General features: G+C 70.0%; 99 protein-coding genes (1 of these 99 running past the window's edge). 39 read left to right on the top strand and 60 right to left on the bottom strand.

Annotated elements, in window-relative coordinates:
* Positions 1–260 precede the first annotated feature (260 nt).
* Positions 261–1,091 carry a hypothetical protein gene (locus tag OP79_RS56510; RefSeq protein WP_063742051.1) on the top strand — a complete coding sequence of 277 codons (831 nt, stop codon included), beginning with the start codon at positions 261–263 and terminating at the stop codon, positions 1,089–1,091.
* A gap of 45 nt (positions 1,092–1,136) precedes the next feature.
* On the opposite strand, the gene OP79_RS33665 is transcribed toward OP79_RS56510, so the two are convergent.
* A complete protein-coding gene (locus tag OP79_RS33665) occupies positions 1,137–1,436 on the bottom strand; it encodes a zinc-ribbon domain-containing protein (RefSeq protein ID WP_033325596.1) in 300 nt (99 codons plus the stop codon).
* 61 nt (positions 1,437–1,497) lie between these two features.
* Between OP79_RS33665 and OP79_RS33660 the strand changes: the two genes are divergently transcribed.
* Entirely contained in the window at positions 1,498–2,487 is a 990-nt protein-coding gene (locus OP79_RS33660) for a small ribosomal subunit Rsm22 family protein (RefSeq protein WP_033325595.1), read from the top strand.
* A 37-nt stretch (positions 2,488–2,524) separates the two neighbouring features.
* Here the strand turns inward: OP79_RS33660 and OP79_RS33655 are convergent, their stop codons facing one another.
* The gene (locus tag OP79_RS33655) at positions 2,525–2,722 is read right to left on the bottom strand and encodes a DUF6243 family protein (protein WP_033325594.1); all 198 of its coding nucleotides are present in this window, start codon (positions 2,720–2,722) and stop codon (positions 2,525–2,527) included.
* A 118-nt stretch (positions 2,723–2,840) separates the two neighbouring features.
* Between OP79_RS33655 and OP79_RS33650 the strand changes: the two genes are divergently transcribed.
* Together OP79_RS33650 and OP79_RS33645 are read left to right on the top strand one after the other, a co-directional pair.
* Positions 2,841–3,518 (top strand): TetR/AcrR family transcriptional regulator, encoded by a 678-nt coding sequence (locus tag OP79_RS33650; protein WP_033325593.1) that lies wholly within the window; start codon positions 2,841–2,843, stop codon positions 3,516–3,518.
* Between the two features lie 260 nt (positions 3,519–3,778).
* On the top strand, positions 3,779–4,513 hold the full coding sequence (locus OP79_RS33645; RefSeq protein WP_033325591.1) for a bifunctional DNA primase/polymerase: 735 nt from the start codon (positions 3,779–3,781) through the stop codon (positions 4,511–4,513).
* 148 nt (positions 4,514–4,661) lie between these two features.
* On the opposite strand, the gene OP79_RS33640 is transcribed toward OP79_RS33645, so the two are convergent.
* The 7 genes from OP79_RS33640 to OP79_RS33610 form a co-directional block, all read right to left on the bottom strand.
* Complete coding sequence (locus tag OP79_RS33640; RefSeq protein ID WP_033325589.1) at positions 4,662–5,657, bottom strand: SCO2278 family lipoprotein; 996 nt, start codon at positions 5,655–5,657, stop codon at positions 4,662–4,664.
* Between the two features lie 102 nt (positions 5,658–5,759).
* Entirely contained in the window at positions 5,760–6,617 is an 858-nt protein-coding gene (gene efeU, locus OP79_RS33635) for an iron uptake transporter permease EfeU (protein ID WP_033325587.1), read from the bottom strand.
* Between the two features lie 3 nt (positions 6,618–6,620).
* Entirely contained in the window at positions 6,621–7,949 is a 1,329-nt protein-coding gene (gene efeB / locus OP79_RS33630) for an iron uptake transporter deferrochelatase/peroxidase subunit (protein ID WP_033325585.1), read from the bottom strand.
* Between the two features lie 14 nt (positions 7,950–7,963).
* Positions 7,964–9,121 carry an iron uptake system protein EfeO gene (efeO, locus tag OP79_RS33625; RefSeq protein ID WP_033325584.1) on the bottom strand — a complete coding sequence of 386 codons (1,158 nt, stop codon included), beginning with the start codon at positions 9,119–9,121 and terminating at the stop codon, positions 7,964–7,966.
* A gap of 190 nt (positions 9,122–9,311) precedes the next feature.
* A complete protein-coding gene (locus OP79_RS33620) occupies positions 9,312–10,154 on the bottom strand; it encodes a heme ABC transporter ATP-binding protein (RefSeq protein WP_106972539.1) in 843 nt (280 codons plus the stop codon).
* Positions 10,151–11,266, bottom strand: a complete 1,116-nt coding sequence (locus tag OP79_RS33615; protein ID WP_051745111.1) for a FecCD family ABC transporter permease — start codon at positions 11,264–11,266, stop codon at positions 10,151–10,153. Before OP79_RS33615 ends, OP79_RS33620 begins: the two co-directional genes overlap by 4 nt.
* Complete coding sequence (locus OP79_RS33610) at positions 11,263–12,285, bottom strand: heme/hemin ABC transporter substrate-binding protein (RefSeq protein ID WP_033325583.1); 1,023 nt, start codon at positions 12,283–12,285, stop codon at positions 11,263–11,265. Before OP79_RS33610 ends, OP79_RS33615 begins: the two co-directional genes overlap by 4 nt.
* A gap of 90 nt (positions 12,286–12,375) precedes the next feature.
* Here OP79_RS33610 and OP79_RS33605 point away from each other — a divergent pair, with 90 nt between their 5' ends.
* From OP79_RS33605 to OP79_RS33595, 3 genes are read left to right on the top strand one after another with little or no spacing between them, the layout of a single operon-like run.
* Positions 12,376–13,806, top strand: coding sequence for an HtaA domain-containing protein (locus OP79_RS33605; protein ID WP_033325582.1), 1,431 nt, complete (start codon positions 12,376–12,378; stop codon positions 13,804–13,806).
* 14 nt (positions 13,807–13,820) lie between these two features.
* Positions 13,821–15,314 carry an HtaA domain-containing protein gene (locus OP79_RS33600; RefSeq protein WP_033325580.1) on the top strand — a complete coding sequence of 498 codons (1,494 nt, stop codon included), beginning with the start codon at positions 13,821–13,823 and terminating at the stop codon, positions 15,312–15,314.
* Between the two features lie 37 nt (positions 15,315–15,351).
* Positions 15,352–15,996 (top strand): PhzF family phenazine biosynthesis protein, encoded by a 645-nt coding sequence (locus OP79_RS33595; RefSeq protein WP_033325579.1) that lies wholly within the window; start codon positions 15,352–15,354, stop codon positions 15,994–15,996.
* 144 nt (positions 15,997–16,140) lie between these two features.
* Here OP79_RS33595 and OP79_RS33590 read toward each other — a convergent pair whose 3' ends face one another.
* Together OP79_RS33590 and map are read right to left on the bottom strand one after the other, a co-directional pair.
* Positions 16,141–16,800, bottom strand: coding sequence for a biliverdin-producing heme oxygenase (locus OP79_RS33590; protein WP_033325577.1), 660 nt, complete (start codon positions 16,798–16,800; stop codon positions 16,141–16,143).
* Between the two features lie 207 nt (positions 16,801–17,007).
* Positions 17,008–17,865, bottom strand: a complete 858-nt coding sequence (gene map, locus OP79_RS33585; protein ID WP_033325575.1) for a type I methionyl aminopeptidase — start codon at positions 17,863–17,865, stop codon at positions 17,008–17,010.
* Between the two features lie 61 nt (positions 17,866–17,926).
* Here map and OP79_RS33580 point away from each other — a divergent pair, with 61 nt between their 5' ends.
* From OP79_RS33580 to OP79_RS33570, 3 genes are all read left to right on the top strand, one after another.
* Positions 17,927–18,145: a hypothetical protein gene (locus OP79_RS33580; RefSeq protein ID WP_033325574.1), complete on the top strand. Its 219-nt coding sequence runs from the start codon at positions 17,927–17,929 to the stop codon at positions 18,143–18,145.
* 589 nt (positions 18,146–18,734) lie between these two features.
* Complete coding sequence (locus OP79_RS33575) at positions 18,735–19,763, top strand: ATP-binding cassette domain-containing protein (protein ID WP_033325573.1); 1,029 nt, start codon at positions 18,735–18,737, stop codon at positions 19,761–19,763.
* Positions 19,760–20,593, top strand: a complete 834-nt coding sequence (locus OP79_RS33570) for an ABC transporter permease (protein WP_033325571.1) — start codon at positions 19,760–19,762, stop codon at positions 20,591–20,593. The genes OP79_RS33575 and OP79_RS33570 overlap by 4 nt, the downstream gene beginning before the upstream one ends.
* Before the next feature lie 32 nt (positions 20,594–20,625).
* On the opposite strand, the gene OP79_RS33565 is transcribed toward OP79_RS33570, so the two are convergent.
* Positions 20,626–23,934 carry an AfsR/SARP family transcriptional regulator gene (locus OP79_RS33565; protein ID WP_033325569.1) on the bottom strand — a complete coding sequence of 1,103 codons (3,309 nt, stop codon included), beginning with the start codon at positions 23,932–23,934 and terminating at the stop codon, positions 20,626–20,628.
* Positions 23,935–24,112: 178 nt separating this feature from the next.
* Here OP79_RS33565 and OP79_RS33560 point away from each other — a divergent pair, with 178 nt between their 5' ends.
* On the top strand, positions 24,113–24,913 hold the full coding sequence (locus tag OP79_RS33560) for a site-2 protease family protein (RefSeq protein ID WP_033325567.1): 801 nt from the start codon (positions 24,113–24,115) through the stop codon (positions 24,911–24,913).
* 17 nt (positions 24,914–24,930) lie between these two features.
* Here OP79_RS33560 and OP79_RS33555 read toward each other — a convergent pair whose 3' ends face one another.
* The 4 genes from OP79_RS33555 to panB form a co-directional block, all read right to left on the bottom strand.
* Positions 24,931–25,167, bottom strand: a complete 237-nt coding sequence (locus OP79_RS33555) for a hypothetical protein (protein WP_425428643.1) — start codon at positions 25,165–25,167, stop codon at positions 24,931–24,933.
* A 4-nt stretch (positions 25,168–25,171) separates the two neighbouring features.
* Positions 25,172–25,888 (bottom strand): NADPH-dependent F420 reductase, encoded by a 717-nt coding sequence (gene npdG / locus OP79_RS33550; RefSeq protein WP_033325564.1) that lies wholly within the window; start codon positions 25,886–25,888, stop codon positions 25,172–25,174.
* Between the two features lie 45 nt (positions 25,889–25,933).
* A complete protein-coding gene (locus OP79_RS33545) occupies positions 25,934–27,007 on the bottom strand; it encodes a sialidase family protein (protein ID WP_033325562.1) in 1,074 nt (357 codons plus the stop codon).
* A 590-nt stretch (positions 27,008–27,597) separates the two neighbouring features.
* The gene (gene panB, locus OP79_RS33540; RefSeq protein WP_033325560.1) at positions 27,598–28,461 is read right to left on the bottom strand and encodes a 3-methyl-2-oxobutanoate hydroxymethyltransferase; all 864 of its coding nucleotides are present in this window, start codon (positions 28,459–28,461) and stop codon (positions 27,598–27,600) included.
* A 199-nt stretch (positions 28,462–28,660) separates the two neighbouring features.
* On the opposite strand from panB, the gene OP79_RS33535 reads away from it, so the two are divergent.
* The 4 genes from OP79_RS33535 (at position 28,661) to OP79_RS33520 (ending at position 33,493) form a co-directional block, all read left to right on the top strand.
* The gene (locus OP79_RS33535) at positions 28,661–30,253 is read left to right on the top strand and encodes an MFS transporter (RefSeq protein WP_051745110.1); all 1,593 of its coding nucleotides are present in this window, start codon (positions 28,661–28,663) and stop codon (positions 30,251–30,253) included.
* 41 nt (positions 30,254–30,294) lie between these two features.
* The gene (locus OP79_RS33530) at positions 30,295–30,915 is read left to right on the top strand and encodes a TetR/AcrR family transcriptional regulator (RefSeq protein WP_078492165.1); all 621 of its coding nucleotides are present in this window, start codon (positions 30,295–30,297) and stop codon (positions 30,913–30,915) included.
* A 233-nt stretch (positions 30,916–31,148) separates the two neighbouring features.
* Complete coding sequence (locus OP79_RS33525; protein ID WP_033325555.1) at positions 31,149–32,186, top strand: endonuclease/exonuclease/phosphatase family protein; 1,038 nt, start codon at positions 31,149–31,151, stop codon at positions 32,184–32,186.
* 89 nt (positions 32,187–32,275) lie between these two features.
* Positions 32,276–33,493: an MFS transporter gene (locus OP79_RS33520; RefSeq protein WP_033325554.1), complete on the top strand. Its 1,218-nt coding sequence runs from the start codon at positions 32,276–32,278 to the stop codon at positions 33,491–33,493.
* Positions 33,494–33,745: 252 nt separating this feature from the next.
* Here the strand turns inward: OP79_RS33520 and OP79_RS33515 are convergent, their stop codons facing one another.
* The 4 genes from OP79_RS33515 to OP79_RS33500 form a co-directional block, all read right to left on the bottom strand.
* Positions 33,746–34,330 (bottom strand): DUF4232 domain-containing protein, encoded by a 585-nt coding sequence (locus OP79_RS33515; protein ID WP_051745109.1) that lies wholly within the window; start codon positions 34,328–34,330, stop codon positions 33,746–33,748.
* Between the two features lie 211 nt (positions 34,331–34,541).
* A complete protein-coding gene (locus tag OP79_RS33510; protein WP_033325552.1) occupies positions 34,542–36,296 on the bottom strand; it encodes an NAD+ synthase in 1,755 nt (584 codons plus the stop codon).
* Positions 36,297–36,365: 69 nt separating this feature from the next.
* Positions 36,366–36,989, bottom strand: coding sequence for a DUF305 domain-containing protein (locus tag OP79_RS33505; protein WP_033325551.1), 624 nt, complete (start codon positions 36,987–36,989; stop codon positions 36,366–36,368).
* A 45-nt stretch (positions 36,990–37,034) separates the two neighbouring features.
* Positions 37,035–37,697 (bottom strand): thioredoxin-like domain-containing protein, encoded by a 663-nt coding sequence (locus tag OP79_RS33500; protein ID WP_033325550.1) that lies wholly within the window; start codon positions 37,695–37,697, stop codon positions 37,035–37,037.
* Positions 37,698–38,015: 318 nt separating this feature from the next.
* Here OP79_RS33500 and glnA (OP79_RS33495) point away from each other — a divergent pair, with 318 nt between their 5' ends.
* Together glnA (OP79_RS33495) and OP79_RS33490 are read left to right on the top strand one after the other, a co-directional pair.
* Complete coding sequence (gene glnA, locus OP79_RS33495; protein WP_033325549.1) at positions 38,016–39,377, top strand: type I glutamate--ammonia ligase; 1,362 nt, start codon at positions 38,016–38,018, stop codon at positions 39,375–39,377.
* A 125-nt stretch (positions 39,378–39,502) separates the two neighbouring features.
* On the top strand, positions 39,503–39,907 hold the full coding sequence (locus tag OP79_RS33490) for a YunG family protein (protein ID WP_033325627.1): 405 nt from the start codon (positions 39,503–39,505) through the stop codon (positions 39,905–39,907).
* A gap of 166 nt (positions 39,908–40,073) precedes the next feature.
* Here OP79_RS33490 and OP79_RS33485 read toward each other — a convergent pair whose 3' ends face one another.
* The gene (locus tag OP79_RS33485) at positions 40,074–40,523 is read right to left on the bottom strand and encodes a VOC family protein (RefSeq protein ID WP_033325625.1); all 450 of its coding nucleotides are present in this window, start codon (positions 40,521–40,523) and stop codon (positions 40,074–40,076) included.
* Positions 40,524–40,555: 32 nt separating this feature from the next.
* Complete coding sequence (locus OP79_RS33480) at positions 40,556–41,068, bottom strand: pyridoxamine 5'-phosphate oxidase family protein (RefSeq protein ID WP_033325546.1); 513 nt, start codon at positions 41,066–41,068, stop codon at positions 40,556–40,558.
* Between the two features lie 143 nt (positions 41,069–41,211).
* Here OP79_RS33480 and OP79_RS33475 point away from each other — a divergent pair, with 143 nt between their 5' ends.
* Positions 41,212–44,214, top strand: coding sequence for a bifunctional [glutamine synthetase] adenylyltransferase/[glutamine synthetase]-adenylyl-L-tyrosine phosphorylase (locus tag OP79_RS33475; protein ID WP_033325545.1), 3,003 nt, complete (start codon positions 41,212–41,214; stop codon positions 44,212–44,214).
* Positions 44,215–44,290: 76 nt separating this feature from the next.
* Here the strand turns inward: OP79_RS33475 and OP79_RS33470 are convergent, their stop codons facing one another.
* Positions 44,291–44,896, bottom strand: a complete 606-nt coding sequence (locus tag OP79_RS33470; RefSeq protein WP_033325544.1) for a TetR/AcrR family transcriptional regulator — start codon at positions 44,894–44,896, stop codon at positions 44,291–44,293.
* Positions 44,897–45,241: 345 nt separating this feature from the next.
* On the opposite strand from OP79_RS33470, the gene OP79_RS33465 reads away from it, so the two are divergent.
* Both OP79_RS33465 and OP79_RS33460 read left to right on the top strand, forming a co-directional pair.
* Positions 45,242–46,456, top strand: coding sequence for an oxygenase MpaB family protein (locus OP79_RS33465; protein WP_051745108.1), 1,215 nt, complete (start codon positions 45,242–45,244; stop codon positions 46,454–46,456).
* A 251-nt stretch (positions 46,457–46,707) separates the two neighbouring features.
* Positions 46,708–48,216 (top strand): MFS transporter, encoded by a 1,509-nt coding sequence (locus tag OP79_RS33460; RefSeq protein ID WP_033325543.1) that lies wholly within the window; start codon positions 46,708–46,710, stop codon positions 48,214–48,216.
* A 181-nt stretch (positions 48,217–48,397) separates the two neighbouring features.
* Here the strand turns inward: OP79_RS33460 and OP79_RS33455 are convergent, their stop codons facing one another.
* Positions 48,398–49,276 (bottom strand): phosphatase PAP2 family protein, encoded by an 879-nt coding sequence (locus OP79_RS33455; RefSeq protein ID WP_033325542.1) that lies wholly within the window; start codon positions 49,274–49,276, stop codon positions 48,398–48,400.
* 108 nt (positions 49,277–49,384) lie between these two features.
* Positions 49,385–50,419, bottom strand: coding sequence for a LacI family DNA-binding transcriptional regulator (locus OP79_RS33450; RefSeq protein WP_281193283.1), 1,035 nt, complete (start codon positions 50,417–50,419; stop codon positions 49,385–49,387).
* 379 nt (positions 50,420–50,798) lie between these two features.
* Here OP79_RS33450 and OP79_RS33445 point away from each other — a divergent pair, with 379 nt between their 5' ends.
* From OP79_RS33445 to OP79_RS33430, 4 genes are all read left to right on the top strand, one after another.
* Positions 50,799–52,073, top strand: a complete 1,275-nt coding sequence (locus OP79_RS33445) for an extracellular solute-binding protein (protein WP_033325540.1) — start codon at positions 50,799–50,801, stop codon at positions 52,071–52,073.
* A gap of 97 nt (positions 52,074–52,170) precedes the next feature.
* Complete coding sequence (locus OP79_RS33440) at positions 52,171–53,175, top strand: carbohydrate ABC transporter permease (protein ID WP_033325539.1); 1,005 nt, start codon at positions 52,171–52,173, stop codon at positions 53,173–53,175.
* A 13-nt stretch (positions 53,176–53,188) separates the two neighbouring features.
* A complete protein-coding gene (locus OP79_RS33435; RefSeq protein ID WP_033325538.1) occupies positions 53,189–54,097 on the top strand; it encodes a sugar ABC transporter permease in 909 nt (302 codons plus the stop codon).
* Between the two features lie 276 nt (positions 54,098–54,373).
* Positions 54,374–56,068 (top strand): glycoside hydrolase family 13 protein, encoded by a 1,695-nt coding sequence (locus OP79_RS33430; protein WP_033325622.1) that lies wholly within the window; start codon positions 54,374–54,376, stop codon positions 56,066–56,068.
* Positions 56,069–56,174: 106 nt separating this feature from the next.
* Here the strand turns inward: OP79_RS33430 and OP79_RS33425 are convergent, their stop codons facing one another.
* Together OP79_RS33425 and OP79_RS33420 are read right to left on the bottom strand one after the other, a co-directional pair.
* Positions 56,175–57,113 carry a MerR family transcriptional regulator gene (locus tag OP79_RS33425; protein WP_033325536.1) on the bottom strand — a complete coding sequence of 313 codons (939 nt, stop codon included), beginning with the start codon at positions 57,111–57,113 and terminating at the stop codon, positions 56,175–56,177.
* Between the two features lie 99 nt (positions 57,114–57,212).
* Entirely contained in the window at positions 57,213–58,091 is an 879-nt protein-coding gene (locus OP79_RS33420) for an NAD(P)-dependent oxidoreductase (RefSeq protein WP_033325535.1), read from the bottom strand.
* Between the two features lie 140 nt (positions 58,092–58,231).
* On the opposite strand from OP79_RS33420, the gene OP79_RS33415 reads away from it, so the two are divergent.
* Positions 58,232–58,606 carry a winged helix-turn-helix transcriptional regulator gene (locus tag OP79_RS33415; protein WP_033325533.1) on the top strand — a complete coding sequence of 125 codons (375 nt, stop codon included), beginning with the start codon at positions 58,232–58,234 and terminating at the stop codon, positions 58,604–58,606.
* Between the two features lie 165 nt (positions 58,607–58,771).
* Here the strand turns inward: OP79_RS33415 and OP79_RS33410 are convergent, their stop codons facing one another.
* On the bottom strand, positions 58,772–59,851 hold the full coding sequence (locus OP79_RS33410) for a CU044_5270 family protein (protein ID WP_033325531.1): 1,080 nt from the start codon (positions 59,849–59,851) through the stop codon (positions 58,772–58,774).
* Positions 59,848–60,528 carry an RNA polymerase sigma factor gene (locus OP79_RS33405; RefSeq protein ID WP_078492164.1) on the bottom strand — a complete coding sequence of 227 codons (681 nt, stop codon included), beginning with the start codon at positions 60,526–60,528 and terminating at the stop codon, positions 59,848–59,850. Before OP79_RS33405 ends, OP79_RS33410 begins: the two co-directional genes overlap by 4 nt.
* A 204-nt stretch (positions 60,529–60,732) precedes the next feature.
* Here OP79_RS33405 and OP79_RS56505 point away from each other — a divergent pair, with 204 nt between their 5' ends.
* A complete protein-coding gene (locus tag OP79_RS56505; RefSeq protein WP_157857397.1) occupies positions 60,733–61,782 on the top strand; it encodes a hypothetical protein in 1,050 nt (349 codons plus the stop codon).
* A gap of 163 nt (positions 61,783–61,945) precedes the next feature.
* On the opposite strand, the gene OP79_RS33395 is transcribed toward OP79_RS56505, so the two are convergent.
* Positions 61,946–62,659 (bottom strand): hypothetical protein, encoded by a 714-nt coding sequence (locus OP79_RS33395; protein WP_033325529.1) that lies wholly within the window; start codon positions 62,657–62,659, stop codon positions 61,946–61,948.
* 332 nt (positions 62,660–62,991) lie between these two features.
* Between OP79_RS33395 and OP79_RS33390 the strand changes: the two genes are divergently transcribed.
* On the top strand, positions 62,992–64,374 hold the full coding sequence (locus OP79_RS33390) for an alpha-amylase (protein WP_033325528.1): 1,383 nt from the start codon (positions 62,992–62,994) through the stop codon (positions 64,372–64,374).
* A gap of 95 nt (positions 64,375–64,469) precedes the next feature.
* Here OP79_RS33390 and OP79_RS33385 read toward each other — a convergent pair whose 3' ends face one another.
* On the bottom strand, positions 64,470–65,012 hold the full coding sequence (locus OP79_RS33385) for a TetR/AcrR family transcriptional regulator (RefSeq protein WP_033325526.1): 543 nt from the start codon (positions 65,010–65,012) through the stop codon (positions 64,470–64,472).
* 13 nt (positions 65,013–65,025) lie between these two features.
* Positions 65,026–65,607 carry a sugar O-acetyltransferase gene (locus tag OP79_RS33380; RefSeq protein ID WP_033325522.1) on the bottom strand — a complete coding sequence of 194 codons (582 nt, stop codon included), beginning with the start codon at positions 65,605–65,607 and terminating at the stop codon, positions 65,026–65,028.
* Positions 65,608–65,798: 191 nt separating this feature from the next.
* On the opposite strand from OP79_RS33380, the gene pulA reads away from it, so the two are divergent.
* Positions 65,799–71,135: a pullulanase-type alpha-1,6-glucosidase gene (gene pulA, locus OP79_RS33375; protein ID WP_033325520.1), complete on the top strand. Its 5,337-nt coding sequence runs from the start codon at positions 65,799–65,801 to the stop codon at positions 71,133–71,135.
* A gap of 33 nt (positions 71,136–71,168) precedes the next feature.
* On the top strand, positions 71,169–71,525 hold the full coding sequence (locus OP79_RS33370) for a 5-carboxymethyl-2-hydroxymuconate Delta-isomerase (protein WP_033325518.1): 357 nt from the start codon (positions 71,169–71,171) through the stop codon (positions 71,523–71,525).
* 16 nt (positions 71,526–71,541) lie between these two features.
* Here OP79_RS33370 and OP79_RS33365 read toward each other — a convergent pair whose 3' ends face one another.
* Complete coding sequence (locus tag OP79_RS33365; protein ID WP_106972537.1) at positions 71,542–72,237, bottom strand: TetR/AcrR family transcriptional regulator; 696 nt, start codon at positions 72,235–72,237, stop codon at positions 71,542–71,544.
* 276 nt (positions 72,238–72,513) lie between these two features.
* Between OP79_RS33365 and OP79_RS33360 the strand changes: the two genes are divergently transcribed.
* Positions 72,514–72,942, top strand: coding sequence for a hypothetical protein (locus tag OP79_RS33360; protein WP_078492163.1), 429 nt, complete (start codon positions 72,514–72,516; stop codon positions 72,940–72,942).
* A gap of 70 nt (positions 72,943–73,012) precedes the next feature.
* Here the strand turns inward: OP79_RS33360 and OP79_RS33355 are convergent, their stop codons facing one another.
* The 7 genes from OP79_RS33355 to OP79_RS33325 form a co-directional block, all read right to left on the bottom strand.
* A complete protein-coding gene (locus OP79_RS33355) occupies positions 73,013–74,572 on the bottom strand; it encodes a DUF1996 domain-containing protein (protein ID WP_033325515.1) in 1,560 nt (519 codons plus the stop codon).
* A 271-nt stretch (positions 74,573–74,843) separates the two neighbouring features.
* Positions 74,844–75,497, bottom strand: a complete 654-nt coding sequence (locus OP79_RS33350) for a LuxR C-terminal-related transcriptional regulator (RefSeq protein WP_033325514.1) — start codon at positions 75,495–75,497, stop codon at positions 74,844–74,846.
* Positions 75,482–76,762, bottom strand: a complete 1,281-nt coding sequence (locus tag OP79_RS33345) for a sensor histidine kinase (protein WP_033325513.1) — start codon at positions 76,760–76,762, stop codon at positions 75,482–75,484. The genes OP79_RS33350 and OP79_RS33345 overlap by 16 nt, the downstream gene beginning before the upstream one ends.
* 52 nt (positions 76,763–76,814) lie before the next feature.
* A complete protein-coding gene (locus OP79_RS33340) occupies positions 76,815–77,834 on the bottom strand; it encodes an SDR family oxidoreductase (RefSeq protein ID WP_033325511.1) in 1,020 nt (339 codons plus the stop codon).
* Positions 77,835–77,894: 60 nt separating this feature from the next.
* Positions 77,895–78,464 (bottom strand): winged helix-turn-helix domain-containing protein, encoded by a 570-nt coding sequence (locus tag OP79_RS33335; protein WP_033325510.1) that lies wholly within the window; start codon positions 78,462–78,464, stop codon positions 77,895–77,897.
* 308 nt (positions 78,465–78,772) lie between these two features.
* Positions 78,773–79,801 (bottom strand): glutamine synthetase, encoded by a 1,029-nt coding sequence (gene glnII / locus OP79_RS33330; RefSeq protein ID WP_033325508.1) that lies wholly within the window; start codon positions 79,799–79,801, stop codon positions 78,773–78,775.
* Positions 79,802–80,069: 268 nt separating this feature from the next.
* On the bottom strand, positions 80,070–80,519 hold the full coding sequence (locus OP79_RS33325) for a MarR family winged helix-turn-helix transcriptional regulator (protein ID WP_033325506.1): 450 nt from the start codon (positions 80,517–80,519) through the stop codon (positions 80,070–80,072).
* A 67-nt stretch (positions 80,520–80,586) separates the two neighbouring features.
* Between OP79_RS33325 and OP79_RS33320 the strand changes: the two genes are divergently transcribed.
* Positions 80,587–81,441 carry an alpha/beta fold hydrolase gene (locus OP79_RS33320; protein WP_033325504.1) on the top strand — a complete coding sequence of 285 codons (855 nt, stop codon included), beginning with the start codon at positions 80,587–80,589 and terminating at the stop codon, positions 81,439–81,441.
* An 18-nt stretch (positions 81,442–81,459) separates the two neighbouring features.
* On the opposite strand, the gene OP79_RS33315 is transcribed toward OP79_RS33320, so the two are convergent.
* On the bottom strand, positions 81,460–82,095 hold the full coding sequence (locus tag OP79_RS33315; protein ID WP_033325499.1) for an RlpA-like double-psi beta-barrel domain-containing protein: 636 nt from the start codon (positions 82,093–82,095) through the stop codon (positions 81,460–81,462).
* 396 nt (positions 82,096–82,491) lie between these two features.
* Here OP79_RS33315 and OP79_RS33310 point away from each other — a divergent pair, with 396 nt between their 5' ends.
* Positions 82,492–82,800, top strand: a complete 309-nt coding sequence (locus OP79_RS33310; protein WP_033325617.1) for a hypothetical protein — start codon at positions 82,492–82,494, stop codon at positions 82,798–82,800.
* A gap of 239 nt (positions 82,801–83,039) precedes the next feature.
* A complete protein-coding gene (locus OP79_RS33305; RefSeq protein ID WP_033325498.1) occupies positions 83,040–83,318 on the top strand; it encodes a hypothetical protein in 279 nt (92 codons plus the stop codon).
* On the opposite strand, the gene pspAB is transcribed toward OP79_RS33305, so the two are convergent.
* The 3 genes from pspAB to glnA (OP79_RS33290) form a co-directional block, all read right to left on the bottom strand.
* On the bottom strand, positions 83,315–83,908 hold the full coding sequence (gene pspAB, locus OP79_RS33300; RefSeq protein ID WP_033325496.1) for a PspA-associated protein PspAB: 594 nt from the start codon (positions 83,906–83,908) through the stop codon (positions 83,315–83,317). The two genes, OP79_RS33305 and pspAB, sit on opposite strands and share 4 nt — an antisense overlap.
* A gap of 5 nt (positions 83,909–83,913) precedes the next feature.
* Positions 83,914–84,837, bottom strand: coding sequence for a zinc metalloprotease HtpX (gene htpX, locus OP79_RS33295; RefSeq protein ID WP_033325614.1), 924 nt, complete (start codon positions 84,835–84,837; stop codon positions 83,914–83,916).
* Between the two features lie 204 nt (positions 84,838–85,041).
* Positions 85,042–86,451, bottom strand: coding sequence for a type I glutamate--ammonia ligase (glnA, locus tag OP79_RS33290; protein WP_033325495.1), 1,410 nt, complete (start codon positions 86,449–86,451; stop codon positions 85,042–85,044).
* A 199-nt stretch (positions 86,452–86,650) separates the two neighbouring features.
* Between glnA (OP79_RS33290) and OP79_RS33285 the strand changes: the two genes are divergently transcribed.
* Entirely contained in the window at positions 86,651–87,118 is a 468-nt protein-coding gene (locus OP79_RS33285; RefSeq protein ID WP_033325493.1) for an RDD family protein, read from the top strand.
* A gap of 241 nt (positions 87,119–87,359) precedes the next feature.
* On the opposite strand, the gene OP79_RS33280 is transcribed toward OP79_RS33285, so the two are convergent.
* The 4 genes from OP79_RS33280 to lipB all read right to left on the bottom strand — a co-directional run bounded on the left by OP79_RS33280 (position 87,360) and on the right by lipB (position 90,486).
* Entirely contained in the window at positions 87,360–88,061 is a 702-nt protein-coding gene (locus OP79_RS33280; RefSeq protein ID WP_033325492.1) for a DUF4191 domain-containing protein, read from the bottom strand.
* 60 nt (positions 88,062–88,121) lie between these two features.
* A complete protein-coding gene (locus tag OP79_RS33275; RefSeq protein WP_033325491.1) occupies positions 88,122–88,337 on the bottom strand; it encodes an SCO2195 family GlnR-regulated protein in 216 nt (71 codons plus the stop codon).
* A 278-nt stretch (positions 88,338–88,615) separates the two neighbouring features.
* Positions 88,616–89,581 carry a lipoyl synthase gene (lipA, locus tag OP79_RS33270; RefSeq protein ID WP_033325613.1) on the bottom strand — a complete coding sequence of 322 codons (966 nt, stop codon included), beginning with the start codon at positions 89,579–89,581 and terminating at the stop codon, positions 88,616–88,618.
* 107 nt (positions 89,582–89,688) lie between these two features.
* On the bottom strand, positions 89,689–90,486 hold the full coding sequence (gene lipB / locus OP79_RS33265) for a lipoyl(octanoyl) transferase LipB (protein WP_033325490.1): 798 nt from the start codon (positions 90,484–90,486) through the stop codon (positions 89,689–89,691).
* Between the two features lie 263 nt (positions 90,487–90,749).
* On the opposite strand from lipB, the gene OP79_RS33260 reads away from it, so the two are divergent.
* Positions 90,750–92,207: an NsdA family TPR-like regulatory protein gene (locus tag OP79_RS33260; RefSeq protein WP_033325489.1), complete on the top strand. Its 1,458-nt coding sequence runs from the start codon at positions 90,750–90,752 to the stop codon at positions 92,205–92,207.
* A gap of 52 nt (positions 92,208–92,259) precedes the next feature.
* On the opposite strand, the gene OP79_RS33255 is transcribed toward OP79_RS33260, so the two are convergent.
* Complete coding sequence (locus OP79_RS33255; protein WP_033325488.1) at positions 92,260–93,678, bottom strand: NAD(P)/FAD-dependent oxidoreductase; 1,419 nt, start codon at positions 93,676–93,678, stop codon at positions 92,260–92,262.
* Between the two features lie 512 nt (positions 93,679–94,190).
* A complete protein-coding gene (locus tag OP79_RS33250) occupies positions 94,191–95,093 on the bottom strand; it encodes a TIGR01777 family oxidoreductase (protein WP_033325487.1) in 903 nt (300 codons plus the stop codon).
* 130 nt (positions 95,094–95,223) lie between these two features.
* On the opposite strand from OP79_RS33250, the gene OP79_RS33245 reads away from it, so the two are divergent.
* A complete protein-coding gene (locus OP79_RS33245) occupies positions 95,224–95,712 on the top strand; it encodes a GNAT family N-acetyltransferase (RefSeq protein WP_211270912.1) in 489 nt (162 codons plus the stop codon).
* Positions 95,713–95,749: 37 nt separating this feature from the next.
* Here OP79_RS33245 and OP79_RS33240 read toward each other — a convergent pair whose 3' ends face one another.
* On the bottom strand, positions 95,750–96,934 hold the full coding sequence (locus OP79_RS33240; RefSeq protein WP_033325485.1) for a MarP family serine protease: 1,185 nt from the start codon (positions 96,932–96,934) through the stop codon (positions 95,750–95,752).
* Between the two features lie 255 nt (positions 96,935–97,189).
* Between OP79_RS33240 and OP79_RS33235 the strand changes: the two genes are divergently transcribed.
* Together OP79_RS33235 and OP79_RS33230 are read left to right on the top strand one after the other, a co-directional pair.
* The gene (locus OP79_RS33235) at positions 97,190–97,972 is read left to right on the top strand and encodes a peptidoglycan recognition protein family protein (protein WP_245685540.1); all 783 of its coding nucleotides are present in this window, start codon (positions 97,190–97,192) and stop codon (positions 97,970–97,972) included.
* Between the two features lie 86 nt (positions 97,973–98,058).
* The gene (locus OP79_RS33230) at positions 98,059–98,307 is read left to right on the top strand and encodes a hypothetical protein (RefSeq protein ID WP_033325484.1); all 249 of its coding nucleotides are present in this window, start codon (positions 98,059–98,061) and stop codon (positions 98,305–98,307) included.
* A 3-nt stretch (positions 98,308–98,310) separates the two neighbouring features.
* Here OP79_RS33230 and OP79_RS33225 read toward each other — a convergent pair whose 3' ends face one another.
* Positions 98,311–98,829 carry a DUF4240 domain-containing protein gene (locus tag OP79_RS33225; protein ID WP_033325610.1) on the bottom strand — a complete coding sequence of 173 codons (519 nt, stop codon included), beginning with the start codon at positions 98,827–98,829 and terminating at the stop codon, positions 98,311–98,313.
* A gap of 135 nt (positions 98,830–98,964) precedes the next feature.
* Between OP79_RS33225 and OP79_RS33220 the strand changes: the two genes are divergently transcribed.
* Positions 98,965–99,912: an SDR family oxidoreductase gene (locus OP79_RS33220; protein WP_033325482.1), complete on the top strand. Its 948-nt coding sequence runs from the start codon at positions 98,965–98,967 to the stop codon at positions 99,910–99,912.
* Here OP79_RS33220 and OP79_RS33215 read toward each other — a convergent pair.
* The 8 genes from OP79_RS33215 to sucB form a co-directional block, all read right to left on the bottom strand.
* The gene (locus tag OP79_RS33215; protein ID WP_033325481.1) at positions 99,896–100,888 is read right to left on the bottom strand and encodes a helix-turn-helix transcriptional regulator; all 993 of its coding nucleotides are present in this window, start codon (positions 100,886–100,888) and stop codon (positions 99,896–99,898) included. The two genes, OP79_RS33220 and OP79_RS33215, sit on opposite strands and share 17 nt — an antisense overlap.
* Positions 100,889–100,935: 47 nt before the next feature.
* Positions 100,936–101,862: a hypothetical protein gene (locus tag OP79_RS33210; protein WP_157857396.1), complete on the bottom strand. Its 927-nt coding sequence runs from the start codon at positions 101,860–101,862 to the stop codon at positions 100,936–100,938.
* 119 nt (positions 101,863–101,981) lie between these two features.
* Positions 101,982–104,687, bottom strand: a complete 2,706-nt coding sequence (aceE, locus tag OP79_RS33205) for a pyruvate dehydrogenase (acetyl-transferring), homodimeric type (protein WP_033325478.1) — start codon at positions 104,685–104,687, stop codon at positions 101,982–101,984.
* Between the two features lie 420 nt (positions 104,688–105,107).
* Positions 105,108–105,644, bottom strand: coding sequence for a hypothetical protein (locus OP79_RS33200; protein ID WP_033325477.1), 537 nt, complete (start codon positions 105,642–105,644; stop codon positions 105,108–105,110).
* A gap of 152 nt (positions 105,645–105,796) precedes the next feature.
* The gene (locus OP79_RS58100) at positions 105,797–105,928 is read right to left on the bottom strand and encodes a hypothetical protein (protein ID WP_281193282.1); all 132 of its coding nucleotides are present in this window, start codon (positions 105,926–105,928) and stop codon (positions 105,797–105,799) included.
* Positions 105,929–106,046: 118 nt separating this feature from the next.
* Positions 106,047–110,666 carry a cation-translocating P-type ATPase gene (locus OP79_RS33195; protein ID WP_033325475.1) on the bottom strand — a complete coding sequence of 1,540 codons (4,620 nt, stop codon included), beginning with the start codon at positions 110,664–110,666 and terminating at the stop codon, positions 106,047–106,049.
* A gap of 231 nt (positions 110,667–110,897) precedes the next feature.
* The gene (locus tag OP79_RS33190; RefSeq protein WP_033325474.1) at positions 110,898–111,536 is read right to left on the bottom strand and encodes a GntR family transcriptional regulator; all 639 of its coding nucleotides are present in this window, start codon (positions 111,534–111,536) and stop codon (positions 110,898–110,900) included.
* 243 nt (positions 111,537–111,779) lie between these two features.
* Positions 111,780–112,660, bottom strand: partial view of a 2-oxoglutarate dehydrogenase, E2 component, dihydrolipoamide succinyltransferase gene (sucB, locus tag OP79_RS33185; protein ID WP_033325473.1) — the 3' portion only. It continues 928 nt past the right edge of the window; the window shows 881 of its 1,809 coding nt (coding positions 929–1,809); the start codon falls outside the window, past its right edge — the gene reads right to left on this strand; it ends in the stop codon at positions 111,780–111,782.

Here is a 112,660-nt window from a genome sequence, read left to right as displayed (position 1 = left end):
GGATGTGAGGGGTGGGGGGCAGGGCTGTTGCGCGAAATTGTGACACTTACATGTGTAAGTGTCACAATTTCGCGCAACAGCTCCGGGGGAGAGGAGCTCTGAGGGAAGCGGCGCTCTCGAGTGTGATCGGCGCTCTTTTCGGTGAGCGGTGCTCTTGTGCGCGAACCATGCTCTGACCAGTGAGCGGTGCTCCTGAGCTGAGAGGCCGGGGCCGCGCCAACTCCCTCTCAGCAGCGAGATGTCAGGGTTAGCCTGACGGCATGAACGATGCCGCGGACGCGTCCTCCGCTCCGGCCGCACCCGAGCTCCACAGGCTGTCGCCCCGGGACGAGTCCCGAGTCGCCCTGGCCCTGACCCTCCGTCAACTGGCCGACGCCGTCCTGGATGCCGTACCGGTCGAGCCGGACCCGGAGCCCGGCGACCTGCTGCGCACCGCGCTGCGGCTCCAGCGCCGTACGGAGGACGTGGTACGCGAGGCGGTGGTCGCCGAACGCGAACGCGGCACCACCTGGTACCAGATCGGCGAGGCCGCCGGCATCACCCGGCAGTCCGCCCACGAGAAGTGGTACCGCGACGTCCACGCCTGGGCGGCCACCGGGCGCAGCGCCCTCCCGCCGGATCTGAAGACACTCGAAGTGGCGGCGGAAGCGGACGCCCGCTACGCCGCCCTGCGCCCGGACCGTCCGCACGCGGTCACCTCAGGCCTGGACGCGGTCCGCTTTCCCGGCTCCCACGCCTACGAGGCCAGCCTGCGCACCCGCGGCCTGGCCCTGCACACCCGCCGCATGGACCTGGACGCGCGGGCCACGAAGCTCAACGACGAGTACGGCACCCTGCATGCCCAGGGTCCCGCGGCCTCACCCACCGGCGACCCCCTGGTGATCGCCGCCCACCGCGGCCACGCGAAAGCGGTACGCACCAACCGCCTCGCCATCGCCGCGGTCCACGACGAGATAGCCACCATCTACGACCAGCTCGCCACCGCCGAACCCTCCCTCGCGGAAGAACACCGCACCCTGTCCGACTGGCACCGCAACGCGTCAGAGCGGGCGCGGGGTTATGCGGACCTGCTGAAGGGCGAGGAAGGCTGAGCGGTCTGTCCGAGTCCGCTCGGCTCCTTCGGCTTCTTCGGCTCCTCAGGACTGGTACGGCTGCTGCTGTTGGGGCTGCCCCTGTCCATATGCCTGGCCGCCGGGCCCGTTCGTGCCCTGTGCCTGCAGTTGCTCCGCCTGCTCCTTGGTGATCTTCATCTCCGCGCCGCAGAAGGTGCACTGCGTCATGTACTTCGTCGAGAACGGGAACAGCGGCACGAAGAACAGCGTGAACTTCGTGACGCGCTTCTTGAGTGTGTGCGCCGCGGGGTTGCCGCAGCTGCCGCACATGAACGTCAGTATCGCGAGCTGGTAGAGGTATCCCTTGGTGCCAAAGATGATCATGTGTCGGTCCTTCCCGGACTGTTCTCGGTCGTCGTAGTGCCCTCAACCTTAGAATCACCGTGTGAACGTCCCACTGTCCCCTGATGACTCCCTGCGCACCGCCCTGGCCGGGCTGGTCGACGGATTGCCGCCGAAGAGGGCCGCTCAGGCGGTCGAGCGGCTGATCACGAACTATCGGGGACGGACGCCGACGGACGCACCGGTGTTGCGGGATCGTTCCGATGTGGTCGCGTATGCGGCGTACCGGATGCCGGCGACGTTCGAGGCGGTGTGCTCGGCGCTGGAGGCCTTCGCGGAGGCGGTGCCCGGGTGGGTGCCCGGTAGTCATGTGGACGTCGGCGGCGGGACCGGGGCGGCGACCTGGGCCGTCAACGCCACCTGGGCGGGGGAGAGGGCGGTCACCGTGCTCGACTGGGCCGAGCCCGCGCTGGCGCTCGGGCGCGAAATCGCCGCCGCCAACCCGGAGTTGAAAGCCGCCGAGTGGCAGCGCTCTCGTATCGGAGCGGCGCTCACGATCGAGAGCACTGATCTCGTGACTGTCTCGTACGTCCTCGGCGAGCTGACCGAGGACGACCGCGCCGCCGTCGTCGACACCGCCGCAGCCTCCGGCCAGGCCGTCGTGATCGTCGAGCCCGGCACCCCCGACGGCTACACCCGCGTCATCGAGGCCCGCGACCGCCTCATCGACGCCGGCTTCCACATCGCGGCCCCCTGCCCCCACAGCGCGACCTGCCCCATCGCCCCCGGCCAGGACTGGTGCCACTTCTCGGCCCGGGTCAGCCGTTCCTCCCTGCACCGGCAGGTCAAGGGCGGCTCCCTGCCCTACGAGGACGAGAAGTTCAGCTACGTAGCCGCCGCCCGCTTCCCGGTCACCCCGGCCCCCTCCCGCGTCATCCGCAAGCCCCAGATCCGCAAGGGCCAAGTCCTCCTCGACCTCTGCGAGACCGAGGAGTACCTGCACCGTGAGACGGTGACGAAGCGCCATGGTCCGCTCTACCGGGCGGCCCGCAACACGGACTGGGGCGACGCGTGGCCCCCTGCGGGCGCGTAGCTCCGGCCTCCCGGCGTCACACGTTCACGAAGTCAGGTCAAGTCGTCTCCTTCTCGGAGGCGTTCCGTGCCGCGCGTTCTTCTTGGAGCTTGCGCAGCAGCTCCCGTTTCTGGGCCTGCGGGTCGAGTCGTCCGCCGGTTCGGGCGCCACGGTCGCCGCCGCGCAGTGCCTTGCGGCTCAGCTTGCTGCGGGTGCCGCCTACTCCGAGCATGTTTCCGGATCCGGATCGGGCCATCTTGGGCTCCTTGGTCATGGGTGCGGGAAGGCTTGTCGAGACGAGTCGAGCCGTCTCGCTAAAGCTTCCCCACTGTCAGGCGAGACGAACCGTCTTGTCAACCTGATAAATTGCGCCCATGGTCCAGAAATCCACCCAGCAGCCCCAGGCCCAGCCTCCGTCCCGGACGAAGCCCGCCCCCGACTCCACCCGCCGCAGCGAGCGATCCCGGCGTGCCATCTACGACGCCGCCCTCGCCCTCGTCAGCGAGGTCGGCTATCCGAAGACCACCATCGAGGGCATCGCCGCCCGCGCCGGCGTCGGCAAGCAGACGATCTACCGGTGGTGGTCATCGAAGGCCGACGTCCTGCTCGAGGCGTTCATCGACCTGAGTGCCCAGGCGGCGGAGGCTGCGCACCGGCCCGAGGTCATCGGGGAAGCGGCCGAGTACGAGATCCCGGATACCGGCGATCTGGAGGCCGACCTCAAGCAGGTCCTGCGGGCCACCGTCGATGAGCTGCTCGACCCCAAGTTCGAGGTCCCCTCGCGCGCGCTGGCAGCCGAAGGGGTCGTCAACGAGCAGCTCGGCAGGGAGTTCGTCGGCAAGCTCCTCGAACCCCAGCTCCAGCTGTACGTGAAGCGCCTGCGCTCCGCCCAGGACCAGGGCGCCGTACGCCCCGAAATCGACCCGCGCATCGCCTTGGAGCTCTTCGTCTCGCCGCTCGCCCAGCGCTGGCTCCAGTACACGGGCCCCATCACGTACGAGTACACGGACACACTCGTCGACTACGCCCTCCACGGCCTCGCCCCGCGCTGAGCGATGCACTGCGCGCCGCACTGATCGGCACGCTGAGCGGCGCGTTGAGCTCCGATTGTGACCAGGGTGACACTGAAGGCACGTAAATGAGGTACGTAAATGCCTTCAAAGTGCGCGATAGCACCCGATCCCTGTGTCGCGTACGCATCGCCCCACCCACCCCAGGACGGGTGCTTCGGCACCCCGTGCCGCACGATGGTGGGAGCATGAGGCATGCTGTCCGCAACACGCTGTCCGCACAACAGCGAGGCGAGGGATAGATGAGCGCAGAGTTCGGCCGCCGTTCGGGCGGGCAGGGCAGGATCTCCCAGTGGCTGCGCGGGCGCCGACGTCCCTCGATGACCGACGCCGCCGACGACACCAGCCGTGAGGATCTGCTCCTCGCCGCCGCCCGCGCCGGGCTGCCGCTCGCGCCCGCCGCCCACCCTTCCGGCTACCGGTGCTCCTGCGACCGCGTCGGCTGTCCCACCCCCGCCCGGCATCCCGTGTCGTTCGCCTGGCAGACCCAGTCCACGACCGACCGCGCGCAGATCGAGCGCTGGGCCCGGCACCAGCCGCAGGCCAACTTCATCACCGCGACGGGCATGGTCCACGACGTACTCGACGTACCCCTGGACGCCGGCCGCAAGGCCCTGGAGCGGCTGCTCGCCTCCGGCATCGACGTCGGACCCGTCGCCGAGTCCGGCGGCGACCGGATGCTCTTCTTCACGGCGACCCGCGGTACGCCCGAGGAGGAGGACGAGTGGTGGCCCTGCGAGCTGGACTGCCACCCCGAGACGATGGACGAGCACCCCGGGCTGCGGTGGCACTGCCGTGGGTCGTACGTCCTCGTGCCGCCCGCGCAGCTTCCCGGTGACCTGACGGTCGCCTGGGTACGCGGACCCGAACACCCGCTCCCGGACCCGCTGACGCTGCTTGAGTTCCTCACGGACGAGTGTGCGCGGTTCGTCGGCGCTGAGCCTGAGCAGTTGGCGGCGTGGCCCCTTCGGGGCTGACGCCAGCCGCTCCGCGGGGCGCGTGATTCGTCTGCGGGTTCGTTGTGGCTGGTCGCGCCCACGCGGCGGAGCCGCAAATGTCACAGCCCCGCGCCCCTAAAAGCAAAAGCCTGCGCCTCACCGCGCCCCACGCTCCGAAGGGCGCCCTTTACTCGCCCTTCGCCCCCGTCAGCCCCTGAATCCTCGCCAAGAACTCCACCTTCTGATCCGCCGCGCCCGGCCCCGGGTCCAGTACCGCCTGGTTCGACACCGACTCCAGCGTGATCGACTGCTTGGCCTCGCCCGTCATCAGGGCCTTCACGTTCGCGTCGGAGACGTTCAGGGGGACGCCCTGGGCCGCCGTCTGCTTCTCGTAGTGGCGGGTGGTGAAGAAGACCAGGGCGCTGCCGTCCGTGGTGCGCAGGCCGAGGGGGGCGTAGTCGCCGGAGGTCAGTGGCTCGTCGAGGTACTGGCGGACCAGGCCCGGCTTCTCCGCGTTCTTCTGGCGGGCGTCCCGCCACGCGGAGGTGTGCGGGCCCGGTGCGAAGGCGGCGCCGCCGTCCTGCAGGTACGTCGCGTACGTCTCGGCCAGGTCCTGCGGCGGTACGGCCAGATCCCCGGCGTTCGCGGTGACCGGCTCGGCCCAGCCGTCCTTGTCCTTCTTGAACTCCGGTACGTCGTCGGCGGCGAGGATCGTCAGATACGACACCTCCCACACCTCGTTTGCGCCACCCCGGGTGAAGACCATCAGCCAACGGGTGTTGTCGGCGCCCTTGTTGGCCTTCGAGTCGGCGACGAACCAGCGCGGCCAGCCCGCCTTCTCGGGGATGGTGAACTCGGTGTCCGTCAGCTTCAGCGGCGCATAGTCGGGATTGCCGCCCGGCTGGTTCTTCGCGCCCGCCCTGAGCTTGGCGCCGTCGATGTCGGCGAGCGGGCCGGTGACCCGGTCGGAGTCCAGGGCCTGGTCGTTGGCCGCGTTGGCGTCGTTGTAGGCGGCCGTGAAGTCCTTGAGGGCACGTGCGGCCTCGGTCTTCGTGGCCCCCGGGAGGATCTCCCGCTCCCCGTGCACCACCATGCACCCGCTCGCCGTCACCGACAGCACGGTGACCGCTGCCGCCGACGTGCTCAGCCGGCCCCACCTGCGAAGTGTCTGCGGCGTCTTCATCGGTTCGTCCTCACCTACCCCTTCCCGGAGGCGAACCTTATCGGGGCCGGGAAACGCGCCGCACACGGGATCACGTAACGGGATCACGTACAAGGGCGGACCTCAGGCCTCCTCGACCTTCTCGCGCACCGGAGCGGGCGTCTTCACCGGCCCGCCGCCGAGCCGCATCGGTGACAGGAAGAGGGCGAGCGTCGGCACCAAGTACAGGGACCACGCGATGACTTGGAGGACAGTCGGGTCGGGCTGGAAGTTGAAGATGCCCTTCAGGAGCGTCCCGTACCAGCTGTCCGGCGGGATGGTGGTGCTGATGTCGAAGGCCTTGTTCGCCAGGCCGGGCAGGAACTCGGCCTCCTGGAGGTCGTGGAAGCCATATGCGAGGACGCCTGCGGCCACGATCACCAGCATGCCGCCCGTCCAGGTGAAGAACTTGGCGAGGTTGATGCGCAGGGCACCGCGGTAGAACAGCCAGCCGAGGACGACCGCGGTCGCCAGGCCCAGGGCCACGCCGATCAGCGGGCGTGGTGTCCCGTCGTTCGCCGCGTGCACCGACGCCCACACGAACAGCGCCGTCTCCAGGCCTTCGCGGCCCACCGCCAAGAACGCGGTCGCGACCAGCGCGCCCGTGCCCATCTGCAGCGCTGCGTCCAACTTGCCGTGCAGCTCTGCCTTCAGATGACGGGCCGTACGCCGCATCCAGAAGACCATCCACGTCACCAGGACCACCGCGAGGATCGACAGCGAACCGCCGAGCGCCTCCTGCGCCTTGAACGTCAGCTCCTGCGAGCCGAATTCGAGCGCGAAGCCGAAGCCGAGGGAGATGCCGACGGCGACGCCGATGCCGATCCAGATGGGCTTCAGAGCATCCCGGCGGTCCGTCTTCACCAGGTAGGCGATCAGGATGCAGACGACGAGGCTGGCTTCCAGCCCTTCGCGCAGCCCGATCAGGTAGTTGGCAAACACGGTCTACGCCTCCTCGGAGAACAGCGCCCGCCCCCACCAGTCGCCCGTGTCCCGGACGCCCGGCGGGATCGCGAAGATCGCCGAACCCACATGCTGGATGTACTCGTTGAGCGGGTCGATCGCCAGACTGCGCTGCACCGGGATGAAGCCCTGGCGCACGTCACGCTGGTACGCGAGGAAGAACAGCCCCGCGTCCAGGCGGCCGAGCCCGTCCGTGCCGTCGGTGAAGGAGTAGCCGCGGCGCAGGAGTGTCGCCCCGTTGTTGGAGTCGGGGTGCGCGAGCCGGACATGCGCGTCGGGCTTCATCGCCTTCAGGAACGGCTCGTCCCGCTCCTTCGCCTTGCCCACCGGAGCGCCTTCGCCCTTGTCGCGGCCGAAGATGTCCTCCTGCTCCTGGAGCGAAGTACGGTCCCAGGTCTCGACGTTCATGCGGATGCGCCGCGCCACCAGGTACGAGCCGCCGGTCATCCAGGACGGCCCCTCCGAGTCCACCCACACGAACTTCTTGAGCCGGTCCGTCTCCGTCCCCGCGATATTGCGGGTGCCGTCCTTGAACCCCATGAGGTTGCGGGGGGTCTGTTCCTCCGGAGTCGTCGACGAGGTCTTGCCGAACCCCAGTTGGGACCAGCGGACGACGACCTTGCCGAAGCCGATCCGGGCGAGGTTGCGGACCGCGTGCACGGCGACCTGCGGATCGTCCGCGCAGGCCTGGATGCACAGATCGCCGCCGCTGCGGTTCTTGTCGAGGTTGTCGCCGGCGAACTTCGGCAGGTCCACGAGGGCTTCGGGCCGCTCACTCTCCAGCCCGAACTTCCCGAACAGGGACGGCCCGAAGCCGATCGTCAGCGTCAGCCGCGACGGCTTGAGGCCCAGCGCCTCACCGGTGTCGTCCGGCGGCGCCTCGGCCAGACCGCCGTACGCGCCCTCGCCGACCGCCTGCCCGGCGGTCATCCGGCGCGCCGCGGCCGTCCAGTCCTTCAGCAGCTGGACGAACTCGGCCCGGTCCTCGGTCTTCACCTCGAAGGCGGCGAAGTGCAGCCGGTCCTGCACCGGTGTGGCGATGCCCGCCTGGTGCACGCCGTGAAAGGCGACCGCGGCGCCCGACTCGGCCGCTGTCGGCTCGGCGTCGTCGCCCGTACGGGTCATCGCCACCGCACCGCCGGCCGCGGCGGCCCCGAGCGCGAGCCCGGCACCGCCCCAGCCGATCAGTGAACGCCGGGACGGAGTACGGGAGCTGGAGTCCCGTGCCTCGGCGGCCCCGTCGCTCTCGTCGGTCTGGCCCGTGGCTTCCGTTGTGTTCGTTGTGTCCGTGCTGTTCGTGGTGTCCGTCATGGCGAGGGGCCCTCTTACTTCACGACGGCGGCGGCGAGCTTGGACAGCGGCTCGGCGAGCGCGTTCACCGCGTCCGAGAGCTCCTTGCGGTCGGCCTTGCCGACCTTGTCGTACGAGGTGAACTCGTAGGAGTTCTTGTCCGCGCGGTACTTGTCCAGCAGCGTGTTCAGCGCCGCGAACTGCGTGTCGAGCTCCTTCGTCAGCGCCGCGTCGTTCTCCGAGGCGACCGGCTTCAGCAGCTCGTACGACTTCTCGGCGCCCTCGACGTTCGCTTTGAAGTCGACCAGGTCGGTGTGCGAGTAACGCTCCTCCTCGCCGGTGACCTTGCCGGTGGCGACCTCGTCGAGGAGTTCCTTGGCGCCGTTGCCCATCGAGGTCGGGGTGATCTCGGCCCTGCCGACGCGCTTCTGCCAGTCCGTCAGGTCCGTGATCAGCTGGTCGGCGAGCTCGGAGTCGCGGTCGGTGAGCTTCTTGTCCTGCCAGAGCGAGCGCTCCAGGCGGTGCCAGCCGGTCCAGTCCTTCTCCAGGTCCTGGCCCTCCTCCAGACCGTCCTCGCGCAGGTCGACCTTCGGGTCGATGTCACCGAAGGACTCGGCGACCGGCTCGGTGCGCTCCCAGCCGATGCGCGAGTCGGCGTACGCCTTCTTCGCGCCCTCGATGTCGCCGGCCTTGACCGCCTCGGCGAAGACCTTCGCCTTGGGCAGCGTCTCGTCGGCCTGCTGCTGCGCGTACGCCCGGTAGTCGGCGACGGCCTTGTCCAGGCGCGGGTCGCGCTCGGCGACCTTGCCGCCGCCCGTGGCGGTGACGTCCTGGCGTATGCCCTTGCCCTTCATGCCCGGCTTGCAGGCGATCCGGTAGTCGCCCGCCTTCACCTCGGCGGTGACCTTCTGGCTGGTGCCGGGACCGATGTTCTCGCGCTCGGTGACGATCCGGTCGTCCGGGAAGAGCAGATAGACCTCGGTGACCTTGGAGCCCTTGTTCTCCACGGCGATCTCGACGTGCCCGGCCGGGAACTCCTTTTTGGACACCTCGCACTTGGTGTCGGTGGCGGTCACCGCGATGACGCCCTCGTCGCCCGCGGTGGCGTCGCTCTTCTCGGTACAGCCCGTGACGGCGGTCAGCGCCGCCGCGGTGGCGGCGGCGCTGACGACGGAGAGGCGGACGGCGCGCATACGGACTCCAAGGAAACTCAAGGGAAGTGCACAGAGGAGCCAAAGACTCCGAGGTGAGGCTGCCCTAACTTATCTGAGGCTTACCTCAGTGCCCCCTGCCCGTCCAGTGATTCAGCTCTCATGTATGACGTACCGACACGGCCGCATCACGGTGGCTCAATCCGCACCCCACGAAACGGTCAAAGACGGGTCAAGAACCCCGTCGCGGAGTAATGAGGACCTCCCCGCTGCGCGGATGCGGGAAGACCTCGACCGGCTGCCGGTAGACGTCCGACAGCAGCCGGTCCGTGAAGATCTCGGCCGGCGGCCCGTCGGCCACAGCCCGCCCGGCGGACAGGATCACCACCCGGTGCGCGTACGCCGCCGCGAGCCCCAGATCGTGCAGTACGACGACCACCGCGTTCCCGGCGAGGGCCCGTTCCCGGCAGATGCACAGCACCAGTTCCTGGTGGCGCAGGTCCAGGGCCGCGGTCGGCTCGTCGAGGAGCAGGAGCGAGGTGCGCTGGGCGAGCACGCGGGCGAGCGCGACCCTGGCCCGCTCGCCGCCGCTGAGCGCCGAGAAGGGGCGGGCCGCGAAGTCCAATGTCTCGGTCGCCGCCATCGCCGCGGCCACCGCCGGGTCGTCCTCGTCCTCCAGCGCAGTACCGGCCCAGGGCGCCCGGCCCATCCGTACGACCTCCTCGACCGCGAACGGGAAGGAGAGTGTCGCGGACTGCGGCAACACGGCCCGGCGCAGGGCGAGTTCATGCGCCGACCAGTCGGCAGCCGGGCGACCATGGACTCGTACGAGCCCTGCCGCGGCCGGGAGATCGGCGGCCAGCGCACTCAACAGGGTTGATTTTCCCGCCCCGTTGGGACCGACCAGCGCCAGTACTTCGCCCGCGCGGGCCGTGACGTCCACGCCGGACAGCACCTCGCGGATGCCGAGCCGTACGTGCAGGGCCTCGGTCTCGGCGAGTACGTCGCCGGGGTGCACGGCGGCGGGAGGCGTGGGCCTCGCGCCGGGCAACCGGAGCCACTTCATGCCGTTCATGCCCAACCCCCTTGCCTGCGACGGGTCCTGCGCAGCAGCCAGAAGAAGAACGGGCTGCCGAACAGCGCGGTCAGCACCCCGAGCGGCAGCTCGGCGGGCTCGGCGACCGTACGGGCCGCGAGATCGCCCGCGAGCAGGACCACCGCACCGCCGAGCGCACTGCCCGGCAGGAGGAAACGGTGGCCGGGACCGGCCGCCATCCGCAGCAGATGCGGGATGACCAGGCCCACAAAGCCGATGATCCCGGAGACCGACACCGCGGCGGCCGTCAGCAGCGCGATGACCAGGACGAGGACGATCCGCAGCCGTTCGACGTCCACGCCCAGGTGCCGGGCCGGGCGTTCACCGAGCGAGAGGAGGTCCAGCTTCCGTGCGTACAACGGCGCGACGGCCAGTCCGAGGGCCGCGCACGGCAGTACCGCGAGCACCTTCGGCCAGGTCGCCGCGGAGAGCGAACCGAGCTGCCAGAAGGTGATCTGGTTCACCGCCGCCGTGTCGGCGAAGAAGATGAACAGGCCGATCAGCGCGCCCGTGAAGGCGTTCACCGCGATGCCCGTGAGGATCAGCGTCACCACCTCCGTACGCCCGCCCGAGCGCGACATCGCGTACACCAGCAGGACCGTGCCGAGGCCCGTCACGAAGGCGAAGGCCGGGATGGTCCAGTTGCCGAGGAAGTTCAGGCCGAGCGAGATCGCGGCGACCGCGCCGACCGCCGCGCCCGAGGAGACACCGATGACGCCCGGTTCTGCGAGGGGGTTGCCGAACACGCCCTGCATCAGCGCGCCCGCGCAGCCCAGCGAGGCGCCGATGAGCAGCGCGAGGACGATGCGCGGGAAGCGGACGTTCCACAGGACGGACTCGGGGACGCGCGAGAGTTCGCTGCCGCCGAGGCCCGCGCGGTGGGCGATGGAGGTGAGGACGTCGCCGGGGGAGATGTCGTACGCGCCGAGCCCCGCGGAGGTGAGGGTGAGCAGGACGAGGAGGGCGGTCATGGCGGCGGTGAGCAGCCAGGGCGTGCCGCGGCGGGGTCTTGCGGGGAGGTCGCCGGCGGGCGGCGCCTCATGGGCCGGGGTCTTGGCGCCGGGTGCCGCCCCCTTGTCCGTCACGGTCACTCGGCGTCCCCGTACAACTGGCCGACCAGCGACTTCAGTACCTCGTCCGTACGCGGCCCGTAGTTGAGGAGTACGCCGTCCTCGATCGAGACGACCCGTCGCTCCATGCCGGCCGGGGTCTGTGCGATGCCGGGGATCTTCACGAGCCCGTCGATGCCGCCGACGGACTCGAGGCCCTTGGACATCACGAGGATCGCGTCGGGCGCGGCCTGCGCGAGGGCCTCCGTGGTGATCGCCGTGAAGTCCTTTTCCAGGCCCGACTCGGCCCCGGCGTCCACCGCTCCCGCCGCTTCGAGCAGCGAGGTGGCGCCCGATCCCTTGCCGCCGATCAGATAGACGGAGGCGGAGCCGCGGAGGTAGAGGAACGCGACGCGCGGCTTGTCGCCGTCCGGAACTTCCTTGCGCACGGCGGCGATCCGCTGTTCGGAGCGCTGCGCCAGCTCATCCCCGGCGGCCGGTACGCCGAGGGCGTCGGCCACCGCCTCGATCCGCGGGCCCACGTCGTCCAGGCCTTTGGCCGGGGCGACGACCAGGATGGGGATGCCCGCGTCGCGGATCTGGTCCATGGCCTCGTCGGGGCCGGTGGTCGACTCGGCGAGCACGAGGTCGGGCTTGAGGGACAGGACGCTCTCGGCGGAGACGTCGTGGTTGCGGGTGACCACCGGCAGCTTCTTCGCCTGCTCGAAGGTGGCGGTGATGTCGCGGGCGACGACGCTCTTGCCGAGGCCGAGGGTGAAGACGATCTCGCTGAGGCTGCCGGAGAGCGGAACGACGCGCTCGGCTTTCCGGACGGTGATGCTCTTGCCGTCGGCGGAGCGGACGGTGACGGGCAGTTGGGGCTTCGGGGTGTCCTCGATCGGCTCGACCCGGTTGGCGGCCTTCTCAACCTGCCCTGGTTCCTTGGCAGTTGGTGTGCCCGAGCCTTCTGCGGAGCCTGAGCATCCGGCGACGGTGAGGGCGAGGGCGGACAGCAGTGCGCCCGCCAGTCTTGTGCGCAAGCGTTGCACGGTCCTCTTCATTCCTCTCGGTCCACTTCCGGCACCTGGCCCGCAAGCTTAGGTTAGCCTTACCTTTGCTCGCTACCGGCTGCCGCACCCGGAGGACCTTCCATGCCCGCGCGCCTACGTGCCCTGATGACCGTGCTGTGCGCCGCCGTTCTCGGAGCCCTGCTCCCGGCCCAGGCCGCCCACGCGGAGAGCCGCGCAGTACAGGGCGGCCGGCTCGACTGGGGCATCAAGTCGTCCTTCCAGAGCTACGTCACCGGGCCCATCGCGAACGGGAGTTTCTCCCTCACGGGCGGTGCGGCCACGGCCGGCGCCAGCCAGTTCCGCTTCCACTCGGCGACGGGGACGTACGACGGTTCCTCGGGCGCCTTCAACTCCTCCTTCTCCGGCGGAGTCCACTTCGTCGGGCACAAGAAGGACGACGGAACCAACCAGCTCGACCTCACGATCAGCCGCCCCACGGTCCGTATCTCCGGCAACAGCGGCACGCTCCACGTCGACATCGTCAGCAAGGCCAGGGACACCGGCAGGGTCACGACGTCCTCACAGGTGCCCTTCGCCTCCCTCGCTCTCGGCGGGATCGACATGAGGGGCGGCGGCAACGCGGTCCAACTCAGCAACCTGCCCGCCACGTTGACCGCCGAGGGCGCCAAGTCCTTTGCCGGGTACTACGAAGCGGGCACGGCCCTCGACCCGGTGAGCCTCTCCGCCGACGTGCGGGCGGCCTCCGCCGCGAAGCCGTCCGCCATCCCCTCCCCGACGAAGTCGAAGCCCAAGTCCGAGGAGACGCAGGGCACTTCGGGCGCCATCAAGGACGGCGCCGTCGACTGGGGCGTACGCCGGACCTTTCGCGAGTACGTCACCGGGAACATCGCGAAGGGCGAATGGGAACTCAGCGGCGGCGCTCAGGACGGTGGCGCGCTCTACCGCTTCCCCGAGGGTTCGGGGACGTACGACGAGAAGAAGCAGACCCTCGACGCGTCGTTCACCGGAGCGGTGCACTTCACCGGGGAACACGGTCTTGACCTGCGGCTCAGTGCGGTCAAGGCGGCCGTCGCGGACGGCAAGGGCACGCTCTACGCCGATGTGACGGGCCCCGAACCGGAAGAGAAGAAGGTCCCGCTGGTCACCTTCGAGGCCAAGGACTTCAAGCCCGAGGACGGCCTCGCCGCGCTGACGGAGGCGCCCGCGAAGCTGACCGCCGAGGGCGCGAAGGCCTTCGGCGGGATGTACAAGGCGGGCACGGCGATGGACCCCGTCTCCCTCGCCGTCGCCCTGACCGACAGCGCGCAGCTTCCCGCACTGCCCGACCTGGGCAGCGCACAGTCGGCCACCCCCGAGGCCTCGCCGAAGGCCGACGCGGCCCAGGAGTCCGCGGAGCCCAAGACCGAGGCCACGTCGAGCAGTTCGGACGTGCCCGTGCTGCCGATCGGCCTCGCGGTGGGTTCGCTGCTCGCGGTGGGCGCCGCCTTCATGGTCGTACGAGGGCGTCGTACGCGACCGGCGTCCGACGCCGACACAGGAGAACACTCATGAGGAGACCCGAGACCATGGCAGCCGACCGCCGCCGTCCCATAGCCCTCGCGGGCGCCATAGCGACCGCGCTCGCCTTCGGCGCCACCGCACTGGTCGCGACGACCGCATCCGCCGCCGAAGTCCCGCTCAAGGACTACGAGTTGACGTGGGGCATCAAGGAGTCGTACCGCACCTACGTGACCGGCATGGCGGCCGGCAGCTTCACGCCCGCGGAGGGTGCGAAGCAGGCGACGGGCAACGGGGCGTTCACCTTCGTGGAGGGCACCGGCACCTATGACGACCAGGCCCACACGGTCGACCTGGGCTTCAAGGGCAGCCTGAAGATCCAGTCCACGGCACACGGCTTCGAACTCACCCTGTCCGACGTGAAGTTCGACAGCAAGGACGCCGTGATCACCGCGGACGTGACGAAGGGCGCCGCGACGACGCAGGACGTACCGCTCGCCGACGTCACCGTCACCCGCGACATGAAGAACATGGCGACCAAGCTCACGAAGGAGGCCGCGGACACCTTCGGCAGCGCCAGCTACACGGGGGCGGCCGGAGACCCGCTGACGGTCGAGAACAAGGGCACGACGACGCCTCCCACGGAGGACCCGACCACGCCTCCCACCGAAGACCCGACCACGCCTCCCACGGAGGACCCGACCACGCCTCCCACGGCCGGCAACCCCACGTCGCCGTCGACCACGCCGCCCGCGGACACCCCGCCCTCCACCGCACCCACGAAGGGCGACATCGCTGACGGCACCCTCGGCTGGGGCGTGAAGCAGTCCTTCCGTGAGTACGTCGTGGGCAGCATCGCCAAGGGCGAGGTCACCGTCTCCGGCGGCGCGACGCAGGCCTCCGGCAACGGGGCCTTCACCTTCGTCGACGGCTCCGGTACGTACGACACCGAGGCCGACACCCTCTCCGCCGCCTTCAAGGGGTCCGTGAACTTCAAGGGCCATGAGGAGAACGGGACGTACGGACTCGACCTCACCCTCAGCGACCTCAAGGCGAAGATCGACGGCGACTCCGGCACGCTGACCGCCGACGTGAACAGCCTCGGCGAGAAGTCCGACGACGTGGTCCTCGCCGACCTTCAGCCGGGGTCGGCGGACCTGGTCGCCGAGGACGACGTCATCACGCTGTCGGACATCACCGCCAAGATCACGGCGGCGGGATCGGACGCCTTCGGCGGCTTCTACGATGCCGGCGAGGAACTCGACCCGCTGGACCTCTCGGTGGCCCTGTCGGCGGACGCCGAACTTCCGACGACCGACGACCCGGGCGCTTCCGCCACCCCGTCCCCCGGCACCGGCTCGGGCACGAGCGGCGGCACGGGCGCGGGCACGACGGGCTCCACCACGGGCGGCACCACCGGTGGCGGGGTAACCGGCGGCCTGGCCGCCACCGGCTCCTCCGTCCCGGCCGGCGCCCTCGGCGCGGTGGCCGCCGTGACGGTCGCGGCGGGTGCGGGCGTGGTCTTCGCGGTACGTCGCCGCAGGGCCGGTGAGCAGGGCTGATCGACAGCCGGCCGCGGGTGGGTGCTTGAATGCCCGCGTGACTGACTACGACGTGCTACGTGTCTTCTGCGGACCCCGCGGAGGACACGGCAACACCCTGGCGGTCGTACGCGACGGCACCCGGATGCCGGAACGCGACGACCGCCAGGCCTTCGCGGCCCAACTCGGCTTCAGCGAGACGGTGTTCGTCGATGACCCCGAGCGTGGGGTCATCGACATCTACGCACCCAGCGCGCGACTGCCCTTCGCCGGCTACCCCTGCGTCGGCACGGCCTGGCTCCTCGACGTACCCGAACTCGTCACTCCGGCGGGCGTGGTGGGCGCACGCCTCGACGGCGAGTTCAGCTGGATCGAGGCGCGTCCGGAGTGGGCTCCGGCGCGTACGTTGCGCCGGTACGGGTCGGCTGCCGAGGTGGACGGGCTGGAGGTGCCTCCGCCGGGGGAGTGGCTGTACGCCTGGGCCTGGCAGGACGAGGCCGCGGGCCGTGTCCGCGCTCGTGCCTTCCCGGGGCGCGGCGACGGCATAGAGGAAGACGAGGCGACGGGCGCGGCGGCCCTACTGCTCACCCATCAACTGGGCCGCGCCCTGAACATCACCCAGGGCGCGGGTTCACAGATCCTCACGGCACCGCAGCCGGAGGGGTGGGTCGAGGTGGGCGGCAGGGTGTTCCTGGAGCGCTGAGGGCTACGGGGCCTCTTTGTGTGGACGCGTCCCGGAACGGGCGCCCCTTCAGGGGCGCGGGGCTGTGACATTTGCGGCTCCGCCGCGTGGGCGCGACCAGCCCCACGGACCCGCAGACGACGAACCATGCACCCAGCGGAGCGCTCACGCACTCACTCGGAACTCCTCACTCAGCGCCCGAAGCACCCCGATGTTCAACGTGAACGCCTGCCTGCACTCCGCGATGATCCGCTGCTTCTCCAGGTCATCGGCGAGGACCTGGTCGAGCAGTTCGCGATAGGTCCGCTTGAACGCGGCGGGGTTGCTGATGTCCTCGAAGACATAGAAGCGCACCCCGTCCCCCTTGCGCGCGAAGCCCCACGTCGTCTCCGCCCTGCTCCTGAGGACCTGCCCGCCGGAGAGGTCGCCGAGGTAGCGGGTGTAGTGATGCGCGACGTACCCACCGGGCCACGTACGCGCGCACTCCTTGATGCGGGCCGTGTACTCCTCCGTGGCGGGCAGTGCTGTGATGCTCTCGCGCCACCCCGCGCCCCGCAGATGCGCGAGATCCCGCTCCAGGGCGGCCTGTCGCATCAGCTCGGGCCGGATGAACGGTCCCGCCACGGGGTTGTCGGCCAGCTCGCGCCCGCTCTCCTCGATCGCCCGGTAGACGAACCACAGCTGCTCGGTGTACCGCGTGTACGCATCCACGCCGAGCCTGCCGCCCAGCAGGTCGCTCATGAACGTCGAGTCGTGCGCTTCCCCGTGCAGCTCGTGCGACGCGGTACGGATGAGCGTCGAGAACGGTGTACTCGACGAGTTCATGTGGACCTCCGGGCCGAAGAGGAGACGAGAGCCGGGCTCATCTTCTATGGTTAGGCTTACCTAAGTCAACAGATTTCCCGACGTCCTGTCGGTAAAACCCTACCCCGAATCACCACCACACCCACATGCCAGACCCACATGAAAAGCCGCCCGCTCCCGGGGGAGGGAGCGGGCGGCTCTGACGCTGTGACGCGGCTGGGCGACGGGCTAGGGCAGCGTAAGGACCTCGGCCCCGCTGTCCGTGACGACCAGCGTGTGCTCGAACTGAGCCGTCCGCTTGCGGTCCTTCGTCACGACCGTCCACCCGTCGTCCCACATGTCGTACTCGTACGAGCCCAGCGTGAGCATCGGCTCGATGGTGAAGGTCATCCCGGGCTGCATGACCGTGGTCGCGTTCGGGTTGTCGTAGTGCGGAACGATCAGCCCGGAGTGGAACGATGAGTTGATCCCGTGCCCCGTGAAGTCTCGTACGACCCCGTAGCCGAACCTCTTCGCGTACGACTCGATGACCCGCCCGATGATGTTGATCTGCCGGCCGGGCTTGACGGCCTTGATGGCGCGGGTCAGGGATTCACGGGTGCGCTCGACGAGCAGCCGCGACTCGTCGTCCACCTCGCCCACGAGATACGTGGCGTTGTTGTCGCCGTGCACTCCGCCGATGTACGCCGTCACATCGAGGTTGATGATGTCGCCGTCCCGCAGCACCGTGGAGTCCGGAATGCCGTGACAGATCACCTCGTTGAGTGAAGTGCACAAGGACTTGGGAAAGCCGCGGTAGCCGAGCGTGGACGGGTAGGCCCCGTGGTCGCACATGTACTCGTGGGCGACCCGGTCCAGCTCGTCCGTCGTCACCCCCGGCGCGATCTTCTTCGCGGCCTCGGCCAGCGCCCGCGCGGCGATCCGCCCGGCGATCCGCATGGCCTCGACCGTCTCGGGGGTCTGCACTTCCGGACCCTTGTACGGCGTGGGGGCGGGCTTGCCCACGTACTCGGGACGCCTGATGTTTCCCGGGACGGGACGAGTGGGAGAGAGCTCCCCTGGTACGAGCAGCGACTGGCCAGACATGCCAGCGAGTCTAACCAGCGCCCGCTGGGGGACGATGACCCTGGCGAAAGGAGCCGTAGCCATGGCCCTGTTCAAGAAGCGCACGGTCGGCAAACCGGGCGAGTGGTACTACTGCCTGGAGCACAAGAAGGTCGAAGAGGGCCCCGAGTGCCCCGGCAAAGACCGCTTCGGCCCGTACGCGAGCCGAGCCGAGGCCTCCCAAGCGATGGAACGCGCTCGCGAGCGCAACGTGGAATGGGAAGCGGACCCTCGCTGGCAGGATGGCGCTCCCCGCGAGTGACTCCGTCGGTTGGGCGGGGCGCCTACGGGGGTGGTGGGTTGGGTGCGGCATACGGCCCTGGGCTGGTACAGGGTGCGGGTTCTCCGAGACCGGACCTAAGCGACGGGCATACGACGCACCGGCCCACGACCCCTCCCGCCGGAGGGCAAGTGCGGGTCGTCGGGGCGGGGGTGCGGGCTTTCCCGGGGCCCGGGCTTGTCCGGGGCGCCGGGATCTTCGGGGTGCGGACTTGCTCAGGGTGCGGACTTTTCTGGGGGCGCGGGCAGCCGCAGGCTTTTCAGGGGCGCGGGGCTGTATCGATTTGCGGCTCCGCCGCGTGGGCGCGATCAGCCACGACGCACCCGCAACCGCGACACGACATGTCACCCCACCTCCTGGCGGGGGCCTGGGGGCGCAGCCCCCCACGCGGCGGAGCCGCAAATTGATACAGCCGGGAAGGGGCGGGGCTGGGGAAAGGAACCCCACCTACGACGGACCCGCAGTCGAGATACGCACCTCAACCCACCTCCCCCGTAGTCGACAAACCGCCGACAGCCCCCTGTAGGCGGGCTGTCGGCGGTTTGTCAGTGCCCCCTGACACCGTGGCGGCATGACGCGAATCGACAACAACCCCAACGGCCGCGCACGCAGTGCGGTCACCGTTCGGGGGCTGGTCAAGCACTACGGCGAGACCAAGGCACTGGACGGCGTGGACCTGGACGTACGCGAGGGCACCGTCATGGGCGTGCTCGGGCCGAACGGCGCCGGCAAGACCACCCTCGTACGGATCCTGTCCACCCTGATCCAGCCCGACTCCGGCCAGGCGACCGTCGCCGGCTACGACGTCGTACGCCAGCCCCGCCAGCTGCGCCGAGTGATAGGGCTCACCGGCCAGTACGCCTCCGTCGACGAGAAGCTCCCCGGCTGGGAGAACCTCTACATGATCGGCCGCCTGCTCGACCTGTCCCGCAAAGAGGCAAGGACCCGCGCGGACGAGTTGTTGGAGCGGTTCTCGCTCACCGAGGCGGCGAAGCGCCCGGCAGCCACGTACTCCGGCGGTATGCGCCGCCGGCTGGACCTCGCCGCGTCGATGATGGGCCGGCCGACCGTGCTGTATCTCGACGAACCGACCACCGGCCTCGACCCCCGCACCCGCAACGAGGTGTGGACGGAGGTCAAGCGCATGGTCGGCGACGGCGTGACCGTACTGCTCACCACCCAGTACATGGAGGAGGCCGAGCAGCTCGCCTCCGAGCTGACCGTCGTGGACCGCGGCAAGGTCATCGCCAACGGCGCCATCGACGACCTGAAGGCGAAGGTCGGCGGCCGCTCCCTGCGGATCCGCCCGGCCGACCCGCTTGAGCTGCGCCCGCTCGCCGCCGCGCTGGACGAGCTGGGCATCACCGGGCTCGCGACCACCACCGTGGACACCGAGACCGGAACCCTCCTCGTCCCGGTCCTCAGCGACGAGCAGCTCACCGCCATCGTCGGCGCCGTCACCGCGCGGGGCATCACGCTCGCCTCCATCACCACCGAACTGCCCAGCCTGGACGAGGTGTTCCTGTCCCTCACCGGCCACCGCGCGAGCGCCCCGCAGGACGCCGTGCCCACCGACGCCCGCGAAGAGGTCACCGTATGAGTGCCGCCACGATCACCACCACCGATGCCATAAAGGACGTAAAGGGTGATGCGCGGATCAGCCCGCGTGCCCATGTGCGGCACACCGGTGCCCTGATCCGCCGCAACCTGCTGTGGATCAGGCAGGACCCCGAGTCGATGTTCGACGCCATCTTGTTCCCGGTCATCTTCACGCTGCTGTTCGTGTACGTCTTCGGCGGCTCCATCGGGCAGTCGCTCGGCGGCGGCCAGGAGGCGTACGTGCAGTACGTCGTGCCCGGCCTGATGGCCATGATGGGCATGAACATGGCCCAGGGGGTCGGCACCGGCTTCAACCAGGACTTCAACACCGGTGTCATGGACCGCTTCCGGTCCCTGCCGATCGGGCGCGGCTCGGTGCTGTTCGCCAAGATCGCGGTGGAACTGATGCGGATGCTGTTCGCGACCGTGGTCCTGATGATCGTCGGTGTTCTGGTGGGCTTCGACATCACCAACTGGGCCGGTCTGCTCGCCTCCGTGGGGCTGTCCGCCGTCTTCGGCTCGGCCCTGATGTGGGTGTTCCTGACGCTCGGCGTGATCATGAAGAACGCGCAGTCCGTGCAGGCCATGGGTTTCCTGGTGCTGATGCCGCTGCAGTTCGGCTCGTCGATCTTCGCGCCGACCCAGTCGATGCCGGGCTGGCTGCAGAACTTCACCGACTACAACCCGCTGTCCTCGCTCGCGGACGCGGCACGCGGACTGATGGTGGGCGGCCCGGCCGCGCACGACGTGTGGATGACCCTGGCCTGGTCGGCCGGCCTCACGGCGGTCATGGCACCGGTCGCCATCCACAAGTTCCGTACGAAGAGCTGACGTCGACGCACCCGGCCCCGCGCCGGCGGGCGTCAGATCAGGGCGGCGGCCTCCACGGAGGAGAGGCCGCCGCCCTCCGCGTACGCCACCTCGTACGCCTCGTCGCCGAGAACGGCGCGCGTGCGCTCCACCGCCCGCTGGTACACCTCGCGCTCCTGGTACGACGAGACGTGCCGGGACGGCCGCAGCGCGTCGGCGGCGCCGAGGCAGCGGGCGGCGTCACGGGCGCGGCGGCCGCCGTCGATGCGAGCGAGGGCGTACGCGGCGGTCATCAGATACGTGGAGCGCATCTGCGGGGCGATGGCCTCGGACAGCGGGTCCTCGGCGCGTTCCAGTGCGCGGCTGATCGTGTCCAGGGACTCCGGGTAGCGGCCGTCGACCGCGTCCAGCCAGGCCTCGGAGCCGAGGATGTACGCGTCGAAGATGATGAAGTGGGCGATCTTGAACTCCTCGCGCAGCAGCCGGAGTTGCTCGCGCGCCTCGGGGATCCGGTCGGTGATGCTGAGCACGCCCGCGAGGATGAGCCGGGCGAAGATCCCTGCCTGCCCGGAGCCGCCGCCCATGCTCTGGTCGATCACCTCGCGCACCAGGCGCTCGCCGCGTTCGGCCTCACCCGCCTCGATCAGCGCGCCGCCGAGCCGGGCGGTGAGCACGGCCATCTGGGCGTGGGCACCGAGGAGTTCGGCGCTTTCGATGGCCGCTTGGTAGTCGGCGGCGGCCCTGCCGTACTCGCCCCTGCGCTCGTGCGCCTCACCGCGCGCCGAGAGCGCCTCGGCGGTGCCCCACAGGTCGCCGAGGCGGCGGTAGATCTCCAGCGACTCGTCGGCGTCGTGGGTGGCGTCGCCCTCCCATTCGGTGCGGTTGGCGAGCAGGTTGGCGCGCGTCTGCAGATTGGCGGCGAGGTCCCACTCGTATCCGGGCACGCCACGGCAGGTGTCGACGGCGGCGTTGAGGATCGTCCGCACCCGCTCCATGTCACCGGTGAGCATGACGGCGTAGAACCACAGCGAGCCGGGGAAACGGCACGCCTGCGGCAGCCGGGGCTCGTACGTCCCGGCGATGGCCCGCAGCTTCGCCTGCGCCTCGGGTGTCTGCCAAGCATCCAACTCGGTGTCCATGCAAGCGAGATGGATCAGGTGCATCTGGCGCCGGGCCTCGTCGAGGACCTCGCCGGTCCACGGCGGCGGGGTGGCCGTGCAGCGCTCCCACAGCGGGACGACGGGCCGCACGGGCTCGCTGAACGGGTCGGGACCGAGGCCCTGGACCTCACGGCACCAGTTGCGGGCGACGATGCGCAGGTCACGCATCAGCCAGTACCCGGCCATCGACAGTACGAGGCACAGCGCCTCCTGCTCCTCACCCACGGCGACGGCGTGGTGCAGAGCGGCGCGGATGTTCTCGCTCTCGCGCTCCAGGCGTTCGATGGCGGCGAGTTGACCGTGACCGCGCAGCAACGGGTCGGTGGTACGGGCGAGTTCCCGGTAGTACGTCAGATGCGCGCGCTCGGCCGCCGCCCGCCGCCCGGACTCGTCGAGCCGATCGCGCGCGTACTCGGCGACGGTCTCCAGAAGCCGGTAACGCATGTCGCCGTCGCCCGAAGGGGCCGCCACGACAAGGGACTTGTCGACGAGCGAGCCGAGCGCTTCGAGCGTGCCCGGCCCGCAGACCGCCTCCGCGGCGGCGAGGTCACAGCCGCCGGCGAAGACGGACAGCCGGCGCAGCACGTCCCGTTCGCCCTCGTCCAGCAGCTCCCAGGACCAGTCGACGACGGCCCGGAGCGTCTGCTGACGGGGCAGGACGGTACGGCTGCCGGAGGTGAGGAGCAGAAAACGGTCGTCCAGCCGGTCGGCGATCTGCCGGGGCGTGAGCATCCGCAGCCGGGCGGCTGCGAGTTCGATGGCGAGGGGGAGACCGTCGAGGCGTCGGCAGATCTCGGCCGCGGCCTCCGGATCGTCCTCGATCCGGAACCCCGGCCGGGCGGCGGCGCCCCGGTCGGCGAGCAGCCGCAGCGCGTACGGCTCCGGCAGCGGCTCCACGGGCCGCAGCAACTCCCCCGGTACGCCGAGGGGCTCGCGACTGGTGGCCAGTACCGTCAGCTCCGGGCAGCGTTCCAGCAGCTCCTCGACGAGCCGGGCGGTGGCGTCGACGACATGTTCGCAGTTGTCGAGGATCAGCAGCATGCGCCGCTTGCCGCAGTGCTCGGCGAGCCGCTCGACGGGGTCGTCGTGCCGGTCGGATCCGGCCCGCATGGCCTCGGCCCCGGCGCCGTACAGCACGGTCTCGCGGGCGCCGACGGCGGTGAGTACGGCCTCCGGTACGGCGTCCGGGTCGTCGACGGGCGCGAGCTCGGCCAGCCACACCCCGTCCCGGACGACGTCCCGCACACTCTCGGCGGCCTCCTGCGACAACCGCGTCTTCCCGGCCCCACCGGGGCCGAGCAGGGTGACGAGCCGGGCGGTCGCGAGGTCATCACGGATGGCCTCGATGTCGGACTCCCGGCCGACGAAGGAGGTGAGGCGGGCGCGGAGGTTGCCGCGGGCGCGGGACTCGGAGGTACGGGCGTCGTCGGCGACCGTAACGGCAGGGGCGGGTGCGGCCACGGCGGGACTGTCTCCCGCGCTCAACAACTCCCCGTGCAGCGCCCGCAGTTCCGGCCCCGGATCCGTCCCGAGCTGCTCTGCCAGGAGCTGTCGTACGTCCTCGTAGGCAGCCAGCGCCTGCGCCGTGCGCCCCGCGTCGCGCAGGGCGCGCAGGCGCAGGGCCTGGAGGGGTTCGTCCAGGGGGTGGGTGTCGCACAGAGCGGTCAGTTCGGGCAGGGACTGCGCGGCGTGGCCGAGGGCGAGGGCGGCGGTGTGCCGGGCGCGGAGGGCGTCGAGCCGCCGGGCCTCCCAGCGGGCCGACTCGGCTGTGCGGTCGGGGAGGTCGGCGAGGGCAGGGCCGTGCCACAGGCCGAGGGCGTCGTCGAGGGCGACGGCCGCCTTGGCGGGGTCGCGGTCGGCGAGCGCGCGCGTACCTTCGCCGACGAGCCGCTCGAACCGGTGCAGGTCGATGTCGTCGGCCGAGGCAGCTAGCCGGTACCCGCCCTCCTCCGACACGACCGCAGCCGCCCCGAGCACCCGCCGCAGCCGCCCGACCAGGGCCTGCAACGCCCCCGTGGCATCGGCGGGCGGATCCCCGTCCCACACCTCGTCGACCAGCAGCCCCGCGGGCACGGTACGGCCACCCCGCAACGCGAGCACGGTCAGCAGAGCACGCAACCGCGCCCCGCCGACAGGAACGGGGCTGCCGTCGGGGCGAAGTGCCTGGGTGGTGCCGAGGATGCGATAGCGCACGGGGTCCATTGTCTCTGGTGGGTTGAGGGGAGGTCACAGGGTTACGCGGCGCGGCGAGCGAGAGGGGCGGGCGCGAGAGGGCATGCCCCACCCTGTACGGAACTCACAGCCGACCGCGAGACGTTTTCCACTTGCGCCCGGTACGGTCGGGCACGCCCGTTTGTACGAACCCAGGGAGCCCGACCCCATGACCACCGCCACCAACCGCCACAGCGACCGGCGGATCAGCCCGGTCTTTCTCGGGATCGTGGCCGTCATGGCGGTCACGGGCTGGGCCACCTGGACCGGGTTCGCGGAACAGCCCGGTATCGCCGTCTTCCTGTTCGTGACGGCCGCGTGGATCGTCTCGCTCTGTCTGCACGAGTACGCACACGCGCGTACGGCCCTGCACAGCGGCGACATCTCCATAGGCGCGAAGGGCTACTTGACCCTCAATCCACTCGCCTACACCCACGCCCTGCTGAGCATCGTGCTGCCCGTCATCTTCGTGATCATGGGCGGTATCGGTCTGCCCGGCGGTGCGGTCTGGATCGAGCGGAACCGCATCCAGGGCCGCTGGAAGCACAGCCTGATCTCGGCGGCGGGCCCGCTGACGAACGTGCTGTTCGCGGTCGTCTGCACGGCCCCGTTCTGGCTGGACGCGCTCGACGGCGTACCGGCCGACTTCCGGTTCGCCCTCGCGTTCCTGGCCCTGCTCCAGGTCACGGCCGCGCTGCTGAACTTCCTGCCGGTGCCGGGCCTGGACGGCTACGGCATGATCGAGCCCTGGCTGTCGTACAAGATCCGCCGCCAGGTGGAGCCGCTCGCGCCCTTCGGGCTGCTCCTCGTGATCGCCATCCTGTGGATCCCGGCGGTGAACGGTGTGTTCTTCGACGTGATCGACACGCTCCTGCGCGGCCTGGGAATCGACGAGATCAGCACGTACTGCGGCCAGAACCTCTACCGCTTCTGGACGGACACCGACCAGTTCTGCACCGTCGGTTCGTGACCGTCAGCGCCTGACCGTCAGTTCGTGACGGAGCCGTTCCGCGCCTTGCCGCGCCGCAGGTAGTACCAGGCCATGTTGGACGACAGGCCCGCGAGCAGTACCCACACGATGCCCAGCCAGTAGCCCTTGGCGAAGGAGACGACGGCCGCGGCGACGGAGAGGACGCAGACGAAGAGGGCGTAAAGGGCCAGGCGGGGCATCGGAGGGACTCCTGTCAGGGGGACACTGCTTTCCTGTTCACCAGTGTCCCCCACCCACTCATACGTCGGTGACCCGCAGGCCCGCATGGGCCTTGTAGCGGCGGTTCACCGAGATCAGGTTCGCGACCAGCGACTCGACCTGGTGGGCGTTGCGCAGCCGCCCGGAGAAGATGCCGCGCATGCCGGGGATACGGCCGGCCAGCGCCTGCACCATCTCGACGTCCGCCCGTACCTCGCCGAGCACCATCACATCGGTGTCGATCTCCTCGACCTCCGGGTCCTGGAGCAGTACCGCGGACAGATGGTGGAAGGCCGCGGTGACACGCGAGTCGGGCAACAGGGCCGCGGCCTGCTCGGCGGCGCTGCCCTCCTCCGGCTTCAGCGCGTACGCACCCTTCTTGTCGAAACCGAGCGGGTTGACGCAGTCGACGACGAGCTTCCCGCTCAACTCCTCCCGGAGCGACTCCAGCGTCTTGCCGTGCCCGTCCCACGGCACCGCCACGATCACGATGTCGCTGCGCCGCGCGCACTCGGCGTTGTCGGCGCCCTCGACGCCGTGCCCGAGTTCGTCCGCGGCGGACTGCGCCCGCTCCGCGGCCCGCGAACCGATGATCACCTTCTGCCCTGCCCGGGCCAGCCGGTAGGCGAGGCCCTTGCCCTGCGGGCCGGTGCCGCCGAGCACGCCCACGACGAGCCCGGACACGTCGGGCAGGTCCCAGGGGTCCTTGGCCGGGGCCTTGGCGGCTTGCTGTGCACTGTTGTCGGTAGAGGTCATGGGCCGACTTTACGTCCGTACGTCCGTGGGGAATCGCCCCACCACTCACGTGAGGTCCGTCACGGGGACCCTGCGGAAGGTGATCGTCTCGTACGCGCTGAAGTCGCCCGTCTCGTAGAGGAGACCGACGGTCGAGGCGTCGAGGCGTACGAGATCGGAGTACGCGGCGGGCAGTCCGTCCACCGTGTGCACGGGCCGCCAGGTGACGCCGGCGTCGGTGCTGGCGCGGATCGTCATGAGGGCGCGGTAGCCGGGGACAGCGGGACCGGAGAAGAGCAGCACGTCCGGGTCACGGAGCTGGAGAACGCTGCCCTCACAGACCGGCGCGACCAGCCCCGCCTGCGGCCGGAAGGGCTTCATGAGCGTCTGGCCGCCGTCCGTGGAGTAGGCGTCGGCGCGGGTGCCGGGCGCTGTCGCGTCGTTACGGGTGTTGAAGTAGACGCGGCCGTCGGGGAGTTCGGCGGCGGTCGTCTCGTTCACGTTGATGTAGCCGTCGGTGTTGTCGTCGAGGTAGCCGATGCGCCAGGTCTCGCCGCGGTCGTCGCTGAGCAGGCAGTGTCCGCCGTTGTACTTTCCCTCGGTGCCGTTGTCCCGGCCGGCCGGCGGGAGAGAGTGGTTGGCGGGCACGACCACGCGGCCTCCGGCGAGCTGGACCGCGTGGCCCGGTGTGGTGGCGTACCACCGCCAACTCGCCTGCTTCGTCTGGGCGGTGATGTCGCGTGGCCTCGACCAGGTGACCCCGTCGTCGTCGCTGTGCTGGACCCAGACGCGGCGTCCGTCGGCGGCGCTCACCTTGCCCCTTCGGATGGCGTCCTCGGTGGCGAGGGCCGCGTTGCGTACGTGGACGAGGAGCAGGCGGCCGGTGTCCAGGACGACCGGGGCGGGGTTGCCGGCCAGGTCGTCGCCGTGCTTCGCGGCGACCTCCAGTGGACCCCAGGTCCGTCCGCCGTCCGTGGACCGCTTCAGCACGATGTCGATGTTGCCGAAGTCGTCGTGGGAGCCGACGCGGCCCTCGCACATTGCGAGCAGGGTTCCGGCCGCCGTGGTGACGACGGCCGGGATACGGAAGCTTGCGTAGCCTTCCTGGCCTGCGCGGAAGGGTACGGATGTTTCTGGCATCGGGGCCTCCACGGGTGGGGGTGTTGGGCCCCCTTGCCCGCGGGGGGCCAATTCGGGGTGAACGCGGCGTTACGAGTGGGCGGTTGGGGTGGAAGGGGTTCTTTTCCCCAGCCCCGCCCCTTCCCGAAACTGGGGGCTGCGCCCCAGGCCCCCGCCGGGGGGTGGTGGGTGACAGGTCGTGTCGCGGCTGCGGGTGCGTTGTGGCTGGTCGCGCAGTTCCCCGCGCCCCTGAAAAGCAAAAGCCTGCGGCTATCCGCGGCCCGAAGATCCCGGCGCCCCGAACAAGCCCGGGCCCCGGGAAAGCCCGCACCCCCGACGACCCGCAGTTTCTCTCCGGCGGGAGGGGGCGTGGGCCGGTGCGTCGTATGCCCGTCGCTTAGGTCCGGTCTCGGAGAACCCGCACCGTGTACCAGCCCAGGGCCGTATGCCCGCCCTGCGACGGGCTGACGCACCGGCCCACGACCCCGCACCCACCACCCACCCCAGGGGCGCGGGGAACTGCGCGACCAGCCACCGACGGCCCGCAGTCGCCAACAAACCGAACCCACCACCCCCGTAGGCCCCCCGCCCAACCGCCGGAGGCAACCGGCTCAGTGGACGGAGTGTTCCTCCGTCGGGAACGTCCCGCCGACCACGTCCTCGGCGAACGCCTGCGCGGCCTGCGTCATGACCGACCGGAGGTCCGCGTACTTCTTCACGAACTTCGGCACGCGCCCCCCGGTCAGGCCGAGCATGTCCGTCCAGACGAGGACCTGCGCGTCGGTGTCCGGCCCGGCCCCGATGCCGATCGTCGGGATGTGCAGGACACGCGTGACCTCGGCGGCCAGCTCGGCCGGTACGAGTTCGAGGACCACCGCGAAGGCCCCGGCGTCCTGGACGGCCTTGGCGTCGCGGAGGAGCTGCTGGGCGGCCTCCTCGCCGCGGCCCTGGACGCGGTAGCCCATGGTGTTCACGGACTGGGGAGTCAGGCCGATGTGCGCCATGACCGGGATCCCGGACTCGACGAGCAACTCGATTTGGCGGTGCGAGCGTTCGCCGCCCTCCAGCTTGACGGCGCCGACCCCCGCCTCCTTCACCAGGCGTGTGGCCGAGCGCAGAGCCTGGACGGGGCCCTCCTGGTACGACCCGAAGGGCAGGTCGCCGACGATCAGGGCGCGCGAGGTGCCCCGTACTACCGCGGCGGAGAGCATGGTCATCTCGTCGAGCGTGACAGGCACGGTCGTCTCGTACCCGAGGTGGCAGTTGCCCGCAGAGTCGCCGACGAGCATGACCGGGATGCCGGCCTCGTCGAAGACGGACGCGGTCATCGCGTCGTACGCGGTGAGCATGGGCCACTTCTCGCCGCGCTCTTTGGCGGCGTTGAGGTCGCGGACAGTGATGCGGCGAGTGCCCTTCCCTCCGTACAGCGTCTTGCTGCTGTCGGAGGTCTTCTGGGCAGCCGAGAGCTGCGTCATCGCAACGGCTCCTTCTGTCATCTCGAGGCGCCCTGACGGCGTCCCCGGATCCCCTCCATGGTGGCACCTCGTGCCGTGGAACGGCTAGGGGCTCTCACCGCCTCCCGTTGTGATCGCCGCAACTCCTTCCGCGTAAGTTCTCGGTAAAGGAATTCAGATACGAGACCGTCTCGTATCGTTATTCGCTAATCTCGACGGCATGACTACTCCCGCCGCCACCGGCTCCCGTGTACCGGAGGCCGTGCATCGGCGTCGCTGGGTGATCCTCGGCGTGCTGATGCTGAGCCTGCTGATCGTCGTGCTCGACAACTCGATCCTGAACGTCGCGATCAAGACCATCTCGACGCCCGCCCCGACCGGCCTGGGGGCCACCCAGAGCGAGCTCGAGTGGGCCATCAACGCGTACACGCTCGTCTTCGCGGGACTGCTGTTCACGGCCGGCCTCCTCGGTGACCGGCTCGGGCGCAAGAAGGTGCTGCTCGGCGGGCTCGCCGTCTTCGGTGGCGCCTCGGCGCTGGCCGCGTTCTCCAGCTCACCGGAGCAGCTCATCGGCTTCCGTGCCCTGATGGGGCTCGGTGCCGCCTTCGTGATGCCCGCCACCCTCGCCGTCCTCATGAATGTCTTCGAGCGGGACGAGCAGCCGAAGGCCATCGGCATCTGGGCGGGCGGCGTCGGACTCGCCATCGCCATCGGGCCCATCACCGGAGGGGTGCTCCTCGACCACTTCTGGTGGGGGTCCGTGTTCCTCATCAACGTGCCGATCGTGATCCTGGCGATCGGGCTCATGACGGTGCTGGTTCCCGACTCCCGCGACCCGAAGCCCGGCCGGATCGACCCGGTGGGCGTGCTGCTGTCCGTCGTCGGGCTCGTCCTGCTCGTGTACGGCATCATCAAGGGCGGTCAGCTCGCCGACTTCACCGACGTCGAGGTGCTGGCGACCATGGGCGCCGGACTCGCCGTACTCGCCGGATTCGTCTGGTACGAGAAGCGCATCGACCACCCGTCCGTCGACGTCACGTACTTCAAGAACCGGGTCTTCTCGTCGGCCATCGGCGCCATAGGGCTGGTCTTCTTCGCGCTGATGGGCGTGACGTTCTTCGCGGTCTTCTACACGCAGACCGTGCGTGGCTACTCGCCTTTCCAGACTGGCCTGTTGATGCTGCCGCTGGCCGCGGCACAACTCGTCTTCGCGCCGCGGGCCCGGCTGGTCGTCGACCGCTTCGGCTACCGGATCACGACCACCGGGGGCATGTCGCTCATCGCCGTGATGCTGGCCGCGTTCACCATCCTGGACGCCGATACGCCGATCTGGATCCTGGAGGTCATCTTCTTCCTGATGGGCACCGGGATGGCGCACGTCATGACGCCCACCAGCGTCGTGATCATGCAGACCATGCCCCGCGAGAAGGCCGGTTCCGCCTCCGCGCTCAGCAACACCTTCCGTCAGGTCGGCGGTGCCCTGGGCATCGCCGTACTCGGCTCGGTCCTGTCCGCGTCGTACCGCTCGGGCATCGAGGACAAGCTCACCCTGCTGCCGGCCGATCTCAGGCACCACGCGGGCGAGTCCATCGAGGCCACCCTCGGTGCCGCCGCGAAGCTCGGGCCCCAGGGCGAGGCCCTGGTCACCCCGGCGCACGACGCCTTCCTGCACGCCATGCATCTCACCGCCCTGGGCGGAGCCGGTGTCGCCCTCTTCGGAGCCCTGGTCGTGGCGCTGTTCCTGCCGGGCCGGGACCCGGCCCCGAAGGAGCCCGGGGGTGAGGAAACCGAACTGGTGGCTGCCGAACACTGAGAGAATCGGCCCGAACCGGGCGGCGGACGAAGGGAGTTGGCGTGGACCTCGCGGAGCAGGGGGCCGGACGTGGTGGGGCCGTGAGAGGGCGCCCGCGCAGTGAGAGCGTGGAGCGTTCCATCATCGAGGGCGTCATCGGACTCCTGGAGGACGGCGTCCCGCTCGCGGAGATCTCCATAGAGCGCGTCGCCCGCACCGCGGGGGTGGGCAAGGCCACCATCTACCGCCGCTGGAGCAACCGCGAAGAGCTCTTCTGCGACGTCATGCGCGCCGCCGAGCAGGTCGACCTGAAGCTGCCCGGCACCTCGACGCGCGACGACCTGATCGCCCTCCTCGAGTCGATACGCAGGCGCGGCCTGGCCAACCGCACTTCGTCGCTCGTGCACAACGTCCTCGCCCAGATGAAGAGCAGCCCCAAGCTGTGGAAGGCGTACGACGCGAACGTGATCGAGCCACGGCGCCGACTCACCTACGAGGTGCTGCGCCGCGGGCAGCAGAACGGCGAGATCCGCTCCGACCTCGATGTCGAGCTGATCGGCGACCTGTTCAGCGGTCCCATGCTCGTACGCACCGTCATGCGCCCCGACGCCGAACTCCCCGACGGCCTCGCCGAGGAGATCGTCGACACCGTCCTGGAGGGACTGCGCCCCGGCAAGGGGTGAGAGCGCCAGGCCGTAAAGGCGCCAAGTTGCTCAAGTCCGACCGACCCCTGAGTGAATGTGAGGGTTTCGTCACAGACCGCTCCCACAGGGTGGACGATCGGAACTGGGTACGCAGGCAAGGGCGTCATCGTGCCCGTATCGCCGTCCGTCGGGGCGGCCGGAGTGAACGCGATCATCCCCTAGGGTTCTTGGGTGCGGGGGATGGGTGAACGGCATGTTGTGAGGTCGAGAGTATGGCGCAGGCGTACAAGACGGAGACGGGCAGCGGCGGCCAGGAGCCCGACCGCAGAGAACCCCGGCTTCAGCGCCTGCTCGACACCCTTCGGGGCGACCGCCGTATCTGGCGTCGCGGCATCATCCTCGCCGTCTGCGCGGTCCTCATCGCCCTCCTGATGGTGCTGCACGCGCAGATCCCGAACACGGTCGGCAACCTCGGCTCCCTCAACGAGACGTTCCTGCCCTGGCTGGGCGTCTTCATCCCGGTGCTGCTCGGCCTCGCGCTGCTGAGGAGGTCCGCGACCGCACTGATCGCCGTGCTGCTGCCCGCGATCGTCTGGCTCAGCCTCTTCGGCGGACTGGTCTTCGACAAGACCGGCGGCGGCGGCGACCTCACCGTCGCCCAGCACAACGTCAACGCGGACAACGCGAACCCGTCCGGCACCGCCCGCGCCGTGGCCGCCTCCGGGGCCGACGTGGTGGCCCTGGAGGAGCTGACGGAGACCGTGGTCCCGGTGTACGAGAAGGCGCTGGCCGGGACGTACAAGTACCACTCCGTCCAGGGGACCGTCGGCCTGTGGAGCAAGTACCCGCTGAGCGACGTCAAGGCCGTCGACATCAAGCTGGGCTGGACGCGCGCCATGCGGGCGACCGTCACCGCGCCGGGCGGGCAGCTCGCGGTGTACGTGGCGCACCTGCCCTCGGTGCGGGTGAAGATCGAGGCCGGGTTCACCGCGCGGCAGCGCGACAAGAGCGCCGACGCGCTGGGTGACGCCATCTCCGCCGAGAAGCTGCCGCAGGCCGCCCTGCTCGGCGATCTGAACGGCACGATGAACGACCGTGCGCTCAACGGCATCACCTCGCAGATGCGCTCCACACAGGGCGCCGCGGGCAGCGGCTTCGGGTTCAGCTGGCCGGCGTCGTTCCCGATGGCGCGGATCGACCAGATCCTGGTGAAGGGCGTCGAGCCGGTCACCTCCTGGTCGCTGCCGGAGACGGGCAGCGACCATCTCCCGATCGCCGCCCGCGTGAAGTTTGCGGACACCGGCTCGTAACTCCTTGGAATACTGGGCCTGAGAGAGTTTGTTCCGTACGTGAACATACGATGTACGGAACTCCGCTCTGCAACTCTGAAAGGCCCTCCATGCCCCTGGCACCCCTGCTCTCGCTCGCCGTGGGCGCCTTCGGTCTCGGTACCACCGAATTCGTGATGATGGGCTTGCTGCCCAACGTCGCCGACGACCTGCACATATCCATCCCCACCGCCGGGCACCTCGTCTCGGCGTACGCGCTCGGTGTCGTCGTCGGCGCCCCGCTGCTCGCCGCGGTGACGGCGAAGATGCCGCGCCGCAAGGTGCTGATCGGCCTGATGGCGCTGTTCGTCGCGGGCAACGCGCTCTCGGCGTTCGCGCCCGACTACCACTGGCTGCTGGCCGCCCGGCTGCTGAGCGGTCTGCCGCACGGCGCGTTCTTCGGCGTCGGCGCCGTCGTCGCCACCGGCCTGGTCGCCCCCGAGCGCAAGGCGCGCTCGGTCTCGCTGATGTTCCTGGGCCTGACCGTCGCGAACATCGCGGGGGTTCCCGTGGCGACCCTCATGGGCCAGCACCTCGGCTGGCGCGCCACGTTCCTCGGCGTCAGCGCGATCGGCCTCGCCGCCATCGCCTCGCTCGCCCTGCTCCTGCCGCACGACCACACGCACGCCCCCGCCGCCGGACTGCGCGGCGAACTGACCGCCCTGCGCTCGCTCCCCGTCTGGCTCGCCCTCGGGACGACGGTCGCGGGCTTCGGCGCGCTGTTCTCCGCGTACAGCTACATCACGCCGATGCTGACGGACTCCGCCGGATACGCCGACTCCCGTGTGACCGTGCTGCTGGCGCTGTTCGGCGCGGGCGCCACGGTGGGCAATCTGGCCGGGGGCCGCCTGGCGGACCACTCCCTGCGCGGCACTCTTTTCGGTGGCCTGGCGTCGCTGGTGACGGTGCTGGCCCTCTTCCCCGTCCTCATGCAGACGCAATGGAGCGCGGCGCTGGCGGTGACGCTGCTCGGCACGGCCGCGTTCATCACGGGCTCCCCGCTCCAGCTGATGGTGATGGAGAAGGCGTCGGCGGCCCCGTCGTTGGCCTCCTCGGCCAATCAGGCGGCGTTCAACCTCGCGAACGCGGGCGGCGCGTGGATCGGCGGCCTCGCGCTGGCAGCGGGCTTCGGCGCGACGTCGCCGGCGTTGGCCGGGGCGGCGCTCGCGGTTCTGGGGCTGGGCGTTGCGTGGGCGGCGTACGCGGTGGACCGGCGCGATGTCGTCCCGACGGCGGGCCGAGTGGTCGCCACGCACGTTCTGCGCCATCGCGAAACGACCCACCGCTGACCGATGACCGTTGACCGATGCCGGGGCGCACCCACCGCGATCCGCCATCGACGCATCCCGGCCGCCGGGATCAGCCTCGGCCTGGGCGCCGACGTCGAAGTGGGTCGCCGCCCGCGCCAGGCCTGCGACATGTTCGCGCCGATGCGGGCACCGCACACCATCCGGCGGATGCGCGCGGTAGCGCCGGGCCGCGGTACTGACCGCGGCCCGGCGGACAACGGTCCGCCGGGCCGCACCGAGTGCTCGCAGGAGTCACCAGGAAAGGGCGTCCTCCACATCGGTCTGCCAGTAGGTCACCTTGGCGCTGCTGTCGATGAAGACGGAACCACCGGGCAGTTCGACGTCCGTGCCGTCCTCGTTGCCCTCGATGAACACCTCCAGGGAGTTGACCACGCGCCCGTGGGAGCCCGAGCCGTCTGCCGCGGAGGTGGTGATACCGGCGTAGGCGCTCTCCCCCGGGGCGAGGACGGGGGCGGACTGCGGCTTGCTCTCCTCGATCTGCGGGGTGGCGGCTTGCGCGTCCCGGCCGAACTTCAGGCTCGGGAAGCCCGCGAGCCTGCAGTCCACCCCGGCCCCGTTGGTCGCCGTGAGCAGCAGGTGGTTGACGGGCCGCTCGACCTTCTGGACGGAGAAGACCGTCTTGTTGATGTCACAGTCTCCGATCGGCTCTCCCTTCGAGCTTCCACCGGCGGTGTTGCCTAAGCTTGCGGCGTCGGCCCTGCTGTCGGCGCCCTCGCCCGCGCTGAACGCGGTGGTCAGGGTCAGGGCGGTGACGGCGAGCACAGAAGCGGAGACAGTGCGGACGGTACGGCCGCGACGGTAAGCGGTGACACTCATGGCGACTTCCCCTAACGGGAGCGGTGGTTGACGAGCCGGTGTCATCACCGGCCCGTTTACGACTCCGCCATAAGTCTCACGGAAAGCGCCTTCTAAACGCTCAGGCTCCACTCTGTTCGCTGACGCCTCACCAACATTCCAACCACACACCGCCACCAGCCATCACCTGAGCCTGTTCCGCTTCGACGGACCCCGTGGTGTGGTGGCCAGGTCACACGTTCTCGCGCCAGCGGTTCGTGATCGGCAGCCGGCGGTCCTTGCCGAAGCCCTTCGCCGAGATCTTGGTGCCCGGTGGGTACTGCCGCCGCTTGTACTCCGCCGTGTCGACCAGGCGGAGTGTCCTCGTGACCAGGTCGCGGTCGAACCCGGCCGCGACGATCGCGTCGGCGCCCGTGTCACGGTCGACGTAGAGCTCCAGGATCGCGTCCAGGACCGGGTAGTCGGGCAGCGAGTCCGTGTCGACCTGGCCCGGGCGCAGCTCCGCGCTCGGCGGCTTGGTGATGGAGTTCTCAGGGATCGGCGGCGTCTCGCCGCGCTCGGCCGCCGCGCGGTTGCGCCACTGCGCGAGCCGGAAGACCCACGACTTGTACACGTCCTTGATGGGGCCGTACGCGCCCACCGAGTCGCCGTAGAGCGTCGAATAGCCCACCGCCAGCTCGGACTTGTTGCCCGGCGCCAGCACGATGTGCCCCTCCTGGTTGGAGATCGCCATCAGCATCGTGCCGCGCAGCCGCGACTGGAGGTTCTCCTCGGCGAGACCCGTGAGCCCCAGCGACCCCATGTACGCGTCGAACATCGGCTCGATCGGTACGGTCCGGAAGTTGAGCCCGGTCCGTCGTGCCAGCTCGGCCGCGTCCCCCTTGGAGTGGTCCGAGGAGTACTTGGACGGCATCGAGATCCCGTACACGTTCTCCGCGCCGAGCGCGTCGCAGGCGATCGCGGCCACCAGCGCGGAGTCGATGCCGCCGGAGAGCCCGATCAGCACGGAACGGAAACCGTTCTTCGCGACGTACGCCCGAAGCCCCACCACGAGCGCCGAGTACACCTCTTCGTCGTCGTCCAGCCGCTCCGCGTATCCACCGGTGAGCTCCGGCTCGTACGCGGGCAGGGGGTCCTCGGAGATGATGAGGTGCTCGATCCGCATCCCGTCATCCACGATGCCGGACGGCGGCTCGGTGGCGGCGGCCGGCAGATCGAGGTCGAGTACGACGCATCCCTCGGCGAACTGCGGGGCCCGCGCGACGACTTCACCGTCCCGGTCGACCACGATCGAGTCCCCGTCGAAGACCAGCTCGTCCTGCCCGCCCATCATGGCGAGGTACGCGGTCGTGCAGCCGGCCTCCTGCGCCCGCTTGCGCACCAGCTCGAGGCGGGTGTCGTCCTTGTCGCGCTCGTACGGGGAGGCGTTGACGGAGAGCAGCAGCCCGGCCCCGGCGGTCCGGGTGGCCGGCACCCGCCCGCCGTCCTGCCAGAGGTCCTCGCAGATGGCGAGGGCGACGTCGATGCCGTGGATCCGCACGATGGGCAGGGTGTCGCCGGGCACGAAGTAGCGGAACTCGTCGAAGACGCCGTAGTTCGGCAGGTGGTGCTTGGCGAAGGTGAGCGCCACCTCGCCGCCGTGCAGCACGGCGGCGGCGTTCCTCGGCGCCCCGGCCGGCTGCCCGAACTTCGGCTGGGCGGCCTCGGACCGGTCGAGGTAGCCGACGACCACCGGCAGCCGGCCGAAGCCCTCGTCGGCAAGGCGCGCGGCGAGACTGCGCAGGGCCGCGCGGGAGGCCTCGACGAAGGACGACCGCAGGGCCAGGTCCTCGACGGGATACCCGGTCAGCACCATCTCAGGGAACGCCACCAGATGCGCTCCCTGCTCGGCGGAGTGCCGGGTCCAGCGGACGATCGCCTCGGCGTTACCGGCGAGATCGCCGACGGTCGAGTCGATCTGATTCAGGGCGAGGCGTAGTTGAGGCACGCGGCCAGTGTAATCGTCAAAGCGACGCGATGGGGTGTGGCGAGCCACACGCCGACGCCCCGCGGGGCGTTACTCGGGCGGCTTCGCCCCGCGCTTCTTCAGCAGGTCCGTCATCAGCTTCATCTCCGACTCCTGGGCCTCGGCCATGCCCCGCGCGAGGTCGCGCTCCACGTCGACCTCGCACCGCTTCACGCAGCCCTCGGCCATGTGCACACCGCCCACGTGGTGGGCGTACATCAACTGGAGATAGCGGACCTCGGCGGCCTTGCCGCTCGCCTTCTGAAGCGACTTCATCTCGGTGTCGGTCGCCATCCCCGGCATCAGCGCGCCGTCCTCACCGGACGCCATGTCGCCCATGCCCATCCACGTCATCGGCGGGTCCGCGGACACCTTCGGCAGCTGCCACAGGTCCAGCCAGCCGATCATCATGCCGCGCTGGTTGGCCTGCGTCTGCGCGATGTCGTACGCGAGACGGCGTACCTCTTCGTCCTCGGTGCGGTCCCGCACGATGTACGACATCTCGACGGCCTGCTGGTGGTGGACCGCCATGTCGCGCGCGAAGCCCGCGTCCGCGGAATCGGCCGCCGGGACCCGCACGTCCGAGTCGCCGTCGATGACCGTGTACGTGATCCCGCCGACGGCCGCCATGAAAACGACCCCGGCGGCCCCGGCGATCCAGCCGACGTGCTTCATCGTTGCCACGGCTTCCTGTTTGCTGTCGTATGTACGTACTTGCTGCTACTTGTCGAGGCCGCCGGTGCAGGCGGCGCCCTTCTCCGGCGTCTGCTCGCCCTGTACGTACTTCTCGAAGAACTTGTTCACGTTCGGGTCCTTCGCGCTCGTCACCGTGCGCTGCGCGCCCCAGGCGGAGAGCATGATCGGGTCCTTCTGGTCCTCGACCGGGCTCATCAACGAGTACGGGGTCTTCTCGACCTTGTCCGCGAGCGCCTTCACGTCCGCGTCCGAGGCCTTGCTGTTGTACGTCACCCAGACCGCGCCGTGCTCCAGGGAGTGCACGGCGTTCACCTTCTTGATCTCGTCGGTGTAGACGTCGCCGTCGCAGTTCATCCACACCTGGTTGTGGTCGCCGCCCACTGGGGGGTTCATCGCGTACTTGACGTCGCCGTTGACGTGGGTCTGGGTCAGCTTCGTGTTCCAGGTCCTGACGCCGTCCTCGCCCGTGACGAACTTCCCCTTCTGGCCGGCCGACGAGCTGCTGCTGTCGTCCTCGGACTGCGAGTTGATGAGGTACGTACCTCCGGCCACGAGGCCGCCGACTATGACCACGCTCGCGGTGATCGTGAGTATCCGGTTGCGGCGCTCGCGGGCCTGCTCGGCACGGCGCATCTCCTCTATGCGCGCCTTGCGCGACGCGGACGCTTTGTTCTTCGCGGAACCCATGATGAGTCCTTAGGGGCCTTGGGGGACAGACGGTCGGGTGAGGTTGATCGTAGTCCGGCCGGTAGCGGCGTACGTAGTGCCCCTGGTCGTTGGCCATACATTTCCCGCCCCGGCATTACAAGGGCTCGGGTGAGCAGGCAGTATGGGCGGCAGAGCAGGACACCTGCCGTACGTGAGACGTTCAGACCGAGGTCGGCCGCCCGATCAAGGTCCGCAATGCGCACGAAATGGTGTTGTGGTGGGATGCTCAGGTGCCCGACCGCCTCCCGTGGCGCGGGAGCAGGCGGTCTGACCAGCAAGGATGGGTGGAAGCGGAAGATGGACAAGCAGCAGGAGTTCGTACTCCGGACGCTGGAGGAGCGCGACATCCGGTTCGTACGGCTGTGGTTCACGGACGTGCTGGGCTTCCTCAAGTCCGTGGCCGTGGCTCCGGCCGAGCTGGAGCAGGCCTTCGACGAGGGCATCGGCTTCGACGGCTCCGCGATCGAGGGCTTCGCCCGGGTCTACGAGTCCGACATGATCGCCAAGCCGGACCCGTCGACCTTCCAGGTCCTGCCGTGGCGCGCGGAGGCCCCCGGTACGGCCCGTATGTTCTGCGACATCCTCATGCCGGACGGCTCCCCGTCCTTCGCGGACCCGCGTTACGTGCTGAAGCGCGCCCTCGCCAAGACCTCCGACCTGGGCTTCACCTTCTACACCCACCCGGAGATCGAGTTCTTCCTGCTCAAGGACCGCCCGCTGGACGGCTCTCGGCCGACGCCCGCCGACAACTCCGGCTATTTCGACCACACCCCGCAGAACGTGGGCATGGACTTCCGCCGCCAGGCGATCACGATGCTGGAGTCGATGGGCATCTCGGTCGAGTTCTCGCACCACGAGGGCGCGCCGGGCCAGCAGGAGATCGACCTGAGGTACGCGGACGCGCTGTCCACGGCCGACAACATCATGACGTTCCGCCTGGTCATGAAGCAGGTGGCGCTGGAGCAGGGCGTCCAGGCGACCTTCATGCCCAAGCCGTTCTCCGAGCACCCGGGCTCGGGCATGCACACGCACCTCTCCCTCTTCGAGGGCGACCGGAACGCGTTCTACGAGTCGGGCTCGGAGTACCAGCTCTCCAAGGTGGGCCGCTCCTTCATCGCGGGCCTGCTGAAGCACGCCGCCGAGATCACGGCGGTCACCAACCAGTTCGTGAACTCCTACAAGCGCATCTGGGGCGGCGCCGCGCGCACCGCGGGCGCCGGCGGCGAGGCCCCCTCGTACATCTGCTGGGGCCACAACAACCGCTCCGCTCTGGTCCGCGTCCCGATGTACAAGCCCGGCAAGACCGGCTCGGCGCGGGTCGAGGTCCGCTCCCTGGACTCGGGCGCGAACCCGTACCTGGCGTACGCGGTCCTGCTGGCCGCCGGTCTCAAGGGCATAGAGGAGGGCTACGAACTCCCGCCGGGCGCCGAGGACGACGTCTGGGCCCTCACGGACGCCGAACGCCGCGCCATGGGCATCGAACCCCTCCCGCAGAACCTCGGCGAGGCCCTCTCCCTGATGGAACGCAGCGACCTGGTCGCCGAGACCCTGGGCGAGCACGTCTTCGACTTCTTCCTGCGCAACAAGCGCCAGGAGTGGGAGGAGTACCGCAGCGAGGTCACGGCCTTCGAGCTGCGGAAGAACCTGCCGGTTCTGTAGGCGCAGGTCAGTCGAGGTGTCTCGCTGGAACCCCACGCAGGGGCGACGGTTCGCGAACCGTCGCCCCTGCGGCGTCTCGCCAGGCTTCCGCTCCGATGTCAGTGGTGGCTGTGATGCTGGAGGGCATGACTCCCTGGAACCTTCTCGATCTTGACAAGGCCCTGAGATCCAGCTGGGCCGCCGACACCTGTTCCCCGGACGACCTTGCTCGCGCCGACTGGCAGCCAGGCAATCCGGCCTGGGGTCACTGCGACATCACTGCCCTGATAGTCAACGACGTCTTCGGCGGCGACCTCGTGGTCGGCGAGGTGTATCTCGACGGAACCCAGCACAACTTCCACTGGTGGAACCGGCTGCCCAGCGGTGTGGAGCTCGACCTGACACGCGAGCAGTTCCAGCACGGCCAGACCGTCACCGCCGCCCGGCACGTGGTGCGCCCACCGGGCCCTCTGCCCCGCCGCTGGAAGGAGTACCTCCTTCTGCGCGACCGCGTCACCAAGCACCTCGGCCGTCTGCCGGAGCCCAGCTGACAGGGCGGGGATCAGCCCGGTGGTTCAGTGCCGTGCGCCCTCTTCTCGGCGGTTCGTCGGGTCTGGCGCGGGGCTCCGGTTCAGGTGGTTCCGGCGGCGACAGGGGAGCTCTCGGAGATCCTTCCGAAGGATCTCCGAGAGCTCCCCTGCCCTTTCCCGCGCCTGCTCAGCCCTCCCGCTGCCGCCTCTGCTCGGCCAGCAGCTCGTGCAAGGGCTCCGTGGCCCGGCGGCGGTACTCCTGGATGGACCAGCCGTTGCCGTCCGGGTCCTTGAAGCTCATGAAGGTGGCGCCGTCCTCCGGGGTGTACTGCACCGGATCGGAGACCTCCAGGCCGCGTTCGGTCAGTTCGGCGTGGGCCGCCTTGATGTCCGTGACGCACAGCTGAAGGCCCTGGTACGAGCCAGGGGCCGGCGTCGGGCCGTCCATCGTCTCCCAGAGGGTGTCACCGAGGGCGATCGAGCAGCCGGAGCCCGGAGGCGTCAGCTGGACGATGCGCATGCCGGGCATGACCTCCTGGTCGATGTCGACGTGGAAGCCGACCTTGTCCCGGTAGAAGTCCCGGGCCCGGTCGATGTCGCTGACCGGCAGTGGGATCACTTCGAGCGTGTACTCAATCACTGGTCCTCCAGTTCGCCCCGACGAAAGAGTCACCCGAACCGCCAGCGGGTCTGACTGAACGGCTCTCCCTTACCGAAGCCGAAAACGGTCCGGGGCGCCACCGAAAAGACGAGGGCATCGCCCGGGCCGTGGTGGAAGCGGCCGTTCCGTACCTCGAAGTGCCAGAAGCTGCCGTACTTGCGCTCCCAGACCTCTGCCAGTTCGCGCAGTCGGCCGTCGTCGGCGACCCGGACCGCCTCGCCCTCCACCACCAGGTCGTAGCCCTTGTTCCAGGTGTTGGTGCCGGTGGTCAGCACGACGTTCGCGTTCCGCTCCAGGTTCCGTGCCTTGCGCTCCTCGGGCCCGGTGCAGAAGTGGAGCGCGCCGTCCGCCCACACCGCGGGCAGCGGTGTGACATGGGGCCGCCCGTCGGGCCGTACCGTCGAGATCCAGAACAGCTCGGCTTCGGAGAGCATCGCCTCGGTCTCCGACCAGGGCGGTGCGGTGGCGTCTTCGCTGCTGTAGCGGGTGTCGAGTTCAGCTTGTGGTTCCAGTGGTTCCATATGGATTCTCCTCCTCACCAGAACAGACTCCGCCGCCCGCCCGAACTCATCGCTCGCATCGCTGCACTCCCGCCCGGGCGCTTCCCTCAAGTACTCCGGTTAGGCTCAAGGCCGTACGACCTTGATCCGAGGGGAGGCCGGGGATGGCGACGCCGGGGCGCAGGAGCAGTACCTTCTCGCGGCTGCTGCGGCACGGTTTCACCGATCCGTCGGCCGCCGAGCGGCTTCTGGAGAGCGGCGAGCTGACGCCGGTGAGGAACGACCCGGTCCTGCTCGACGCACTCGGGGTGACCGCCGATCCGGACCTGGCGCTGCTCGGGCTCGTACGGCTTGTCGAGGCCCAGAAGGATCACGCCGGACAGCGGGAGCTGCTGGACACGCTGATCGCGTCGAAGCCGCTGCGCGACCGGCTCCTCGGAGTGCTCGGCGCCTCCGCCGCGCTCGGCGACCATCTCGCCCGGCACCCGCTCGACTGGCAGGCGCTCGTGATGTACGAGCCGCAGGACCTGCACCCCGGGATCGCGGAGTTCGAGCGCGGTCTCGCCGAAGCCGCCGACCCGGTGTCCCTGCGTGTCGCCTACCGCCGCTGCCTGCTGTCCATCGCCGCACGCGACGTATGCGGAACCACCGACCTCGCCGAGACCGCCGCCGAACTCGCGGACCTCGCGACCGCCACCCTGCGCGCCGCGCTCGCCATCGCCCGGGCCGCAGCCCCCGAGGACGCCGCCATGTGCCGTCTCGCGGTCATCGCGATGGGCAAGTGCGGGGGACAGGAGCTGAACTACGTCTCCGACGTCGACGTCATCTTCGTGGCGGAGGCCGTGGAGGGAGCCGACGAGGGCAAGGCCCTGCGGGCCGCGACCCGGCTCGCCTCCCACCTGATGCGGATCTGCTCCGAGACCACCGTCGAGGGTTCCATCTGGCCCGTCGACGCCAATCTGCGGCCGGAGGGCCGAAACGGCCCGCTGGTCCGTACGCTCTCCAGCCATCTCGCCTACTACCAGCGCTGGGCCAAGACCTGGGAGTTCCAGGCCCTGCTCAAGGCCCGGCCGGTCGCGGGGGACGTCGAACTCGGCGAGGAGTACGTCGCCACGCTCGCCCCCCTCGTCTGGCAGGCCGCCGAGCGCGAGAACTTCGTCCCCGATGTCCAGAAGATGCGCCGCCGCGTCGTCGAGAACATCCCCGTGGCCGAGATCGAGCGCGAGCTGAAGCTCGGTCCCGGCGGACTGCGGGATGTCGAATTCGCCGTACAGCTCCTGCAGTTGGTGCACGGCCGGGCCGATACGTCGCTACGGAGCCGGACCACGTTGGAGGCCCTGAAGGCACTGGCCGCGGGCGGCTACGTGGGGCGCTCCGACGCCGTACAGCTGGACGAGGCGTACAAGTTCCTGCGCCTGATGGAGCATCGCATCCAGCTCTACCGGCTGCGGCGTACGCATCTCGTGCCGGAGAGCGACGCCGATCTGCGCCGTATCGGCCGCTCGCTCGGCCTGCGCACCGACCCCGTCGCCGAGCTGAACCGCGAGTGGCGGCGGCACACCTCCGTCGTACGACGCCTGCACGAGAAGCTCTTCTACCGGCCGCTGCTCGACGCCGTGGCCCAACTCGCTCCCGGCGAGGCCCGGTTGAGCGCGAACGCGGCCCGGGAGCGGCTGGTCGCCCTCGGCTACGCGGACCCGGCTTCCGCGCTGCGCCACCTGGAGGCGTTGGCGTCCGGGGTCAGCCGCAAGGCCGCGATCCAGCGAACGTTGTTGCCCGTGCTCCTTGGCTGGTTCGCGGACTCCGCCGACCCCGACGCGGGACTGCTCAACTTCCGCAAGGTGTCCGACGCCCTGGGCAAAACCCCCTGGTACCTGCGGCTGCTCCGGGACGAGGGGGCCGCCGCCGAGAACCTGGCCCGGGTCCTGTCCGCCGGACGGCTGGCCCCCGACCTGCTGATGCGGGCCCCGGAGGCGGTGGCGCTGCTCGGCGACGGCAACGGCGACGGGGGCGGCCTCGGTCCCCGCGACCGTGCGCATCTGGAGCAGGAGATCCTCGCCGCCGTGGGGCGCGCCGACGGGGGAGAGGCCGCGGTCACCGCCGCGCGTGGGGTGCGTCGGCGTGAGCTGTTCCGTACGGCCGCCGCCGACATCGTCCGCTCGTACGGCACGGAGGAGTCGCCCGCCGCGGCCGATCAGGGCGCGCTCGTCGATCTGGTCGGCGGTGCGGTGTCCGACCTGACGGCCGCGACCCTCGCCGGGACGCTGCGTGCCGTCGTGCGGCAGGGCTGGGGGGACACGCTGCCGACCCGGTTCGCGGTGATAGGGATGGGCCGGTTCGGCGGACACGAGCTGGGTTACGGCTCTGACGCGGACGTGTTGTTCGTGCACGAACCGCGCGAGGGCGTGGCCGAGCAGGAGGCCTCGCGGGCCGCCCATGCCGTGGTGTCGGAGATGCGGCGGCTGCTGCAGATCCCGAGCTCCGACCCGCCGCTGCTGATCGACGCCGATCTGCGGCCGGAGGGGAAGTCGGGGCCGCTGGTGCGGACCCTGAACTCGTACGAGGCGTACTACCGGAGGTGGTCCCTGGGGTGGGAGTCCCAGGCCCTGCTGCGGGCCGAACCCGTCGCCGGGGACGCGGACTTGGGGCGGCGCTTCATCGAACTGATCGACCCCCTGCGGTATCCCCCGGAGGGGCTCGGCGATGACGCCGTACGCGAGATCCGGCGCCTGAAGGCCCGGATGGAGTCCGAGCGCCTGCCCCGCGCCGCCGATCCCACCCTCCACACCAAGCTCGGCCGCGGTGGCCTGTCCGACGTGGAGTGGACGGTGCAGCTCCTCCAGCTCCAGCACGGCTGGGCGGAGCCGGGCCTGCGTACGACCCGTACCCGCGAGGCTCTGGCCGCCGCGTGCGCCGCCGGACTGATCTCCGCTGAGGACGCCTCGACACTGGACGAGGCGTGGGTGCTGGCCACTCGGGTGCGGAACGCGGTGATGCTGGTGCGGGGGAGGGCCGGCGACACGTTCCCGTCGGACGGGCGTGAGCTGGCGGCGGTGGGGCGGTATCTGGGGTTCGGTCCGGGGCATGTGGGCGACATGCTGGACGCGTACCGGCGTACGACGCGGCGGGCCCGGGGTGTGGTGGAGGAGCTGTTCTACGGGGGGTAGACGGGCTGAGGATCAGCCCGTCCGGGGGCGCCTCTGGGGCACCCCCGGCGGTAGCTGACGGGCCCCGAGTCCAGCTTCAGGGGCTCCCTGCCGCACCTGTCGCGAGCAGCCCGTTGACCACGATCGCCGCCAGTGATTCCGCGGTGGCCGTGAGCTGTTCCGGCGAGGCGGGCATGGGCCTGCCCAGCCGCCGCGTCAGAGGCCCTTCCAGGATTCCCGAGACGGGTGGGATGACGACGAAGAACAGCATGTCCATCGGGATGGGCGCCATGCGTCCGGAGGCGACGAGCCGCTCGATGCTCGGCATCATGAGCTGCAGGGTGGGGGCGATGTAGCGCTCGTACAGGTAGTCCAGCCGCTCGGTGTCCTGGGACAGCTCGTCGAGCATGATCCGCTCGATCCGCGGTGTGTCCGCGGCGGTCCGGTAGAAGCCGGTGATGAGCTGCCGCAGTTGCTCGGCGTCGTCGAGCGAGGGATCCACCTGTGGCAGACGCGCCAGTGGCGCCTCCAGCGCGGAGTCCATCGCCGCGCGCCAGAAGGTCGCCTTGGAGCCGTAGCGGTCGTTGATGAAGTTGTGGCTGACACCCAGGCGGCGGGCCAGCTCGCGTGCGGAAGCACGCTCGTAGCCCAGCTCCGCGAAGGCCTCAAGCCCTCGCTGCAGGATGCTTTCCTCCTCGGGCACCGCGGGAGTGCCCGCACCGGGGCGCCCCGGCCGTCGAGTGGATTCGGCTCTTGCTCCCACCGTTGCCTCCAAGACTGTTTGCTGACTGTTTGCTCATGTCCGCGTGACCTGCGTTGCCTGCGTCCCGACAGGCGCTCCGCTGCCCTCTCGCGAACCCACGAACACCTTACTTGACACCTGTCAGAATCAGGCTAACCTGACAGGTGTCAGAAACCAACCCTGTGATGCGGGAAGCGGCTTGAGCAGCCGTTTCCCCAGAACTGATCCGCGCGGATCGACACCCGAGCACGTCTCCCCCCTCACCCGGCGGCCGGACCGCCGTACCTGCTCGAAAGTGAGAACCCCATGGACGCGAAGCACACACCCCGCAAGGCCCCCGAGCGCGTGGTCGACCTGGATGCGGCGCGCCGTCGGCACGGCGCCGAGGCCGACCATGTGGTGACCCTGCTCACCGCCGGGGATCCGCTCGCCGATGCCGTCATCGCCGAACTGGATTTCTACGGCCCGCGGGCCCGGCGTGCCCTCGACGCGGGCCTCAGGCGCGGCCTGCCCAGCCTTGGCCAACAGCCCCCCGCGGCCATCGGCGCACTGCTGAAGCACCTGGAGGCCACCCCCACCTGGGTGGACCCGCTGCTGCTCCACAAGGGCGATGCCGTGAGCCTGTCCGTGCCTCCCATGTGGTTCGGGCTCTGCTCGATCACCGGCGCGCTCGCGCACAGCTACGCCTCCCCGGCCACCGCACGGCTGCTGGCCGCAACGGACAGGCCGGCGGACATGGCTGCCGCACTCCGGCTCGCGGAGACGGGGGTGTGGGCGCGCCAGACCATACGGCCGGGAGGGCTGCTGCGCGGACGGCCGGGGTACCTGGCCACGGTCGAGCTCCGGCTGGCCCATGCCCGTATGCGGGCCACGTCCCTCACGGACTGGGACAGGGGCACCCGGGGTCTGCCGATCGGCCAGCTCGACATGGCCCGCACCTGGCTCGGCTTCACCCTCATCGCCTTCCAGGCCCTCACAGCCGTCGGCATCGACATCACCGACGAGGAGGAGCGTCGCCTCTACCAGTACTGGTCGTACGTCGCTCATCTCCTGGGGCTCGACGAAAGCCTTTACAAGGACGTGGTCGACCACGTCGGCGCCCGCCGACTGCAGGACCTGCTGGACGCCACGACAGGCGCCCCCGACGAGCACTCGACGGCACTGACCGCCGCCATGGTCGACGCACAGGCCCACGCGATGGCCGGCGCGCCGGGCGCCGTGCTGTCCGAGGAGCAGCTGCGCCACCTCATAGACCGTGTGCTGCGGCGGGCCTTCGGCGAGGAGTGGGGAGACCTCCTGGGCATCCCCGGCGTCCCCGCCGCCACCGATCTCATGCCGCTGATCGGCCAGCTCAATCGCCAGGCCCACTACTGGCAGACCTACTCCTCGGCCTCGGCCCCCGAAGCCCGCCGCCGGACTCTGGAGGAATCAGGGCCGGAACTGCGCACAGCCGCGCATTCCTGTGACAGCTCTTGCCGTCGTACCGCGGGAGCCGTTCGTCCGGGCGCCTGGGCGGCCTGACTCTTCTTCCTGCCGCGACTTCTTTCCGCGACCTTCCGCGATGTCCTTCCGCGACACGCGACCGACGGTGGCCGCCCCCGGGAAGGCAAGTCCCGCTTCCTCCGCGCCGCCTCACCTCGCCGAGCAGTGACGGCCGGCACCCCGGTCAGACCACCGACCGCATCACCTGACGAGCTCCAACGACGCAGCCGTCCCACCCCGCACCACCGAACGTTCCCTCTCTTTGTCCCACTTCTTCTGGAGTTCTCGTCATGTCCCAAACCTCCGCGGACACGGCCGGCACGGCCACCGTGTCCACCCTCCCGTCCGCCGACACACCGCCACCCCATCGCTGGTGGATCCTCGCCGTCATCGGCGTGGCCCAGCTCATGGTCGTGCTTGACGCGACGATCGTGAACATCGCCCTGCCCTCCGCGCAGAAGGACCTGGGCTTCTCCGACGGAGACCGGCAGTGGGTCGTCACCGCCTACGCCCTAGCCTTCGGCAGCCTGCTCCTGCTCGGCGGTCGTATAGGCGACCTGTTCGGCCGCAAGATGACCTTCCTGGTCGGCCTGGTCGGCTTCGCCGGCGCCTCCGCCCTCGGCGGCGCCGCGACCAGCTTCGAGATGCTCATCGTCGCGCGGGCCGGGCAGGGCGTGTTCGGCGCGCTGCTCGCCCCGGCCGCGCTGGCCCTGCTGACCACGACGTTCACCGACGCCAAGGAACGCGCCAGGGCCTTCGGCGTCTACGGTGCCATCGCCGGCGCCGGCGGCGCCATCGGCTTGCTCCTCGGCGGCCTGCTCACCGAGTACGCCGACTGGCGCTGGACCCTCTACGTCAACCTCGTCTTCGCCGTCGTAGCCTTCGTCGGCGGCATCCTCCTGCTCCAGCGCACCACCCGCGACAAGACCTCCACCATCGACATCCCCGGCGCCCTCCTCGTCGGCGGCGGCCTGTTCAGCCTGGTCTACGGCTTCTCCAACGCCGAGAGCCACGACTGGAGCTCCCCGCAGACCTGGGGCTTCCTGCTCGCCGGAGCAGTCCTGCTCGCCGCGTTCACCTGGTGGCAGACCCGCTCCAGCCACCCCCTGCTCCCCCTGCGGGTTCTGCTCGACCGCAACCGCGGCGCCTCCTTCATCTCCGTACTGATCAGCGGCGCCGGCATGTTCGGTGTCTTCCTCTTCCTCACCTACTACCTGCAGCAGAGCCTGGGCTACACCCCCGTCGAGACCGGGCTCGCCTTCCTGCCCATGACCGCCGCGCTCATGATCGGCGCCACCCTCGCCACCAGCGTGCTGACCCCCCGCCTCGGCCCCAAGCCGGTGGTACCGCTCGGCATGGGGCTGGCCGCCGCCGGCATGGTCTGGCTGACCGGCCTCGACCTCCACAGCAGCTACACCACCGGCGTCCTGCCGCCGATCCTGGTGGCGGGACTCGGCCTCGGCCTGGTGATCGCCCCGGCCATGAGCCTGGCCGTCGCCGGCGTGGACGCCGAACACTCCGGTGTCGCCTCCGCCACCGTCAACGCCATGCAGCAGGTCGGTGGCTCGATCGGCACGGCCCTGCTCAACACCCTCGCCACCAGCGCCGCCGCCGACTACCTCGTCGGCAAGGACCCCAGAGACCCCGCCGTCCAGGCCCAGGCCGGCCTGGAGGCCTACTCCACCGCCTACTGGTGGTCGGCCGTCTTCTTCGCCGTCGGCCTGGTCGCCAGCGTGCTCCTCTACCGACGCGGTGTCCCCGCCGAGGACCCCGACGCGGCGCCCGTCGTCCACATGTGAGCCGCAGCAGGGAGTTCTCTCGACGAGTCCTCGACGGCACTCGGCCTCCAGAACTCTCATGCCATGCACCCCGGGTGCCATGCTCCGCCCTCGTCGCCAGCACTGGCGGCGAGGGCGGAGCACTGTTCGAAGCTGCCGTCCTGCCCACTGTCCAGGCCGCACAACCCCCGGCTCCTGCCCCTCAGGCTCTGGTCGGCAGTAGCCGACGCTCCTGCCTGCGAGGCGGCGCCGGTACCAGTCGCGGCAGCGCGTACGGCAATGACCCGTACCAGACCCACGCCACCGCGAAGCCGAACGCCAGGCACAGCAGGCCGCCCACCGCGTCCAGCCAGAAGTGGTTGGCCGTGGCGACGATGACCACCAGCGTGGCCGTGGGGTACAGGAGGCCGAGGACCCGGACCCAGGGGACGGAGGCGAGGGCGAAGATCGTCAGGCCGCACCAGACGGACCAGCCGATGTGCATGGAGGGCATCGCGGCGTACTGGTTCGACATGTTCTTCAGGTCGCCGGAGGCCATGGAGCCCCAGGTCTGGTGGACGACGACCGTGTCGATGAAGTCGTTGCCGTTCATCAGGCGGGGCGGCGCGAGCGGATACAGGTAGTAGCCGACGAGGGCGACACCCGTGGTCGCGAACAGCACCATGCGGGTCGCCGCGTAGCGGCCGGGGTGGCTACGGAAAAGCCATACCAGGACACCGAGCGTGACGATGAAGTGCAGTGTCGCGTAGTAGTAGTTCATGCCGACGATCAGCCAAGTCACCGAGTTCACGGCGTGGTTGACGCTCTCCTCGACGGCGATCCCGAGGTGGTGCTCCGCCTTCCAGATCCAGTCGGCGTTGCGCAGCGCCTGAGCCTTCTGCTCCGGAACGGCGTTGCGGATGAGCGAGTACGTCCAGTAACTCACCGCGATCAGCAGGATCTCGAACCAGAGCCGGGGGCGACGAGGCCTACGCAACCGGCGCAGGAAATCCTGGCCCGCGCGGCCCTCGACCTCGTCCGCGACGGGCGCCGGACCGGCCTGCTGAAGGCCTTCCGTAGCCGTCACCGTCGTCTCACCCATAGGGGAAGAGTCTGCCAGAGAATCCGTCTCCCACCGATCATCCGCCGGTCGGATCCTGGCCGCACGTTCTACGCCTCAGGGACCTGTCCACGCGGCGCTTTCTGCTGCTTAGGGACGACTGCGATCCCCAGGGGACGAAGCGGTCGAACCCCGTACCACCAGCTCCGGCATGAACACGAACTCGCTGTGGGGAGCCGGTGTTCCGCCGATCTCCTCCAGCAGCGTCCGCACGGCCGCCTGGCCCATGGCAGGCACCGGCTTGCGGATCGTCGTGAGCGGCGGGTCGGTGAACGCCACGAGCGGGGAGTCGTCGAAGCCGACCACCGAGACGTCCCGCGGAACCTCCAGGCCACGCTGGCGCGCCGCACGGATCGCACCGAGCGCCATCATGTCGCTCGCGCAGACGACGGCCGTGCACCCGCGGTCGACCAGAGCGGTGGCCGCGGCCTGGCCGCCCTCCAGGGTGTAGAGCGAGTGCTGCACCAGGCGCTGCTCGACGTCGTCCGCACTCAGGCCCAGCAGGTCCTGCATCGTACGCACGAAGCCCTCGATCTTCCGCTGTACGGGCACGAACCGCTTCGGGCCAAGGGCGAGCCCGATGTTCGTATGCCCCAGCGAGACGAGATGGGTGACGGCGAGGGTCATCGCCGCGCGGTCGTCCGGCGAGATGAACGGGGCCTGGACCTTCGGCGAGAAACCGTCGACGAGCACGAAGGGGACGCCCTGTCCGCGCAGCTTCTCGTAGCGCTGCATGTCCGCGGAGGTGTCGGCGTGCAGGCCCGAGACGAAGATGATCCCGGCGACGCTCCGGTCGACGAGCATCTCCGTCAGCTCGTCCTCGGTGGAGCCGCCCGGAGTCTGGGTCGCGAGCACCGGGGTGTAGCCCTGCCGGGTCAGGGCCTGGCCGATGACCTGGGCGAGCGCGGGGAATATCGGGTTCTCCAGCTCCGGCGTGATCAGGCCGACCAGTCCCTCGCTGCGCTGCCGCAGGCGTACCGGGCGTTCGTAGCCGAGGACGTCCAGTGCGGCGAGTACGGACTGGCGGGTGGTGGCGGCGACGCCCGGTTTCCCGTTCAGGACGCGGCTGACGGTCGCTTCGCTCACCCCCGCCTGGGCTGCGATGTCGGCAAGCCGTGTGGTCACAGGGGTGGACTGTACCGGCCGGGTGTCGCCCTGCCCACCGATCCGGCGTGGTGGGCGGCCTGCCGGCCGGCCCGGTCCGGGCTGCTGGGTCATCGCGCTCCCTCATGGAAGTGGTGGCAAGAGCTTGCAGAGTCTTGCATAAGCAGTCCTGGCTGCTCTACGCCCGTGAGTAAGCGTCTCACGACGGTCGCTCCAGGGTCACGCCTGGATAACTTCGAAGATCTCTTGCGGTTTTTTGCTGCAAGGACTTTCGCAACTCTTGCAGCGCTGTTACGTTCAGCGTCGCCCGGCGGCGGCAGCGACGCAGTCCGCAGGTCGGCAGCGAGCGGCGGACGGGGCCGCTCTCCGGCCAACGGGCTTTCACCCTCAAGGAGAACTCATGCGGCGTGGCATAGCGGCCACCGCGCTGGTGGCGTCCCTCGCCCTCACGGCGACGGCCTGCGGCGGCAGTGACAGCGGCAGCGACGAGTCGGACGGCCCTGTCACCATCACCTGGTGGGACACCTCCAACGCCACCAATGAGGCACCCACGTACCAGGCCCTGGTCAAGGAGTTCGAGAAGGCCAACCCTGACATCAAGGTCGACTACGTCAACGTGCCCTTCGACCAGGCGCAGAACAAGTTCGACACCGCCGCCGGAGCCAAGGGCGCCCCGGACGTCCTGCGCTCCGAGGTCGGCTGGACCCCCGCCTTCGCCAAGAAGAGCTTCTTCCTGCCGCTGGACGGCACCGAGGCCCTCGCGGACCAGGACAAGTTCCAGTCCAGCCTGATCGAGCAGGCCAAGTACGACGGCAAGACGTACGGCGTCCCCCTGGTCACCGACACGCTCGCGCTGGTCTACAACAAGGACCTCTTCAAGCAGGCCGGCATCAGCAAGCCGCCCGCCACCTGGGACGACCTGAAGAAGGCCGCCGCCACCATCAAGGACAAGACCGGCGTCGACGGCTACTGGGGCTCCACCCAGGCCTACTACGCGCAGTCCTTCCTCTACGGCGAGGGCGCCGACACGGTCGACGCCGACGCCAAGAAGATCACCGTGAAGTCGCCGGCCGCGGTCAAGGGCTACGAGACCTGGGAGAGCCTCTTCGACGGCAAGGGCCTGCACAAGGCCGACACCACCGCCGACGCGTACGCCCATATCCAGGAGGCGTTCGTCAGCGGCAAGGTCGCCTCGATCATCCAGGGCCCCTGGGAGATCACGAACTTCTACAAGGGCTCGGCCTTCAAGGACAAGGCCAACCTCGGCATCGCCACCGTCCCGGCCGGCTCCACCGGCAAGGCGGGCGCCCCGACCGGCGGCCACAACCTCTCCGTGTACGCCGGCTCGGACAAGGCGCACCAGGAGGCCTCGCTGAAGTTCCTGAAGTTCATGACCTCGGCGAAGTCCCAGGAGACGATCGCCCTCAAGAACTCCACGCTGCCGACCCGCGACGACGCCTACACCGCCGAGGTCAAGGCCGACCCGGGCATCGCCGGCTACCAGGCCGTGCTCCCCGCCGCCCAGCCGCGCCCGGCGCTGCCCGAGTACAGCTCGCTGTGGACCCCGCTCGACACCGAGCTCAACGAGGTCGCCGGCGGCAAGAAGTCCCTCGACGAGGGCCTGAGCAGCGCTCAGACCGCGATCGAGAAGCTGGTCCCGAACTTCAGCAAGTGACTCCGGGTGGCCGCCGGGTCCCCCTGAACTCGGGGGAGGGACCCGGCGGCCACCGGCCTGCGTGCCCTGCCCCTGATCTCCCAAAGGTGTCGAAACCATGACAGTCGCCATCGACCGCGCGACCGGCAAGCGCCGCGGTGAGCGAGCGCCGCGCCCCGGGCCACTGAGGCGCCTCAGGCACAGCTTCCAGAAGTACTGGTACGCGTACGCCATGATCACGCCCGTGGTCATCGTGCTCGGTGTCCTCGTGCTCTACCCCCTGGGGTACGGCCTCTACCTGTCGCTCACCGACGCCACCAGCGACAACACGGCCCGCACGATCGGCGTCAACGAGATCGAAGCCACCTACAAGTTCATCGGCCTCGACAACTACGCCGACCTCCTGTGGGGCGAGACCGCCTACGACCGCTTCTGGTCGCACTTCATCTGGACGATCGTCTGGACGGCCGCCTGCGTCGCCCTGCACTACTCCATCGGCCTCGGCCTCGCGCTGCTGCTCAACCAGAAGATGCGCGGACGGACGCTCTACCGGCTCATCCTGGTCCTGCCGTGGGCCGTGCCCACCTTCGTCACCGTCTTCGGCTGGCGCTTCATGCTCGCCGACAGCGGCGTCATCAACTCGGCCCTCGACGCGCTCCACCTGCCGACGCCGCTGTGGCTGGAGGACACCTTCTGGCAGCGGTTCGCCGCGATCATGGTCAACACCTGGTGCGGGGTGCCGTTCATGATGGTCTCGCTGCTCGGCGGACTGCAGTCGATCGACTCGTCGCTGTACGAGGCCGCCGAGATGGACGGCGCCAGCGCCTGGCAGCGGTTCCGGTACGTCACCCTGCCGGGCCTGAGGTCCGTCAGCTCCACCGTCGTACTCCTCGGCGTCATCTGGACCTTCAACCAGTTCGCCATCATCTTCCTGCTGTTCGGCAACACCGCCCCCGACGTCGACATCCTCGTGACCTGGGCGTACCACCTGGGCTTCGGCCAGCAGCCACGCGACTACGCACAGTCGGCGGCGTACGGCATCCTGCTCCTCTCCATCCTGATCGTCTTCACCTCCGGCTACCGCCGCTGGCTGAACCGCAACGATCCGCAGCTCGCGATCTGAGGCAGGAGTCCCCATGAGCACCTCGACCCTTCCGACCATCTCCGCGGCGGATCAGACCCCGGACGCGGTCCGGCCGCGCAAGGCCCGCCGCCGCGGTGAACGCGGCCCCGGCGCCTCCCTCGCCACGCACGGCATCCTGATCGTCGCGAGCCTGATCGCGCTCTTCCCGATCGCCTGGCTGTTCTTCCTGTCCCTCGGCCCGGACAAGGACGACTACCTTCACCCCGGGCGCATCTTCGGGAAGATGACCTTCGACAACTACCTCTTCGTGCTCCAGGAGACGAAGTTCTTCGACTGGCTGACGAGCACGCTCGTCGTCTCACTCGGTACGACACTCATCGGCGTGCTGGTCGCGGCGACGACCGGTTACGCGGTCTCGCGGATGCGCTTCCCGGGCTACAGGAAGTTCATGTGGGTGCTGCTGGTCACCCAGATGTTCCCGATCGCCGTACTGATCGTGCCCATGTACCAGATTCTGTCGGAACTCCAGCTGATCGACAGCTACCTTGGCCTGGTCCTCGTCTACTGCTCGACGGCCGTGCCGTACTGCGCCTGGCTGCTCAAGGGCTACTTCGACACGATCCCGTTCGAGATCGACGAGGCGGGGCGCGTCGACGGGCTGAACCCCTTCGGCACGTTCGCGCGGCTGATCCTGCCGCTGGCCAAACCGGGCCTGGCGGTCGCCGCGTTCTACAGCTTCATCACCGCGTTCGGCGAGGTCGCCTTCGCCTCGACGTTCATGCTGTCCGACACGAAGTACACCTTCGCCGTCGGTCTGCAGAGCTTCATCAGCGAGCATGACGCACAGCGCCACTACATGGCCGCGACAGCCGTGCTGATCGCCGTGCCGGTCTCCGCGTTCTTCTACCTTGTGCAGAAGAACCTGGTGACCGGGCTCACCGCGGGCGGCACAAAGGGGTGACACTCCGCTGCCGCTGGGGGTGCCGCGATAGGCCGTCGTTTGGCTGCGGCGCCGTCGTGGCTGGTCGCGCAGTTCCCCGCGCCCCTGCGGGGCGCTGCCGTACGCCTCACAGCCGTACCCCGGCAAGCCTCGAGATTTCCGTAAAACGCCGAAAACCTGCAAGCGCCACAATTCCCTAGAACCGTGAATCCATGGACCCGCCGATCCGTAGCCCCAACGACAGACCTTCGTGAACCGAACTCCGTGAACCAACCCCAGTCACGCATCAAGGACGCCATGAGCCAGCACTCCACCGACCCGGCCCCGGCCCCCGCTTCGACGTCGGCTCTCGCCACCGTCGCCAGACACCGCGACTGGTGGCGGGACGCGGTAATCTACCAGGTCTATCCGCGCAGCTTCGCCGACAGCAACGGCGACGGCATGGGCGACCTGGAGGGCGTACGTTCCCGACTCCCGTATCTGCGAGACCTCGGCGTCGACGCCGTGTGGCTCAGCCCCTTCTACGCCTCGCCGCAGGCCGACGCCGGCTACGACGTCGCGGACTACCGGGCCGTCGACCCCATGTTCGGCAATCTGCTCGACGCGGACGCGCTGATCCGCGACGCCCACGGGCTGGGCCTGAGGATCATCGTCGACCTGGTGCCCAACCACTCCTCCGACCAGCACGAGTGGTTCAAGCGGGCGCTCGCCGAAGGGCCGGGCTCCCCGCTGCGGGACCGCTACCATTTCCGCCCCGGCAAGGGTGCGAGCGGTGAACTCCCGCCCAATGACTGGGAGTCCATCTTCGGCGGACCCGCCTGGACCCGGGTCACCGAGCCGGACGGCACGCCCGGCGAGTGGTACCTGCACCTCTTCGCGCCCGAGCAGCCCGACTTCAACTGGGACCATCCGGCCGTCGGCGACGAGTTCCGCTCGATCCTGCGGTTCTGGCTCGACATGGGCGTCGACGGCTTCCGTATCGACGTCGCCCACGGACTGGTGAAGGCCGAGGGGCTGCCGGACCTGGGCATGCGCGAGCAGGTGAAGCTGCTGAGCAACGATGTCATGCCGTTCTTCGACCAGGACGGCGTGCACGCCATCTACCGGCAGTGGCGCACGGTCCTCGACGAGTACGCGGGCGCCCGCATCTTCGTCGCCGAGGCGTGGACGCCGACCATCGAGCGCACGGCCAACTACGTACGCTCCGACGAGCTGCACCAGGCTTTCAACTTCCAGTATCTGAGCACCCATTGGGACGCGGCCGAGCTGCGCGTGTGCATCGACCGCACCCTCGACGCGATGCGCCCGGTGGGCGCCCCCGCCACCTGGGTGCTGTCCAACCACGACGTGACCCGGCACACGACCCGGTTCGCCAACCCGGCCGGCCTCGGCACCCAGATCCGTACCGCCGGAGACCGCGAACTCGGCCTGCGCCGGGCGCGGGCGGCGACCCTGCTGATGCTGGCGCTGCCCGGATCGGCGTACATCTACCAGGGTGAGGAACTGGGCCTGCCGGATGTCGTCGACCTGGCGGACGAGGTGCGCCAGGACCCCGCGTACTTCCGGGGCGAGGGCCAGGACGGCTTCCGCGACGGCTGCCGGGTGCCGATCCCGTGGACGCGTACGGGCTCGTCGTACGGCTTCGGCGCCGGCGGCAGTTGGCTGCCGCAGCCCGCCGAATGGGCCGAGCTGAGCATCGAGGCGCAGACCGGGGCCGAGGGCTCCACACTGGAGCTGTACCGCTCCGCGCTCGCCGTACGGCGCGAGCAGCCCGACCTCGGCGCCGGCGACCGCGTCGAGTGGCTGCAGGCGCCCGAGGGCGTCCTCGCCTTTCGCCGCGGGGAGTTCGCCTGCACGGCGAACACCGGGAGCGACGCGGTGACCGTCCCGGCGTACGGCCGAGTCCTGCTCGCCAGCGGCGAGGTGACCGTCACGGACGGGGGCGAGGCGAAGGTGCCGGGGGACACGACGGTTTGGTGGACGACGGGCTGACGGTCCGCCGCCCGTCAAGGACTGTTCTCGCAGGCGCTTGCGGTTGACGCTCAGGGCCCGCTGCCCGGTTCGGGGCGGCGGGCCCTGCTGACGTCGGGGTTGCGGGCTACTGCTTGAGACCTGCGCGCAGGGCCTCGATGAACCAGGCGAACACCGGTGCCAGGCTCGGCGGGACGGGCCATCCGTTGATGACGGACAGGAGGTGTACGTAGCGTTCCGCACGCGGGTCGTTGGCGATCTCCAGGCGTGTCAGCAGCCAGCGGCGCAGGTCGGTGTCGTCGGTGCGGCCGAAGACCTGGGCGTAGCGGGCGGTGAGGCCGTCGATGACGGGGGCGGCCTCGGGGGAGTCGGGGGCGATGCCGACGGTGAGGGCATGGCCGACGTGGTCGCGGACGGTTTCGGTGAGGTCGTGGTGCAGACCGGTGGTGTCGCCCTGGGCGCGTTCGGCTGCCTGGTGCTCGGCCATCCGGCGCACGGCGGTGCGGAAGTCCGGGTCCTGGGTGAGTCCGGCGAGTTCCACCCAGGCGTCGACCTGTTCGGGTTCGGGATCGTCCGGCAGGTCGGGCGTGGCCGAGCGCATCATCTCGACGAAGTCCGGGTTGGCGTCCAGGTCGCCGAAGGTGTCGTCGATGAAGTCGTGGACGAGGCGTCGGCGTTCGTCGTCGGAGAGTTTGGCGAGCTTGTGCATGAGATCCATTTCCTCGGGGGTGGAGCCCCGCTTGGCTACTGCCCGGAGCACCGCGCGACGTAGTCGCAGGGTTCGGATCTGCACGTCCAGAGCGTCGGCGTGCGCCGCCGCGACCTCGGGCACCGAGATCTCCCGGTCCAGCACCTGCCGGATGACGGCAAGATCGAGTCCCAGGTCACGCAGTGTCCGCACCAGGTCCAGACGCGCGAGCGCGTGGATGTCGTAGAGCCGGTAGCCGGCCGGGCTGCGGTCGGTCGACGGCACGAGTCCGGTGTCGGAGTAGAACCGAATGGTCTTCACCGTCAGCCCGGTCCGCCGGGCCAACGCCCCGATCGTGTAAAGCGTGTCGCCGTCCATGACCCCACCCTTGTGCCTCCCCTTACTGGAGACTCAAGCCCATCCTCCCGTTGCTCGCCCAGGTGTCACCGTGCACCTGGGCATGGTCTGTGCGGGCTGTCAGCCGGGTTGCCGGATGCTCTCGAAGATCCGGGCGAAGCCTTCTTCTCCGTGGCCCGCGTCGATCTGGCGCTGGATGAGCCGCTGGACCGTGGCCACCACCTCGGTGCTGATGCCCTGTTCGGAACTGGCGGCCAGGATGTCGCCGAGGTCGGAGAAGTCGAGGCTCTGTTGCCCGTCGACGGTGTAGTCCCCGCCGTCGATGACTGCGGCGAACCCCTGGAAGGCGCCCGTCATGGCGGTCAGCCAGGGTGCTGCCATGGCGGCGAACTCGCCCGCTGTCACGCCGGCCGGCGCGACCATGGCGGCGCCGTGCATGAATCCGGCGAACATGACGTACATGCCCGAGAGCAGGGCGAGGTCGTACAGGGACGCCAGCCCGGCATCCTCACCGAAGTAGGTACTGGATCCCCAGAGGTCGAGCAGCGGCTTGTGCTGATGGAACACCTCGGCCGACCCGCTGTAGAGGACAGATGCCCCCGGCCGGCCGATCATCTGCGGTACGGCCATGATGCCGCCGTCCAGGTACGCGACCCCGGCACGGGCGGCCCAGGCGGCCAACTCCCGGGACTGGGCCGGGGATGTCGTGGTGACGTTGATCAGGGTTCGCCCGGCCAGATCGTCGGAGAGCGGATCGAGCACTTCACGGACCGAGGCGTGGTCCAGCAGACATGCGATCACCAGCCGGCCGGCACGGACCGCGTCGCCGGACGTGGTGGCGGCCTTGGCGCCCAGTGCGACGAGGCCGTCCGCTTTGCCGGGTGAGCGGTTCCAGACCGTTGTCGTGTACCCGGCCTTCACCACCGCCTCTGCGAGGACGCTCCCCATCGCGCCCAGCCCGAGAACGCTCACCTGAACGTCGTTGTTGTTCGTTGTCACTTCGCGGTTCCCCTCGTGGTCTGCGGCTCGTCGGCTCCCGGCTCTTCGGCTCGATCCTCTCCGCCGCCGCTAGAGTTGACCAGTACGGACTAATTAGTCAGGTACTCACCTTTTGGTAAGTGTTTCTGGGGAGGAGCGGGATGGCAGCGCCAGTACGACGAGGTCCCTACTTCTGCGGCATCGACGCGGCGATGGACGTGGTCGCCGGCAAGTGGAAGTCGCTGATCCTCTGGGAGTTGCACCACCACGGGACCCGGCGGTTCGCCGAACTGCGCCGTGGCCTGCCGGGCGTCAGCGAGAAGATGCTGGTTCAGCATCTGCGGGAGATGGAAGAGGACGGGCTCGTGCATCGTGAGGTGTACCGCGAGGTGCCGCCGAAGGTCGAGTACTCCCTGACAGAGCACGGCATCTCCCTCAATGCTGCCCTGGCCCCGCTGGGGAGTTGGGGCACCGAACGCATGCGGCGGATCGGGGCCGACAAGGTCTCGGTCGATGGCGACGCGGCGGTTCGGTGACAGGAGCGAGGCCCTGATCGCCGGTCCACCGCGCTCGCAGGGCTCTTCTCCCGCCTCAGAGCCTGCCACCCGTGCCGGGTGGCAGGCCCCCCTGTGTTGTTGCCGTTTGAGTGTCGCGGCAGGGCATCGAGGATCGAAGGTGGTGCCCCGGCCGGGCCGCAGGCGTTACTTCGTGGTGGAGCCGGGGCGTTGGCGGTAGTCGTCGACGATGGCTCGCTTCAGGATGGCGGTCTCCCCCAGGACCGTGCCCTTCTTGCCCATCTGGCCGTCCTTCGTCAGGTAGCTGCGTTCGCCGAGGTAGGTGAGGGTGTCACGGTCGAAGATCCACTCGGTGGCCCACGACATCCGCTTGTCGACGCGGATGATGCCGACCCCGTGCCGGCCCGCCGGATCCACCGCGTCCTCGACCCGCTCGACCCCGGGGATCTTCGCCGCGGCTCCGTACAGCGCGGCGGCGGTCCGCGGGGGCATGACCGACGTGTTCAGCAGTTCGCCGATCTTGTCGAAGACGGCCTGTGCCTTCTCCTCGCCCTTCACCGACTTCGTCAGGCGGTAGAGCTCGTCGAGCAGTTCATCCGGGTCGGTGGGCAGGGACGCCAGCCACTGGTACGTGGGGCGGTCGACGCCCGCCGGGGTGCCGGGCGAACCCGGCGGCAGCAGCTCCCTGAGCGGGACGTAGTCACCGTTCTCGTAGAACTCGGCCAGTTTCCTCACCGGGCCCGGCTCCTGCGACCACCACGCCTCCCGCTCGCTCAGCTGCCCCGGCTCGCACGAGCCGTCCTCCTGGCACTCCGCTCCGGCGCCCAGGCTCCTGACGTAGACCAGCTGGTCGTCGCGTACGGGCGTGGTCTCCGTCTTCGCGGCGACCTCGGCGATGCGGTCGAGCAGGACCACGGCGCTGTCGCCGCCGGACTCTTCGACGCCGTAGCCGGAATCCATGGTGGTGACGAGGCCGACGGTCAGCGCCCCGGCCAGCGCCAGGGCCGCGGCGGGCATCCACAGCGCCGGGCGCGGCAGCCGGAGGCGGGGCTGCCTCGTCTGTGGGGTATCTCCGGAGGCCTGGCCGGAGGACGTACGGCTGTGGTCGTCATCGATGAGCTGCATCAAACGGTCCTTGTGGTGGGAGTGGCGACCAGAAGAGAGGTCCCGTTCGGGTGGGGGCGGGAGCAGACGGGTCAGCTCCTCGCGCGCCTCTTCCTCACGCTCGGCCCGGATGGGCCTCGGCCCGGAGCCGGCGGCGTTCATCGGGATCCCTCCTGAATCTCCTGGAACGGAACGGCCGTCAACGCGGCCTCACCAGATAGCTCTCCGCGACGGCGCAGCGGTTCCGTATTGTTTGCGCGGGTTTCCTTGGTTCCTCGGTTTTCCGGCTTTTCTTCCCGCAGCTGCTGATCGGTCAGTTTCCACAGCCTTGCCCGCGCCCTGGACAGCCGTGAGCGCACGGTTCCCACGGGGACGCCCAGGGCATCGGCCGCCTGTGCGTAGTCCAGGCCTGACCACACGCACAGCGCCAGCACCTCCCGCTCCCCGCGCCGCAGACGGTCGTACACCTGCCGTACGGCGGCCAGCCGGCGGGCGTCGTCGAGGCGGCCGGCGGTCTCGTCGGCGAAGTCCGCCACCGGGTCCGGTGCGGGGCGGCGGGCCAGGAAGGCCAGACGGCGGCCGAGGCCCCGGTTGGCGTTGCGGGACTTGTTCGTCGCCATGCCCAGCAGCCAGGGCTTCACCGTGCCGCCTTCCGGCTCCAGTTGCTCCCGGGTGCGCCAGGCATCGAGGAAGGTGTCCGCCATCACCTCCTCGGCGGTCGACCAGTCGCCGGTCAGCCGGAAGGCATGGTTGTAGACGGTGCGCGCGTACTCCTCGTAGATCTCCGCGAAGGCCTCGCGGTCACCCGCCCGTATCCGCGCGCGCAAGCGGTCACTCATGTCCTATGCACCTCATACACCTCACACTCGTGACTCTCCGCCGGGTGCGGGTGGTTCCGGTGACCTGCGCCACAGACACTCAGGGCTACCCGTGCACCTTCGGCCAGGTGACTCACCCGGACCAGACCCTCGAACCGGAACCGCGCACGGCGCCCTGAGCGACTTCAACAGTGCACTTCAACAGTGCATCGAACGGTCTGAGACATGGGGGACGCGCAGGTGAGTGAGGCCGTGTACGCGGAGCAGTCCTGGAATCCGCTGGCCAGGACGGTCGAACTGACCGAGGGCGGGCTGAAGGTGGGGAGCAGGACGACCCCGCTGGCCGAGTTGCACGTGGCGGCCATGGCGGACGCGTATCTGCGGGGGCAGTGGCTCGGCGGCGGTGGCTCCGAGCGGCCGTTCGCGCATTTCCCCTCCGGCACCGGGATCGTGCCGGTCACGCGTATCACCGGGTCCACGAAGCCGGTGAAGGCGCGCCGGGCCGCCGAATTCGCCCAGATCCTTGGGGACATGGCGGTACGTCATGCCGGTGGTCCGGCGGCGGTCAGCGCGCTCGCCGACCGGGCGCGGGCGGAGGATGTGCCCCTGTGGATCGCGCGGCGGATCGCCGACGGTCCGGGTGGGCCGGTCGTGGTGGCGGTGGACCGGCGGTCCGTGTGCGTCGACGTCTGGTCGCCGTCGGCCCCCGTGGTACGGATCCGGGCACCGCACGGAGTGTCGGACGACCGGAGGAACCCCGGCCGGGGGCTGGTGCTGACGGTGGGCGAGGCGCCCGCCACGCTGACCGTCATCTCCGCCATGCGGAAGTCGAAGCGTTCCGTGGCCGTCGGACTCCCGCAGCGCCGCTGGGAGCTGACACGCGAGAACGCGCGGTCCTCCCGTCTGACCTGCAACGACCGTCCCGTGGCCCTCCTCACCCGCCCTCTGCCCGGCGCGGTCATGCCGGGCACGGTGCTTCTTCCTCTCGCGGACGTATGGCACGACAGCCCCGACCCGCTGGATGCCGTCATGGCCCACACCTTCGCGGTCGCCTTCGGCCTCGGCGACACGACGGGCACGGTCCGCTTCCGCGCCAGCCGGGTCGAGCCCACGGCCGAGCTCGTCTGGGACCAGCCCTGGTTCACAAACCTGGGCTCCGGCAGCGACGACAACGGCTCCGGCGGCGGGTCCGGAGACGGCTGGGACGCGGGCAGCGGGGGCGACGGCGGCGGTGGGGGCGGCGACGGTGGTGGCGGTGGAGGCGGCGGGGACTGACCACGCGGGGCCATGGCGGCCGGCGCCGGAGTCAGGTATGTGTCCGTGAGAATGTGACAGTTCAAGGCCAAGTGTCACATTCTCACGGACACATACTTGCGGACCCGGCGCCGCTCTTCTGCCCGCCCGACCCGCCCGACCCGCCCGGCAGTCGGTCAACTGGTCAGCCGTGCAGCCAGATCCGCAGCGGACCGACCGGCTCGAAGCCATGGCGTACGGCGACCGCCAGGTCATCGCCGTGCTCATAGCCCACCACCGGCAGGGTGGGGAACAGCCGCCGCACAGCGTTCAGTACGACCGGCCAGGCCGCATCAGGGCCGCCATCCAGCGCGAAGACGTTGGAGATTCCGACCACCCGGTCGCTGCGGGTCGCCACCGCTCCAGCGACCACCCGGCCGTCGGCTGAGTGCCCGGCGAGTACGAACGTGGCGGGGTCAGCGAGCAGTTCGGGCCGGAAGAGGTCCGCATGCCCGCCCCCGTCGTCCCAGGCGAGCGCCCATGCGCGCAGCGTGTCCGGGTCGCCCGCCAAGTCCCAGACGAGATCCGGCGAGGTGGCGGACGGCGCACCCGCCGGGCGGTGGATCCACTGCGCCTCGAACAACACCTGGAAGCCGGCCTCGCTCAGGTCGAGGTCGGCGAAGCTGTCCTTGACGGAGGCGCCGGGCGCGGTGGTGTCGATCCGGGCCACCAGCGCGGCCGGATCGGCGCCCGACACCAGCGTCACCGCGTCGGGGTAGTACAGCGGCGTGCGGACCTGGGCGGCCCATGCCTCAGCCTCGAACTCGCCCGCCAAGCCGTGCGACCGGCTCATTGCCGCGCACCACTCGGCGTTGTTGCGCGCGGCGACCTGGACCAGGAACTGCTGAGGCGTCGTCACGAGTGCGGATCATGGCCCGTCCGGCCCCGGCTGGTCGAACCGTTTTCCGCTGCCCGCAGGACGGACATCCGGTCCGCAAGAGATTCCGGCTGCTTTCCAGGGACTTGCCGCCAACCCGGGTGGCAAGCCTCTGGTTGTCGTCGCACATGCCGGAGCAGGTCAACCACCCTGAACGGGAAGGGATTTCGCATGGGTGGCAAACCCATGTCCAGAGGGTTGACCCTTGAACAGCGACCTCATACCGTCAGCTCCGCTGAAATATTTCAGCTCCCTTGCAGCAAGAACCTTCAACGCCACATCTCATGGCGCCTTCAAAGAAGAAGGACCCCCACATGGCAAACAGGCCCCTTTCCGGCACCCTCGCCCTCGTCGCGGCCACGTCGGCGCTGCTCGCCGCCCCCGCGAGCACCGCATCCGCATCCCCACCCGGCACCAAAGACGTCACCGCCGTCCTCTTCGAGTGGAACTTCGACTCGGTCGCCAAGGAGTGCACCAGCACACTCGGCCCGGCTGGGTACGGCTACGTCCAGGTCTCCCCGCCCGCCGAGCACATCCAGGGCGCCCAGTGGTGGACCTCGTACCAGCCGGTCAGCTACGCCATCGCCGGGCGGCTCGGCAACACCGCCGACTTCACGGACATGGTCACCGCCTGCCACAACGCGGGCGTGAAGGTCGTCGTCGACACCGTCATCAACCACATGTCGGCGGGCAGCGGCACCGGCACCGGCGGCTCCTCGTACAGCAAGTACGACTACCCGGGCCTGTACTCGGCGAACGACCTCAACGACTGCACCTCGACCATCAACGACTACACCGACCGCGCCAACGTCCAGAACTGCGAGCTCGTCGAACTCGCCGACCTGGACACCGGCGAGGAGTACGTCCGCTCTGCCATCGCCGGCTACATGAACAAGCTGCTGGGTCACGGCGTCGACGGCTTCCGCATCGACGCGGCCAAGCACATCCCGGCGGGCGACCTCGCCGCCATCAGGTCGCGGCTGAGCGATCCGGACGCGTACTGGAAGCAGGAGGTCATCCACGGCTCCGGTGAGGCCGTCCAGCCCACCGAGTACACGGGCAACGGGGACGTCCAGGAGTTCCGGTACGCGTACGACCTCAAGCGGGTCTTCAACAACGAGAACCTCGCCTATCTCAAGAACTACGGCGAGGGCTGGGGCTATATGAGCAGTGGCGTCGCCGGTGTCTTCGTCGACAACCACGACACCGAGCGCAACGGCTCCACGCTCAGTTACAAGGACAACGCCAACTACACCCTGGCGAACGTCTTCATGCTGGCGTATCCCTACGGCGCGCCCGACATCAACTCCGGCTACGAGTTCTCGTCCACGGATGCGGGTCCGCCCAACGGCGGTACAGTCAACGCCTGTTGGCAGGACGGCTGGAAGTGCCAGCACGCCTGGCCGGAGATCAAGTCGATGGTCGCCTTCCGTAACGCGACCCGCGGTGAGGCCGTCAGCAACTGGTGGGACAACGGGGGCGACGCGATCGCCTTCGGGCGCGGCAGCAAGGGCTATGTCGCCATCAATCACGAGTCGAGCTCACTGAGTCGCACGTATCAGACGTCGCTCCCGGCGGGCACGTACTGCGACGTGCAGAGCAACACGACCGTAATGGTGAACAGTTCGGGGCAGTTCACTGCGACCCTCGGCTCCAACACGGCGCTGGCGATCCATGCGGGCAAGTCCAGCTGCTGAACAGCAAGTTGAGGGACGGCCAGCGCCGGCCGCCCCTCCCGGGCCCGTGGGGTGCGGTGTCAGGGCCGCTCCCCACGGGCTGCTGGGGGTGCCGCCTACGGGGCAGTGATGCGGTCGACGGCCCGTCGCGTCAGTGCTCGGTCGTGGGGCGAGCCGGCCAGGGCACGGTGCAGGGTCAGGCCCTCGATCAGCGCGTCCAGTTGGCGGGCTGTGTCCGCGTCGAAATGCTGTTCCAGCAGGTGGCGGCTGCGGTTCATCCACTCCTGGGTCAGCTGACGGTATTCCGGCCGGCGGGCGGCAAGGGTGTAGAGCTCGTGGGCGAGGACGAGATCGCGGCGAGGTCCCTCGGAGAGCGTGTGGATGAGGTCGGTGACGGCTTCCCTGGCCTGCTCGGGGCTGTCTGCTCGGCTGAGGTGTTGCTCGAAGACGGCCACGATCTGGTCGGCGAAGCGTGTGAAGGCCTGGCGCAGCAGGTCGTCGATGCCGGTGAAGTGGTAGGTCATCGACCCGAGGGGCACCTGCGCCCGGGTCGCGATCTTGCGGTGGGAGACGCCGGCGACTCCCTCGTCGGTGATCAGGTCGAGGGTGGCGGCGAGGATCCGTTCGCGCCGCTGAGGGTCGGTGTGTCCGGTGGCCATGAGGGATGTGCGGTCAGAAGTTGCGGACAGGACGGGCGGGGTTGCCGACGGCGACGACGTTGGCGGGTATGTCCCTGGTGACGACTGCGCCGGCGCCGATGACGGCGTTGTCGCCGATGGTCACTCCTGGGCACACGATGACTCCGCCACCGAGCCATACGTTGTCACCGATGGTGATGGGGCGCGCTGCTTCGAGCTTGTCGCGCCGGGGTTCCGGCTCCACCGGGTGGGTGGGAGTCAGGAGTTGGACATTCGGGCCGATCTGGCAGTCCTCGCCGATGGTGATCTGTGCGACGTCCAGAGCGGTCAGGTTGTAGTTGACGAAGGTGCGGGCCCCGATGGTGATGTTGCTGCCGTAATCGACGTACAGCGGCGGCCGTACGTCGGCGCCCTCGCCCACCGACGCGAGCAGGCCGGCCAGGAGGGGCCTCGCGCCGTCGGCGTCCTCGATGTAGGCGTCCTGGTAGTGGGCGGCCAGTTGCATCGCGCGCTGCTGTCGCCGTGCGATCTCCGGGTCGTCAGCGATGTAGGGGTCGCCCGCGAGCATGCGTTCCAGGTTCGTGCGCGGGTCGTCAGCGAAGTAGTCCGTCGGCATGCGTACGACCGTACCCTCTGGAAGGTACGGACGTACACTCCGCTCTTGAAATTTCTTGCTCCGACTTTCAAGGCTCTTGCTGTAAGGCTTTCGTCAGCGATACGGTCGCGCCGGCGCCCGGCGACGGAGCCGTGCCGCGGCGCAGGGGTCGGAACCCGCAATCAAGCCGTACTCGCAAGGAGTTCACGCCTGTGATACCGAGATGGCCGGCGCCACGCACGCGCCGTACCGCCCAGGTGAGACGGGTCGCTGCCGTCGCCGTGGCCGCGCTCGCCGCAGCGCTCGTTCAGCCCCTCACCGCCCGGGCCGACACCCCGCCCTCGCCGCCGTCCGACGCGAAGCTCGCCGCCGAGCCCGCCCGCCACGACGCCACCCGGGAGCAGTTCTACTTCGTCCTGCCGGACCGTTTCGCCAATGGCGACACGAGCAACGACAGAGGCGGACTTACCGGTTCACGCCTCGCCACCGGCTACGACCCCACCGACAAGGGCTTCTACCAGGGCGGCGACCTCAAGGGCCTGACCCAGAAGCTCGACTACATCAAGGGCCTGGGCACCACCGCCATCTGGATGGCGCCGATCTTCAAGAACCAGCCCGTGCAGGGCACCGGCACCGATGCCTCCGCCGGCTACCACGGGTACTGGGTCACCGACTTCACCCAGGTCGACCCGCACTTCGGCACCAACAAGGACCTGGAGACCCTCATCTCCAAGGCGCACACCAAGGGCATGAAGGTCTTCTTCGACGTCATCACCAACCACACCGCCGATGTCGTCGACTATGAGGAGAAGTCGTACGACTACCTCTCCAAGGACGCCTTCCCGTACCTCACCGAGGACGGCGAGCCCTTCGACGACGCCGACTACGCGGACGGGAAGGCCGAGTTTCCCTCCGTCGATGCCGGCTCCTTCCCGCGTACGCCCGTTGTGGCCGACGCGAAGAAGAACGTCAAGGTCCCGTCATGGCTCAACGACCCCACCATGTACCACAACCGCGGTGACTCGACCTTCGCCGGCGAGAGCTCCACATACGGAGACTTCTCCGGCCTCGACGATCTGTGGACCGAGCGCCCCGAGGTCGTCAGCGGGATGGAGAGGATCTACCAGCGGTGGGTGCGGGACTTCGACATCGACGGCTTCCGGATCGACACCGTGAAGCACGTCAACACGGAGTTCTGGACCCAGTGGGCCACCGCGCTGGACGCTTATGCCGCCAAGCAAGGGCGGGACGACTTCTTCATGTTCGGCGAGGTGTACTCGTCGGACACGTCCATCACCTCGCCGTACGTCACCGAAGGCCGCCTCGATTCCACGCTGGACTTCCCCTTCCAGGACACGGCACGCGCGTACGCCTCGCAAGGTGGCAGCGCGAAGCGGCTGGCCTCGGTCTTCGGGGACGACTACAAGTACACGACGGACAAGGCCAACGCGTACGAGCAGGTCACGTTCCTCGGTAACCACGACATGGGGCGCATCGGGACCTTCCTGGAGCAGGACAACCCCGGGGCGTCCGACGTCGAGCTGCTGAAGAAGGACCGGTTCGCGAACGAGCTGATGTTCCTCAGCCGTGGTAACCCCGTCGTCTACTACGGCGACGAGCAGGGCTTCACCGGCGCCGGCGGCGACAAGGACGCCCGGCAGACGCTGTTCGGCTCCAAGGTCGCGGACTACCTGGACGACGACCAGCTGGGCACGGACCGTACGCACGCGCAGGACGCATACGACACGAGTGCACCGCTCTACAAGCAGATCACCGCTCTCGCAAAGCTTCGCAAGGCCAACCCGGCACTCGCGGACGGAGTGCAGACGGAGCGGTACGCCGCCGATGGCGCCGGGGTGTACGCCTTCTCCCGTACGGACGCGAAGACCGGCATCGAATACGTGGTCGCAGTGAACAACGCGGAGGAGGCGAGGACGGCGACCTTCGCGACGGGATCGGCGAGCATGAAGTTCCGTGGGATCTACGGGACTTCGGATGCACTCACCAGCGATGCCGACAAGAAGGTCACGGTCACCGTCCCGGCCGGTTCCTCGGTCGTCCTCAAGGCGGCGGGTCGGCTCGACGCACCCGCCTCCAAGCCGGACATCACGCTGAAGGCTCCTCCAGCGGGCGCCACCGGCACCGTGGAAGTCTCGGCGGACGTCGACGGCGGCGCGCTCAACCGCGCCGTCTTCGCCGCCCAGACCGGAAACGGCAGGTGGCAGGTGCTCGGCTCCGCCGATCACGCCCCCTACAAGGTCACCCACACGATCAAGGCGAGCGCCGGAACTCCCGTACGTTACAAGGCCGTTGTCGTCGACTCGGCGGGCCGTATCGCGAGCGACCTCGCCTCGACCACGGCGGGCGAGCCTCCGGAGGCGGAGGATCCGAGCGCCGTCGAGCGCGAGTACGCCGTCGTGCACTATCAGCGGGCCGACGGCGACTACGACGGCTGGCAGCTCAAGTCGGGTGACAGCGTGGCGGACTTCACCGGCCGCGACGCCTACGGCGCGTTCGCCTGGCTGAAGGTCCCCGAGGGCGCCGACGCCCTCTCGTACACCGTCGTCAAGGGCGACGGCGCCACGGACGGACCGCGGCGCACCGTCCCGCTCGCCGACACCGGCGAGGTGTGGATCGAGCAGGGGGAGGACGGGCAGGCGACGACGGCACCGGACGGTGCGTACCCGCCGCAGGACAAGACCAAGGCCGTACTCCACTACCACCGCGCCGACGGCGACTACGACGGATGGGGTCTGCACACCTGGACCGGAGCCGCGAACCCCACGGACTGGTCGAAGCCCCTGGAGCCGGTGAAGACTGACGCGTATGGCGCGGTCTTCGAGGTGCCGCTCGCAGCGGGTGCCGGCAGTCTCAGCTACATCATTCACAAGGGCGACGAGAAGGATCTGCCCGCCGATCAGTCGTTGGACCTCAAGGCCAACGGCCACGAGGTGTGGCTGTTGAGCGGCCAGGAGAAGTACCTGCTGCCGCAGCCCGTCGCCACCGGGCCCGACTACACCAAGGCCGAGGCGGTCTGGCTCGACGCGGACACGGTTGCCTGGAACGGCGTCAAGTCGGCCGCTTCCACACAGTTGCTGTACTCCCGTGACGGCGACCTCTCCGACGCCCGCATGCTGCGGCTGCGGGGGAGCGAGCTCACCGAGGCGCAGAAGGAGAAGTTCCCGCACCTGGCGAAGCACACCGCCTGGTCGATCGACCCACGCGACCGCGACCGGGTCCGTGAGGCGCTGCGCGGACGCGTCGTCGCAACCCAACGGGCCGCCGGCGGCGCCGTGGTGGCCGGAACGGGGGCGCAACTCGCGGGCGTACTCGACGATCTGTACGACGCGACGGACGCGGACCTCGGTCCGGTGTTCCGCAAGGGGAAGCCCATGCTCTCCGTCTGGGCGCCCACGGCCCAGGACGTGGCACTGGAGATCGGCGAGAAGGTCGTGCCGATGAAGCGGGACGGCGACACCGGCGTCTGGTCGGTCTCCGGCCTCAAGTCCTGGAAGAACAAGCCCTATCGGTACGTCGTGAAGGTCTGGGCGCCGACTGTCCAGAAGGTCGTCACCAACAAGGTCACCGACCCCTACTCTCTCGCCCTGACCACCGACTCCGAACGCAGCCTCGTCGTCGACCTCGCCGACAACTCCCTTGCCCCCAGCGGTTGGTCGGGTCTGAGGAAGCCGAAGGCCGTCCCGCTGAAGGACGCCCGGATCCAGGAGCTGCACATCCGGGACTTCTCCGTCGAGGACAGGACGGCGAAGCACCCCGGCACCTACCTGGCCTTCACCGACAAGGACAGTGACGGCTCCCGGCACCTCAAAAAGCTTGCGGAGTCCGGGACTTCGTACGTCCATCTCCTGCCCGCCTTCGACATCGCCACGATCCCGGAGAAGAAGTCCGACCAGGCGAGTCCCGGCTGCGACCTCGCCTCGTACCCGGCCGACTCCGACAAGCAGCAGGAGTGCGTGGCCAAGAGCGCCGCGAAGGACGCGTACAACTGGGGTTACGACCCGTACCACTTCACGGTGCCGGAGGGCTCGTACGCCACTGATCCCGAGGGTACGGACCGTACGGTCGAGTTCCGGCAGATGGTCAAGTCCCTGAACGAGGACGGGCTTCGGGTCGTCATGGACGTGGTCTACAACCACACTACCGCCAGCGGTCAGACCGACACCTCCGTGCTCGACAAGATCGTGCCCGGTTACTACCAGCGGCTGCTCGCCGACGGCTCTGTGGCCAACTCGACCTGCTGTGCGAATACGGCTCCAGAGACCTCCATGATGGGGAAACTGGTCGTGGACTCCGTGGTCACCTGGGCCCGGGAGTACAAGGTCGACGGCTTTCGCTTCGACCTGATGGGACACCATCCCAAGGCCAACATCCTCGCCGTACGCAAGGCACTCGACGCGCTCACCCTCGAGAAGGACGGCGTCGACGGCAAGGAGATCATCCTCTACGGCGAGGGCTGGAACTTCGGAGAAGTCGCCGACGACGCCCGCTTTGTGCAGGCCACGCAGAAGAACATGGCCGGCACCGGCATCGCGACCTTCTCCGACCGCGCGCGTGACGCGGTGCGCGGCGGCGGCCCGTTCGACGAGGACCCCGGCGTCCAGGGCTTCGCGTCCGGGCTGTACACCGACCCCAACTCCTCGGGCGGCAAGGGCACTTCGGACGAGCAGAAGGCTCGCCTGCTGCACTACCAGGACCTGATCAAGGTGGGGCTCTCAGGCAACCTCGCCGACTACAGCTTCACCGACTCCGGCGGCAAGCAGGTCAAGGGCTCCGAGGTCGACTACAACGGGGCGCCCGCCGGATACGCGGACGCGCCGGGCGACGCCCTCGCCTACGTGGACGCGCACGACAACGAGTCGCTGTTCGACGCGCTCGCCTTCAAGCTGCCCAAGGGCACGTCGGCGAGCGACCGGGCGCGTATGCAGGTCCTCGCCATGGCCACCGCCACGCTCTCGCAGGGCCCGGCACTGTCCCAGGCGGGCACCGACCTGCTGCGTTCCAAGTCCCTGGACCGCAACTCGTACGACAGCGGCGACTGGTTCAACGCGATCCACTGGGACTGCCAGGACGGCAACGGCTTCGGCCGCGGCCTGCCAATGGCCGCCGACAACCAGTCCAAGTGGCCATACGCCAAGCCTCTGTTGAGCTCCATCGAGGTGGGCTGCCCGCAGATCGAGGGCGCCTCGGCCGCGTACCGGGATGTGCTGAAGATCCGTACGAGCGAGACCGTCTTCGGGCTCGCTACCGCAGAGCAGGTGCAGTCGGAGCTGGCCTTCCCGCTGTCCGGCAAGGACGAGACGCCCGGTGTGATCACGATGCGGCTCGGCGATCTGGTCGTCGTCTTCAACGCGACGCCCGATCGGCAGACGCAGCGGGTCGCGGCGCTCGCGGGGCAGGCGTACGCGCTGCATCCGGTGCAGGCCGCGGGCGCGGATCCGGTCGTCAGGGGCTCGTCGTACGAGACGGAGTCGGGCACCTTCGCTGTTCCCGGACGCAGCGTCGCGGTCTTCTCGCAGGCCACAGGCTAGGCTGACCGCAAGACCCGTAGAACAGGAGTGCCCATGCCGCAGATCACCGTCGACTACTCGGCGCCGCTCGCCGACGCCTTCGACCGGAAGGGCTTCGCGCTCGCGCTGCACACGATGGTGGTGGAGACGGCCGCCGCGAAGATCGAGGCGTGCAAGACGCGGTTCCGGCCGACCGAGGACCTGGTGATCGGCGCGGAGGCGGACGGGCACGCGCTGGTGCATGTCGCGGTCGCGCTGCTGCCTGGCCGTACGGAGGAGACGAAGGCGGCGCTGACTGAGCGGACGCTGGAGCTGCTGCGGGCGCATGTGAAGCCCGCCGGCGGGATCACGCTGCACGCCTCCGCGGAGGTGCGGGACCTCGACGCCTCGTACATCAAGTTCGAGGAGTAAGGCCAGAGCAGCAGGCCTACGACGCGAGCGCGACCAGCCGGCCGACGAGGTCCGTGAACGGGCCCTCGGCCGGCTCGTCCTTGAGCATGCGGCGCAGCAGCGTCGCCATTTCGTCGTCGTACGCGGCGCTCACCGCCGTCAGCGCGGCGAAGTCGTGGACGAGCTGCGCTTCCAGTTCGACGCGTGGGATGCGGCGGCCGTCCAGCCAGATCAGGGCCGTCGACTCGGCGAGTGAGATCCAGGAGCGGACGACCAGTTCAAGCCGGGCGGGCGGGTGGTCGATGTCCAGATGCGCCAGTATCTGGAGGTACGCGGCCTGTCGTACGCCGTCGACGAGGGCGTTGGTCGCCGAGGAGCCCACCGCGGGGCCGCCCCGCATCAACGCCGAGAATCCGGGCCCGTGTTCGTCGACGAAGTCGAAGTACCGCCGCATCACCCGCAGCAGCCGCGCGCCCAGCGGGCCATCATGCGGCTCCACGAACCGGGTCGCCAGATCGTCGGCCGCCCGCTTCAACGCCGCCTCGTACAGGCTGAGTTTGCCGGGAAAGTAGTGGTAGACCAGGGGCCGGGAAATGCCCGCGGCCGACGCTATCTCGTCGATGGAGACCTCGTCGGGCGAGCGTCGGCTGAACAGTTCGAGCGCGACGCCGATCAACTGCTGCCGCCGCTCCTCGACACCCATCCTGCGACGTACCTGTACCCCGGTTGTCATGCGAACACCTTACCGATCGGATCCGGCCTCCAACGGGACGGTGCCGCAAGGGTGTTCACATGTCCAGCGCCTCACTCCGTGAGTCTGTGGGCGTCCGGTGGGCGTCGCGTGGGCGTCCGGTGGGTCTCGGCGGGAGATGGCCGACCGGGCCGGGCGTGTGGTTCGGTGGGGGACCGATTGAGCGTGGGGCCTCTGGGAGCCGTATCGAGTACAGGGCCCTTGCCAGGGCTCTCTGCGGCGTGGAGTTCATGTCGCCGGACGGGACCGGAGGAAAAGATGAGGTTGACGCGACAGAAGCTGGCCGCGGCCGGGGCCGTGGCGGTGCTGGCGCTGTCGGGCTGCGGGTCCGACGACGGCGGCGACAGCGCCAGTGTGCCGGAGACGGCGACGGGGAGCCTGGAGAGCCTGGCCGCCGAGGCGAAGTGCAAGCCGAACATCCAGACGGACGCGGACACGATCCGCCAGGCCATCTGCAAGAAGGGCGCCGAGAAGTACGTCCTCGCCACCTTCGCCACCGACCGCGGTCAGCGTGAGTGGCTGAACGGGGCGAAGGACTACGGCGGCTACTACCTCGTCGGCCGCAAGTGGGTCGCCGTCGGCGAGGAGAAGACGGTCACGGCGCTGCGCGGCTCGCTCGGCGGGACCATGGAGGAGGGGTCCGAGCACATGAATCCCGGTGGTAGTCACAACAGTGGCGGTCACTGACCGCACCGGTTCGGGGCAAGCGAAAGCCGGCGGTGGGAAATCCCACCGCCGGCTTCCTAGTGGTTCAGGACTACTGGCAGTCCTGGCCGCTGTTGATGCAGTCGACCACCTGGTTCATCGTCTCCTCGTTGAAGAAGTTGATGAAGTCGTTGTGGTCGGTGATCGGCTTGTGCAGCTGGTCCGGGAAGGAGTCCACTGCGAACGGGTTCTGGACCTGTCCGTTCTGGATCTGCGGCGCGTCAACGTCGTAGACCAGGCGGACCTGGAGCTGGGGGATGGCCTGGAAACCGTTCGAGCAGCTGCCGTCCTCGTTCACGAAGTCCACGTGATCGCGGTGGTTGGCGCTGTCGATGTTCTGACCGTCCCAGCAGCTCTGGAAGTTGGTCGTCCGAACCACCGAGCTGCCCTCGGGGCAGAGCGGGTACTTGTCCGTCAGCTGGCGGTCCTCGAAGCCGGTGCAGCTCCAGTTCGTGTTGGCGTTGCCGTTGCCGTTCACGAAGGCCTTGGCGTCACCGGTGATGATGCGCAGGGCCTCCGGCATCGCGGTGACATCGCTCTGCTTGTTGCCGACGAACTTCAGCTGGGCCTCGCTGGCCTGGATGATCGTGCCGACGTTGCCGTCCTGACCGCCACCGGGGGCGTTGGCGTCAATGTCGTCCTGACCGTCCTGCACACGCAGCACCGGCCAGAAGTACGACGACTTGTCGCCCTGGTTCTCGCAGGTGGTGTCGCCGTTCGCCAGGTCCTCGTCGCTCGCGAAAGCGTCGTTGGCCTGGTTGCCGACGTAGTCGTGCTGGTGCTGAGCACCGTTGCTGACACCGGGAGCGACGATCACGTTGTCCGAGTTGCGGTTCTCGTTCTCGTTGGTGCCGCAGTTCGTGGTGAAGGTGCCCTGCGAACCGCTGTCACCGTTCGCGGCGAGTCCGTTTCCGTCCACGCCCTGCGGGCCGCCGGTCGGCTGAACCTGGGTGATGTCCTGGAAGTCGTCCGCGACCGGGCCGTTGCCCTCCTGGCCCTGATCCTGACCGTCACCCTGGTCCTGGCCCTGATCCTGACCGTCGCCCTGGTCCTGACCCTGATCCTGACCGTCACCCTGGTCCTGGCCCTGATCCTGGCCGTCGGCCTGGTCCTGACCGTCACCCGCGGCGGGGTCCGGCTGCTCGGCCGGCACACCCTCGCACTGGGCCATCTGCTCGGCTCCCTGCGGAGGCTGACCGCCCGCGTTCCGGATGTTGATGCCGATCCGGTCGATGGTGGCCGTCCGCTTGGACTTCAGCGGGCCGAGGATGGCGTTGTCGACGTAGCCGGAGTCGCCGGCCTGGGCCTGGCGGGTGTCCGCGAGGCGCTTGTAGGCGTCCGTGACCTGCTGGTCGAGCTTCGCCAGCTCCTGGTCGACACCCTGGCGTGCGCCGTCCGGCACGTCCGTCAGCTGCTGGCCGACGTCCGGGCATTTGATCGTTGCCACCCCTGCGGCGGTGGTCTGCGCGTTCTGCGGCGAGTCTCCACCCTCGCCCGCAGAAGCGTAGATATTGGCCGCGAGCAAGCCGCCGCCACCCAGCGCGAGAGCCGCCGATGCGGCTATCGCCCGGTTGGCGAGCGTTGAGCGGCGTTTTCGGTTTGTGCGTCCCATGGAACTCCTCTGGCTTCCTTGCGGGGCATTGAGGCGCCCGACAGGAGGTGAAGCGGCGTCGTTCAGTACGCAAGGGGCTCATGGGGCGTTCAGCGGCATCAGAAATTGGTGAGAGATTGGTGGAGCAATTCCGGCGCAAGGGGCCCAGAACCCCCTGTTTCAACGGCAGTTGAGGGGGGAATGCTGAATCTGATTCAGTGAATCTTCGGTAAGAGCCCAATTCTTATACCGGCCCTCTGTCGGTCCCGTAGCGTCCTCTGCCGGTTCCTTTTCAGCGGCCCTGATCCAAATAAGCGAGAACGGCCAGTACGCGGCGATTGTCATCGTCCGACACCTCAAGACCCAGCTTCGCGAAGATGTTGGAGGTGTGCTTCGCAATGGCCCGTTCTGTCACGACCAGCCGCTCCGCGATCGCCGCGTTCGAGCGGCCCTGTGCCATCAGCTCCAGCACCTCCCGCTCACGCGGCGTCAGCCGCCCCAGCGGCCGGCTCTCCGCCTGACGCCGCGACAACAGCTGCTGGATCACCTGCGGATCCATCGCGGTGCCGCCCGCCGCGACCCGGCGTACGGCGTCGATGAACTGCTCGGCGTCGAAGACCCGGTCCTTCAGCAGATAGCCGACTCCGCCGGTCCCGTCCGCCAGCAACTCCCGCGCGTACAACTGCTCCACGTGCTGCGACAGCACCAGCACCGGCAGCCCGGGTCTCGCCCGGCGCGCTTCTAATGCGCACTGCAAGCCCTCGTCTGTGTGCGAAGGCGGCAGCCGGACGTCGACGACGGCGACGTCCGGCTCCAACTCGGCGAGCGCCCGGTTGAGTTCGGGCCCGCTCTCCACCGCCGCCGCGATCTCGAAGTCGTACGCCTCGAGCATCCGCACCAGTCCGTCGCGCAGCAGGAAGAGGTCTTCGGCTAGGACAACTCGCAAGGGATCTCCATGGTCACCATGGTGGGACCGCCCGCGGGGCTGCTGACGGCCAGGACGCCGTCGAATGTACCCAGTCGCCGCTCGACTCCGGAGAGTCCCGAACCCGCCCCGATCACGGCACCGCCCTGGCCGTTGTCGGTGACGGCGATCCGCAGCATCCCCTCCGCGTGGTGCACATCGACCCAGATCCGATCCGCCTCCGCGTGCTTCACCGCATTGGTGAGGACCTCGCTCACGGCGAAGTACGCGGCCGACTCGACGGGCTCGTCCGCGCGCCCCGTCAGGTCCACGTCCACCTCGGTGCTGACGGGCAGCCGCAGTGCCAACGCCCGTACGGCGTCGCCCAGTCCGCGTTCGGCGAGCACGGGCGGGTGGATGCCGCGCACCAGGTCGCGCAGCTCGGTGAGCGCGTCGGCGGAGTTCCGGCGGGCCTCGGCGAGCAACTGCCTGGCCTTCTCGGGGTCCTTGTCGAGGAGCGCCTCGACGGTGCCGAGGTCCATGCCCATCGCGACCAGCCGGGCCTGCGCCCCGTCGTGCAGGTCCCGCTCGATGCGCCGCAGTTCGGCGGCCGAGGTGTCCACCGCGTCCCGGCGGGTCTCGGTCAGGACGCGGACGCGCTCGGCCAGCTCGCCCTGACCCGGGGCGAGGAGGGCGCGGGTGAGCTGGAAGTGGGCCTTCAGCAGCCGCGGGCCGGCGAAGTGGGCCAGGAAGAGGAGCGCGAGCGCCAGCGCGGCGGCGCCGAACGCGGAGGCCTGGCCCGTGACCGGCACGAAGCCGTACCAGTACGCGACGTATCCGGCGTCCGCGAAGACCCGCCACAGCCCGGCCGCCAGCGCGAACCCCTCCAGGGGGTAGAGGAACAGCACCGCCGGCAGCAGCGCGGTGAGGAACCCCGCCGTCATGTCGACCGGCAGCCACCTCAGGTCCCGCCAGGTCGCCGGGTCGCGCAGCAAAGCGAACGTACGTGTCCACGGGTTGGCGCCCTCCGGGACCGGCCGGTACGCCGACGGGATCTTCACCCCGCACCACTGGGCGGCCAGCACCCGCCGCCAGTCCGCGAACGCCCGCACCCCCGTGAGCACCCAGGGCGTGGTGACGAGCCCGATCCCGATCGGTATCAACGCGATGGACACCAGGGAGAGCGTGAAGCAGAGCACCGCCCCCGGCAGCAGCACCAGCGCCAGCCCGAGCCCCCGTACCGCCGCGATCCCGGACCCCCGCACCCTGGTTGAACCGCTGCCGCTCTTCGTCTCGATGGTCGTCATGGCGTCAGTCTGGCCGAGGGGGCGGCGCGGGGCACGGGGGCTGGGCGCCGGATCAGGGGGTGTTGCCAGGTACACCTCCGCCGCTCGCCAGCACCTTTGCCTCCACCTCCGGATCGAGGCCCTTGGCCGTCCGGTCCGGCCGCTGCGGCGCCGTACCGCCGATGCCTTGGAGCCACTTCCAGGTATCGGTCACGGTGTCGGCGACGGGCCGGCAGTCCAGTCCCGTCGCCAGCGCCCGGGAGACGTCCGCGGCGTGCAGGGCGTCGTGCAGGTCGCTGCCCGGCGGCACCCACACCGGCAGCTGGACCCACGGCTCGATACCCGCCTCCAGGATCACGTCCGGGTCGGTCCACCGCAGCTCGGCCGGACCGCCGGTGGCGCGCACACAGGCGTCGAGCAGGGTGCCCATGGTGGCGTGCCCCTGCGGGCTGATGAGGTTGTACGGCCCGCTCAACTCCCGCTCCACCGCGCCGAGAACCCACTCGGCGAGGTCACGGACGTCGACGTACTGGAGGGGCAGGTCGCGCGGCCCGGGCGCGAGGACGGGTCCGCCGCGGGCGATCCTGCCCAGCCACCACGGCAGCCGCCCGACGTTCTCGTACGGCCCGAGGATCAGCCCGGCCCGCACGAGCAGCGAACGGTCCGCGCCGAAGGCCTCCACGGCGGCCAGTTCGCCGCCCCGTTTGTCCCGGGCGTAGTCGGTCTGCTCGGCGTCGGCGGAGGCGTCCTCCACCAGGGGTGCGTCCTCGCCGTATCCGGCGGGGCGGGGCCACTCGTACACCGAGCAGCTCGACACGTACACGTACCGCCCGGCGCGGCCCCGCAGCAGCCGCGCCGTGTCCCGTACGGCCCGAGGCGCCGCCGACCAGGTGTCGACGACGGCGTCCCACTCTCCCTCCGCGAGGGCGGCGAGCCCGTCGGGCGCGGTGCGGTCACCGTGCAGTGACCGCACCCCGGCGGGAGGCGCGTGCCGTCCCCGGTGGAAGACGGTCACCTCCCAGCCGCGCCCGAGGGCCGCCTCCGCGACGGCCCGTCCCGCGAACTCTGTCCCACCCAGCAGCAGAAGTCTCATACCGGTGACTCTGCCCGGCCGGCTCACGGGACGGAACGGGAATCTGCCCTCAGCAGAGCGTCAACGCCCCGCCGGCGGCGCGTACTTGTACCCCACCCGGCGCACGGTCTGGATCACCTGCCGGTGCTCGGCGCCCAGCTTGCGGCGCAGGCGGGCGATGTGGACGTCGACGGTACGGCCGTCGCCCACATGCCCGTACCCCCACACCGTGGTGACCAACTGGTCGCGGGTGTACACCCGGTGGGGGTGGGTGACGAGATGGGCGAGCAGCTCGAACTCCAGGTACGTGAGGTCGAGCGCGCGCCCGTCCACCTCGGCGGTGCGCTGCGCGGTGTCGACCCGCACGAGCGGGTCGTCGGCGGCCCCGGCACCCGTCTCCGCCCGCTCGGGCACCACCACCGGCGCGAACGGCGGCTGCTGGTCGGCCGGGACGAGCACCAGATACCCGACCATCGGCGGCCGCCCCGGGAGGGTGGGCAGGGTGTGCGGGGGCGCGGGCAGCAGGGTGGCGCCCGGCGGCAGGAAGTCCGCCACGTCCACCACCTCGTCCCGGTCGACGGCACGCAGCCGGTGCCGGGCGGGGGAGTTCAGGGGTGCGGCGGTGGGGGAGAGGGAACGAGTGTTCGCCATGAGAGGTCAGCTCTTTTCGCGCGAGAGGTTCGTCGGGGGACGTACGTCATTGCGCGCCGACCGAAGGCCGAGGTGCGGCTTTAGAGGGCCGGCGCGTTCACCGCGCGGCAACACTCCCGGTCGAAGACGTGGTGCTGACGGGAGGGCCAGAAGGGCTCGAGGTCATGGCGACCTGTCGCGGGGTGCTTCTGAGGGCTGGCCATGGGCCCATTGAAGCAGACGAAGCGGACAACGGTGAGGGGGCGTCCACCGTTTGTGATGGACGCCCCCTCACGGAGTCGTACGGAGCTGCGTCGTACGGGTACGGGTCAGACCTGGCCGGCCTTGTCCAGGGCCGTGCAGCAGGTGTCGACGATCAGGCGCGTCACGACGTACGGGTCGACGTTCGCGTTCGGGCGGCGGTCCTCGATGTAGCCCTTGCCGTCCTGCTCGACCTGCCACGGGATACGGACCGAGGCGCCACGGTTGGAGACACCGTAGGAGTACTCGTTCCACGGGGCGGTCTCGTGCAGACCGGTCAGGCGGTCGTCGATGCCGGCGCCGTAGTTCTTGACGTGGTCCATGGGCTTGGAGCCCTCGCCCAGCGACTCGCACGCGGTGATGATCGCGTCGTAGCCCTCGCGCATCGCCTTGGTGGAGAAGTTGGTGTGGGCGCCGGCGCCGTTCCAGTCGCCCTTGACCGGCTTGGGGTCGAGGGTCGCGGAGACGTCGAAGTCCTCGGCGGTGCGGTAGAGCAGCCAGCGGGCCATCCACAGCTGGTCGGCGACCTCCAGCGGGGAGACCGGGCCGACCTGGAACTCCCACTGGCCGGGCATGACCTCGGCGTTGATGCCGGAGATGGCGAGACCCGCCTTGAGGCAGTTCTCCAGGTGCGCCTCGACGATGTCACGGCCGAAGATCTCGTCCGAGCCGACACCGCAGTAGTAGCCGCCCTGCGCGGCCGGGAAGCCGCCCTCGGGGAAGCCGAGGGGGCGCGAGCCCTTGAAGAAGGTGTACTCCTGCTCGATGCCGAAGATCGGCTCCTGAGCGGCGAACTTCTCCGCGACCTCGGTGAGCGCGGCACGGGTGTTGGACTCGTGCGGCGTCATGTCGATGTTGAGGACCTCGCACATGACGAGCACGTCGTCGCCGCCGCGGATCGGGTCCGGGAAGGTGGCGACCGGCTTCAGCACGCGGTCGGAGGCGTGGCCCTCGGCCTGGTTCGTGGAGGACCCGTCGAAGCCCCAGATCGGCAGCGCTTCGCCCTTGGCGTCATCGGCCAGGATCTTCGTCTTGGAACGCAGCTTGGCCGTCGGCTCGGTGCCGTCGATCCAGATGTACTCAGCCTTGAAGGTCACGGGCCACATCCTTCGGGGTGGGTCTTGTTGCGCTCGGTCGTCACGGGCGCGCGGCGCTGCGGCACTGGGGCGCCGCGGGGTGCGGCACAAGGGTGCCGCGGGGATGACCGCAGCCTGTCAACAGGCCATTTCCCGATCATTGCTCGGCCGTGAACCCCGTGTTACCTGGTGCTTGTGGGCTGGGGGCCCGCCTTGAGAGCGGGTGGGCTCCGTCGTATACGAGGGAGTACGGGAGCGGAGGAGACAGAGCGAAGGCTGTACGGGGGCGTCACTCGCTCCCGGCCGAGGCCTCCCGCATTCCCTCCAGGAAGCCCCGGATCGCCTCCCGCTCCCGCTCGTCACAGTTCTGGAGCAGCTCCACCGCCTTCCCGATGAGTGGCCCGAAGAAGGACCACCCCAGTTCGACCGCCCGCTCGTCCACCTCGACGACCACCTTGCGCCGGTCCTGCCGGCCCCGCACCCGCCGCACATGCCCGGCCCCCTCCAGCCGGTCGAGCAGCGAGGTGGTCCCGGCCGAATTGAGCCCGAGCGCAGCACCGAGCCGCCCGGCCGTCATCTCCTCGCCGGCCCGGGAGGCATCCATGAGCTCGATCAGGGCGCGTACGTCCGTCGGGTGCATGCCGTTGTGGCTCGCGAACCGGGCGCTGCGCAGGCCGAGTTCGACCGTCACTGCTCGCAGGAGATGAACGATCTCCATCTCGGGGCCCTGGTTCCGCATGTGCCGCCTCCGGCTATCATCTCGCTCGTCGAAAATCTCGCTCGGCGAGATAATACGGGAGGGCTCCATGAGCACGTACGACAGCGACGCCTTTCAGTCGGCCTACGACAAGGTCATGGCCAAATGGCCCGCGGAACGGGAGGCGATCCGCGTCTCCACGCCGTTCGGTACGACGTACGTCAACGCCTGCGGACCGCCCGATGCGCCCCCGCTTCTCCTCCTGCCAGGCGGCGGAGGTGCGACCTCCGCCTCTTGGCACGCCCAGGCCGCCGACCTCGCCCGCAACCACCGTGTCCTCGCCGTCGACCTGATCGGCGCCCCCGGCCGCAGCGAACGGGCCGGCGACCGTCATCCCCGTACGGTCGCCGACCTGTCCGTCTGGCTGGACGCGCTCCTGGACGGCCTCGGTGTGGAGACGGCGGACATGGGCGGGCACTCGTACGGCGGCTGGATCGCCCTGCATTACGCGCTGCTGGCGCCCGCCCGGGTGCGCCGCCTGTTCCTCCTGGACCCGACCCAGTGCTTTGCCGGGTACAAGGCGGCGTACCTGCTGCATGCCCTGCCGATGTTGCTGCGCCCCGCGCCCCACCGGGTCCGCGCCTTCCTGGAGTGGGAGGCCGGGGGAGTGGCTCTCGACCCGGACTGGCTCCGCCTCCAGGAGACGGCCGCCGGCTTCCCCTCCGCGAAGCCGGTGACAGGGCCCCGCCCGGTGCCGGAGGCGCTGCGGGGCCTGGACGTGCCGGTCCTGCTGGTCCTGGCCGGCAACGGCAGGGCTCATGACGCCTGCCAAGTGGCGGCGCAGGCAGGCGGGCTGTTGCCGCGCGCGGAGACAGACGTACTGCCCGACATCTCGCATCACGCGTTGCCGCAGGCCGCACCCGCCGAACTGGGCCGCCGCCTCACCGATTTCCTCGGTGGCTGACTCCTCCGTGGCCGGGCCTCACCCCACCTTCTCGATCAGCGCCCGACGGATCAGGAACTTGCCGGGCTCGCGGACCTGCTCGAAGGCCGCGTTGTTGAGGAGGGCGCAGCTGCCGGAGGTTGATGTGACCTCCACTGTCGTGGACTTGTTGTTGTCCAGGTTCGTGACCTTCAGTTGCGTACCGGGCGGGAACTGGTTGCTGGACGCGGCCGGGGCGCCCTCCTCGCCGGAGAGTGTGACGGTCGAACCCGCGCAGACCTGCTCACCGCCGGCGACCCCCGTCGCGTCGCCGGAAGTGTCTGCGGGAGCCGGTGCCGGCTGCTCGGCCGGGGCGTCCTGAGCCGACTCCCCGGGCGTGCAGCCGGAGGCTTCCTGCTTGCGCTCGATCTCCGCGATGACCGCTTCCCGGTTGGCGATCCGGGCCTCGGACTGTGCGTCGGGATTGGCGCGTTGCCCCTCGATGAACTTCTCGTTGTTCCCGAGCGCCGTGGCCAGACCCTCGCAGACCGTGGAGGACTGTGCCTGACCGGCCGGCGCGGCGTTCGAGGTGGCCGCCAGAGCGAAGGCCCCGCCTCCGGCGACCGCCGCGGCGCTCACCAACAACGCGAGCTTCTTCTTGGGGCCGATCGTTCTCCTGCGGGACGTACGCGGCATAGCGGGCCTCTTGTCTCCGGCCGCCCTGGCGGCGACCTGTCGTGAGCGGGGAGTACGCCGCTATGTACGAGATGTCGAACAGAGTTACTCGACAGCTCACACGAGTCACTCAAGTGGCTTGGATCACAAAGGAGGTTGAGTAATTCCTCGCCTGGTCGAGCGCGGTCCGAGTGAGGGGCGCCACCCTCTGCGTGCGCCCGTCGATGGTCTTGTTCGAATTTGGCGCCGCCTCATGCGCACCTCGCGGACCTGGGGTGAAGCCACGCCAATTCCCTATCTCACCTGGCCTTTTTGCGGACTTGGCGGACTGTCTCGATGTCAGTGGTGGGCAGTAAACTATGAGTAGTGTTCGAGGGCGCCGACGGACGGCTCCCTGACCGCGACAGGAGGATGCTCGTGCCCGCTGCCGCACTCTTCCCGCTGCCCACGCAGTCCACAGCCAAGAGGCCGGTTCCGCTGGACCTGCCGTACGAGCCCGTCGAGAAGCGGCCGCTCCCGCCGGGGCGTCCACGCGACTGGTACATCACACACAACCGGCGCCTCAAGGCGATGCGGCTCGCCATCGCATTGCTGGACTCCGGCGTCTACATGCCCAACCAGGCCCGCAACGAGACGATCCACCGCACGGCCGAACTCATCGGCGTCCACCCGCCGTCGGACACGACGTGTCACATGGTGCGAGCCCTGATGCGTTACGCCCGCTGAGGTCTCCGGGTTTCCTTTCCAGCGCCGGTCGCCCTTGGGGTGGCCGGCGCTGGGTTTTCCCCAAGCCCACCCCTTCCCGAAACCGGGAGCTCTGCCCCAACCGCCCGACCCGGCGAAGTAATTCGGTTTCGGCGAAGTGGCGTCACCCGGCATCCTGAGGATTACTCTCAACCCACCGGCGAACGGACGTTCGCAAACCGCAGCGTGCGTCCCAACCATTCAAGCGAAGGAGGCTCGTCATGGGTACCTTGATCATTCTGGCGATCCTCGTGCTGGTCGTCATGGGGTTCAGTAACCCTGTCTGGTGGATCGCCGCCGCCGCGCTGCTGTATCTGCATGTCCGCTACGGCCACACCGGACCGTCCCCGTCATCCGGCGGCCCCGCGGGCTCCTCGGGATCCCCGGCTCGCGTGGACGAAAGCTACCGCGCGTACCGCCAGCGCCGTGACCGTCAGGCCAGGTGGGAGCGCCGTTACCGTCGCGAGCGCCGCTGGGCGTCCCGGCAGCAGAAGGGCTAACCCACGCCCGGCGCTCCCCACACCGGGAACCAGCGGCTCAGATCCGGCTCCAGCCGCAGGTCGTTCGCAAGCACTGCTCTGACCTGCAACTCCAGGGCGCTGTCGCGCCGTTCCCCGCCACCGGGGAGCGGCGCGAAAACGTAGAAGCTGCCTCTCTTGTAGAGGTACACGAGCCCGAGCGGCCGCCGCTCGTCACCGCCACCCCGAAACCCGACGACGGAGCACAGCAACTGCGGCCCGAACCCGCTGCCTTCCAGCGCGCTGTTCACCGCGTGCAGATCACCGACGAGCGCGGGCAGGTCCTCCGGCGACCGCCGCGAGACCAGCCACGTGTACCCGTACGAGTCCCGGCTCACCTCCACCGGCGGCCCCGTCCGCTCGGCATCCGCGTCCAACAACGCCCGTACTTCCTGGCGTACGTCCTCGAAGGCCGCCCCTTCGACCGTCGCGAAGCACACCGAGCCGTGCCCGGTCGGTGTGAAACCGGCCGCCGCCTCCAGGGTGATCGCGGCGGACGGCAGGGCGAAGAGCTGGTCGAGGTCGGGGGCCACCGGCTTGCTGCGGCCCAGCAGGATGTCCAGGAGCCTCATCCCGCTCAACCCGCCTTTCCGGAGGGCGACGACTCACCCAACTCGCGGGAGATCCGGCCCAGTTGATCGAGCCGCTCCTCCAGGCTCGGGTGGGTCGAGAAGAGGCGCTGGATGCCCGGGGTTTTGCCGGACGCGGGCGTGAAGTAGAAGGCGTTGAAGGCCTGTGCGGTCCGTAGATCGCGGGTGGGGATCTTGGCGATGTCGCCGGTGAGCTTGGTCAGCGCGGAGGCGAGTGCCGAGGGGCGGCCGGTGAGCATGGCCGCGGCGCGGTCGGCGGCCAACTCCCGGTACCGGGAGAGCGCCCGGATGAGGAAGAAGCTGAGCGCGTAGACGGCAGCGGACACCGCCATCACCGTCATGAGCACGACGGCCGCGTTCTGGTCCTTGCGGCCGTGCCCGCCGAACACCTGGGAGTAGAAGACGAACCGTACGATCAGCCCGGCGAGCACCCCGAGGAACGAGGCCACGGTGATCACCGCGACATCGCGGTGCGCCACATGCGACAGCTCGTGCGCGAGCACACCCTCCAACTCGGCGGGCTCAAGCCGCCGCAGTAGCCCGGTCGTCACGCACACGACGGCATGATCGGCGTCGCGCCCGGTGGCGAAGGCGTTCGGCATCTCCATGTCGGACACGGCGACGGCGGGCTTCGGCATGTCGGCGGTGGCGCACAGCCGGTCGATCACCCCGTGCAGCTGCGGATACTCCTCGCGCTCCACGACCCGCCCGCGCATCGCGAACAACGCGATCCGGTCCGAGAACCAGTACTGCGCACCGAGCACCGCCGCCGCGATCACCACGACCAGCACCCACGACTTCAGCAGCACGATCAAGGCGGCGACGAACGCCACGTACAGCAGCCCGAGCAGGAACAGCGTGACCCCCATCCGCATGTTCAACCGTCGGTCGGGCTGGAATCGGCTCCGCATCACGATCACCCCACACATCGGGCACTCGTCCCGATTCCAGTGTGCATCGGGCATATCCATGACCGGATCCCGATCTTCCCCCTACGGGGCAAAGGAACGGCGCGGTCAAGGCAAAGGCTCGCCAGGCTCTCGGAAAGAACGACGGAGCCCCGCCCCCACCCACGAGGGGCGGTGACGGGGCTCCGTACCGGAAGCCGTGTCGACTTACACGTCGAAGTACAGCTCGAACTCGTGCGGGTGCGGACGCAGCTGGAGCGGAGCGATCTCGTTCGTGCGCTTGTAGTCGATCCACGTCTCGATCAGGTCGGACGTGAAGACGTCGCCCTGGAGCAGGAACTCGTGGTCGGCCTCGAGAGAGTCGAGGACGGCCGGGAGCGAGGTCGGGACCTGCGCGACGTTCGCGTGCTCCTCGGGAGCCAGCTCGTAGAGGTCCTTGTCGATCGGCTCGGCCGGCTCGACCTTGTTCTTGATGCCGTCCAGGCCGGCCAGCATCAGGGCCGCGAAGGTGAGGTACGGGTTGCCGGAGGAGTCCGGCGCCCGGAACTCGACGCGCTTGGCCTTCGGGTTCGAGCCCGTGATCGGGATACGCATGGCCGCGGAGCGGTTGCGCTGCGAGTAGACCAGGTTGATCGGGGCCTCGAAGCCGGGGACCAGGCGGTGGTACGAGTTCACCGTCGGGTTGGTGAAGGCCAGCAGCGACGGGGCGTGCTTGAGGATGCCGCCGATGTAGAAGCGGGCGGTGTCCGACAGGCCCGCGTAACCGGCCTCGTCGTAGAACAGCGGGTCGCCGTTCGCCCACAGCGACTGGTGGACGTGCATGCCCGAGCCGTTGTCGCCGAAGATCGGCTTCGGCATGAAGGTGGCCGTCTTGCCGTTGCGCCAGGCGACGTTCTTCACGATGTACTTGAAGAGCTGGAGGTCGTCGGCCGCGGCGAGCAGCGTGTTGAACTTGTAGTTGATCTCGGCCTGACCCGCGGTGCCCACCTCGTGGTGCTGGCGCTCGACCTGGAGGCCGGACTTGTTCAGCTCCAGGGAGATCTCGGCACGCAGGTCGGCGAAGTGGTCGACCGGCGGGGTCGGGAAGTAACCGCCCTTGTAGCGGACCTTGTAGCCGCGGTTGTCCTCCAGCGCACCGGTGTTCCAGGCGCCCGCCTCGGAGTCGATGTGATAGAAGGACTCGTTCGACGTGGTGGCGAAGCGCACGCTGTCGAAGACGTAGAACTCGGCCTCGGGGCCGAAGTACGCGGTGTCGGCGATACCGGTCGAGGCGAGGTACGCCTCCGCCTTCTTGGCCACGTTGCGCGGGTCACGGGAGTACTGCTCGCCCGTGATCGGGTCGTGGATGAAGAAGTTGATGTTGACCGTCTTGTCACGGCGGAAAGGGTCCACGCGCGCGGTCGACAGGTCGGCCCGAAGCGCCATGTCCGACTCGTGGATGGCCTGGAAGCCGCGGATCGAGGAGCCGTCGAAGGCAAGTTCCTCGCTCGGGTCGAAGGCCTCTGCCGGCACCGTGAAGTGCTGCATCACGCCAGGCAGGTCGCAGAAGCGGACGTCGATGAACTTGACGTCCTCGTCCGCGATGAACTTCTTGGCCTCGTCGGCGTTCTGGAACATCCAGCTCCTCCTACTCCCGACCGTCCGTGCCGGGGTGGTAGTTCGTTCGTGCGGCCAGTGCGGTGGCACACGCTGAGGCCCGACAATAGGGACGGGTGATTTCTCGAGCGTGACCCATTTGTTTCGCCCAAGTTAACCGACCCCGGCCCGCCTGACCCCACCTGTCCGCATATCAAAACCGGCGCAGTACCGTGGACGCGTGGACAACAGGCAAGCAATCGGATCCTGGCTCTCCGGACCGCGCGCCGCCGCGGAGGAAGCCGGTGCCGACTTCGGATACCGGGGCGAGCAGCTCGGCCTGCCGGAGTCGGGCCCCGGCTCGATCGCCCGCCCGGGCCGACGCCTCGGCGCCCTCGCGGTCGACTGGGGGCTGTGCCTCCTGATCGCATACGGACTGCTCACCGACGGCTACAACCAGGCGACGGGCAACTGGGCGCTGCTGATCTTCTTCGTGATGAGCGTCCTGACCGTCGGCACGATCGGCTTCACCCCCGGCAAGCGCCTGTTCGGCCTGCGAGTCCTCACCCTGGAAACCGGCACCGTCCAGCCCGTGCGCGCCCTCCTGCGCACGGTCCTGCTGTGCGTCGCCATCCCGGCCCTGATCTGGGACCGGGACGGCAGGGGGTTGCACGACCGCTTGGCTCGCACGGTAGAGGTACGGATCTGAGGAACGCGCCGTAAGTGGGCCGGCCCCTTCGGGGGCGACCCGCTCAGGGGTGCGGCTTCGGCGGCAGGCCTACTCGGGGGCTCGGGGAGGCGCAGTCTTTTCAGGGGCGCGGGGAACTGCGCGACCAGCCACGACGCACATGCAGTCGGCAAACTGCAGAACCACCCCCGACAAACGCCGAAGGGCGCCGGAACCCACAGGTTCCGGCGCCCTTCGGCTACTGCCAAGCTCAGCGGCAGCGCTACCGCATCTTCGGGCCACCGCGCGGCATCCGCATCCCCTTGGGCATCGGGCCCTTCGGCATGGGGAGGTTCGACATGATGTCGCCCAGGGCGCGCAGTCGGTCGTTGGTGGCGGTGACCTGGGGGCCGGTCAGCACGCGGGGCAGCTTCAGCATCGTCGTACGGAGCTTCTTGAGCTCGACCTGACCTTCGCCGGTCCCCACGAGGATGTCGTGGACGGGCACGTCCGAGACGATGCGGGCCATACGCTTCTTCTCGGCGGCCAGCAGACTCTTCACCCGGTTCGGGTTGCCCTCGGCCACCAGCACGATGCCGGCCTTGCCGACGGCTCGGTGCACCACGTCCTGCTGACGGTTCATCGCCACCGCCGGGGTCGTCGTCCAGCCGCGCTTCATGTTGTCCAGCACCGCGGCCGCCGCTCCCGGCTGCCCTTCCATCTGCCCGAAGGCGGCACGCTCGGCCCGTCGTCCGAAGACGATCGCCATCGCGAGGAAGGCGAGGAGGAAGCCGAGGATGCCGAGATAGACCGGGTGACCGATCAGGAAACCGATCGCGAGAAAGACACCGAGGGTGCCGATTCCGACAGCCCCGAGTACAAGACCGATCTTGGAGTCGGCCCTGCGGGTCATCTTGTAGGTCAGAGCGATCTGCTTGAGTCGCCCGGGGTTCGCAGCGTCCGCTGCGTTGTCCTTCCTCGCCATGCCGAGAAGTCTACGTGGCGCGGGAAGTGCCGACGACGGCGGTGCCGCGTCGGCGGGCGGTCACGGGCGAGGGGCGAAGGACGGCTGCACGAGGGACTGGTCCAGGACGCGCTGCGCCTCGACCCTGTCCTTGGCCCGGCGGCGGTCCTCCATGACAGAGGTCCATGCGTTGCGGCGGGCGGTGCGCTGTCCGCTGCTCATGAGGACCGACTCGACGGCACGGAGTGCATCGGTGAAAGACGGAATCGCTGTGGCGCGTACGGGTGTGGCCTGCATGGTGGAGGTCCCCCCTCGGATGACGGCTCTGGGATGAGTCTGTACGTGGCGTGAGAACAGAGTCACAGATTGGTGTTACCAGGGCATGACCAAGCGGTCAAACGCCAATGAAGCCTTGATGCGAGGCCCGAAAACGCCGACGCGGCCCTGACGGTGGCTCCCATCTGCGGGAACGGTCAGAACCGCGTCGTATCGGACACTACTCACGGGTAATGTCTTGTGTGCGGATTCACACGATCAGCTGGCACTGCGTGCCATCGCGCAGGTCGTACGAGATCTCAGACGGCCTGCGAGGCGACGTACGCGCCGCGCTTCTCGATGGCCATCTGGTAGAGGCGCCCGGCGCGGTACGAGGAGCGCACCAGCGGCCCGGACATCACACCCGAGAAGCCGATCTGGTCGGCCTCCTCCTTCAGCTCCACGAACTCCTGCGGCTTGACCCAGCGCTCCACGGGGTGGTGGCGCACGGTCGGGCGCAGGTACTGCGTGATGGTGACCAGCTCGCAGCCGGCCTCGTGCAGCTGGCGCAGCGCCTCGCTGATCTCCTCGCGGGTCTCGCCCATGCCGAGGATCAGGTTCGACTTGGTGACCAGGCCGACGTCGCGGGCCTCGGTGATGACCTTCAGGGAGCGCTCGTAGCGGAAGCCGGGGCGGATGCGCTTGAAGATGCGCGGGACCGTCTCGATGTTGTGCGCGAAGACCTCCGGGCGGGAGGAGAAGACCTCGGCGAGCTGGGCCGGCTCGGCGTTGAAGTCGGGGGCCAGCAGTTCGACCTTGGTGCGGCCTGCCTCACGGTTCGCGGTCTGGGCGTGGATCTGGCGGACCGTCTCGGCGTACAGCCAGGCGCCGCCGTCCTCCAGGTCGTCGCGGGCGACGCCGGTGATCGTGGCGTAGTTGAGGTCCATCGTGACCACGGACTCGCCCACGCGCCGGGGCTCGTCACGGTCCAGTGCTTCGGGCTTGCCCGTGTCGATCTGGCAGAAGTCGCAGCGCCTGGTGCACTGGTCGCCGCCGATGAGGAAGGTGGCCTCGCGGTCCTCCCAGCACTCGTAGATGTTGGGGCAGCCCGCCTCCTGGCAGACCGTGTGCAGGCCCTCGCTCTTCACGAGGTTCTGCATCTTGGTGTACTCGGGGCCCATTTTCGCCCGGGTCTTGATCCACTCGGGCTTGCGCTCGATGGGGGTCTGGCTGTTGCGGACCTCCAGGCGCAGCATCTTGCGTCCGTCGGGGGTGACTGCGGACACGACCGGCTCCCTGTGCATTCGATTCCTCGGCGCACACCAGCGTACGCCCGTGTTTGATGGGCCTTTCTGTGAGGCCAACCTGTGGGCCTCAAGGTCCATTCCTTGCGTCAGGCGGTCGCCTTCTCGGTCTCCCGCGGCTTCAGGTCCGCGTTCTCCAGTACGTCCCGCAGATGCTTCTCGGCCACCGGCAGGACCTCGGCGATCGTGACCTCGCGCCCCAGCTCGTACGCCAGTGACGTGACGCCCGCGTCCCGGATCCCGCACGGGATGATCTTGTCGAAGCTGGAGGTGTCCGGGTTCACGTTCAGGGCGAAGCCGTGCATCGTGACGCCCTTGGCCACGCGGATGCCCATCGCGCAGATCTTGCGGTCCTCGCGGCGCTGGCCGGCGTTCGAGGGGGCGTACTCGGGGCCGTTGAGGCGCGGGTCGAACTCGTCGTCCGTGAGGCGCGGGTCGAAGTCCAGGGAGAGCCCTCCGAGGGAGGGGCGCTGTTCCACCGGGTCGCCGAGTATCCACACGCCCGCGCGACCCTCGACCCGTGAGGTCTCGAGGCCGAAGTCGGCGCACACGCGGATCATCGCGTCCTCGAGGCGGCGCAGATGGGCGACGACGTCGACCGGGCGCGGAAGCTTCTGGATCGGGTAGCCGACGAGCTGGCCGGGGCCGTGCCAGGTGATCTTGCCGCCGCGGTCCACGTCCACGACCGGGGTGCCGTCGAGGGGCCGCTCCTCGGGCGCGGTGCGCCGGCCCGCCGTGTAGACCGGCGGGTGCTCCAGGAGCAGACAGGTGTCGGGGATCTCGTCCTGGAAGCGGGCGGCGTGCACGCGGCGCTGCTCGTCCCAGGCCTGCTGGTACTCGACGGAGTCCGCTCCGAAACCCATCCGGACGAACCGCAACTCACCCACGGCAAACGCCTCCCTGGAAGACCCGTAAGGCGCGTACGCGCCCCACGCCACTGTACGTCCGGGCTCTGGCCGGCCGAGTTCGGCCCTGTCCGTCCGGCTGGCAGGGCGGCAGCCCGCGTCGCGCCCGTCATCCTCGGGCCAATCCTCACACGATCGGATGAATGAGTATCGAAGCCTGCGATGGCACGCTTACGGAGCGCTACATTCACGCCGTTCACGAGGCCATTTCCCCGAGGCCTGGAAGGCAGGAGTTCGCACCGCAGATGACGGAACGACCCGCGCAGCGCACCCCCAACCGTCAGCTCGCCGCACTGATCGCAGAAGCGGGGTTCTCCAACGCGGGACTAGCCCGTCGCGTGGACCAGCTCGGTCTCGAGCACGGGCTCGATCTGAGATACGACAAGACGTCGGTGACCCGCTGGCTACGCGGCCAGCAGCCGCGCGGCACGACACCGGCACTGATCGCCGAGGTGTTCACACGCCGGCTCGGGCGCCGGCTCACCGCACAGGATCTGGGACTGGACGCCTGCGCCCCCGTGTACGCGGGGCTCGAGTTCGCGGCCACGCCCGAGGAGGCCGTGGACATCGTCAGCGGACTGTGGCGCAAGGACTCCGGGAGCCACGCGGAGCTGCGCAAGATCGCGTTCACCCCGGCGGGGCTCGTCGTGCCGAGCCGGGACTGGCTGATCGGGCGGCCCGACGACCGGGTGGGCCGCGCCGGGGACCCCACGGTCGTACGGGTGCCCGCGCAGGGCCGCCTCAGCGCCGTGTCCCGGCAGCGTGTGCAGGCCGAGCGGCAGACCGAGCGCGAGCCCGGGCAGCGGGTGACCGCGGGCGACATCGCGGCGCTGCGGAAGGTCGGGGAGCTGTTCCGGGCGCTGGACCACGCCTACGGCGGCGGCCACGCCCGGCAGGCCCTGGTGCGCTACCTGGAGCACGAGGCGGAGCCGATGCTGCGCGGCGCATACGGGGAGCAGACCGGGCGTCAGCTGTTCGCCGCCGCCGCCGATCTGACCCGGCTCGCGGGCTGGACCTCGTACGACATCGCCGCGCACGGACTGGCCCAGCGGTACTTCGTGCAGGCGCTGCGGCTTGCGCAGGCGGCGGGGGACCGGGCGTACGGGGCGTACGTCCTGGTGACGATGAGCCGACAGGCCGTGTACCTGGGCCACGGCCGGGAGGCGGTGCAGCTGGCGCGGGTCGCCCAGCAGGGCGCGGGCTCGTCCGCGCCGCCCGTCGTGCAGGCGCTGCTGCACGCGGCCGAGGCTCGCGGGCACGGGGTGCTCGGCGAGGTACGGGCCTGCACGGCGTCCCTCGTACGCGCGGAGCGGGCGCTGGAGACGGCCCGGCCCACCGACGACGTCCCGTACTGGGCGCGCTTCTTCGACCAGGCGCAGCTCGCGGACGAGTTCGGGCACTGCCATCGGGACCTCCAGCAGTACCGCGCCGCCGCCCAGCACGCCGAACGCTCCCTCCAGCTCCGGGCTCCCGGCTACGCCCGCAGCCGCCTCTTCTGCCGCGTCGTCCTCGCCACCGCCCGCCTCGGCCTCGGCGAACTCGACCAGGCCTGCCAGCTGGGCGCGGAGGCGGCGGCCCAGGCCGCCGAGATGCGCTCGGTGCGGGCGGTGGAGTACGTACGGGACTTCGAGCGGCGGTTGGAGCCGTATCGGGACGCGGCGCCGGTGCGGGGGTATCGCGACAAGGTCGCCGCGCTCGGGTAGTGGTGCGGGGTTGGAGGTCCCGCCCCGCGACGGGGCCTCCAACCCTGTCCGGTTACGCGGCCCTGGGTAACGGGGCCGCCGTGTGCGCCGAGTTGGCGCCGAGCTCCGTCAGCAGGGCCGTGGCCGCGCGGTGGCCCGAGTGCAGGGCGCCCTGGACCGTGCTGGTGTCGCGGTGGTCACCGCAGACGTAGAGGCCGGCTAGGAGGCGGACGGGGCGGCGGAGATCGTGCGGGGGCGGCATCGCGGGGACGGCGTCCGGGGTGTGGTGGACGGCGAGGAGCTCCCAGCGGAGTGTGGACGTGCCGTAGAGGTCGGCCAGGTGGGCGCGTACGACCCGGTCGACGTCCGGAGGCGGTGCGCCGAGGATCGTGGACGAGACCAGAGCGCGGCCCGCGGGGGCGCGGGACGGGTCGACCTCGCTGAGGACGGCGGTGTGGGCCACCGGGCCGCGCCGGTCCGCGTCGAGGAGCAGCCCCGCTCCGGCCGAGGGCACCTCGTCGGGCGTGTGGTGCACCACCGTCACCGGGTGGAACGGCGGCACCCGCAGGCCGGGCAGCAACTCGGCGGCGGCGCGGGCGCCGGTCGCCAACAGGACGGCCCGGCAACGGAGTTCGCCGTGTTCCGCGGTGCGTACGGACGTCGTGGACACGGACGTGACCTGTACGCCGGTGCGGACCGTGCCGGGCGGCAGAGCGGCGGCGAGCAGCTCCGGCAAGGTGTCGGCGCCGCCCTCCGGCACGCACAGCCGTCCGGCGGCGAAGGCGCGCAGCGCGAGGTCCGCGGACCGGCTGGACATCGTCAGATCCGGGTCGCAGAGCAGTGCGGCCAGCAGCGGCCGCAGAAAGCCCTCGACGGTACGGGTGGGCATTCCGCGCGCCGCCAGCGCGTGACCGGCCGACTGGTCCGGTCGCGCCAGCAGGCGCTCCACCGGGGCGGCGGCGATCCGGCCGAGCGCGGCGGCGAGCCGTGCCTGGTCGATGGCGCTGCCGAGGGGTGGGAAGGACCGAGGCAGGGGCAGGGCGGCGGCCGGTGGCGCCGCCCGGGCCACGGTGCCGTCGGGCGACGGCCCTGCCCGCCGGGCGGCGCGTGGCCTCCGGGGGGCGGCCACAAAGGCGCGTGCCGCGCCGAGTGCGCCCCTTGCGCCCCCGGCGCTCGTTACGCCTCCGGGCTCGCCCGCCCGGTGCGTACGCCCGTCGGCGTGGACGAGTACGCCCGGTGCGAACGGGCGCAGGGTCAGGGCGTCGAGACCCGGAGTGAGACGTAATTCCGGGTACGCGGTGGACAACAGCCGGCCGATCCGGTCGAGCCGGAAACCGTCGACCTTCTCGGTCGACATACGGCCGCCGACGTAAGGGGCGGTCTCCAGGACTACGGTCGTTACTCCTGCGCTGGTCAGCCGGTGAGCAGCCGAGAGTCCCGCGACCCCGGCCCCCACTATGACGACGTCCGCCTGATAAGCGGGCTCAAGCACGTGCCCCTCCTTGAGGTCGCGCGGCTCCTGGGGACGTCATGCCCCCGACATGCTTCCGGAATTCCGGAGTTTCTGGACGAGGTTAGGGGGTGGGGCGCTTTGCGCTGAGCCGCGCATGGGCGGCGCACGGGGGCGCTCCGCTAGGTGCGCGGTTTTCGGGTGCGCATACGGCCCTGGGCTGGTACAGGGTGCGGGTTCTCCGAGACCGGACCTAAGCGACGGGCATACGACGCACCGGCCCACGACCCCTCCCGCCGGAGGGAAGCCGCGGGTACGTCGTGGCTGGCGGTGAGTGGAGCCGCAGGCTTTTGCTTTTCAGGGGCGCGGGGAACTGCGCGACCAGCCACGACGGGCCCGCAGCCGCGACACAACGTGTCACCCCCACTCCCTGGCGGGGGGCCTGGGGGCGCAGCCCCCTCACGCGGCGGAGCCGCAAATTGATACAGCCGGGAAGGGGCGGGGCTGGGGAAAGAAACCCCTCCCACCCCAGCCCCCGCGTACCCGCACCGGAATCAGCCCCGGGCCGCCGCCCGAATCGCGTCCTCGATCCCCGGGAACGCGAAGGAGAAGCCCGACTCCAACAGCCGGGTGGGGAGCACCCGTTGGCTGCCCAGTACGTCCCCGGCCATCTCGCCGAGTGCGAGCCGCAGTGCGGGTGCGGGCACCGCGAAGAGGGTGGGCCGGTGCAGCACGCGGCCCATGGCGGCCGTGATCTCGCGGTTGGTGAGCGGCTGTGGAGCCGTCAGGTTGAAGGGGCCCGACAAGGACTCCGTGTCGAGCAGATGCCGCAGCGCGGCCACCTCGTCGTGCAGCGCGATGTAGCTCCAGTACTGGCGTCCGTCGCCCAGCCGCCCGCCGAGCCCCGCCTTGAACAGCGGGAACAGCCGCCCCCAGGCCCCGCCCTTGGCGGACACCACCAGTCCGGTGCGCGCGAAGATGGTCCGTACGCCCGCCTCTTCGGCCGGAGCCGCCGCCTCCTCCCACTCCACGCACATCGAGGGCAGAAACCCGTCCCCGGGCGGCGAGTTCTCGTCCACGGCCCGTTCGCCGGTCTCTCCGTAGAAGCCGATCGCGCTGCCGTTCACAAAGACCCGCGGCAAGGGGGAGAGGGAGGCGGCCGCCTCCGCGAGCGCCGCCGTCCCGAGCAGCCGGCTGTCGCGGATCTTCCGCTTGTACGCGTCCGTCCAGCGGCGGTCACCGACGCCGGCCCCGGCGAGGTTCACCACGGCGTCGCACCCGGTGAGCCCCGCCGCGTCGACGTACTGCCGCTCGGGATCCCACTCCACCTCGTCCTTCGCCCGGGGCGTACGGCGCACCAGCCGCACCACCTCGTGCCCGTCCGCGGTCAGTGACCGCACCAGTGCCGCACCGATGAGACCGGACGCCCCGGCCACGGCGATTCGGGAAGCTTCCATGCCCCCATCCTCCGCCCACGCCCTCGGGCCACCGCGCCGAGGGTGCCCGAAGCGCGCCGCAACACGAGGGTGCCCGAAGCGCGCCGAAACCCCGGACGACAGCTCGCACCCCCGCCGTACAGTGACCTCCATGCCCGCCTTGCACATACGCCCCGCCAGCTACGACGACGAGGACGCGCTGGGCCGGCTCGACCGTGCGACCTGGTCTTACCTGCACGCGGTCCGGCCCCAGGAAGAGCCGCCGTACGAGCCGTTCTTCGGCGACCGCTACGGGCCCCGCGACCATCTCGTCGCGGAGCTGGACGGACGCCTCGTCGGCTATGTGCGCCTCGGTTTCCCCACCCCGCTCGTCTCCAACGCACACGTACGGCAGATCCAGGGCCTCGCCGTCGCCGAGGAGGCGCGCCGCTTCGGTGTGGGCCGGGCGCTGATCCGCGCGGTGATCTCCGAGGCCCGCCGCCAGGGCGCCCTGCGCATCTCGCTGCGCGTCCTCGGTCACAACACCCCGGCCCGCAGGCTGTACGAGTCGGAGGGCTTCGTCGTGGAGGGCGTCCAGCCGGGGGAGTTCTACCTCGACGGGAAGTACGTCGACGACGTGCTGATGGGCCGCAGCCTCTGAGTCCCCGTCAGGGCACCGTCCCTGCCCCCGCCGGTGCTCAGGACGTGACCAGGTCGCCCGTGTCCACCGGCGTCGACGACCTCGCCGCCTGCGCCGCGTCCTCCGCGACCTCGTCGGCGGTCAGGACGTAACCCGTCTCGGCGTCGCTGGTGGACCGGGCGAAGACGACCCCGTACACCTTGCCGTCCGTGGTCAGCAGGGGGCCGCCGGAGTTGCCGGGCAGCACCGTGGAGCGGATGGAGTAGATCTCGCGGGTGACGATCTCGGAGCCGTAGATGTTCTGGCCCCTGGCCTGGATCTTGTTCGCGACGGTGGCCGCCTGGAGGTCCAGACCGCCGTCCTGCGGGTAGCCCGCGACCACGGCCGCGTCGCCGCGGGTCGCGCTGGTGTCGAAGGGCAGTACGGGGGCTTCGAGGCCCGGTACGTCGAGGACGGCGACGTCCTTGTCGGCGTCGAAGAGGACGACCTTCGCCTCGTACGTCCGGCCCGTGCCGCCCACGCGTACGGTCGGCTCGTCGATGCCCGCCACCACGTGGGCGTTGGTCATCACATGCTCGGAGGCATAGACGAAGCCGCTGCCCTCGCGGCCCTGGCCGTCCGCGACGCCCTCGACCTTCACCGAGGAACGCGTCGCGGCCCGGCTCGCCGCCGCGGTGACGCTGTCCCCGGAGGGCCTGGCGACGCTCGTGGCCGGCTCGCTCTCGAACGGGTTGAAGACCTGCGGGAACCCCGCCTCCGTCAGCGCCGAGGTGGCGCGGGAGAACCAGGCCGGGGTCGTCTCCGGCATGACGTCCTGCACTGTGCCGAGCAGCGAGGAGCCGCGGATGGCCTGGCTGAGGACGGGGGAGGCGGACGCGGCGAGCACGCTCGCGGCGACCCAGGACACCACCAGGACGGCCACCGTGTTGGCCGCGGCTCCGCCGACTCCGTCGGCGATGCGCAGCGGGCCCCGGTCCAGCTCGCGGCGCAGCCGCAGGGCGAGCCGCCCCGCCAGCTCGTGCCCGACCACGGCCGGCACCAGCACGGTGAGCACCGCCGTGATCGTCGCCGTCGTGGTCCCCGCCGTCACCAGGTCCATCATCCAGGGCAGCACCCATACGCCGATGACCGCGCCGCCCACGAAACCGGCCAGCGACACGCAGCCCGCTACGAGCCCGCGCCGGTAGCCGGACGCCGCATAAACGAGGATCACCAGCAACAGCAGGATGTCGAGCAGGTCCACGGAGCACCCTTTCTCTTGGACCCCTCAGTACGCGCGCAGCGGGCCCAGTGATCAAGCTACGCGCGCGTGGGGCCCGTAAATCGGCCACGCGCGCGTGGGAGCTGCCGCGTCCTCCCGGGGATGACCCCTGGGATCCCCAGCCGGAATCCGCACACGTGCGTGGAACCTAAGAAACGTGCAGGGCCAGGGCGCTGGTTCCACCGGGTGGCACAGCACACATCGCGGAAGGCACGGGTGTCCCGGAGAGTGGGCCTCATGCGTGTCTTCCGTACACCGCTGTCGCGTATGCCGCGTGCGGTGCGGGTGGCCCTGGTCTGTCTGCCCGGCCTCGCGGCCGTCACCGCGCTGGTCCTCTGGGCCGCGGGCACCGACCGGACGCAGTCGGGTCCCGGACGGCCCGCCACGGCGCGGACCCCCGCGGGACACCGCGCCGACCGGCCCGCCATCGTGCCCAGGGAGCACTGGCTCGGCGACGCCGCGTACACGCGCCCGCCCACCCGGTACGCCGACCGCGTCCTGGCCGTGTTCGTGCACCACACCGACTCGCCGAACGACTACGACTGCGCCGACGTGCCCCGCATCATCCGGGACATGTACGTCGGGCAGGCCGGCGGTCGGCAGTGGGACGACATCGGCTACAACTTCCTCGTCGACCGCTGCGGCACCATCTACGAGGGCCGGGCGGGCGGAGTCGAGCGGCCCGTCGTCGGGGCGCACACCCAGGGCTTCAACGTCGGTACGACGGGGATCGCGGCGATCGGCACCTTCACCGCCGGGGTGCCGGTCCCACAGGCCATGACCGACGCCATCGCGGCCGTCGCCGCCTGGAAGCTGGGCCTCGGCGACATCGACCCGCGCCTCCCGGTCCAGCTGGTCTCCACGAACAGCATGAGCAGGTACCAGGCGGGCACACCCGCGACCTTCGCGGCCGTCGCGGGCCACGCCGACGGCTACTACACCGCCTGCCCGGGCGAGGCCCTGACGGCCCGTCTCCCCGAGATCCGGGAACGGGCGGCCCACCTCCAGGGCAGGCGGTAGCTCACAGGTACGCCACAGCCGGCTCACCGACCACCCAGAGCCACGCCTCCTAGCGTCGAGGCACGCACTGACCGGAGGTGGGGATCATGAACAGTCACCAGAACGAGAGCAGCCACGAGAACGGCAGGCAGCGGCCCCGGCGGACGTCCCTGTGGGCACGGGCCGTACGGAGCCCCTGGACCGTGGCCTGCGTGGTGGCCGCCGTAGTGGTCGGCCCCTCCGCCGCCACCGCGTCGGCCCTCGACCACGCCAACGCGGCACCCCCGCACAGCGCGCCGTGGACCGGCTCGTACGTGCCGGAGGCTCTCCGGCACGTACCCGTCCAGAGCCAGTAACTGTCAGTCGGCGAACCGCTCCCACAGCCGGGGAAAACGTTCCGCCAGCACCTTCTGGTTCTCGAAGTCGATCGGCGTGCCCGTCGGCTCCGGGGGCGCGGGCGGGATGCCGAGGTCCGGGGCGTCGGTGCCGGTGAGCTGTTCGTACGCCTCGTCGGCCGCGTAGCCGAGCTCCTCGCCGTCCCCGTCGACCTCGTCGTCGAAGTCGGTCAGGAGCTCCGCGAGCTGGTCCGGATCGTGCACGGCATGCTCGTACACATCGCGCCCCTGGCCGATCAGCCAGCAGCGGAAGTAGTCGAAGGCGTCGTCGCTGGCCCCGTCGAGGAGAATCCAGGCGGCGCCCCAGAGGTCCCAGGTGTAGGCGCGGTTGTAGCGGGCCTCGAAGTGACGGGCGAAGTCCAGGACCGAGTCCGGGTCAAGGCCGAGGAGCCGTTCGACGAGCAGGTCGGCCTGCTCGTCGGGGTCACCCTCGGCGGCCTCGCGGGCCGTGTCCACCAGCTCCCAGAACTCCGTCTCGTCCATCACGTGCACCAGCATCGGGCCTGTACCCTGCCCGCGCACCTGGGCGCAGGCAGATCGTTATGCGCGCACATGCCGACGGAAAACCCGAGGGAAAGCCAGACAGTAGCTGTCGGCTTTCCTCGCGATGCTCGTCGCATGGAGAACGCACAGCCACTCAAGGGAAAGATCGCCCTGGTCGCGGGCGCCACGCGCGGCGCCGGACGGGCCATGGCGGTGGAGCTGGGACGCGCCGGAGCCACCGTGTACGCCACGGGACGCACGACCCGTGACCACGTCAGCGAGGTCGGCCGGTCCACCGAGACCATCGAGGAGACCGCCGAGCTGGTCGACGCGGCGGCCGGAGCCGAAGGCCGGGGCATCGCCGTGCCGACCGACCACCTGGAGCCGGAGCAGGTACGGGCCCTCGTCGCCCGCATCGACCGGGAGCAGGGCCGTCTCGACATCCTCGTCAACGACCTCTGGGGCGGCGACGTCCACCTGGACATGGGTTCGCGTGAGCAGCCGAAGATGTGGGAGATGGACCTCGACAAGGGGCTGCGGGTCATGCGCCTCGGCATCGAGTCGCACATCATCACCAGCCACAGCGCACTGCCGCTCCTGACCCGCAACCCCGGCGGCCTGCTCGTCGAGGTCACCGACGGCACCGAGGAGTACAACCGCGCCACCTACCGCAAGCCGTTCTTCTACGACCTCGCCAAGACGACCCCGATCCGCATGGCGTACGGCCTCGGCGAGGAGCTGAGGGAATTCGGCTGTACGGCCGTCTGCCTCACGCCGGGCTGGCTGCGCTCCGAGGCGATGCTCGACTCCGCCTTCCACGTCACCGAGGAGAACTGGCGGGACGCGTGCGAGCAGGCTCCGCACTTCGCGATCTCCGAGTCGCCCACGTACATCGGACGGGCGCTGGCCGCGCTCGCCGCCGATCCCGAGGTGGCGCGCTGGAACGGGCAGTCGCTCTCCAGCGGAGGTCTGGCCCGGGAGTACGGCTTCACGGACGCCGACGGCTCGGCGCCCGACGCCTGGCGCTACATCGCGGAGGTCGAGCAGGCGGGCCGGCCCGCGGACGTCACGGGCTATCGGTGACCTGCACGTCGTAGTACGCCGCCGTCCGGGCCGCCGCCCGCGCGAAGCGCTGCCGCAGCGCGGGCGGCTCCAGGACCTCCACCTCCGGTCCGAGGACGAGAAGTTGGGTGTACGCCACGTCGTGCGACTCGACGGGCAGTGTGACCGTCACCCGGCCCTCGCCGTCGGGCGGCCCGGCCTGGGCCAGCGCCTCTTGTGCGGAGAGCAGATCGACGGCGTGCTTCAGCTGCCGCCTGCCCGCCTCCGACAGCCGGATCACCACCGTCGCCCGCAGGATCGACCGCGCGAACTGCACCGCGCGTTCCGCCCAGAAGCCGGGCAGATCGAATGCCTCATCGCGTACGAAGCGCTCGTCGCCGCTCTCGACCGCCGTGAACCGGTCGATGCGGTAGACGCGGAAGGAGCCCGGGTTCGGAACGTGGGCGCACACGTACCAGACGCCCGCCTTCAGCACGAGCCCGTACGGCTCCAACTCCCGCTCCACCTCGGCCTCTTGCCGCCGATAACGGGCAGTGATCCGGCGATCGTCCCACACCGCCTCCGCGACGGCGGGCAGCAGCTCGGGCGTCTTCGGCTCGGCGAACCAGGCGGGGGCGTCCAGATGAAAGCGCTGTGCGGCGGTGTGCGAGGCGTCCCGGAAGGAGGGAAGCAGGGCGGCCGACACCTTGAGCCTGGCCGCCGAGGCGGCGTCCTCCAGCCCCATCTCCCGCAGCGCCCCCGGAACTCCGCTGAGGAACAGCGCCTCGGCCTCGCTGCGCGCGAGTCCCGTCAGCCGGGTCCGGTACCCACCGATGAGCCGGTACCCACCGGCCCGGCCCCGGTCCGCGTACACCGGAACCCCCGCCTCCGACAGTGCCTGGGCATCCCGCGTGACGGTGCGCTCGGACACCTCCAGCTCGCGCGCCAGCTCGGCGGCGGTCATGGAGGGGCGGGACTGGAGCAGCAGCACCATCTTGATGAGCCGGGCAGCGCGCATACGGCCATGATGCCGGGGGCCACTGACAACGCGAAGGCTCGCAACGGCTACAGCCGCTCGGCGGTCATCCGGCGGCAGACCTGTTCGGCATCCGCCCGCATGTCGTCCATGCCCGAGCTGTACTGGCCCGTCTCCTCGGTGCAGAGGTCGACGGTCACCCGGATCGGGTCGTCCTCCGGGCCGAGCTCCCAGCACGCCCGCCGCACGACCGGCAGCCACCCCTGCCGACAGTCCTCGATCCGCTCCCCGGTGAGCCGGCCCGACACCCGGACCCCGGTCTCCGCGGCGACCGGACGCCGGTGGCGGCGGGTCTCCAGGACCCGGAACGCGCCGCTGGACATGTCCAGCTCGTAGCGATGGGCGAACACGTACCGCGGAGTCGCCCGGACCACAACCACGGCGTAGGCCGCGAACCGTCTGGTGCCGTCCATGCCGAGCCGGCTGGCGGGGGTGAGGTCGCGGTCGATCCCCAGGACCCCCAGGACGCGGAAAGGGCCTGGGACCGGCACGGAGTCGCTGATTTCGTCCGTGTCCGGGATCCCGTCCGTGTCCGGGACGGCCGGAGCGGCCGCGACCATGGCGTCGAGCGCCTGGTCCAGCCACCGGTCCAGCCGTTTCTCGGTGCGTGACCGCGCCCAGGGGCGGTGCTTCCGGTGCCAGGGGCTGTGCTTGGCGACGAAGTCCCTTGCGAGGCCGGCTCCGTCGACCATTCCGGCGAAGGCGACCAGCGAACCAAGCCAGTCAAGAGCGGGCCCACGGCTCTTCAAGAAGAGGACGACACCTCCGACGAACAGGACTCCGTTCGCCGTCCGGCGCGCGAGTCTCGCCGCAGGGCTCTCCCGTACCACCCCGTGGTGCCGGTCCACGGCCGGTTGCCGCCGTATCGCCACGTACGCGTCCACGACGGGCCGCCGCCGCACCGCGAAGTAGCGTGCCACCGCGGCCCGACGCCTGTCCTCCTCGGTCGACCCCATGCCCCCGCCCCCGCTCACAGGTCCCTGGGCCAGTGCAGCACAGCGGGTCCCGCCCGCCCATACGCCGAACGGCCCGTCGGTACGCGCGTACCGACGGGCCGTCCAGGAACAGCAGGGTCCTACAGCCCGTACTTCTCGCGCGCTTCCTTCACCGCCGTCGCCTTGACCTCGCCGCGCTTGGCGAGCTGGGCCAGGGCCGCGACCACGATCGACTCGGCGTCGACGCCGAAGTGGCGGCGGGCCGCCTCGCGGGTGTCCGAGAGGCCGAAGCCGTCGGCGCCGAGCGAGGAGTAGTCCTGCTCGACCCACTGTGCGATCTGGTCGGGGACCTGGCGCATGTAGTCGGACACCGCGAGGACCGGACCCTCGGCACCGTGCAGCACCTGACGGACGTACGGCACCCGCTCCTCGCCCCGCAGCAGCGCCGCGTCCGCCTCCAGGGCGTCCCGGCGCAGCTCCGTCCAGGACGTCGCCGACCACACATCGGAAGCCACACCCCACTCCTCGGCGAGCAGCTTCTGGGCCTGGAGCGTCCAGTGGATCGCCGTGCCGGAGCCCAGCAGCTGGATGCGCGGCGCGTTGGCTGCGGCCACGTCCAGCCCCGCCGACTCGGCCGTGTTGAAGCGGTACAGGCCCTTGACGATGCCCTCGTCCACGCCGGGGGCGGCGGGCTTCGCGGGCTGCGGCAGGGGCTCGTTGTAGACGGTGAGGTAGTAGAAGACGTTCGGGTCCTCGCCGGGGGCCGCCTCGCCGTACATCCGGCGCAGGCCGTCCTTCACGATCGCCGCGACCTCGTACGCGAACGCCGGGTCGTACGTCAGCGCCGCCGGGTTGGTCGCCGCGATGACGGGCGAGTGGCCGTCCGCGTGCTGCAGGCCTTCGCCCGTCAGCGTCGTACGACCGGCCGTGGCGCCGACCAGGAAGCCGCGGCCGAGCTGGTCGCCGAGCTGCCACATCTGGTCGGCCGTGCGCTGCCAGCCGAACATCGAGTAGAAGATGTAGAACGGGATCATCGCTTCGCCGTGCGTGGAGTACGCGGTGGACGCGGCGATGAAGTCGGCCATCGAACCGGCCTCGGTGATCCCCTCGTTGAGGATCTGGCCGTCCTTGGCCTCCTTGTAGTACATCAGCTGGTCGCGGTCGACCGGCTCGTACGTCTGCCCCTTGGGGGAGTAGATCCCGAGGGACGGGAAGAGCGATTCCATGCCGAAGGTGCGCGCTTCGTCGGGGACGATCGGCACCCAGCGCTTACCCGTCTGCTTGTCGCGGACCAGGTCCTTGACCAGGCGTACGAAGGCCATGGTCGTCGCCACGTTCTGCGAGCCGGAGCCCTTGTCGAACGCGGCGAAGGTCTTGTCGGCGGCGGCAGGGAGGGGTGCCAGTGCGTGTGTGCGGCGAGCGGGGGCCGGGCCACCGAGGGCCGCGCGGCGCTCCTGGAGGTAGCGGACCTCGGGGGAGTCGGCGCCGGGGTGGCCGTACGGGACGACGCCGTCCACGAACTGCGCGTCGGAGATGGGCAGTTCGAGCAGGTCACGCATCTGCTTGAACTCGTCCGTCGACAGCTTCTTCATCTGGTGGTTGGCGTTCTTGGACGCGAAGCCCTGGCCGAGCGTGAAGCCCTTCACCGTCTGGGCGAGGATCACCGTCGGGGCGCCCTTGTGCTCGACGGCGGCCTTGTACGCGGCGTACACCTTGCGCGCCTCGTGACCACCGCGGGACAGGTGGAAGCACTCGAGGATCTTGTCGTCGCTGAGCAGCTTCGCCATCTCGACGAGTGCCGGGTCGGTGCCGAAGAAGTCCTGGCGGATGTAGGCGGCGTCGCGGGTCTGGTACGTCTGCACCTGCGCGTCCGGTACCTCGCGCAGGCGGCGTACGAGCGCGCCCGTGGTGTCGAGCTGGAACAGCTCGTCCCAGGCGTTGCCCCACAGCGACTTGACGACATTCCAGCCGGCGCCGCGGAACTGCGCCTCCAGCTCCTGCACGATCTTGAAGTTCGCGCGGACCGGGCCGTCGAGGCGCTGGAGGTTGCAGTTGATGACGAAGGTCAGGTTGTCCAGGCCCTCGCGGGAGGCGAGCGCGAGTGCGGCCGTGGACTCCGGCTCGTCCATCTCGCCGTCGCCGAGGAACGCCCACACGTGGGACTGCGAGACGTCCTTGATGCCGCGGCTGGTGAGGTAGCGGTTGAAGCGCGCCTGGTAGATGGCGGAGAGCGGGCCGAGGCCCATCGAGACCGTCGGGAACTCCCAGAGCCACGGGAGACGGCGCGGGTGCGGGTAGGAGGGAAGGCCCTTGCCGCCCGCCTCCTGGCGGAAGTTGTCCAGGTGGGTCTCGTTCAGGCGGCCGTCGAGGAAGGCGCGGGCGTAGATGCCGGGGGAGGCGTGGCCCTGGATGTAGAGCTGGTCGCCGGACCCGTCACCCTCCTTGCCCTTGAAGAAGTGGTTGAAGCCTGTCTCGTAGAGCCAGGCCGCGGAGGCGAAGGTGGCGATGTGGCCGCCGACGCCGTGTTTCGAACCCCGGGTCACCATCGCGGCCGCGTTCCAGCGGTTCCACGCGGTGATACGGGCCTCCATCGCCTCGTCGCCGTCCACGGTGGGCTCGGCGGCGGTGGGGATGGTGTTGACGTAGTCGGTCTCAAGGAGCTTGGGCAGCGCGAGACCGCCCGCCTCCGCGCGCTCCAGCGTGCGGCGCATCAGGTACGCGGCGCGGTGCGGCCCGGCCGCCTTGGTGACGGCGTCCAGGGAGGCCTGCCATTCGGCGGTCTCCTCGGGGTCGCGGTCCGGGAGCTGGTCGAGCTCGCTCGGCTGAACAGCGGTGGGGTCGGTCATTGCGCCGCCTTCCGGATACGGAGGGGGCACGTGAAGGGGGTTCCTTCGACGGTCTCCCTCAGCGGTAAGGGGTGGGATGTGCCCTTTGTCTTTGGCAGGACAGGGCGGCGGGCTGTGTGGCAGCCCGTCGGTGACTGTAACTCTCTGATCGATGATCGATCAAAGGGTTGCAGGGCAAAAACTGTCGATGTCGAGAAATTGGCATGCGGTGCCGCAGATCGGGGCACCCGGTGCCGCGTTTTCCCTGCTCACCTGAGTCGTAGGCGGCTAGCTTGGGCGGCTGGTGGGGAGCTGAGGCGAGCTTGCGGGCAGCGTGCGGGTTCCATGAGAACGCCGAACGCCGGTGGGTTCCGTACGCCGTCCGCAGCGTTCTGCGTACGGAACCCACCGGCGTTCAAGACGGACGCGGACGCGTCGGCGTCACGCGGTCGCCGTCTGCGCGGGCTTCTCGCCCTCCGTCTGCTCGGCGGTGGAGGGCGACTGCCTGCGCTCCTCGCGTTCGGTGCGTTCGCGCTCGATGCGTTTGTGTTCCTCGCGTTGCCGTGCGGACTGCTCTCGGGTGATCACTTCCGTGGCGGCGCCGACGGTCACCGCCACCGGCCAGCCGATGGCCCCGGCCGCGGTCATGCCGCCGAGGATGCCGTAGAAGGCCAGCTTGCGGGGTGAGGGAAGCAGCGACGTGGCCGCGGAGGCCGCGGTGGTGGCCACGGACGCGGCCGCGGAAGTGGCCGTACGGACATCGGGGAGCCGGATCTTGGAGAAGGCGTCGCCCGGGGTCACGTACGGAATGGGGACCTTGGCGTGCGCGGTGTGCAGGTGCACCACCTTGCCGCCGCCGGTCCGCTTCTTCTGGTCCTGCGCCTCCTGGGTGCCGGTCTCCTCGGCCTGCGTCTCGGCCGGTTGCTGTTCTTTCTGGGGCTCTTCCTGGGACTGTGGCTCGGCGTGTGGGGGAATCATCTCCGCCCTCCCATGCTGGAAAGCGTGAGTCGCTGGTCTCCCCGGAGCGGCTTCCATGCATACAGGTCGATAAACCCCTCAAAAGGACAAACTTGCCCAGGAGGTTCAGAGTCCGCGCCAGCGGTCAGGCGCCGCCGGTCAGGCGTGGGCGGTCAGGCGGGGGCCGCCATCGGGCGCCCGCTCGCGGCGAACGACTTCCAGAGCTGCATGATCAGACGTATGAGAATGGCCTCGACCAGGGCGACCGCCACCTGGGTCAGGATCGTGCTGAGGATCTGCGGCATGGCGAGCCGCCTTTCATGAGGGCGTGCGGGGTTACGGCTCCTTTGTGCGCCCCGACACCGTCCGGCGGGCTGCCCCAAGGTGACCTGCGGGTGAATATCCCCTTGCGGTCCGGTCAGGTCAAGACCTGCCGCCCGCCGAACTCCCCATCCGCGTGACCGCACCAACCGCGCCCTGCGCCACGGCGGGCACCAGTACCGAGCCCACCGCCGACGCCACCGCGATCGTCCAGCCCACCGGACCCAGCGGCCGGCTGCCGAAGAAGTGGCTGAGCCCGGGCACGCTCACCACCACACCCAGCACCACCAAGGACCCCACCACGGCCGCGGCGACTACCGGATCGCGGCCCGCGTCCTGCAACGTCTGGAGCAGCTGGGACCCCACCAGGGCGACCAGGGAGACCATGTCGGCGTGCGCCCGGGTGCCGGTTGCCCGCGCGGCGATCCAGGCGACGGTGGCCGCCGCCGTGGTGACGGCGGCACGCAGCCGGATGTGCCGCATCAGGGCCTTGCCGAGGGAGGCTTCCGGGCCCTCCGCGAGCAGCCGGTCGGTCTTGTCGGCGGGCGGGCGGGCGGCGATGGCCATGGCGGGCAGCATGTCGGTGAGCAGGTTGACCAGCAGGAGCTGCCGCGCGTTCAGCGCGCTGCGCCCGGTGAACAGGGTGCTCGCCAGGGTGAAGGCGATCTCCCCCAGGTTGCCGCCGAGCAGGATGCCCAGCGCCTTGCGCACCGAGGCCCACATGGCCCGGCCCTCGACGAAGGCGTCGACGATGGTCTCGATACGGTCGTCGGTGACCACCACGTCGGCGGCGGCGCGGGCCGCCGGGGTGGCCCGGGAACCCAGCGCGATACCGACGTCGGCGATCCGGATGGCGGGCGCGTCGTTGGCACCGTCGCCGGTGACGGCCACGATCCGGCCGGCCGCGCGCAGCGCGGTGACGATACGGACCTTGTGCCCCGGGGTGACCCGGGCGAACACCGTGATCTCCGGCAGCGTCCTGGCGAGCGCCGCGTCGTCCAGGGAGTCCAGCTCCGCCCCGGTCATCAGCCGCGGCTCCTCCTCGGGCCGCAGCTCCCGGGCGATCGCGGCGGCGGTGCTGGGATGGTCGCCGGTGAGCATGACGATACGTACCCCTGCCCTGGTCAGCCGGTCCACGCTCTCGGCCGCTGTGGACCGCACCGGGTCCGCGAGGCCGAGCAGACCCAGCAGACTCAGCTCGCCGACGTCCTCGTCATCGAGCGACTCGGGCGACTCGGGCGACTCCGGCGGCTCGGGAGCACCCGCACCCGTGGGCAGCACCCGTTCGGCGACCGCGAGGACCCGCAGACCGCGCCGCGCCAGCCGGTCGATCTCCGCTTCGAGCTCCTCCCGCACCCGGTCGTCGAAGGGCTCGGGGGTGTCGTCCCGGCGGATGCTCACACAGCGGGCCAGTACGACCTCGGGTGCGCCCTTGACGACGATCCGCGTCTCGGAGTCGGAGCGGCCCAGCACGGCGTGGTAGCCGCGCCCCGGCTCGAACGGCAGCTCCGCAAGGCCCTCCCAGGAGTCCGTGCCGAGCCCGGCGGCCCGGGCGGGAGGGGCACCGAGCAGTTCGGCGCCGGCCGCGATGGCACGGTCGGTGGGGTGGGCGAGCGTCGCCGCCCGACCCGGCGGGCCCGCGAGGGCGGCGGTGGCGACGATCCGGCGCAGCGGAGGGGTGAGCCGGTCGGGCGGGCGCTCCTCCAGGGCGTCGGAGACCTGCTGGAGGCTGATCCGGCCCTCGGTGAGCGTGCCCGTCTTGTCGAAGCACAGCACATCGGTACGGCCCAGCGCCTCGATGGTGGAGGCGCTGCGTACGAGGGTGTCGCGGGTGGACAGCCGGCGGGCCGCGGCCAGCTCCGCGACCGTGGCGACGAAGGGCAGCCCTTCGGGCACGGCCGCCACGCACAGGCTGACCGCGGAACCCAAGGCGCCGCCCAGAGGCCGCCTGCGCAGCAGGTCCACGGCGAAGAGGACGACGCCCGCGGCGACGGACAGCGGCAGGAACCAGCGGCCCAGCGCCTTCAGCCGCCGCTCCACGCCGCTCTCCGGCGGTCCGCCCTCGGGGCCCGCCTCCGCCGCGCTGCCCGCCTCGGTGGCCGTACCGGTGGCGACGACCACGGCCAGCGCCTCACCGGCCGCCACCGTCGTCCCCTGATAGAGCATGGACGTACGGTCCGCGACCACCCGGGCCGCGGTCGGCGCGGCGCTCTTCACGACCGGCAGCGACTCACCGGTGAGACTGGACTCGTCGACCTCCAGGCCCTGCGCCCGCACCACCCGGCAGTCCGCCGGGACAGCGTCCCCGGCCCGCAGCTCGATCACATCGCCGCGCACCAGGTGCTCACCGGCCGCCTCCACCGCCTCGGTCCGGCCGGGCCGGCGTACCCGCACCCGCGCCGAGGTGGCCTCGACCAGCCGTTCTGCGGCTTGGTCCGCCTGCTGCCGCTGCACCCCGCCGACCAGCGCGTCGACGCCGAGCACGCCGCCGATGAGCACGGCGTCCAGTACGGAGCCGAGTGCGGCCGAGATGCCGCCGCCGATCGCCAGGATGGGCGTGAGCGGATTGGCCAGTTCCTCGGCGACCCTGCCGACCAGGGTGACGGCACCGTCATGCTGGTCACGGCCCGCGAACTGCCGGCGCCGCGCCGCCTCGGCCTCGTCCAGGCCCCGGGACGAGGTGCCGAGCCGGGTCATCACCTGACGTACCGCCATGGCATGCCAGGGCGTACGCTCGGCCGCCGCCGGCGTCGGACGCCCGTGCAGCCGCCAGCCCGCCCAGAAGCCCGTCGCGATCCCGGCGATGGTCACCGCGTCCGTCACCAGGCGGGCCCGCGCCCAAGCCCGCGGCCGGGGCACCAGCAGCGCGAGGCCCGAGCCCGCCGCGGCGCCGACAGCCTCAAGCCGGGTGCAGAGCCGACTGATCCGCCGGGCCTCCGGCAGAGCCGTCAACAGCAGGTGGACGACATCGGGCGGGGCGGCGACATCGGCGTCCCACGGCACATGGCGCAGGCCGGTGATCACTCCGATGCCCAGGTCCGCGCGGACGAGGGCGCGCCGGGTCCGTGCCGAGACCACGGCGACACCGTGGCCCTGCGACTGGAGGGAGCGCACCAGGGCGGCCGTACGCCGATGCCCCGTGCGCGCGGCCTCGCGCAGCCCGAACCGGCGATGCAGCCCCGGCGGGCCACCCACCAGCCGCACTCGGCCGCACTCCCGCGCCGCGCGCACCAAGTGGTGGGCGAGCGGATGCAGTTGGGGTGCCAGGGCGGCCACGGCCACCGGCCTGCCCGCCCGCAGGACGAGCACGACCCGCGCACCCTCCTCGGCCCACCGCCGGGCGAGCGCGGCGGGCCGGGCGGGCAGCTCGGCGCCCGGGGCGGCGTCCACGCCGGTGAACGGCCGCAGCTCCCAGTCCCCCTGCCGCTGTGGCGGTAAGGGACCGGCACCGGGCGGCCGGGCGCGCCTCGGCGGACCGTCCGGCTCCATCAACTCGTGGATCCGGGCGTGCAGTTCGTCGTCGTCCGGACCGTCCTGCTCCTGCTCGACAGCGCCCTCCGGGCCGCCGTTCAGGAGCGCCACGCCCTCGACCGTCCAACCGCCGGTGGCCAGCACCCTGGCGTCGAGGACCACCGTGTCGATCCGGTCCATGCGGCGCACCGCCTCCGGTCGCAGCGCGAGTGCCCCGCGGTCGGAGACCGCCCGGGCCACCGAGGACGCGAACGCCTCCCGGCCGAACTGCGGGCCCCGCGGCGTCCCCGCGATCAGCAGCGCCAGGCTCCGGTCGTGGCTGAGCGGGCCGATCGCCGTCAGCGCGTACGTCGCCAGGGACACCGGAGCCGCCACGTTCGCGTACCGGTCTCCCGGCCCCGGCGGCAGCGGGGCGGGCCGCTCGTATCCAGGCACCGCGTCATGCCGGTACGTCCCCTCGTGCACGGCCAGCCTGCGCGCCCAGCCCTCCCACGCCCTGCGCCGGGCCTGCACCTCCACATACCGGGCTGCGGCCAGCGTGGCGGCCACCGTGGCGCCGAGCGGCCGGAACGTCAGCGTCGTCACCAGCAGGTTCGTCAGAGCGAAGCCGCGCTCCGTGGCCTTCTCGCCGATCCGGCGGGCCAGTCCGTCGCGCACTGGCGGCGCCGACTCCACGAGCTGGACCGCCGACATCACCACCGGCGGCAGGCCCCGCAGCCGGAGCCGGTTGCCCACCGTCGCCACACCCACCGCCACCAGGCCCGTGCCGAGCCGGACGGCCGCCCCGACCGCGGCGCCCGGATCCCCCGGGAAACCGACCTGGCTCCGTGCCCGCCCGGCCTCGCCCGCCTGCCGGGCGTCCGCGCCTTTCGCCTCCTGGGCGGCGGCGTCCGCCGTGGCGACGAGTCCGGTGACGCGCTCCAGGTCGGTCTCGGGCCCGCAGCCGACGTATACGCAGCCCAGCGCGCCGTTCACCTCGGCACGGCTCACCCCCGGCACCCGCCGCAGCCCGGTCTCCACCTCACGTGCCGCGCCCGCCGTACCGGGCCGCCCCAGACGCCGGACCTCGATCTGCGCGCCTCCGGGTGTCCGCCAGAACCGGGGCGCCGACGTCGAGGACCGCAACAGCGCCGTCGGTACGGCGGCCAGCCGCTCCGCGCCGGAACGGACCGTGGAGGACGCCATGGAGCACATGACCGAAGGCAAGAGCACGGATTTGGCGAGCACGGAGGAGAGCACTGGCAGGATCATGCGGACTCCACCATCGGCCGGCGGCGGGCGTGGGCGGCGCCCTGGAGGAGGACGCGACTTACACCAGTATGTGCACGCATGGGTGGCTTGCGCCCGGCGCGGTGGCCGTCGGACGGGCCGGCGGGAGAGGGGGGTCGGGCGTGGGGAACTGCGCGACCAGCCACGACGGCGCCGCAGCCGAATCACCGCACCTCCAGCGGAGGGAGCCGAGCGGGCCGGCCGCCGGCCCGATCAGATGGGCTCGTCGCCCGCCCGGGGGGCGCACCCCAGCACATGCTCCTTCACCAGCCGACCGATGTCGGGATCCCGGCGTTTGAACGCCGCGACCAACGCCTCGTGCTCCTCCGCGTACGACTGCTGCCGGGTGCCGAGCCACCGGATCGACAGGGCTGTGAACACCTCGATGCCCAGCCCCTCCCAGGTGTGCAGCAGCACGCTGTTCCCGGCCGCCCGCACCATCTCCCGGTGGAAGGCCACGGTGTGCCGCACCTGGGCCTCACCGTCGGCCGTGCGGTCCGCCTCGTACAGCGCCGCGACCTCGGGCTCCAGCGCCGAGGAGTCCTCGGCCAGCCGCTGCGCCGCCAGCTCGGCGGCTATCTGCTCCAGACCGGCCCGTACGGGATATATCTCCTCCAGGTCGGCCGCCGTCAGGCTCCTGACCCGCACGCCCTTGTTCGGCGCCGACTCGATCAGCCGCAGCGCCTCCAGTTCCCGTAGGGCCTCCCGTACGGGCGTCTGGCTGACCTCCAGCTCCACGGCGATCCGCCGCTCCACGATCCGCTCGCCCGGCTTCCAGCGCCCGCTCACGATGCCGTCCACGATGTGCTCGCGGATCTGTTCGCGCAGCGAGTGGACGACGGGCGCGGTCATGAGGGGCTCCTTTGAAGGGGGTGTACGAGGACCCCGAGGCGTTGACGTCTAGACAATAAGGCCGATTTCCCGTCGGAGAGGGGCGTGAAGGGCTGCTTCAGCGCAGGTGAGACCAGCCTTACATGCTGCCAAGGGCCCGCTCGTTGTAAAGAACCGTGCGCATGACCCGTACGGATACCCCATGCGGACACGGCGACGCCCCCGTCCTCCGAAGAGGACGAGGGCGCGTACGTACGAACGGAGTTACAGGCCGAGCTCGACCTCGAACTCGCCCGCCTCCAGGATCGCCTTGACCGCCGTCAGGTAGCGGGCGGCGTCGGCGCCGTCCACCAGGCGGTGGTCGTAGGAGAGCGTCAGGTACGTCATGTCGCGTACGCCGATGACGGCGCCCTCGTCGGTCTCGATGACGGCGGGACGCTTGACCGTGGCACCGATGCCGAGGATCGCGACCTGACCCGGCGGCACGATGATCGTGTCGAACAGCGCGCCGCGCGAACCGGTGTTGCTGATGGTGAAGGTCGCGCCGGACAGCTCGTCCGGAGTGATCTTGTTGCCCCGGACCTTGCCCGCGAGCTCCGCCGTGGCCTTGGCGATACCGGCGAGGTTCAGGTTGCCGGCGCCCTTGATGACCGGGGTCATCAGGCCCTTCTCGGAGTCCACCGCGATACCGATGTTCTCGGTGTCGAAGTAGGTGATCGTGCCCTCTTCGACGTTGATCCGGGCGTTGATGGGCGCGTGGGCCTTCAGCGCCTGGGCCGCGGCCTTCACGAAGAACGGCATCGGGGAGAGCTTGACGCCCTCGCGCGCCGCGAACGCGTCCTTGGCCTTGGCGCGCAGCCTCATCAGCCGCGTGACGTCGACCTCGACGACCGAGGACAGCTGGGCCTGCTCGTGCAGGGCCTTGACCATGTTGTCGCCGATGACCTTGCGGATGCGCGGCATCTTGACGGTCTGGCCACGCAGCGGGGAGGCCTCGAGAACCGGGGCCTTCTTCGCGGCGGTGGCAGCCGGGGCAGCGGCGGCAGGAGCCGGAGCTGCGGCCGCGGCCTTCGCGGCCTCGGCGGCGGCGATGACGTCCTGCTTGCGGATACGGCCGCCGACGCCGGTGCCCTTGACGGTGGACA

Source organism: Streptomyces yerevanensis, assembly GCF_000716805.1.
Taxonomy (GTDB): domain Bacteria; phylum Actinomycetota; class Actinomycetes; order Streptomycetales; family Streptomycetaceae; genus Streptomyces; species Streptomyces flaveus.
Note: the sequence above shows the minus strand (reverse complement) of the source record. Positions and strands in the feature narration are given on the sequence as shown.

Bases quoted from the DNA above. Each gene is read 5' to 3' on its own strand.
- efeB (WP_033325585.1), bottom strand. From the start codon at position 7,949: ATGACGGACACCACGAACAGCACGGACACAACGAACACAACGGAAGCC.
- OP79_RS33545 (WP_033325562.1), bottom strand. From the start codon at position 27,007: ATGCCAGAAACATCCGTACCCTTCCGCGCAGGCCAGGAAGGCTACGCA.
- OP79_RS33590 (WP_033325577.1), bottom strand. From the start codon at position 16,800: ATGAACTCGTCGAGTACACCGTTCTCGACGCTCATCCGTACCGCGTCG.
- OP79_RS33230 (WP_033325484.1), top strand. From the start codon at position 98,059: ATGAACAGTCACCAGAACGAGAGCAGCCACGAGAACGGCAGGCAGCGG.
- glnA (WP_033325495.1), bottom strand. From the start codon at position 86,451: ATGTTCCAGAACGCCGACGAGGCCAAGAAGTTCATCGCGGACGAGGAC.
- OP79_RS33620 (WP_106972539.1), bottom strand. From the start codon at position 10,154: ATGAACGGCATGAAGTGGCTCCGGTTGCCCGGCGCGAGGCCCACGCCT.
- OP79_RS33460 (WP_033325543.1), top strand. From the start codon at position 46,708: ATGTCCCAAACCTCCGCGGACACGGCCGGCACGGCCACCGTGTCCACC.
- OP79_RS33580 (WP_033325574.1), top strand. From the start codon at position 17,927: ATGGCCCTGTTCAAGAAGCGCACGGTCGGCAAACCGGGCGAGTGGTAC.
- OP79_RS33560 (WP_033325567.1), top strand. From the start codon at position 24,113: ATGACCACCGCCACCAACCGCCACAGCGACCGGCGGATCAGCCCGGTC.
- OP79_RS33515 (WP_051745109.1), bottom strand. From the start codon at position 34,330: ATGAGTGTCACCGCTTACCGTCGCGGCCGTACCGTCCGCACTGTCTCC.
- OP79_RS33600 (WP_033325580.1), top strand. From the start codon at position 13,821: ATGGCAGCCGACCGCCGCCGTCCCATAGCCCTCGCGGGCGCCATAGCG.
- efeO (WP_033325584.1), bottom strand. From the start codon at position 9,121: ATGCGCGCCGTCCGCCTCTCCGTCGTCAGCGCCGCCGCCACCGCGGCG.
- OP79_RS33520 (WP_033325554.1), top strand. From the start codon at position 32,276: ATGCCCCTGGCACCCCTGCTCTCGCTCGCCGTGGGCGCCTTCGGTCTC.
- OP79_RS33425 (WP_033325536.1), bottom strand. From the start codon at position 57,113: ATGGACGGCGACACGCTTTACACGATCGGGGCGTTGGCCCGGCGGACC.
- OP79_RS33195 (WP_033325475.1), bottom strand. From the start codon at position 110,666: ATGATCCTGCCAGTGCTCTCCTCCGTGCTCGCCAAATCCGTGCTCTTG.
- OP79_RS33490 (WP_033325627.1), top strand. From the start codon at position 39,503: ATGACTCCCTGGAACCTTCTCGATCTTGACAAGGCCCTGAGATCCAGC.
- OP79_RS56510 (WP_063742051.1), top strand. From the start codon at position 261: ATGAACGATGCCGCGGACGCGTCCTCCGCTCCGGCCGCACCCGAGCTC.
- OP79_RS33565 (WP_033325569.1), bottom strand. From the start codon at position 23,934: ATGGACCCCGTGCGCTATCGCATCCTCGGCACCACCCAGGCACTTCGC.
- OP79_RS33355 (WP_033325515.1), bottom strand. From the start codon at position 74,572: ATGGGACGCACAAACCGAAAACGCCGCTCAACGCTCGCCAACCGGGCG.
- OP79_RS33315 (WP_033325499.1), bottom strand. From the start codon at position 82,095: ATGCCGCGTACGTCCCGCAGGAGAACGATCGGCCCCAAGAAGAAGCTC.
- OP79_RS33570 (WP_033325571.1), top strand. From the start codon at position 19,760: ATGAGTGCCGCCACGATCACCACCACCGATGCCATAAAGGACGTAAAG.
- panB (WP_033325560.1), bottom strand. From the start codon at position 28,461: ATGACGCAGCTCTCGGCTGCCCAGAAGACCTCCGACAGCAGCAAGACG.
- OP79_RS56505 (WP_157857397.1), top strand. From the start codon at position 60,733: ATGGGGGACGCGCAGGTGAGTGAGGCCGTGTACGCGGAGCAGTCCTGG.
- OP79_RS33655 (WP_033325594.1), bottom strand. From the start codon at position 2,722: ATGGCCCGATCCGGATCCGGAAACATGCTCGGAGTAGGCGGCACCCGC.
- OP79_RS33325 (WP_033325506.1), bottom strand. From the start codon at position 80,519: ATGCGGAACCAGGGCCCCGAGATGGAGATCGTTCATCTCCTGCGAGCA.
- OP79_RS33275 (WP_033325491.1), bottom strand. From the start codon at position 88,337: ATGCAGGCCACACCCGTACGCGCCACAGCGATTCCGTCTTTCACCGAT.
- OP79_RS33390 (WP_033325528.1), top strand. From the start codon at position 62,992: ATGGCAAACAGGCCCCTTTCCGGCACCCTCGCCCTCGTCGCGGCCACG.
- OP79_RS33610 (WP_033325583.1), bottom strand. From the start codon at position 12,285: ATGAAGAGGACCGTGCAACGCTTGCGCACAAGACTGGCGGGCGCACTG.
- OP79_RS33280 (WP_033325492.1), bottom strand. From the start codon at position 88,061: ATGGCGAGGAAGGACAACGCAGCGGACGCTGCGAACCCCGGGCGACTC.
- OP79_RS33345 (WP_033325513.1), bottom strand. From the start codon at position 76,762: ATGACGACCATCGAGACGAAGAGCGGCAGCGGTTCAACCAGGGTGCGG.
- OP79_RS33225 (WP_033325610.1), bottom strand. From the start codon at position 98,829: ATGGACGAGACGGAGTTCTGGGAGCTGGTGGACACGGCCCGCGAGGCC.
- OP79_RS33370 (WP_033325518.1), top strand. From the start codon at position 71,169: ATGCCGCAGATCACCGTCGACTACTCGGCGCCGCTCGCCGACGCCTTC.
- OP79_RS33480 (WP_033325546.1), bottom strand. From the start codon at position 41,068: ATGGAACCACTGGAACCACAAGCTGAACTCGACACCCGCTACAGCAGC.
- OP79_RS33455 (WP_033325542.1), bottom strand. From the start codon at position 49,276: ATGGGTGAGACGACGGTGACGGCTACGGAAGGCCTTCAGCAGGCCGGT.
- OP79_RS33365 (WP_106972537.1), bottom strand. From the start codon at position 72,237: ATGACAACCGGGGTACAGGTACGTCGCAGGATGGGTGTCGAGGAGCGG.
- aceE (WP_033325478.1), bottom strand. From the start codon at position 104,687: ATGACCGACCCCACCGCTGTTCAGCCGAGCGAGCTCGACCAGCTCCCG.
- OP79_RS33360 (WP_078492163.1), top strand. From the start codon at position 72,514: ATGAGGTTGACGCGACAGAAGCTGGCCGCGGCCGGGGCCGTGGCGGTG.
- OP79_RS33245 (WP_211270912.1), top strand. From the start codon at position 95,224: ATGCCCGCCTTGCACATACGCCCCGCCAGCTACGACGACGAGGACGCG.
- pspAB (WP_033325496.1), bottom strand. From the start codon at position 83,908: ATGAGGCTCCTGGACATCCTGCTGGGCCGCAGCAAGCCGGTGGCCCCC.
- OP79_RS58100 (WP_281193282.1), bottom strand. From the start codon at position 105,928: ATGCCGCAGATCCTCAGCACGATCCTGACCCAGGTGGCGGTCGCCCTG.
- OP79_RS33190 (WP_033325474.1), bottom strand. From the start codon at position 111,536: ATGACCGCGCCCGTCGTCCACTCGCTGCGCGAACAGATCCGCGAGCAC.
- OP79_RS33665 (WP_033325596.1), bottom strand. From the start codon at position 1,436: ATGATCATCTTTGGCACCAAGGGATACCTCTACCAGCTCGCGATACTG.
- OP79_RS33640 (WP_033325589.1), bottom strand. From the start codon at position 5,657: ATGAAGACGCCGCAGACACTTCGCAGGTGGGGCCGGCTGAGCACGTCG.
- OP79_RS33210 (WP_157857396.1), bottom strand. From the start codon at position 101,862: ATGGGGTCGACCGAGGAGGACAGGCGTCGGGCCGCGGTGGCACGCTAC.
- OP79_RS33320 (WP_033325504.1), top strand. From the start codon at position 80,587: ATGAGCACGTACGACAGCGACGCCTTTCAGTCGGCCTACGACAAGGTC.
- OP79_RS33645 (WP_033325591.1), top strand. From the start codon at position 3,779: ATGAGCGCAGAGTTCGGCCGCCGTTCGGGCGGGCAGGGCAGGATCTCC.
- OP79_RS33475 (WP_033325545.1), top strand. From the start codon at position 41,212: ATGGCGACGCCGGGGCGCAGGAGCAGTACCTTCTCGCGGCTGCTGCGG.
- htpX (WP_033325614.1), bottom strand. From the start codon at position 84,837: ATGCGGAGCCGATTCCAGCCCGACCGACGGTTGAACATGCGGATGGGG.
- OP79_RS33220 (WP_033325482.1), top strand. From the start codon at position 98,965: ATGGAGAACGCACAGCCACTCAAGGGAAAGATCGCCCTGGTCGCGGGC.
- OP79_RS33435 (WP_033325538.1), top strand. From the start codon at position 53,189: ATGAGCACCTCGACCCTTCCGACCATCTCCGCGGCGGATCAGACCCCG.
- OP79_RS33445 (WP_033325540.1), top strand. From the start codon at position 50,799: ATGCGGCGTGGCATAGCGGCCACCGCGCTGGTGGCGTCCCTCGCCCTC.
- OP79_RS33340 (WP_033325511.1), bottom strand. From the start codon at position 77,834: ATGAGACTTCTGCTGCTGGGTGGGACAGAGTTCGCGGGACGGGCCGTC.
- OP79_RS33235 (WP_245685540.1), top strand. From the start codon at position 97,190: ATGCGTGTCTTCCGTACACCGCTGTCGCGTATGCCGCGTGCGGTGCGG.
- npdG (WP_033325564.1), bottom strand. From the start codon at position 25,888: ATGACCTCTACCGACAACAGTGCACAGCAAGCCGCCAAGGCCCCGGCC.
- OP79_RS33410 (WP_033325531.1), bottom strand. From the start codon at position 59,851: ATGAACGCCGCCGGCTCCGGGCCGAGGCCCATCCGGGCCGAGCGTGAG.
- OP79_RS33525 (WP_033325555.1), top strand. From the start codon at position 31,149: ATGGCGCAGGCGTACAAGACGGAGACGGGCAGCGGCGGCCAGGAGCCC.
- OP79_RS33200 (WP_033325477.1), bottom strand. From the start codon at position 105,644: ATGATTCCCCCACACGCCGAGCCACAGTCCCAGGAAGAGCCCCAGAAA.
- OP79_RS33605 (WP_033325582.1), top strand. From the start codon at position 12,376: ATGCCCGCGCGCCTACGTGCCCTGATGACCGTGCTGTGCGCCGCCGTT.
- OP79_RS33415 (WP_033325533.1), top strand. From the start codon at position 58,232: ATGGCAGCGCCAGTACGACGAGGTCCCTACTTCTGCGGCATCGACGCG.
- map (WP_033325575.1), bottom strand. From the start codon at position 17,865: ATGTCTGGCCAGTCGCTGCTCGTACCAGGGGAGCTCTCTCCCACTCGT.
- OP79_RS33430 (WP_033325622.1), top strand. From the start codon at position 54,374: ATGAGCCAGCACTCCACCGACCCGGCCCCGGCCCCCGCTTCGACGTCG.
- OP79_RS33465 (WP_051745108.1), top strand. From the start codon at position 45,242: ATGGACGCGAAGCACACACCCCGCAAGGCCCCCGAGCGCGTGGTCGAC.
- OP79_RS33250 (WP_033325487.1), bottom strand. From the start codon at position 95,093: ATGGAAGCTTCCCGAATCGCCGTGGCCGGGGCGTCCGGTCTCATCGGT.
- OP79_RS33385 (WP_033325526.1), bottom strand. From the start codon at position 65,012: ATGGCCACCGGACACACCGACCCTCAGCGGCGCGAACGGATCCTCGCC.
- OP79_RS33535 (WP_051745110.1), top strand. From the start codon at position 28,661: ATGACTACTCCCGCCGCCACCGGCTCCCGTGTACCGGAGGCCGTGCAT.
- OP79_RS33405 (WP_078492164.1), bottom strand. From the start codon at position 60,528: ATGAGTGACCGCTTGCGCGCGCGGATACGGGCGGGTGACCGCGAGGCC.
- glnA (WP_033325549.1), top strand. From the start codon at position 38,016: ATGGACAAGCAGCAGGAGTTCGTACTCCGGACGCTGGAGGAGCGCGAC.
- OP79_RS33650 (WP_033325593.1), top strand. From the start codon at position 2,841: ATGGTCCAGAAATCCACCCAGCAGCCCCAGGCCCAGCCTCCGTCCCGG.
- OP79_RS33500 (WP_033325550.1), bottom strand. From the start codon at position 37,697: ATGGGTTCCGCGAAGAACAAAGCGTCCGCGTCGCGCAAGGCGCGCATA.
- OP79_RS33215 (WP_033325481.1), bottom strand. From the start codon at position 100,888: ATGCGCGCTGCCCGGCTCATCAAGATGGTGCTGCTGCTCCAGTCCCGC.
- OP79_RS33335 (WP_033325510.1), bottom strand. From the start codon at position 78,464: ATGGCGAACACTCGTTCCCTCTCCCCCACCGCCGCACCCCTGAACTCC.
- OP79_RS33505 (WP_033325551.1), bottom strand. From the start codon at position 36,989: ATGAAGCACGTCGGCTGGATCGCCGGGGCCGCCGGGGTCGTTTTCATG.
- OP79_RS33305 (WP_033325498.1), top strand. From the start codon at position 83,040: ATGGGTACCTTGATCATTCTGGCGATCCTCGTGCTGGTCGTCATGGGG.
- OP79_RS33380 (WP_033325522.1), bottom strand. From the start codon at position 65,607: ATGCCGACGGACTACTTCGCTGACGACCCGCGCACGAACCTGGAACGC.
- OP79_RS33260 (WP_033325489.1), top strand. From the start codon at position 90,750: ATGACGGAACGACCCGCGCAGCGCACCCCCAACCGTCAGCTCGCCGCA.
- OP79_RS33575 (WP_033325573.1), top strand. From the start codon at position 18,735: ATGACGCGAATCGACAACAACCCCAACGGCCGCGCACGCAGTGCGGTC.
- OP79_RS33440 (WP_033325539.1), top strand. From the start codon at position 52,171: ATGACAGTCGCCATCGACCGCGCGACCGGCAAGCGCCGCGGTGAGCGA.